The sequence below is a fragment of the Mesorhizobium wenxiniae genome (assembly GCF_002284535.1).
Taxonomy (GTDB): Bacteria; Pseudomonadota; Alphaproteobacteria; order Rhizobiales; family Rhizobiaceae; genus Mesorhizobium; species Mesorhizobium wenxiniae.
Map to the genome: position 1 here is coordinate 500,449 of NZ_NPKH01000023.1, position 101,916 is coordinate 602,364.

The window sequence follows — 101,916 nt, forward strand, 5'->3', positions numbered from 1 at the left end:
GCAGCGACCTTGTAGGCGAAGGGGACCGAATTACGATCGGTGTAACCCGCTCCACTGACGGACAGGCAGCGACGACCGAGGTGACTGAAGATACTCTGCTTGCTCCGGGTGACACCATTACAATTACGCTGGAGGTCCCACCAGGAGCGGTCGCGAACTAAACAATTAAATATTGTATAGAGGCAGCGCGTAGTTGCACGTGTCCTATGGAAATGTGGTCCGGGCCAAAGATCGTTCTGGTGGCCGCTCAGAGTCCGGGCAATGACGTGACTGCCGCGTGCGCCGCCAAAGCCTGGCATCAAGCATCTAGCTTCAACAGCTCCGGCTCGGTACGCCCGAACAGGGACGCACTCACCTCTCCAGATAAATCTTGTCATAGAGAGGCCGAGACTCGGCGTTTCGCATCCGTTTCACTCGAACCTTGATCCAGCGAGGGACCAGTCCGCGGCAGCAGACGTCGACCGTGTGAGGCAGACGTGAAATGGCCGTGCGCGGCTCCAGTACAAAGAGCTTCTTCGACAGGTACCAGGCTGCGGAAGGCCGCCCTTGAAGCAAAGCTCTCACGGCAAGCGAATTGATCGTGTCAAGCAGATGGGCATTGAGATCGCTCCCAAATTGCGGATATTTCTCGTGAAACTCGGCTAGGACAATTTGATACGAACGAAACATCTGCATGACATCGCTCGACATGTTGCCGCTCGTCCTACGGTAACCCACAAGATATTGGGGCACGACACGAAACTCGTAATTCTCCGCTATTCTGAGGCACATTAGAAGATCTTCGCAGCCTTGTGCGTTCCTCGCCCTCAGGGAAGGATCAAACTGTCCCGCCCGCTCGAATGCGGAGCGACGTACAAGCATCGAACTTCCGTTACCGACAAAGTTGTTTCTGCACATGAGTTGCAGCACGCGACCATCGGCATCGGGCTGTTTGAGTGAAAATATCCGACCGTCCTCGTCGATCTCCGCAAACCAGCAATATGCTAGGCCAGCTGACGAGCCTCCTTCTTGCAGGACGCGCAGTTGCAGTGCGATTTTGGACGGAGCCCAAAGATCATCCGAGTCCACGAACGCTAGAAACTCCGCATCGGTGGCAGCGGCGCCGCTGTTGCGCGCGTGCGCAACACCCGCGTTTGGCTGCCTGAAAAGCCGTATACGCCGATCTTGCTCGGCATAGGCGGCCACGATTGACGCGGACCGGTCCGTCGACCCATCATCCACTACGATAATGTCCAGCGCCTGGTGGCTCTGCTGGCAGATGCTGGTCAGCGTCGGGAGAATGGTTCTCTCGGCATTGAACATGGGCACCACGACGCCTATCACAGTGGCATTGTGCTGGCTCATTTGCCTTCGTCTTCTCTCACGACGTGGTAAAATGGCACATCAGGCCGGTAGTTCCATCAACTTTCTCTACTTTAGCTGATGGGAGGATTCAACCACGACGGCCGAGCGGCAAGGCAGAGGCCCCCCGGCGAGTTCCACTCAGCACTCCTGGAAGCGATAAAGTAGCGGCCTCCGGACTTTAGCCGGATATTTAGGAACTCCGATTGTGTAGGTGAGTAAGGAACCTCCCAAAACTGCCCGTCGCGGCATTCCCGCTGCCCGAAGCCATGCAGCAGTCGCAGCCTCGCTCGGTGAAACAGGCGTCCACTACTGCAACGACAACGCCCCGGTTGAGATCGCCGGCTGCCCACGCATGCACGCAATGCACCCGTTCATTGTTCGATCACCGCGATCCAGGACATACCCGTTATGGCGACATGGCACGGGATCTCCGGAGCCGCCGCCGATGCCAAGACGCAACGCCAAAATTACCTCCGGTTGGCCGCGGGCACCCGCAACCGGAAACGATAACGGGCGTTGCTGTGACGAACAGGATATAAGCCTATCTGGCAGCAAGCTGGTCGAGGAAAGCCCCACCGTCATGAAGCCAATGAATGAAAAACACCTCGCAGTTCTACGCAGACACATGGTCGAGATGATTGCAATCCATACCGACCTTGCAAGCGAAGAACTCGGCAAGGCGGCGCTCGATGAACGGGTGATGGCAGCGATGCAGCGGGTGCCGCGCCATCTCTTCGTGCCAAGCTCGGTCGCGCCTTATGCCTACCAGGACATGCCACTGCCGATCGGCTTCGACAAAACCGTCTCGCAGCCGTTCATCGTCGCTCTCATGACCGATCTCCTTGCTCTCCAGCCGCACGAGGCGGTGCTCGAGATCGGCACCGGCCTGGGCTACCAAACCGCAATCCTCGCGGAACTCGCCGGGCACGTTTGGAGCGTCGAAATCATCGAGGAATTCGCAAGCCATGCCGAGACTCTCCTGCAGGGCATCGGTCTATCCAATATCAGCATTCGTGTCGGTGACGGGTCTCGCGGCTGGCCCGAGCACGCTCCATTCGATAAGATCCTAGTCACCGTCGCGGCTGGGCGGGCGCCACCGGCTTTGCTTGAGCAGCTCAAGCCGGGGGGCCGCCTGGTTCTGCCTGTGGGCCCTGAACAAGGGCAGTTGCTGACGGTGATCGACAAGGATTCGGTAGGGCAACTGAAGACTCGCAAACTCATCCCGGTTCGGTTCAGCCGGCTCGAAACGGTCTAATGAGGGTGGCGGACATCTGGCCCACAGGGTTCAGCAACTTCGCTATGGCCAGAGATGACGCAGGCCGAGGGAGGATTGTTTTTAACCGACTGTGCCCGCGACAGCGCCTCGCGTTTTCCGCCGCCCAAAACCAGTATGGGATTTCGCGTCTCACGGCTTCTTCGCGTCCGCTCGTTTGAGCATGGCAAATGCGCGATTGATCCGTTGCAGAGCTGTGGCGTTTGCCAGCAGTGCGTAAAGCGCGAACCCGCCCGTGAGAAACCAAGGCGAAGCGGCGCCCATGGCGATCGCCAATCCATCGGCGACTAACAGCACGCAAATGAACACCAGACGTTCCATCCGTTCGAAGAAATCCGGCCACGCCTGGTTTTCTATGGGGATTTCGATCGCCGTCCGCGCCTTGGCGTAGCTGGTGAGGATTCCGCCGGCGAATGCGATCATTGCGATCGCCCACAGATCGGCGACCCAGCCTATTGCCGCAAACACGGCAAGTTCCTGATAACGGTCGGCCATGGCGTCGAAATAGCCACCGGCCTTGGTGCTCATATGTCTCCGACGGGCGACCGCACCGTCCAGCGCGTCGAAGGTGAAGGCCAACGCGAGGCAAAGGCCAAAGGCAAGGCTTGACTGGTGGTACACATAGGCGGCGCACGACAGGGCGACGAGCACCAGACCGCCGGCTGTAACCTGGTTCGGGGTCATGCCGATCCCGATCAGCGGAGAAGCGGCGTGCTCCCATAGCGGGTCGATACGACGTTTCATGAGACCGGCGATCATGATGACTTTGCTCCTCTTATAATGTCGTTCCGCGAAGCTTAACCGGCAAATTGTGGGTTCGTTCCAGCCCGTCGGCGCCGACCGAGGTGGTCAGCGCGGCGGAGACCGGATCAGGCCCGGCTCAACCAGCAGCGTTTCTTTGGCGAATGCGGCCAATGGATTAAGGTAGCCAGAGAACTGTCCAGCTGTCGGCGAAACGGAAAATTTCGGTTGCTGCTATAACCGTCCGATGTTGTTCCGAAGTTTCTGCAATGCCCGTCGTGTCTGCCGCCGCACATCGACTGGCAGTCTAGCGGCAGTATCCCGAAAGATGTGACTATAATGCCTATTTACAATTCACGGGGAAGCCGTCCGAAACTCCATGCGTAAATTTCTGCCTAAGTTTGCTTGCCTACTCGCGACCTCTGCCGGCGCAGGATTCTCTCCGTTATGGCCGGGCACGGCCGGCGCGGGCGTCGGAGTGGCTCTTGCCGCGGTCCTGATACCTGCATCGCCTTGGCTGATCGTGCTCGCGTATATGGCCTTATTCGCCGTGGGAGTATGGGCGTCGTCGCATGTCGTCTCCCATACCGGGACGGAGGATCCGCAGATCGTCGTCATTGACGAGACCTTCGGCACCGCCGCAACACTTTCCATGCTGCCGCTCGACCCGGTCTGGTGGGCAGCAGGTTTCCTTGCCTTCCGGTTTTTCGATGTCGTCAAGCCTTGGCCCATCGGCGTCGTGCATCAGAAGGTAAGGGGTGGACTCGGCATCATGCTGGACGACGCGGCTGCGGCTGTCTTTGCCGGCGCGTTGCTGCTTTTGCTGAACGATTTGATTCAACGTTTGCCGTAAGGGGGACATCTTAGTCTTCACCTGCCACTGTCGAGCTTATTGCGGCCCACCGGGAAAAACAGACCTCTCGCCACCAAAATCTGCCGGAGCAGCGCTAGACCGCAGCGTCGCGCGGCCGTGCCAAATCGTTCGTTCCCTCCGGATCCGGCGCTTGGCCATAGCTCATCTTCTTCATCTGCTCGATCACCCGCGCCATCTCCTCGTCGGAAAGGACGGGCGGCTCACCAAGTGTAAGCGCCTGGACATACATGCGCGAAAGGGTTTCGACCTCGTTCGCCAGCCACAACGCCGCTTCCATGGTCTTGCCGAGCGAAATTTGGCCGTGCTGGCCAAGCAGGCAGGCGAAGCGATCCTTGAGTGCAACCAAGGCATTGTCGGACAAGGCCTGCGTGCCAAAGGTTGCGTATTCCGCGCAGCGGATCGTCGTACCGCCAGCCACTCCTGTCATATAGTGGAAGCTCGGGATCGTCTTGTGATGGCAGGCCAGCGTCGTGGCGTAGAGCGAGTGGCAATGCAGCACGACGTTGATCTCCTGCCGCTCCCTCAAAATGTCACGGTGGAAGCGCCACTCCGAGGAGGGCCGTCGGCCGACATAGGTGCCGTCAAAGCCCATCTCGACGATGTCTTCGGGCGTCATCGTTTCGTAGGGCAGCGACGAGGGCGTGATCAGGAAACCGTCGCTGCAGCGCACCGACAGGTTGCCGGCATTGCCCTGGTTGATACCGCTGGAGTTCATCCGGCGGCAAACATCCACCATCTCGCGGCGCAGCGCGCTGTCATCGGTCATCGATTGTCCCTTTTGCTGGTGTTGCCCTGTTGCAAGTTGTTTCGCTTCGCCAGTTCGCGCCACCGCTGTGCATAGGCTGCGAGCGCGTTACGGTCGCCGGCAAAGGCGGGCGGCCGGCTGAGTGCGATGGGAGCCGGCGTGTCACGAGTTTCATGTTCGCCAAGTAACGCCGCACCCGAAGCGGTGCCATAGGAGTCGAGGTTGTAGACCGTTTCGGCGTTTGGCCGCAGCGCGGCAACAAACGTGGCGTAGAGCGGATCCCTCAGGAAGGTGCCATCCAATGCAACCAACCCGTCTTCGTTCAGCGCATCGATACATTCGGTCGTCAGCAGCGCGGCATAGAGCACGGCGAGCGCTTTGCGCTCAGCAGGGGTTTCTGCAGGCGGCCCTTCAAACCGGCCGCGCCCAGCGCTGCCGGGAAACAGGCCGTCATCGTCGCCGAACGACGGCAATGCGAAGGTGCCGCGCTCAATCAACAAGCTGACCAGCGCAGCGTCGGCCGCAGTTTCTTCTTGCCCCTGTCCTGCTACATGACTGAACTCTCGTCCGCCCATGGTCAAAACGCCGCCGACCGGGCCTCCCGTCACGTCGCTGTTCAGCACCATTCCGCGGTTTTCATCGAGGTGGTCGAGAGGTGTCGCCGCGCACATTCCGACAATCCAGGTTCCGGTAGAGATCACGCAGGCGTCGCGCATGCCTGCCGCCTGGTAGCGGTAGAGGTTCAGGCTGCTGTCGTGGCCGCCAGTCAGGACAGACAGCTTTTCCGGTATGTCGTGCCGGCGCGCCAGATCGTGCCGGATTGGCCCCAACGTCTCCCAGGCCGGATGGAATGGTGGCATGAGGCGCTGCCACCCCTGCCCCGCGACAATGGGCGACCACTGCTTGCGCACATTGTTCCATAGATGCGATTGCGCCGAGAGGATCGTCGTTTCGGCCGATGGCACGCCTGACAGCCGCCAGGCCCAATATTGCGGCAAGCCCAGATACCAGCGAGCCTGAGCGACGCGCTCCGGATCAACCTGCTGCATCCAGTACAGCTGGCGCGCCTGGTGGGCGGCCTTTAGCATGATCGCGCTGCCGCGATCGAAGAAATCGCCCGAAAGCGGCGCGTAGCCATCGCGAATTGCGGGCGGCAGATCCTGCTCGTAGTCAATCATCGGCAGGGCGGACGTCTCGTCGGGATCTGCGTTCACCAGAACTCCCGCGGAGCCATGTCCGGTGCCGACCACCTTTTCCAGCGGATGATGACGGCACAAACTGGCAAGCGAGCCGAACAGCCAGTCGCTAATGCCCTTGAGATCGTGCTGCCGCCAAGGTGGACCGGGCCGCACTTCGTTGTGGACAGAGAGGCTCTCTACGAGCACGCCGTCGAGCGTCATCGCGGTGAGCTTAATATTGGTCTTCCCGACATCGAAGACGGCGATCCTGGCGCCGTCCGCCTTCTGCCCATCACCCATCGTGTCAGATCAAACCGTATTGGCGAGCCTTGTTGCGCAGGAACGGCAAGCCATTGCCCATCACCTCGGCCTCATCCTTCGCGACCGGGCGCCAGACCGAGAGACCGTAGGAGACTTCCGGCGGCATGTTGATGAAGCTTTCCATGGCAAGTCCGCCCTTGAAACCGATCGCCGCCAGCGTTGCGTAAATCTCGTCCCAGGGGCAGTTGCCAGTGCCTGGTGTGCCGCGATCGCTCTCGGACAAGTGGATGTACTTCAGGTGATCGCGGGCGGCCAGAATGCCATTGGCTGCCCCCTTCTCCTCGATGTTCATATGATAGGTGTCGAGATGAACAAAGATGTTGTCGGCCCCGATTTTCTCGACCATCCAGACGGCCTGCGCGCCGGTGTTGATCAAATGGTTCTCGTAGCGGTTCACGGCCTCGATTCCGAGTTCGATGCCGCGCTTCTTGGCGTGCTTTGCGGCGACGGTCAGCACATGCGCGATGTTGTCGTATTCCTTTTCGGTCGGTGGCACGCCGGTGCGTTCGCCGATACCGCCGAAAATCACGCCGGAAAGCGCCAGCGCGCCCATTTCCGCCGTCTTGTCGATGGCCTTTTCGAGATGTTTGATGGCGGCATCCGGCCGAACCGAGGCCCAGGCGCGCTCCGGCAGGCCGAGCGAGCAAACGGCAGGAAGATTGTGCTTTTCGAGCAAGGCGCGTGTATGCGCGGCATCGACCGCCGGCGCGTTCAGAAGCGCGATCTCGATAAAGTCCATCCCGTATTTGACCGAAGCCGCGATCGCCTTCTCCGCGCCGGCCCGGTCCCAGTTCATCGTCCACATCGAGGTGTGGACCCCAAAACCATGCATCTAACTCATCCTCTCTTTGTGTTTAGGAATTTGAGGCGCCCGGCAAGCCAGCGCAGGATCATCACCGTGATCATCAAAATCCCCCAGACTGCCGTCGCAAGATGCTGGTTCGCGCCCATCAGATTGAGTCCCGAGGACAGAAGCTGGAGCACGACCAGCGCAACGAAGACCGGGATCACTCGACCGAAGCCGCCGAACGGATTGACGCCGCCCAGAAAACAGGCAAGCACGGTGATCAGCAGGTAAGACTCGCCGTGGCCGACACGCACCGAATTGAAGCGCGCCAGCATGATGATGCCGGCAACCGCGCACATCGCTCCGGACAATGTGTAGACGAGAACCTGCACCTTGCGCGTATTGATACCGGAATAGCGCGTGGCCTCGATATTGGAGCCGATCATGTAGGTGTTGAAGCCTAGCTTCATGCGCGTCAGCAAGACCTGCCAGATCAGCACGCAAGCGATGAAGATGAGCAACGGTACCGGGATGCCAAAGATCGAACCGTAGCCGATCGCCGCGAAGAAGCCGGGAATGCCGGACACGTCGCCGCCGCGCGTCAGGAATTCGCCGAGACCGCGCAGGAAGATCATCATCGACAGCGAGACCAGGATCGGGTGAGCCTTGGTGTAGGCGATGACGAGCCCCATGATCAGCCCACTCAGTGCTCCGACCGCGATGGCAAGGATCGAGCCAAGGACAAAGGCGCCGATGCCTGCGTCGACGCCTCCCTGGCTTTGCAGTACCCAAGCCAGCGTCAGGCCGGCCATGTTGGCCGTGAAGGTGATGGCCAGGTTCAAGCCGCCGGTCAGGATCGGCAGCAGCATGGCAAGCGTGAGGAGGCCGAGTTCCGGCAGCTGGAAGGCGACCGATCCAAAGGTGGCACGGGAAAAGAAGTTCGGCGCGGCAAAGCCGAACACGACCATAACCGCTACGAACGCGGCGAGCGGACCTGCTAGTTCGGGGCCGAGCGCGTTGCGGGCGCGATCAATCAAAACCGTCATGAAGGCACCCGCCGGCTTTTCAGGAACGGCAGCAGGCGTTCGATGCTGGTGTTCGACAGGGTGATGGCGGCAAGAATAATGGCGCCGACGATCATCTTGAACGCGAAAGGCGATACACCCATCAAATTGAGTCCGTTTTGGGTGATCGAGACCAACAGAACGCCCAGAATGCAGCCGAGCACGCTGCCTTTGCCGCCGCCGAGCCGCGCACCGCCAAGGACCACGGCTGCCAGGACGTCGAGTTCGCGACCATAAAGGGCGTTCGGCACCACTTCCTGCGCGTAATGCGCTTGCACGAGACCGGCGATGCCCGCCATCAGGCCCAGCCAGCCGAATGCAATAAACTGCATGGCACCAATATTGATGCCGAAGCGGCGCGCCCCCTCCGGATTGTCGCCAAATGCGTAGAGCTGGCGCCCGGTGGTGGTGCGCGTGATCAACGCCCAGGTAGCGACCACGCAGATAGCCATAATGAGCACAGGTAGGGTGATTTCCGCCCAGCTGCCGTCAGCCATCTCTCGCTCGAACAGCACGACACGGTTGGTGAGCCAGTCCGGAAGATTGTAGATCGACACGCCGCCTGTGAAGAACATCAGCAAGCCGAAGAAAATGTTGAAAGTCGAGATCGTGGCGACGATCGAAATGATTCTGAACCCGTGGATCAGGAAGGCGTTGATGCAGCCCAACGCGACGCCCAATGCGCCAGCGATGATGACGCCGATAATCCAATTGCCGCCGCCGACCCAGCCGAGGACGGTCGCCGTCAGATATTGCACAACGGAGGCAGCAACCGCGAAGGAAATGTCAATGCCGCCGGCGACCAGCACGACGAGCAGGCCGACGGCGAAAATGATGTTGACCGAGCTGGTGTTCAGAAGGTCAAACGCGTTGCCGAGGGTGAAGAACCGGTCTGTCGCGAACGAAAGGAAGACGCAGATGACTGCGATAACGGCCAGCAAAGCCAGTTCCGTTGCGTGGGAGCGGACAAACCTACGCATAGACCGCCTCCTCGATCGCCTGGAGGGTCGTAGCGCCCGGTGCATATTCGCCGACAATGCGCCCCTGAGCCATGTGCAGCACACGGTCCGCGTTGAAATAGACTTCAGGCACCTCGTCCGAGATCAGGATAATGGCCAGGCCGCTGTCTGCGAGCTTGGAAACGATGTCGAAAATGCCGGCGCGCGCGCCGACATCGACGCCGACTGTCGGTGCGTCGAGGATAAGCAGCTTCGGATCGGTCGCCAGCCATTTTGCAATGGCGACACGTTGCTGATTTCCCCCCGACAGGGTCGAGATCGCGTCGTCCTGCTTTCCGATCCTGACGCCGAGATCCCTTATCCAGCGATTGACCAGAGATCGCTTGCGATCGCTCGAAATGAAACCGCTCGAAAGGATCTTGTCCAGCGAGGCGATGACCATGTTGTCGGCGATTGCCTGGGGCTGAATGAGGCCGAGCGACAGCCGGTCTTCCGAAAGATAGGCGACGCCGGCAGCGATCGCGTCACGGTTGGAACCGAAGCGAACGGGTTTGCCATCCAGGACGACAGAGCCCGATTTCGGCTTGCGCATGCCAAACAATGTCAGCGCCAGCTCGGTGCGCCCTGCCCCGAGCAACCCGGTGATGCCGAGCGTCTCGCCGCGCCGGACCGCCAAGGACACATCCTGGATTTCGCCGGGCCGCGACAGTCCCTCGACCTCAAGCATGACCGGGCTCTTGCTCAAATCCCGATGCAGGACGGAATAGTCGAAGGTCTTGCCCGTCATCAGCTCGGTGATGCGCGATTGGGTCAGGCCCTTGGTTGGATAGACGCCTACCAGCGCGCCGTCGCGCAGCACGGTGACGCGGCTGGAGATTTCAAGAACCTCCGCCAAGCGATGACTGACGAACACAACGGCGACGCCCGACGCCGACAGATTGCGCACAATGTCCAGCAGATAGTCGGTTTCGGATTGGGTGAGCGACGCCGTCGGCTCGTCCATGAAGACGAGCTTCGCCTCGCCGACGAGGGCGCGCGCGATTGCTACGATCTGCCGCTGTGCGATGGGAAAATGGTGGAGTGCTAAATCGACATCGAGGGTAACACCAAGACGTTGCAGGGCGTTGGTCGCGACACGGCGCATTTCGGCATAGTTCACCAGCCGCGGCCAGCGGCCGATGACAGTCTGGAACGCGATGTTCTCGGCGACAGTCATCTCGGGAAACAGGGCGAGGTCTTGCCAGATAACCTGAATCCCGCCGGCCTGCGCCGTAACCGGCGACATATTGGAGTAGCTCTGGCCATCATAGTCGATCACGGCGCCCGCCTCGGGCTTGTACACGCCCGTAATGACCTTGATCAGCGTGCTCTTGCCGGAGCCGTTCTCGCCGGCGAGGCAATGCACCTCGCCCGGCAGCACCTCAAAGCTGACATTCTTCAGCGCCTTCACGCCGCCGAACGTCATGTTCGTGTTGCGGAGCGACAGCAACGGCCGTGATGTGGCGCCATCGAGTGCCTGATCAGCCATCGAGTTGAAACCCTGGATTCAATCCCGTTTGCAGTCCTGCAGCCGGGCCGGCTCGAGGCCAGCCCGGCTGCCATAGCCTTGGGAGGCTTTACAGGCCCATCGCCGCGAGATCGTCGACAGTATCCTTGTTGATGGGGACCAGCTGATCGACGATGATGTTACGGTTTTCGAAGTCGGGCTTGACTGTCCCTAGCCCTTCGATCGTATCGCCGTCCTTGATCTCGTTGCCCTTCATGAGATGGTCGGCCAGCGTGACGAAAACCTCGCCCGCCTGCTTCGGATTCCACATGAAGCCGCCGGAGATCGCGTCGTTCTTGATGAGCTTCTGGCCCTGGCCTGGCGAGAATGGGCCGAGCACGAATATTTCCCCCACCTTCCGCCGCTCTTCGATTGCGCGGCCAGCGCCGATCGGGCCTTGGCTGCCGAAGGCCAGGAAGCCCTTCAAGCCGGGATTCGCGGAAATCAGGTCAAGTGCAGTGCTGCGGCTTTTGTCCACATCCTCGGCGACACCATAACGTTCGCCGACAAGCTTCATGTCGGGATAGTTCTTCTTCAGATACTCGATTGCCGCATCGGCCCAGGCATTGTGCAGCGGCACCGTCAGCGAGCCGACGAACACTGCATACTCACCCTTGCCGCCCATCTTCTCCGCCAGGAGCTTGGCATGAGCTTCGCCGAAGCCGGTCGCGGACGCGAGTTCGAAATCCCAGTCGGCGCCCTTCTGGCCAGGCGATTCATGCGTGATGACGATGATGCCGGCGTCCTTGGCCTTCTGCAGCACCGGTTCAAGCACTTTGGCATCGTTCGGCACCACACCGATGACCTTGACCCCCTGTGCGATCAGATCCTCGATGGCGCGAACTTGCAGTGCCGGATCGGCGCTGGTTGGGCCAACCATGAACGCGTCGACGCCGAGCTTCTGGCCGCGCTCCTTGATACCCGCCTCCATTGCGTTGAACCACGGAATGCCGCCGATCTTTACGACGACGCCGACCTTGCCGGCCTGCTGTGCCATCGCAGCGAACGATCCGCCAAGCAAAAGGGTCGCGGCAAGCGCCGCGATCATGAGCTTTTTCATCTGTACTCCTCCCATAACGTTCCTAGTGGGAACACACTCGAGCCGTCGAACGACGGCGGCCGTTAGAAACCTCCCCGAAATAACGGGCACTCCCCATCGATTATCCACCGGTTTCCGCTTGCACAATCGATGGTGCAGAAACTATTATGCATGGAGAAGCTCTCGTCAAGCCGGATATTTGCTCTAAAAGACGCGCGGGAGGGCCAGATGGATCAGCGGGTCAAGAAAAAGGCGACGATCTATGACCTGTCCGTGCTATCGGGCAGTTCGCCGTCGACCGTGAGTGCCGTCCTGAACGGCACTTGGCGCAAGCGCCGCATCAAGGAAAGTACGGCGCAAACAATTCTCGGCCTCGCCGAACTCCACCAATACACCACCAATCTGCAGGCGCGAGGCTTGCGACGCTCGCGATCGGGCCTGGTCGGCCTGATGCTGCCCGTCCACGACAATCGCTACTTCTCCTCCATGGCGCAGACGTTTGAGGGGCATGTGCGCAGCCGCGGCCAATGCCCGGTCGTGGTTAGCGCCAGCCGCGACCCGGAAGAGGAACGGCGGACCGCGGAGACGCTGATCTCCTATTCAATCGACCAGCTCTTCATCGTCGGCGCCACCGATCCGGACGGCGTGCACGAGGTCTGCGAACCGGCGGGGCTGAGGCATATCAACATCGACCTGCCGGGAGCGAAGGCGCATTCGGTGATCAGCGACAATTATGAGGGCGCACGGATGCTGACGGAAGCAATCATCCGCCGCTTCGGCAACGACGATCCTCTGCGGCCGGACGAGCTGTTTCTGTTTGGCGGCCGCAACGACCATGCCAGCCGCGAACGCATCGCCGCTTTCCATGCGACCAAGAAGGCACTGCTGGGCGCCGACCCTGAAGACGGTGTGCAGTCCTCCGGGTATTCGCCCGATATAACTTTGTGTGCCTTCGAGGCGTTTTACCAACGCCATGGCAAGCTGCCGCGCGCGCTGTTCGTCAATTCGTCGATCAATATGGAAGGTCTGCTGCGTTTCATGGCGGGCCGGCCGGCGGAGATGTTTAGTGAGCTCGTCGTCGGTTGCTACGACTACGATCCGTTCGGCTCCTTCCTGCCCTTCCCGGTAATCATGGTGCGGCAGAACATTGAGGCGATGATTACGAAGGCGTTCGAGCTGATCGATAACGCGACGACGACGCCACAGACCTTCCTGATTGCGCCAGAGTTGATCCAGCCTCGGTCTGCGCTCAAAGGGCCGCTCGACACTCTGAAGGATATAGCGTGAGTGCGAAATGGCGCGACAGGGTGACCCTGCACGCCCTGAGATTTCAATGGTTTATCATGCCGATCGGCATTGAGACCGGTGCCGAACCGCCGCAGAACCTCTTCTCCGAAAGTGCCGCCGGCCGCCTTCTCCTTGGCTGCTTCGCTCACAAGTGATCCCATATTGGAGCCACGGTCGCCATCTCCCGTGCAAACCTATCACGAAAGTGTCGCCGTCTTCACTGTGAGCCCAATACGGGACACGTGGGCGCAGGCCAAAGACCAACAGCAGCGAGCATTAGAAGCGATAACGGATTCCAAGAGTGTTCGCATTAGAACCCTCGTTCATATCGCCAATTGTACCATCGGCGCCGGATCTATGGTGGAGTTGGTAGACAAGTTCGACATTGGGAGCTTGCCTGACTCTGAACGAAAGCTCCGCACCAACGAAGCCGAGGAATGATGCATCGCCATCGTAGCGGATTTCGCGATCGCGCTCGATCTCGGTAGGGCCTGTAACGGCACTGAATCCAGCGGTCAGTGCGGGCGCAATCGCCAAATCACCAATGACAAGGCCCTGGTGGCGAAGTCGCGCTCCGGCCCAAAGTTCGCCAGACGTATCGTCGTCCTGGCCAAATCTTATGGCCGCGCCGGTGACGCCACCAAGAACGAAACCAGCGCCTATATCGACGAGATCGCGACCGTATGCAGCTCCGATTATATAGTTGTCCGTGTAGTGGGCACCAAAAACATTGATCGTGTCCCCGAAGGCCCCGCTCGCAAACACGCCACCAAAGACATAAACATCATTCTTGGTCGGCAGACCGTCTGTGAAAGGGTCTTGGGTCGCAAAATAAATAAAGGGAGAATTGTCATCGGCGAGTCCAGAACTGACTGAAGTGCTCAAGATCACCGCAGCCAGGGCCACTTGCAGTGCGTGCATAGACAAGCTCCGAATCAATCCATGCCATCGTTCGCAATTGCGCAGGGAAAAACAAGGTATGAATTTGTTTGTCGCCAGAATACTTGATACGGGTCATTCCTAAGCTCGAAATCTTCTTTAGGCCCTGCCAAGCGGCTCGCAAAGACAACGGCCTCAGCAGCCCGATGGTGCGCGCCGGGTGATCGTCGCCATAGTTGTCACCGGGTTGCTAAGGGCGGCGCTTAGAGACAAGGCGGACCACTATTTTCGGCCATACCGCTTACTGGCCGGTTGCGTTGCAGTGGTGGCCGGACGTGGTTGCGCAAAAAACCCCGCGCGACGCGGGGTTTCAGTGATGCGGCCAAGAACTTACTTTCAGTAGGGCGAATTGCACTGCTGACGGCGGCCGTAGTTAGGCTGGAACGTGTTGTCCGAAGCGCGATAGCTTCGGTACCGGTCGTAGCACCACTGTACATGGGAATCGCCGTGATCAACCCGGTTCTGGTTGTTGTTGATGATCGCCCCGCTGATCACCGCGCCCGCAGCGAAGGCTGCCAGCGGGAACCAGTAGTCGCCATGGCGCCGATACCCCCGACGGTACTCACGATAGCCGCGATGGCCGTTCCAGTGTGAGCCATCGTGGCGCGAAAATTTCCGGTTGCGGTTGGAGTTATGACGCTTCGCCCACGGCTTGTGGTCGACCGCCTGCACATCTGTCGAAACAGAAGTTGCCTGCGGCAAGAATATTTGAGCTGCATTGGCTGACCCCGCTGCCGCCACGAACGAAACTGTCAATGTGGCTGCGAGTAAACCCGAAAATATCTTGTTCATGATTCTCCTCTGAAGGGGTGGTGGATGTCCCTTCTCGATTTTTAAAACGATTTAATCACAGTATGGTTCCGTCCGCGCGCAAGATTGTGTCGTCATCAAGCAGCTTTGATTGACGCAGCTTGTTACCGCGCTTGCCTTGGTAATCAGTGCTATCCCTTCCAATCGCCTGAAAGAGGCGGGCAAAATATCGACAAAGCCGGGTTACCGGCACCATTGCCCAGGCTGTTCGAATCACGCACTGGGTGCTAGGGCTTGAGCATGCATGGGGAATCTTCGACCACGCGACGCGGTGTTGCTGGCTTGTTTTTCTACGTGCCAGTGAGGGACAATGGCCGGCACTCCTTTGATCAGTATTCTGATCACTTTCCTTGTAATCGTTTTGGTGCTGTATCTTGTTAACCGGCTGCCGCTTGACGGTCGTACTCGTCAGATTGCTCAGATTATCGTGATCATTATCGGCATCATTTCACTGCTGAAGTACCTCGCGGTGTTTTAAGCCACCACGAACGCGATAGGCCGCGGCTGTCGCGGAATACAGCGCGAACGGCATGCAGAAGATTGATTTCTCGTCGCCGAGCGGGCAAGCGACGCCTCAGGCTCGTTATCGCCTTTCTGGATTTTTGGGCCTGCGGGCGCATCCGCAACCCGATCGGGGCCACACGTCGGTGCGCGCCGACGTGCTGCGGCGCGCAGCGACGACTGCGTTCGCGTGATGGCCTGCACCTCGCATCGTCCCGGGCGTTTGGATCTTCCGGGCGGCCAAAGAGCGATTGAAGACGGTAAATCCCGGGAACGTTTTCGCGCCGGCGCGGGTTGTCGATGGAGATGCATCGAAACTCATGGGACGCCGGTGAATGTCCATTCTTTCGGGAAAACCGGGAAGCTGTTGGGTTGCGGCAGCCACCGCTACGAACTATCCCCCGCTCGAGGGCTCGATCCATGCGGAGACCGTTGTCGTAGGCGCTGGGATTGTCGGGCTCACCACGGCGCTTCGCCTTTGCGAGGCTGGTCGGTCGGTGATCGTCGTCGAAGGCCTGCGGACAGGCGGCCAGGTGACCGGCCGCTCGACGGCCAAGATCACGACGCAGCACGCGTTGGTCTACAACCATCTCATCGGCACCTTCGGCCGGGACCTGGCGCGAGCTTATGCCGATGCGAATTCCGCCGGCGCTGTCCAAATCCGGGAATGGGTTCGCAACTATGCCATCCCCTGCGATCTCGAGAACAAGGACGCCTATACCTACACCTGCGACGCAAGCCGGCGCGCGGAGATCGTAGCCGAGGCAGAGGCCGCGCGCCAAGTCGAGCTGAACGCCGATATTCTCGAGCGCGCGCCGCTGCCTTTCGAAACGGCCGCCGCTCTGCGTTTTTCAGACCAGGCGCAGTTCAATCCGGCGATGTATCTGGTTGGCCTGGCTCGAGCGGTGACGGCCCGTGGCGGACGGATTTTCGAAAACAGCCGCGCGATCTCGATCGGCGAGGCAAGCCGCTGGCGCGTCGTCACCGATAGCGGCACCGTCCACGCCGAGCATGTGGTCGTCGCCACCAACATGACGGTGAAGAGCCCCGTCGGTATGGCGAACCGGACCCAGCCGCGCTGCCACACTGCCATGGCGTTCCGGATCGATGACCCTCTTGCTGTCGACGGCATGTTCATCGGCATCGACGATCCAACGCATTCCATCCGCACCGGCCGCGATGCCGAAGGCCCGCTGCTGGTCGCGCTCGGCCCCAAATTCGACACGGGCCAGGACGGCGACGTGGCGAAACGGTTCGTCGAGCTGGAACAATGGGCAAGAATGAGCCTTCCGGTTGGGGACGTTGCGTGGCGCTGGTGTAACGAGGACTATGATACGGCCGATAGAGTTCCATATGCCGGCGAACCCGATCCGGACAAAGCCTCCGGTTTTCATATTGCCACGGGATTCAACGCCTGGGGCATCACCAATGGAACGGCCGCAGGGACGATGATCGCGGATTTGATCTGCGCTCGGCCGAGCCCATGGCAAAAGCTCTATGATCCGGCGCGGTCTTATCCCGAGGACTTTCATAGGAATGGCCGCAGCCAATCGATTGTCTCAAGCATCGACGACATTGCGCCCGGCATGGGCGGTGTGATCGTCAGGGGTGACGAAAAGATCGCGGCGTGGAGGGACACTGAAGGAGTACTCCACCCCGTTTCGGCGACCTGCACCCACAAGGGCTGCACCGTGACCTGGAACAACGCGGACAACACCTGGGATTGTCCTTGTCATGGCTCGATTTTCGCCGCCGACGGCACGGTTATCCACGGCCCGGCTCGAAAACCTCTTGCCCCGGCCGCGCTGTAAAAAGGGCGGCGACCGATACGGCCGGCGTTACCGTGCGTAGGTTCCGACCAGTTCAGTCTGCTCCAGCGCATGCTTCTGGGCTTCCTTCCAGACAGACTGCACGCCCGCCTGTCCCGGCACACTGAGGCTCGGCACGTCGAGCGCGGCCAGCCGGAAGTGATAATGATGGACGCCATGTCCCACCGGCGGCTGTGGGCCGTCGTAATAGGCATTGCCGAAATCGTTGGTGCCTTGCCGAAGTGCCGACGGACCTGGCTTGCCATCTTGCGCCTCGGCTAGCTCGCTGGCATCGGGCGGGATATTGAACACCGCCCAGTGCCCGAAGGTGCCGCTCGGCGCGTCGGGATCCTGCACGACAAGAACAAGGCTTTTCGCACCATCCGGAACCCCGGACCACTTCAGCGGCGGCGAGACGTTCTGGCCGTCACGCGTATACCTTTCAGGGATTTTCCCGCCCGCCGGAAACGCAGGGCTGATAAGGGTGAGTGGCATTTCATTTCCCCAAAGAAGCGTTACGTTACGGCCGAGACCATCGAGGTCTGGGCGCCATTTCACGCCGTTTGCTGAGCTTCCGCGGCGCGCCTGATTTCTGCCGGCAAGGATTCCCAAACCTTGGTCATCTGCCCCTCTTCCACGTGGTGAGCGAGCACCTTGGATACGACCCTGAATGCATCGTTGGAATCGACCGGCCGGGTGAACTCCAGCTCCGCCTTGATTTTGGCGAGAAACTCATCGAGCGACCGCAACTTCTCGGGCGTCTTGGAAGGCTGATACTGGTCGTAATAGGCGCCGCGTACCAGGATCGGCAGCGCGGGCCGAGGTGGGCTGCAAGATCCGGCTGCATGCGGTCTCGCAGCGCGTGCAGCATCGCTCCAAGAACATGCCATGCGATCTGCCGATCCGGTCCCATCTCGGCCATGATCTCGTCGAACGACCGTGGGTCGGCTGTTGTTCCCGTCCCCCAAGCTTAAAGGCCGTCTCTCGCGAAGGCGTGTGATCCATCCGGCCAAGCTTTCGCTACGTTTGTTTCCGCCAAGATTGCCCCGTCAAGATTTGGCCATGGCGACGGCAACGAAAAGCGATTGTCCTTGCCTGTTGATGCGGAACAATATGGGCCTGTTCTGTTGACGCGATTTCGCCCACTCCTCTTGGATGTCCGACGGCTGCGTCACATTCCGGTTGTTGGCCGAGACGATCACATCGCCGGGCTGAATGCCGTTTTCGGCGGCGAGGCCGTTGGGGGCCACTTCTTGCACGAATACGCCCGTAATGTCCGGCTGGAGTCCGAGTTGCTGGCGCCCCTCATCCGGGATTGGGCTGAGCGACAAACCAAGACGTGTGTCGGCCGTTTGCGACTTTGGAACGGCGCCGGTCTGTTGCTCCTCATCGTCGCGCTGTCCGATGGTCAGAGCTATTTCCTGTTGGCTGCCTCCACGATTTCTTGTCAGCGTCGTTTTTGTTCCCGGCGTTTGGCTCGCAGCCGCGAGCGTCAAATCGTGGACGTTCTGGATGTCCTTGCCGTTAAAGCGTGTAATCACGTCTCCTGCCTGTATGCCTGCCTGCTCCGCCGGACTGCCGGGTTCGACCGAAGCGACCAGCGCTCCCTTGCTGTCGGGTATTCCAAGCGCCTCAGCAATCGACGGCGTGATCTCCTGGAGACGTACTCCGATGAATCCGCGCTCGATCCGGCCGGTGCGGATCAACTGGTCGACGATGTTGCGGGCGGTGCGGGATGGTACCGCAAAGCCAATCCCTATGCTGCCACCAGTGGGAGATACGATGGCCGTGTTGACCCCGATCACTTCGCCGCGCGCATTGAACAGCGGGCCGCCGGAATTGCCGCGATTGATTGAGGCGTCGGTCTGGAGAAAGTCGTCGTATGGACCGGCATTGATGTCGCGCGAACGGGCCGAAAGCACGCCGACGGTGACGGTCCCACCGAGTCCGAACGGACTCCCGATGGCGATGGTCCATGCGCCGGGTTGTACTGCATCTGAGTCACCCCAGGCGGTGGTTGTCATGTTGGGCCGTGGGTCGATCTTCAGCACCGCGAGGTCGGTTGCCGCATCGCGGCCGACGAGCCGCGCAGGCAGCGTCTCCTTGTCGGAGAATACGACATGAATTTCGCTTGCATCGGCAACGACATGGTTGTTGGTGACGATGTATCCATCGGGGCTGATCACAAAGCCGGAGCCAAGAGCCTCTCGCACCCGCGGTTGAGCCGGTCCCAGGCCGCGGCCATAGAAAGGACTAAGAAGGTCGTTCAACGTCGCCTGGTCTTGGATAATCTGTCGGGTGGTTATTGCGACCACGGCCGGAATTTTCTCGCGCACGATTGCCGTGAAGTCGTTCGGGATTTCCTGGGCTGCGAGCGGAGCGAAGCCGCCGGCCGAGAGCATCAGAGTTCCTGCGATCAGGCCGGCGTAAAGTCTTTTGTTCAAAACCGGGAACATGGTCTGCGACTCCTCCAGCGTTCAGTGATCAAGCATGCGACGGCTCCAGGATGAGCCAGCGGTTCACCAGCGGATTACGACAACCTTGTCGCTCCCGTTGGCGAGTTCGATAGCTTCGCTGCCGTCCGGTTTGCGGCTTTCAATCCGGGCGCTTTCTATTGTTTCTATGCCAGCGATATTGGCTGCAAAGGCCTCGTCAATCTCGGCGGCACAGACCAGGGTATCCGGCGGCAGATCCTTCACTTGGTCCATCAACTCGCGAAGCTTCATGGCGAACCTCCTTGGCACAGGCCCGGATTCTTCCGACCGCACATTCCAACCATGTCCCTCCAGAAAAGTTCCCTGACGAGATTGCGGGAATCTCACAGGATGATCTCTGCGCAAGGGTCTCTCGTAGAGCCCGAGAGAACGGTCTTTGAATAACCACGACCGGCCCCGGAATTCATCGGAACCTCCAGCTCGCAATCCGGCGGGCGGGGATCTGCCCGTTACGCTCGGCCGCGATGTAGCGGGCGTGGTGGAGCTGTCCGGCACGCGGCGCAACTTTGAAGAAGGGCGATCCGATGTTTTGCCATGCTTGGCAGTGACCGCGGCGGCAACGCCGAATACGTCGTGGTCAAGGCGACGGAAGCGGCAGTAAAACCGGAACGTCTAAGCCATGTGGAAGCCGCCGCCGTGCCGCTTGCCGGCATTACAGCATGCCAGGGCCTTTCGACCATGGCGACCCTCAAATCCGGGCAGCGGGTTCTCATCCATGGCGGCGCCGGCGGTGTCGGGCATCAGGCAATTCAGTTTGCAAGGCTGTGGGCGCATTTGTCGTGACGACTGTTGCTGCCGAGGATTTCGATTTTGTCCGCGATGCACATGTGGTGGCATGGATCGTATGAGCGCGGGCTGTGTTCACTTAAGAGGGCGCTCGAATTGCTCCTCTATACGGTCGCCAGCAAAGAGCCCGACCGGGCGAGCATGAAATCTTCACCCGGCCGCTCTGAAAGCACGGCATTCGCTCCACGATCCACTGCGTTGCCGGCGACGCCACCAGCATCTGGCGGCCAGCCGCTCACGAGAACGTCAAGACTTGTCGTTACCGTTCTGCGCTGGCCTCAATGCACAAACCTTGCCCTCAGCCAAGCCAGAAGTCTGTTGCCGGTAATTGTCCGGCGAACTCTGGCGGCAGCCCATCGGGCTTGCATCGTAGCACCGACGTGGCAGTGACAGACGATGTTGTGCAACTGCCAGTCACTCAGCTCGAAGAAGCGCTTTGCCTCACCGTAGGTGTCATCTTTCAGACCCATGGCGCGCAGCACCGGATCCTCATAGGCAACGGTGATCGGCGACCCCGCGCCACGCGCTACGGCACGGGCTTCAGGACTGAGATATTCGGTGCCTGAAAGCGCTCCGAGGCAACGCCGTGGATTTTGCTCGAGAAGCTTTGCCCAACGCTCGATCCGTTGCGTCCGAGACATGGTCGGGTATGTCGCCGAGGGCTCAACTGTTGCGATTGTCTGCAGTTGCTCGAGTGTTTGGTGTTTCATGGTCGGCTCCTTTCAATAGGTCGAAGCGCCCACGCCCTCACAGAAGATTATTGCGCTGCGACGCGCCGACAAGGCCGGAATCGGCGATGTTAGGAGTTTGCCCCTCGCAGGGGTTCTTATCAGGAACCTTCTCGGGGGCCTGCTTGTTTTGGCTAGTGAAAGGAGAGCGTCATGAGCACAAAACCACCACCCGTTCCGGCAGAGAACAAGAGCCCTAAGGGTCCGGGCGATAAGAAGTCAATTCCCGTCGACCAAACGCAGCACGGCCGTTCCGCCCCAGATCCCGACAAACAGGGCCAGCAGGGCAACACTAGGGTCAATACGACCCATCAAAGCTACCAGCAGGACCGTTAGGTGATTTCATGTCTACGTCGAAGAAGACCCGCGCCAGCATCCGCCATGGCGGTCCTGGCGCATCGCACGAGAATGCCAAGAAGCCGCTGGTGATAGAAAAGCCGCCAGCCGATTCCGATCAGCGCAGCCGCAGCAAGATCTCCGGCGGTGGAGGCGAACGCGACAGCCACCATACTCATGACTCGGAAGAGAAGGGCGGCGGCACCCGACCGGCACACCAAGCAAGGTGAATGGTTGTTCACGTCCCGAAGCCTGCGGCCCGGCACCTCGCATTTCTGCTGAAAATGGCGAGGTGCCAAACATCATCAGGTCGTCTGATTGTGAGCACCGCCTCGGCAGTGGCTGTGGCTTTTTTGCCCTATCGCCGAAACTTCGGCCCGCGACAGGCATCCTGCTGTGATTGCCCGTCCCTCCAGGTGGTCCGAGGCTGAAAGCCTGTTGCCCGCTGGCTCCCGGCCGGCGGGCTTTCCCGTCAGCCTACCGGCTTTTTCCCGCTAGACGAGCGACACGATGCTACTTCCGGTGGAACAGGAAGCCCCTTCTGGGAGTTCATACCGTCATCAACATGCGCAATGGACGTGCCCTTGTATGGCGCGGCAGCGCAAGGATGGGAGAACCACCATGACCCTCGGCACCATACTCATCATCATTTTGATCCTTGTCTTGCTTGGCGGGTTCAGCGGTCTGGGTGGCGGGCCGTTCTACGGCACCGGCTATTATGGTGGCGGCGGCCTCGGTCTCGTGCTACTCATCGTCATTATCCTGGTCCTTCTCGGACGCATCTAGTGCCCGCTCGATTAGGCCGATAACTTCAGGGTGATCCTGGGTCGCGCTAGTACCTTGTCCAGGAATGTGGCGGCTGCAGGCAAAGGGGGGCGCACGTGATTGTCCGGACGGAACCGAAATCGCTCAAGTGCATTATAGCCGCTCGGAAATCCACGAGAATGGCGCCATAAGTGAACTTCGTTGAACAAGCCGATGTCGGCCTCGGAGTTTCGGGCATTCCCGCTGCCGATCTGATGCAGGCACTGCCGGTCGCCATCTACACCGTCGACGGGCAGGGACGCATCACCTTCTTCAACGAAGCCGCAGCTGAGCTCTGGGGCCATCGTCCCGTTATCGGTCGGGACCTATGGTGCGGTTCGTGGAAGCTTCGTCATCTCGACGGTCGGGATATGGCACATGGCGAGTGTCCGATGGCCGTGGCGCTGCGCGAAGGACGGGATGTCTCATGGGACCAGGCGATTGCGGAGCGGCCGGACGGCGAACTCGTCCCGTTCAGGGCTCACCCACGCCTGCTTCGCGACGAAGCGGGCAATGTTGTCGGTGCCATCAACACGCTGCTCGACCTGCGCACCCAGAAGCTGGGCGATGAAGCCCGCATGCGCCTTGCCGCCATTGTCGAGTCGTCGATGGACGCCATCGTGTCGAAGGACATGAATGGCATCATCACCAGTTGGAACGATGCTGCAGAGCGCTTGTTCGGCTACACGCCTGCCGAGGCGGTCGGCCGGCCGGTGACGATGCTCATTCCGCCCGACCGTCTCGACGAGGAAGTCTCGATCATCAGCCGCATCCGCGCCGGCGAACGCGTCCCCTCCTATGAGACGATGCGCCTGCGCAAGGACGGCACGCTCGTTTCGGTCTCGCTCACCGTCTCGCCGATCCGCGACGGAATCGGGCGGGTCGTCGGCGCCTCCAAGATCGCGCGCGACATCAGTTCTCACAAGGAGAACGAGCGGCGCATCCGTCTGCTCATGCGCGAGGTCAATCATCGGGTGAAGAACCAGTTTTCGGTCATCATCTCGATGATCCGCGAGACCAGCAGGCTGACGAGCACACCTGAGGCTTTCCTCGGGCAGGTTCGGGAGCGCATTATGGCGCTTTCGGAATCCCACGATCTCCTGGTCAATGCCGAGTGGCGCGGGGCGACCGTCGGCGAGCTCATCCAGGCACAGCTCAAGGCCTTTGCAGCGCAGTCCCGCGTGTCGATGGCCGGGCCAATGGTGATACTGCAGCCGAACGCCGTCCAGTATCTCGGTATCGCCTTCCACGAACTCGCCACCAATTCGGCAAAACATGGAGCGCTGTCCTGTAGCGGCGGACGCGTCGAAATCGATTGGAATGTGATCCCTGCCGGCGGCGGCGCCGACACCTTTCGACTGGTCTGGAATGAGTTGGACGGGCCGATCCTGGATGCTGTCAGGCGGCGCGGCTTCGGAGTGGTCGTTCTCGAGCGGGTGGCGCCGCAGGCACTCAGCGGCAGCGGGCGGCTGGAATTCCACGAGCAAGGCGTCACCTGGACGCTTGAGGCGCCGCTACCCTTCGTCCAGACGTCTGTCGCGGAGAACGCGGCCGTTTGAAAGCGCCCGTGAAGCTGAACCCTCCCCTCCGACCGACTGTGCTGACGCCGGAGCTATTGCGTTCAGTCCGGCTGGCGATGGTAGAGCGAAACAGTCCTGTCCTCCAGAACATCGAAGCCGCCGCTGCCAGGCAGAGCATCGCAATTCACTGAGTGCCGATGGACGTTATGTGATTCAAGAACTGTGAGGCTGTCGAATTCCATGGCCGCCCCGCAGAACTGGGCCGCTTGCAGTACCAGGCATTCGATGTCTTCAAGCGCGACGTTTTCTGCGAGGTTTCGCAGCCGCACGGCCTCGGCCACGGCGGTCACATTGACCAATCCCTTATAGCGGGCGGCTGCCCTAACTTGCAGTTTAACCTCTTGACACAAATGAGGCGAGTAACCGTATTTCATGGAAAACCCTCTTTTTCAGGAGCGGTTTGTCCCTCGTTGGTAAGCATGCGCCATAACGATCCGAATGGCAACGGGATCAATAAAATTATACCGTCAAATCAATAAGTTAGCATATGGCGCGGACTGTGCAGTCGACGCCTCACAGTCACTGTCAGCCTTGCACGCCGACAGCGTATGAACCGGCCTTGACGGGCGATGAGACTCCTCCTAATTCTTAGATAAATACTAACTTTGAGCGGCTGGAGGGCAAAAAATGGGCGACCTGGAAAGACCCGAACGACTGCAGATCATGCTAACTGCTGACGAATTGGCTGCATTGGAGAACTGGCGCTTCGAAAGGCGCATGCCAAGCCGGTCGGCGGCGGTGAGAGAGTTGCTGCGGCGCGGTCTCCATGCAGACGGATTTTTGACGGCAGCACAAGGTGCCAAGTCACAGGATTTTGGGATTCTGCCCAGTTCCGGGATTGTCGATGGACCGTCCGACGGCGGCTAGCCGTCTCGAACTGTCGCTCAAGGCTAGCCACCTATACCGGTGCTTCCTTTCGACGTGCCGGAGCCTTGCCCGCGCTCTGGAACCTCAGGCAATCGTCGCGCGTTCGGTGACACGGGGCTACGGTGCCCCGCGCTTTTGAGGCACGTTGTGTACCGGAGCAAAGGCCGGTTGCATCATCACACAGGCCAGCAAGGATCGAAGCAGTGAGCGTGCTTTATCGGGCGGCAAAAATCGCCGAACAAGCTCATGCCGGGCAGATGGACAAGACCGGACGGCCCTATATCGAACATTGCCGCCGGGTCGTTGACGCCGTCGAAACGCTCGATCAGAAGGCCGTTGCCTATCTTCACGACGTTCTAGAGAAAAGCGACGGTTGGGACCGCGATCGGCTCGCGGCGGCTGGTTTTGGAACATCCATCGTGTCGGCAGTCGACGCCTTGACACGCAGGCCGGACGAGGACGACCTCGCTTTCGTGCGCAGAGCAGCATCCAACCCGTTGGCGCTGCCGGTCAAGCGCGCAGATCTCGCCGACAACCTGTGGCAGGCACGGCAGATTGGCGCGCCGAAATCAAAGTATGAAGACGGTCTGCGGATCCTCGACCAAGAATTCTCCGAATGACAAAAGATTGCCGCCTGCCGCGTTACCCGCCGATGTGGAAATCAAGCGCCACCTATTCGGGGAGGTGAGGCGTGTGTCGCTTGTCCTCGGCAGGATCGGCATCGATCCGCGCTTTGTCGCGATCGAAGGCGCCATGACGGGCGATGGCTGATGCCGGGGTGTCGGGCGTCTCGTAGGCCCACATGAAGTCGTCAGCCGCTCCGCCGACCGCGTGAACCCGCCAGTAACTTGCTGTGCCCTTCAGCGGGGAGCGCGTTGTGGTGTTCGTCTTCTCCAGAAGCTCGAAATAGATATCCTCGAAAGGGATATAGAAAACGGGATCATGTCCTTCTTCGTGAAGCACTTTTGCCCGCTCGGTTGAGGCAACGATCGCGTCGGAGAACCTGACCGTCACGGTTCCATTGAAAGGGGTGACTGTAAGCGCGCCGGGGTGGCGGGCGGAATTTGCGGCTGAGGGCTGCATTCGACTTCTCCGTTGGCTGCGCGGTCTCACTGAAACGTAGCACCGCCCATCAGGGTTCCAGGTCGGCCGGGCATCGGCGTCTCAACAAGATGCAAGCGGTGCCTATCCCGAGTTCCGTGGCTCGGGCAGCGATGGCCGCCTCGATGCCTTTGCCGCGACGGAAAACTTGCTGCCGCTGCAGTACGGCAATAGGCGCACTGGAGCGCGCGACCGTGGATGCGGCTTCGCGTCAAAGCGCTACCGCAAGCTTCCCGCAACGCAGGCTTTCTCAGCCCCGCCAGCTGAAATGCTGTGCGGGCAATCCACTTTCAAGGGAACGCTACCGCCGAAACTTCGTTCATCGGTCACCAATACCGTATCGGCGGCGGGCTTCGCAAATGAAGGGAGATTGCCATGAAAGTCGGCAACTGCATGACGAGGAATGTCCAGGTCGCGAACCCCGAACAGTCCATTCGCGAAGTAGCGCAGATCATGGGCAAGCTTGACGCCGGAGTGATGCCCGTGGGCGACCACGACCGGCTGGTCGGGATGATCACCGATCGTGATATCGCGATCCGCGGCGTAGCATTGGGTATGGGACCTGACACCAAGGTGCGTGATGTCATGACCCCGGAGGTCAAATACTGCTTCGATGACGAAGACGTCGAGCATGTGCTTGAGAACATGGGCGACCTGCAGGTGCGTCGGCTTCCGGTTCTGAACCGCGAAAAGAGGCTCGTCGGGATCATCTCTCTTGGCGATCTCGCGACGAACGGCGAAGCGGCAGAAGCGGGAGATGCTTTAAGCGACATCTCGAAGCCCGGCGGCGAGCACTCGCAAACTGCTCACTGACTGACGCTGCGACACGTCGGTGCCAGCGCCTGATGTTCTCGAGCCATTGCAAGCGCCCTGCCAAAGCCTATGCTGAAGGTGGGGCATCTCGGAGTGGATAGATTGAGCTGGTCGCTGAACCTCGGGACGATCGCCGGCACCACCGTGCGCGTTCACTTTACTTTCCTGCTTCTGCTCGTCTGGATTTGGCTCACGCACTATCGGATTGGCGGCACGCCAGCGGCTTGGGAAGGCGTTGCCTTCATCATTGCCGTCTTTGCGTGCGTGGTCCTGCATGAGTTCGGCCATATCGCCGCCGCACGGTATTTCGGCATCGGCACGCCGGACATCACACTTTTCCCGATCGGCGGCGTGGCCAGGCTGGAACGCATGCCCGAAGAGCCGGGACAGGAGTTCGTGATCGCGGTCGCGGGGCCGCTGGTCAATGTCGCGATCGCCGCGCTGATCTTCGCCTTGCTAGGTGGGTCGGCGGGTGTCGAACAGATGGCCGGGATCGAGGATCCGCGCATGAATTTTCTCGCCAGGCTTGCCGGGGTCAATGTCTTCTTGGTCCTTTTCAACATGATCCCGGCCTTCCCGATGGATGGCGGCCGTATCCTGCGCGCAGCCCTCGCCGCCCGCCTTTCCTGGTCGCGCGCGACCCAGATCGCCGCCACGATCGGGCAAGGATTGGCCTTCGTCTTCGGTTTCGTTGGGCTGTTCTACAATCCGCTGCTGATCTTCATCGGCATCTTCGTCTATCTCGCCGCGGCAGCAGAAGCCCAGAACGCACAGATCCGCGAGGTTGCCACAAGCGTCCTGGTCGGTGACGTGATGATTACCGAGTTCGCCCGGCTGGAACGGTCGGCGACGCTTGACGAGGCAATCGAGATGCTGCTCGCGACCACGCAGCACGACTTCCCTGTCACCGACACCGCCGGCCATCTTAAGGGATTGGTGACACGCAACGACATGATCCGAACATTGAAAGAAAAGGGGCCTGCTGAACCGGTAGCGAGCGCAATGCGGAGCGATATCCCGAAAATACATTACCGCAAAAGTCTCGAGGAAAGCCTGCGGCTCATGCAGCAGGCAGATGTGCCTGCTGTCGCCGTCGTGGACAGTTCCGATCGGCTGGTCGGGCTCATGACACACGAAACCATAGGCGAGATGCTTATGGTCCGCTCGGCGGTTTCAGATGCCTTCCGATTTGGTCGTTTGCGTGGGAGCAACCCGCGACTCACACGGATCTGAGCAGGAGAATATTCTTTTTACCGCCTGATCGAGTGAGTGCGCTCTAAATGGTAAGGAAGCGAGCCGAGGCAGGATAATTGCGCCGACACGGGCCATCAGCCTTGCCTGGGAGCAGAACCGGCCGGAACGACGTCGTTCCGGCCGGCTTATCTTCTGTATCTCAAGCGCCCGCGACGTGAGGCAGAAGTTCAAGCGCACCGCGATAGATCATGTCGCCAGCTACGTAGAGGATGACCACTAGGCCGACATAGGCAATCCAACGGTGCTTCTGAAGCAGATTGGCGATGAGGTTTGCAGCAATGCCCATCAGCGCGACGGAGAGGACAAGGCCGAAGATCAATACGTTCGGATGTTCGCGCGCGGCTCCCGCTACCGCCAGAACATTGTCGAGCGACATCGAGACGTCGGCGATGATGATCTGCCAGGTTGCCTGCGCCAGGGTCTTGCGCGGAGCTTTGCCAGCTATGATGCCGTCGTAGTCGACGTCACTTTCCGAAAGCGCTTCGATCGCCTGTGTTTCCTGCGCATGGTTTTGCCGGAGTTCGCGCCACATCTTCCAGCACACCCACAACAGCAATATACCGCCAGCCAACAGCAACCCGACGATCTGCAGGAGTTGAGTTGTCGCGGCCGCAAAGCCGATGCGCAGAACGGCGGCTGCGATTATACCAACGACGATTGCGTTTCTGCGCTGCTCTTTGGGTAGTCCGGCCGCGGCAAGGCCGATAACGATGGCGTTGTCACCGGCCAGCACCAGGTCGATCATGATGACCTGCAACAGAGCGGTCATTGCTTCAGGACTAAAAAATTCTGTCATACGGCACCCTTGCGTTCAGCTAGGGGTGACGCGGCTTGCGAGCATAACCGTAGAGCAACGCGGACACCGCGTATGACAAGAGAAATGCCGCTACAGCTGAAGAAATCTCAAAGCCAGGCCACCCGGATTGAATTCCAGTCCGACATCACAGTCCTGATGGACTGCCAGAGGGGCCCGGCCTGGTAGCACCTAGCTATTGCCGGAAACGCGAAAACTCAAGGCTTAATTGTAATTCGGGATGTGTGGCATCGACCCTCGGCAAGTTTCGTACGCCAAGTCGATCGGGCACGCGGCCATTGTACGGGCCGGCAGCCGCAAGTACACTGAGACCGTGGGCTTTGGTCAGTCTCTGTAATACTCGATCTGCGACCGTCGATGGCGATGAAGGAAATCCGTCTTGGCTGTTCATCGACGACCGATCGGCCAATATCTGTTCCCAATCGGCTCCTTGGGTCTGGCCGCACTGATTCATTTCGGCGCCGCGTCGATCGAGCATTCGCTGCTTTCGATCAAGATCCTGGCAATGATCGTGGTCGCTATCTTCATCTTCGCGACCGTGTTTGTGGTTTTGCATCATGCCGAAGCCGTCGCACGGCGGCTCGGTGAACCTTACGGCACGCTGCTTTTGACATTTTCGGTCACGGCCATCGAAGCATCGGTCATCGTTTCGATGATGCTCCATGGCGAGAACAACCCGACGCTGGCACGCGAGTCCGTGTTTTCAACGGTCATGATCGTGTGCGCTGGTGTTGTCGGAGTCTGCCTCACACTGGGTGGGCTGAAGCATCGATATCAGGACATCAAACGACAGGGCACCAACGCTTCCCTTGCCGTCATTATGGCGCTGACGGTTCTTACGCTGATCCTTCCAAACTACACGCTTGCAACAAGCCCCGGTACGTTCTCCGCATCGCAACTCGCTTTCGTGAGCGTTCTTTCAATCCTCCTCTATGGTGCGTTCGTCTTTGCCCAGATGGTGCGCCATCGGGGTGATTTTATCGAGGATCTGACGTCCAGCGCGGAACATGAGGCGCATGTATCTAAGGGTGGGAACGTGGCCACAAACGTGCTCCTCTTATTTGTTGGACTGGCAGGGATCGTTCTTCTGACCGAGCAGGTGGCCGGCAGCATCGAGAATGGGCTCGAGTTTCTTCAAGTTACTCAGGCGGACGCAATCGTGGGCTTCTTCGTCGCTGCGCTGGTGCTTATGCCGGAGGCGGTGTCGGCGGTTCGGGCAGCGCTCAATAACGAACTTCAGCGAGGACTGAATGTCGCTCTCGGCTCTGCCTGCGCCACAATCGGCCTGACAATCCCGGCAATCGGTGCGGCGAGCCTGCTCACCGGACGGAGCCTGACGCTTGGTCTGGGCCCGGGGGATACCGTGCTTCTCATCCTCGCGCTTGCCATCAGCATCGTGAGCTTTGGGACGGGCCGAACAACGATGCTGACGGGGCTTGTTCATCTCGTCGTGTTTGTCGCCTATCTGTTCCTTATCTTCGTGCCGTAGGGCGGGGCCGTGTCGTGTCGATTTGCGCGCAAATGCCTAGCCTGCAATTACTGGACCTTCGAGCGCAAGCGATCCGTCACGAACTCCATCAACACCACGATGGTGAAGATCACGAGAATGATGGTCGAGGCATTCTTGTATTGGAAAAGATCGAACGCGACCTTCAGCTCCTGGCCGATGCCACCGGCTCCAACGAGGCCGAGAACAACAGACGAGCGCACTGCCTTTTCAAGCGCAAAGAGCGTGGTGTTTGTCAGGGACGGCAAAGCGTCGGGCAGAACTGCCCCGCAGAGGACAGAGAACCGACTGGCCCCGATTGCAAACAGCGCTTCCTGAGGTCTTTCGTCGGCATCCTCCATCGCCTCGGCGAAGAAGCGCCCGCAAAAACCGATCGTATCGACGACGATGGTCATGGTTCCAGCAACCGCCCCGAGACCAACGGCTGACACGAAAAGAAGTGCCCAGACCAAATCTGGAACGGTCCTAAACAATGAGACCAGGATCCTGGAGATATGCCGGAACGGGCCGAGCGGGGTTATGTCCTTGGCCGAGAGCCAGGCAAATGGCAAGCTGAGGACGACACCTATTGCTGTCCCCACGACCGCTATCTGAAACGTTTCGATCATGCGCCAGAAAACCCGCAGGAGGAACCCTGGCTCGACATTTGGGGGTATCATGCGGCCGACGAGCTGGGCCATGCGGGGCACTCCCCCTGCCAGCTGTTCCGGCGAAGGTGCGACCTGCCCGGCGGAAACGATCACGAGAGCGGCCAAAGCGACGGCAAAGCTGAAAGTGAGGGGCGAGATCGATGGAATCCGGCTCGGCGAAAGGCGGTCATGCATCGAAGACGTCTTTCAAATCAGCGCGGGTGACATGCGCCGTCGGCCGGTCGAAGAAGACCTTGCCCGCCTTGAGCGCTATCAAGCGATCGGAGTAGTCGAGAGCATGTTCCATGTCGTGCGTGGTGTAGACCAAGGTGATCGCTTGTTCCTGGGTGAGCTCGGAGAAAACGCGCATCACATCATGTCCAGCCGCAGGATCGAGACTTGCCGCCGGTTCGTCTGCTATCAAAAGCTTCGGACGCCGGATCAACGCACGGGCAATCGCCACCCGCTGCGCCTGCCCTCCAGAAAGCGCGTCGGCGCGGGCGCCTGCCTTGCCGAGAAGCCGCACGTCGGCGAGCGCCTGCATTGCTTCCTCGCGCCAGTGTTGCTTTGCGATGGAATGGTGCCAGCCGCGCCAGCCGCCGGGCAGCCCGAGCTTGCCCTGCAAAACGTTTGTAAGAACGGATTGGCGGCTAACCAGTCCGTGATGCTGGAAGACAAATCCGATCTGCCTGCGTATGCGCCGCAGCTGGGCGACGGACGGCGCCGAGCGGAAGCTCTCGCCGAGGGTGACGACCTCGCCACCGCTCGACGGTAAAAGACCGATGAGGCATTTGAGCAGGGTGGATTTTCCAGCACCGTTCGAGCCAATCAGGGCAACCCGTTCGCGCGATGCTATGTTGAGGCCAATACTGGAGAAAACAACCTTTCCGTTCGCATAGCTCTTCGCAAGATCGTGCGCGCGAATGATTGCTGTCATAGTGACCTCTTGGCCCAGACGGGACTACGAAATAGACCGGCGGTTAACCGCCGGCCTTTGCGATGAAAAGGAGCAAGCCTCAGTTTACGAAGTCGGTGAGGGTCTCGATTCCGATCGTGCGGTACATCGAGCGGACATAGTCGTAGTCCGAGTCCCTGACATCAGTCAGAAAGAAACCGCCCTTGAATTTCTGGTTGTCCTCGCCTGTCAGGATCGCTTTCATCAGCTCGTTGCCATTCTTCGCAAAGGCATCGCGGACCTTGACGAACACGTCGTCTGAAATGTCCTTACGGGCGACAAGAATGTCGTTCGGCAGATCGCGGCCCCGTGCGATTACCGAGAAGGCAGTGTCGGGGAACGCTTCCCGGACCGAGTTCAGATAACCGAAATTCAAGCCGATAGCGGCGATGTCGCCGCGGATGAGAGCCTCAGCCGCGATATTGCGCGATATGATCACTGGCTCATAGTCGGTGGCATATTTCAGGTTGAAATCGGCCAGCGCCTGCGCGGGGCCGAGGTGCTGGGAGGTGGAGCCTACCGAGCCGAATGCAATCTTCTTGCCCTTCAAGTCTTCAATCGAGCGGATCGGTCCATTCGCCAGTACGGCGATCTGAGCGAAATAATCGGGGCGCTGCCAGGCAACAACAATCTTCGGCTGGCTTAATTCCTTCATGACCACGTATTCAGCAGGACCGGTCAGGACGAGATCGACCTGCCCGGAATTCATGGCCTCGACGGCGGTGGTCCGCGAGCTGACCGGAAACAGCTCGATATCCAGGCCGGTCGCCTCTTCAAGAGCGGCCTGGAAAGCGCCGAATTCCTGCTCAAGAGCCTCCAGTCCCTCCATGTCGGTTACCGCGAATTTCACCGGCTCCGCAAAAGCTGGAAGAGCGGAGGCAAGCGTCAGCGCGAGTGCGGTTGCGATGGTGCGGATCATCATTTTTCCTTTGCTGTATAGACAGGAAACTGTTACCCGCTAATCCGTATACGCAGCAGATGACGTGCTCGTGACATTTCGTCGGCGCCAGCGGCAGGCTTTGCTTTTAGAGGGATACAGTGAACTGGCACATCCAGCGTGGTCGCATCCTTACCGACCGGGGACTCGAAACCGCGGACCTGAGCATTGCCGGCGGGATACTGTCAGAGATCCAAGCGGCCCATGCCTCCATAATCGATGCCGATGGTCTGCTCGTGCTTCCGGGGATCGTCGATATTCACGGCGACGGCTTCGAGCGGCAAATCATGCCGCGGCCGGGTGTCCGCTTCGACACGGCGCTGGCGTTGAAAGATACGGACCGCCAGCTTGTCGCCAATGGAGTTACCACAGCCTTTCACGGCGTCACGGTGTCATGGGAGCCCGGACTTCGCTCGCTCGAAGCCGCCAAGCAACTGATCGGCGCGCTCTGCGATCTCCGCGATACTCTTAGCTGCGATACGCGTGTGCATCTGCGCTGGGAGACCTTCGCGCTTGATCAGATGGCGCAGGTCATACAATGGCTCTCTCTTTGGCCGCGACCGATCATTGCTCTCAACGACCATACGACCGGGTCGGTATTGAACGGCACGATCGCCCGCAAGATCGGCCAGATGGCGGAACGGTCCGGCTTGAGCCGTGAGCAGTATATGGCGTTGCTCGATCAGATTTGGTCCCGCCGAGCCGACGTAGCGATCGCGATCGGGAAGCTGGCCGCGACTGCACGGGCCAATGGCAATGTGCTTCTTGCCCATGACGAAGCGTCTCCCGAAGAACGTATGTATTTCCGCGGTCTCGGTGCAAAGGCTTCGGAATTTCCACTGACGCTCGAAACGGCGAAAGCCGCGCGGCAAATGGGCGAGGATGTGATCCTCGGCGCGCCCAATGTCGTGCGCGGCGGCAGCCATAATGGAGCGCTGAATGCCACCGAGGCCATCAGAGCCGGGCTCTGCACGGTGCTGACCAGTGACTACCACTATCCCTCGCCTCTGCATGCGGCCTTCAGGCTTTCTTCTCCGGGGGCCAGCGATTTCCCCATGATCTGGAATCTGGTCTCGGCAAATCCGGCCCGGGTAGCCGGCCTTGACGATCGCGGATTGCTTGTTGCCGGCCGCCGAGCGGATCTGATCCTCGTCGATGCCGGCGATCCGGAGCATCCGCGTGTGGTGGCCACCATGGTTCACGGACAAATTGTCTATTCCTCTGGACTCTCGCGCGTAAACCGACGGTCGGCACACCGATCGCCGGTGAATAAGGCTTCATGAACCAGAATACGAAAATCCCAACACCACACGAGCGCAGCGTCAATCGTCTCCTGGCCTTTGACGGGCTGGTCTTTCGGCCACGCAGCGATTCGCCGATCTGGCAGCAGATCTACGATCACATCTTCAATCTGATCGAGAGCGGCTGTCTTCCGCCGGGCAGCCAACTTCCCGGAGAAACGCATCTGGCGGAGAAACTCGCGGTCACCCGCATTACACTTCGCCGGGCGCTGCAGCAGTTACAGCATGAGGGCCACCTCACCGCTCGCAAGGGCGTCGGTATCTTCGTGCGAAACCTACCCTCGACATTCACGGTTCGCGACGGACAGCGCTTTCTCGACAATTTCGAAGCTCATGGCCAGAAAATCGGCACCAAGACGCTGCTGATCGTCCGGGAACCAGCAGAACCGGCCGCGGCGGAGCGGTTGCGTCTCGCACCTGATGCCGCCATTATCCGGCTGTGCCGGATCAGAACGTCCGATAAGCAGCCGGTTTACGTCAATACCAAGGTCTTTCCAGCCAATCTCTTTCCTGATTTCGAGCAGACGTACGACGTGCGTCAGTCGGTGACCGATGTTTTCCGCGCGCATGGCATCGAGAATTACCGGCGGGCCGAGACGCGCATCAGTGGCGGCTTTGCGTCCCCTGATGAAGCCGGAATCCTGCGGCTGACACCCGGAACACCAGTATTCCGCATCAATGCCGTCAACGAGGACCGCAACGGCATACCAATCGAATGGACCCGCGGCTGCTGGCCGCTGACGTCTGTCGAGTTCGTGTTCTGATCCTGGCGCGATGGCGCGCTCAACATGCTCTTCGCCTCAGCCCATGGTTCCTGGGGCGTAGCGATCAGCACGACCAGTTCATGATGTCGGTCGGCCATTGGGTCGGCTTTAGACGGACCCCAAAAGCCGGTCGAGAAAAGGCCGCTGGCCAATAAGCATCTTTTCCCGGGCCATATCGAGGCCGAACCACCCTGCGCGATCGATCTCCGGAAAGAATTGCATGCGGCCGCTGCGCGGTGGCCATTCCATCTCGAACATGTTGCTCCGCAAAGTGCCGGCGTCGAAATCGCCTTCGACGCCGAAGGCTGTAATAAGCTTGCCGCCGCGCTGGCGCAGCTCCCCCAACGCAAGCAGTGCTCCATCGAGCTCCCAGCCGGTTTCCTCCACGAATTCGCGACGTGCCGCAGCTTCCGGCTGTTCGTCATCACCATACTCGCCCTTTGCAATCGACCATGCGCCAAGATCGCGGCTTTGCCAGAACGGCCCGCCCGGATGAACAAGCAACACCTGCAGTTCGTTGCTCGATCTGCGGTAAGGCAGGATGCCCGCACTTCTTTTCGCCATGGCCTCAGCCTCTGCCATGCAGCATGCCGCAACAACGACAAAGCAGTTGCCGGCTTGGCGCAGCAGACGCTGTGCCAACGCCGCGCGCTGGAAAGCACGTCGCCAAAAATGGCTGTACGACAACCCGCTCGGTTCGATTTCGACCAGGCACGCCTAGTGTTCACCGATCTGCCGCGCGCTGCCGGCGATCTCGACGAAACGTCCAATATTGTCGGGCCGATCGGTTGGATTAGCTACCGGCTCGCCGAGCGCGAAAGAGAAGCTTCCGTTTGTTCGGCATTACTCAAGAATTCGTCGCGTTCGGCTATCCACAGATCCGCATAGTCGACATTCTGCCACTCGGCAAACCACGGACCACCGCTTGTATAGTGGACCGCCTTAGGTGTGCCATGCGTCGGCTTTTCGTTCCAACCTTCAAGCCAGTTCCACTCTACTGGCAGCGAGCCCAGGTCCTCATCGGCGACCCACTGCATTCGATGGAGGTAGGCACCGCTTTCGCGGTTCACGACCTCTGGCGTAAGCGATTTAACCGAAGGGTGCGCGCAGTTGAACAGCATCAGCGAGGACCAGTTTTTTCGTGGGTAGGATGTCTGGACCACGCCGTCCATCTTGGTAGTGGCCTTCGGCGTATAATCATGCTGGACGCAATAGACCGCCTTGTTCGACTTTGTGTATTCCAGCAAACCTGCGACGTCACCGAGCCACAGGAAGTCGCAATCGCAAAACAAAGCCCAACCCGTGTAGTCGGCGAGAAAAGGCGTGAGAAACCGCGTATAGGTGAACTCTGTTGACGCGAGTGGGTCTTTTTCCCTCCAATACAGTCCACGGGCACGCAGTTCGTCCTGTTTGATTGGAATGACGGAGACAGGCACCGAAGCGTTTTTAAGCAAAGAGTGCCGTGCTACGTCGTAGGCGATCGGCTCGCGGCTGTCCCATCCAACGAATACCCTAAACGCATCAGTCATATTCAGTACCTTGGCTCCAATTTCAAAACGGCCATACCCTAACTGTCTGGCAACAGCTCGGCAACAATGGTGCAGAAATTAGCCAGGACGATTTCTGAATCGCACGGATTTGCCTTTCACGCCGGTCCTGCTTTTTTCGGCGGATTTCCTCTCGCTGCCCAATGCGACAAGCGCCCATTTCTGATAGGTGTAGCTGGCTGAATAAGCGGCGACCATCGCGCCGGTCGAACCGTCCAGAAATCCCAGCTTGAAAACATAGCTGTTCATATAGGCCCAGACCGAGCGCAAAACCGCCTTGCTTATCGAGCTTCTTTTGCCCTCGGTAAGCAGCCGCGCCGCGGACGCTTCTGCGTATCGGCCGATCTTGTCATGCGCGTCTGCCAGGTCGGCGATGGAGTCATGCTCCATAGGATGGGACAATCGCGTAACCTTCCCATTCACCACAACTTTCTCGTGCACCGTGTCGTTGCTGAAGCGCCCGGACTGTCGACGGAAAAGCCGGAGCACCAGGTCGGGCGACCAGCCGCCATGGCGGACGATGTGCCCACAAAAGCGGGATCTTCTTGGTATTTCGAAGCCATCATAGCCTTTTGGGTTGGCGATAGCGGCTCTGATTTCTGCAGCGAGGGGTGGCTCGACCCACTCGTCGGCATCAAGCGAAAGGACCCAATCCCCTGTCGCCGCGGCCAGGGCACGGTTTTTTTGCGCGCCGAAACCGGGCCAATCGAGGGTAATCAGGACCTTGGCCCCGAGTCCACTGGCGATGTCCCTGGTTTGATCGGTGCTGTTGTTGTCGAGGACGACGATTTCGTCGGCAAAATGTACCGAGCGAAGGCAACGTGCAATGCACGCTTCCTCATTGCGGCTGATTATGATGACTGAGAGCGCCGGCACTGTCAGACGGTTCCGGCGTCAAAACTGCAACAGTTGTTCAAAGAAACTGGTCCCCCGGCCTGTTAGCACTCCGAGCGATACTAACGGATTCAAAAAAAATGTCGAAAATTATCTCAGGTCGAGACTTTCGTAGAGCGCTATCATTCTCCTGATCATGACGTTGAAATCGTAATGTTCGGCCGCCGCTCTGACCTTTGCCGCAGTCTCAGGCCGTGACGACAGCTGCAACGCACGGGCAAGCCCGGCGGCGAGGTCGTTTACGCTGGCTGCGTCGCAAACAAGCGTCGGCTCGAACCGATCGACCAGCTCGCGCGCGCCACACCCGGTGCTTACCACGGCGGGCAAGCCGCTGGCCATGGCTTCGATCACCACTGTGCCGAATGGGTCATAAATGGAAGGCAGCACGGCAATGTCGGCCGCGCCGTACCATGGCAACATATCTTTCTGCGGCCCCAACATCCTGAGCCTTGCGCCCAGACCCAGTCTGTCGCCGGCCTGTTTGAAGGCATTGGCGCGCGAATCATGGCCAATGACCCACACCTCCGGCTCACCGTCCAGCGTAGCGACAGCCTTCATCAATGGAAGAAGTCCTTTTCGCGCGAAACCCGAGCCGACAAACAGGACGACCGGCCTGTTATCGTCGACATCGAGCTGCGCGCGGACCGCGGCCCGATGCTGTTGGCGCAGCTCCAGGTTGAAGCGGTCCAGGTCAACCCCGTTGGGAACATGGTGCACACGTTCCGCCGGATAGTCGTAGTGACGGATAATGTCCTCAGCCACCATTTTCGAAATGGCAATCACAGCTTTAAGCCGTGGGCTGGCATAGGTTGTGCGTTCAAGACGCAGCGTCTGGCGATGAAAGGGACTCAGCGCCGTCGCTGCCCTGCCAAGCCGCGTCTCGAAACGACGCCGCTCGGCAAGGTAGGCGGCATGAACGCCTTCCCCGGCCCGGAAGACATCGCAGCACGGAAGACGATCGTTGCTCTGCACCAGGGCCGGTGGCATTTCGGCGATCTTGCGGCATGCGGCTCGGGCAAAGGACGTCGCCCGCAGGGAGCGGGGAAAGCGGCGGCCGGCACAATGGATGAATTCTATGCCTTCGTATCGCGGCCAGTCGCCGGACAGCACAGCCACCGGCCGTTGACGCGCGGCGAACGCCGCCATGATGTTTTCCAGCATGATCTCGCCTCCGCCAAAGGGCGCATAGCGCTGGCGTACGAACAGGATAGGCGTCTTCGGTTCCGCCTGAACCCGTTGATTATGCTGTGACAAATCCATGCGATCTCGCTACGCCGTTGAGCACTCCGGAACCGGCGGACTTTATAAATCACGCAGATGAGCGCGATTTGACCAGTTTGGCTATCCCCTGCACTGCTGGAGTGAAGATGTGGTTATCGCTAGGCAGTTATTCCATAATTTTCCATGATATTTTTGCAGTATAAAATTTCTTTTTTGGTAAGGTAGTCCTTATACCCGCCAACTACGCCGCGTCTAACTTTAAAACTATCGGAATCGGTGCTGTCTACCGTTCTTAAGCGGTGACCATAGCGCTCATCGCTTTGCCCAGAGGATTCCTTGTTTCTCATGGACTCAAATCGACCGACGTCAATTGCTTTCGTAATTTCCTCCTCGTCTGGTTCTGCATTTAACCATTTCGCGATTCGGCTAAGCTCGGAGGCGGCATCGCTGTGGAGCGTTTCGTATCGCGTGATCAACACATCGTCTCTTTCGCTTATTGCCGCCAGCCACATTGCATTGAAGCGGAGGGTCCTCTCGATACCAAACTGTGGGTCTCGTACAAAGCTCGACAAATCACCTTGAAATAGGCCGCGCCATGCTTCGCGTTTGGTGACATGAAAATATCCGGAAATTGTTGTGTCGATCGGATTGCGATGCAAAAAAATCAGGGGCCGCTTTCCCAAAAAAGCGTCGGCAGAGCGGAAATCTTTTCTGTGGAACGCGCTGCCGCCGTGGGTGTAATCGAGGCCGACGACAAGCTGATCAAGCATGACTCTTAACCATGTCCGCCCCGATTTGGGGTAGGAAATGCAAAGGCCTAAATTACTGGAATTTTCTTCTGCCTTCGGCTTGAGCCACCGCAGCAATTTCATGGTCACCCCGCAACATCCTATCGGCTGCCAATTGCATGGACTCGGCTTCCGGACTTTATGGCATGACCAGTCATCTCGATCAAACTTAGCCGATGAGCAACCACCTGTTTTTCGCGCCTCATCCACAAACGCTTCCAAATCGGGGCGGCGGTTGCGTCAACTGTAAATCACTGTTGCGGTAGATCAGGCAGTCGGTGCTGGCGCGCGGCGAAAACAGATTTGGGTCGATTGTCCACTGTTGCTTGCGGTTTTCCCAGCGGTGAGGCATTTAGAAAACTATTAGGAAAGAGCGGATGAACACCAGCACCCCCGACCTGTCGTATGAGATTCCCGTCCCGAAATCGAAGCAGACTCGTGGATTGAGGAAAATCGAACGCCAGTTGAGGCCGAAACTGCGGTCGCTTCGGTGGCGGGTTGTCGAGCAGGTTTTGAGCTGGCGCAATCCCGAGGCGTTGGCTTTTTACCGCAGAGCCATGGAAACCGCATATCTGCCTGACGACCTGATCGACGTAGTCCCGCAACTCAAGATCCTGTACCTCGCCACGCCAAAGGCGGCGAGTAGCCGCATTCGCAGCAACCTTGCAGCCATGATCGGAAACGACACCGTGTCGGGGTGGCGCAGCGACCAGAACTGGAAGGTGCACAACCGAAAGGCGTCGAACTTGCAGGCGCCTCGCCATGGCGTCCTGCAGTTCTATCGCATGGCCACCAGTCCGGAAGCCTTGCGATTTACCTTCGTTCGCAACCCCTATACCCGGCTGTTGTCGTGCTGGGCCGACCAATATCGCGACCGTCCGCTTGTGCCTGGTTATGGCAGGGTGGAGGTCTATTTAGCCTACCGCGAAATGGCTGATCCGGCGCTGCCTGTAGGTCCCGACAAGAGCCTGTCCTTTGCAGATTTCGTCGCCTTTGCCTGCACGACTTCCACATGGCGCATCGACAAGCATTGGCAGAGGCAAAGCGACATCATCGACCTTCCAGGTGTGGCGTTCGACCTCGTCGGCAAGACCGAGACTTTCGCACAGGATTTCGAACGGGTTCTCGATCATGTCGGTGCAAGCGACGAGATGCGACGCGCGGCGATGCCACCTCTGCACACCTCCTCGCGCCGCAGGCTTGCCGACTATTTCACGCCAGAACTGGCAGATACCATCTATCGCGCGTATGAGCGCGACTTCGATCAGTTTGGCTATCCGCGCGCGCTTCCAGAGTAAAGCGGTCTCGCGGCGGTCTCAAAGGTATCCGAACGCCTGCATCAGGGGCTTCCCACGCCCCTCGGTAAGCTCCATCAATTCCTGCTGACCCAGTTCGGTTTTCCAGCGGCCGCGGCCATCATAAATTGGCTGGTTCACTTGCTGGTTGCGCAATGCGGCATGTTGGGGTTGCGCATTAAGTGTGAACCATCGTTGCGGGTTCCGATGATAGTCGAGCAGACTCTGATCGAACGACAATCCCAGGAAGGTGCAGATCTTTTCGACGGTCGCTTCCGGGTCATCGACAAGATCTTCGTAGCGGTAAATCAGGACGTCCGTGCTGCCGCGCTCGGCAAGGACCATTGTGTTGTCCGAAATCCAGCGGTCCAGACTCGCGGTCGCATCGCCAAGCCGCCTTGTCAGCGAAGCAACGGTATCGCGCCCATCGCGTACCGGCATCACGAACTTCGCGCCCGGCACCAGGCGTCGTATCCGGTCGACACGTCTGATATGACGCGGTGTCTTTTCAAGCAGCACCGACTTGCCCGCTCCAATGGCCGCCCGTTTCAGCTTGGAGTAGCGATACAGCGCAAGTGGAGCCCATTTGAAGAACACGTTTGTTTCTTCGAATGGCAAAAAGACATCGGCATGCGAGGCAAGAATCGTAGCTATCAGCGTGGTGCCGCTATGTCCGCATCCGCAGACAAAGCCGGTGCATCGGATCAATTCACACCTGCCCTGTCGTCGGCATAAGATATGCCATGCCGCTGAAAGGCTTCATCGAGCCGCTTCCAGTAATCAAGCCGCGCAAGCACATTGTCACAAAAGGCAATATCATCCGCGCCAAGGTAGTCCAAATAACCACCGACCTTACCTTTTCGAACCTTGAAGCTTTCCGGGTCGTCAGGATTGCGCGGTTGCAATCTCCCGCCATAGCGCGCACCCAGCTCTCCTGAGATTTCAGATTGCTGCATTCGTTTGAACGATCTGCTGACGGCAACATCGGCAAGCTGGGACTCCTCAAAGGATTTTCCCAAGAATTTTCCGATGCTGCGCAATGCGTCGTTTGTATCCCGCTGCACATCTTCATAGCGCAGAAGCGCAATCTTTCGCATGTGACTTGCGGCTGCAAACCACTGCAGGTTGAAAAGGGCAATCTTCTCGACACCGTGTTTGGGGCTTCTTATACAATCGCCCATCGGACCTGCCTCCAGCCCATGGCGTTTGTTGACCTGAAAATATCCAGATACCGCAGTGTCGCGGGGGTCTCGCGTCAGGAATAGAATCCGTTGGCGTTTGTAGCGAGATTTGTCGGGGCTTATCTGCGCAATGTCACGCAGATCCTTGTGGTCGGAACCGTCATGCGTGTAAGCCGCATCGACGCCCAGATCGTCAAGCATTACGCGCAGCCAGGTCCGCCCGGATTTGGGAAACGAGACGACAAGGAGGGGCGGCTTTCTTGCAAAAAAGTTGGAAAACAAACTCAACTTGCGGACTCCGATTGCGGGCACTTTGATCGAGCAGATCAGCGATTGTAAATATCGATTAAGGCATTGGCGATCCGTTGCGAAGCCGGCACCTTTGGATCAATCGACAGATTGGCATTGAGGAAGTCCCGGCTTTGCTCAAAATAAGTCGGCCTTGACCTGACCGCAGCGCGGATATCCTCGACGAGGTCATGCTCCGACAATGTTGGTTTGAAAGCGCCCATAGGGCTGTCGAACTCGACCATGGGAGAAACCAGCGGAAACAGCACCACCGGAATGCCGCAGGCGATTGCTTCGTAAACAGTGGTGCTTGGGCGCGTTACGAGCGCCAGAGCCTCCGGGAGCAGCTGTGCGAAATCCAGGGTCGATTTGTTCGGCAAATCGACTTTTGCGAACATCGTGGGGTGGACGCTGACGACATAGGCAAGGCCGAGTTTCGCACATGCGCCTGCCACGGCTTCAATCGCTTGGCGATCTGCGGGCTTTTCGATATCCCCCTTGAAGTTCACCAGCACAAAAAGCCCTTCATCGTGCCTGGCGCCAGCACCTTCGACGGCACGCTCAATTACCGGGGAGCCGACAACGTATGTCGGCTGGCGTCTTTGCTGCAGCGCCGCTGGTCCCATCGACAGGATGTAGTCAGCTCTCACAAATCGATGCGGCTGCAGCAGTCGCGCACCGCCGATCAGCCCGACCACACGGACCATGCCGAAGTTAATGGAGTCTATGAATCGCCTAAAGAATTGCGGCGCATAGTCATTTCCAGTCACCAGCATGTCGCCGGGTCTGATCATCCGCTCGAGCTCGGCAAAGCCGATATGCGATATTCCCCGGGCGTTGAGTTCAGGTCGCGCTACGCCGCCGCGTTTCAATCCATCGAGATGCGCGAACACGCAGCGGATGCCGCGGTCAACCAGAATTTCTGCCGCGTCAGCCAGCAGCCGAACATTGTTGCGGTTGTGTGGGACGAAGTAGACAGTCCTCGTTGCTGCCCTGCCGCGGGCGTAGATACGCCCGCGCTTGAACAGATTTCCTGGATGAACAACCCGGTACGCGGCGAGGAGCCGCTGCACAAAGCCTTCGCTGACAGGAGAAGCCGCCTTGGTTCTCGACCTACCCAAAGATATGCATCGCCTCTTATCCGTAAAATTCAGAACGGCCGCCCCGCCGGGTAGTTTACAATGCTCTTGCCGTCAAGAAAGGCGCTTGACCACTTCGCCGGTTTGGACCTGCCTGGCACACTCGCGATGCCTTGCGTGGTGGATTCAAACAGTGCTGATGAGTAAGCCCATGTGGTTTTGTGCGTCTTCCATCACCGCGGCCCAAGGCCTTTCCCGTTTCGAGACCAGCACGGCGGAAGGATAGTAGGGTGTGCAATCGCCCTCGACCGGCCAGGAACGTTTGAACCCATCGCCAAGGATAAAGACCGACGGGATGCCGAGCGCGCCCGCCAGATGCGCCCCGGTATTGCTGATGGTGACCACGGCGTCCATCGCGGCAACCTGCGCCGCGAATAGGTCCATGTCGACAAGTTGGTCGATTGATCCGTCATGGAGAATACGCGCGAGCTCGCCATCGGTCAGGATCTTCAGGTCGGACTCGACCTGGCCATATTGCAGCGAAACGAACCGGAGGTCCGGACGGCTGATAAGCCCGCGCCATGCCGTAAGTGGCGGCAGGTCTTTGCCAGGATTGGAGCTGCCCCATGCGATGCCGACCAACGGCCGGCCATCCTTCCGATAGCGAGCGCGAAGTTCATCGACCCGCGCCGGGTCCGGCTTCAGCGGGATGAAATTCTCCCGGATCGTGGTCTCATCTGTCTCGAACACGGCAGTCAGATGCTGAACGCCCGCAAAGGCCTGCGCCTCGCCATAGGCGGCCTTGTTCCCCTGACCGACAGCTCGCACATCGGCGGCGGGAAATGTCCGCTGAAAGAGCGGCACCAACCGGTGCTCGACCAGGACGATCAAACGAGCGGCCCGGGCGAGCGCGCGGCCGACGGAACTCGCATGATGGATCGCGGTGGCCAGACCCTGCTTTTCGGTCTCCATCAGATCGACGAGCAGGACCTGGTCCGAGATATCCTGGCCGAGCCATTCGCCGTTGACGCGGCCTTCAACGATGTGACGCCGGGCGATTTTCAGCTCCGCCGCCGGGCCGTAGGCGCCCATCCGCATCAGCGCCTTGCTAAGCTCGTCGAGCAGGCGAACCTCGCCCCGCGACTTCGCAATCGACCCCAGGGCCAGCGCTTTCGGCAGTGCGGCAGACCAATCGCGCGCCTCGATGCTTCGCCGATAATCCGCCATCTGATCGGCAATGTCGCCATCACGCCAGCGAAGGAAAAGCTGCCGCCGATGGCGACGGAACCAGACCTTGTACTTATAGCCTGCAAGCGCGACACCGCGGCGGAACCGGCGAAGGAGTTGGCTACCGGCCATCACCAACTCCACTGATGATTTGCATAACCCGTCCACCTGCTTCCTGCATTGCGGACGCCCATGCCTGACCGCCCTTCCGAACCAGTCGAACGCTTGGATATGTGGCTACGGTCTCGCCGAAGGCAGGCCACGACAGCCGAAACCCATCGTCGAGCATGACGACAGTCGGAACGCCAAGCGCTCCCGCCAGATTGGCGCCGGTGTTGCTGATCGTCACCACCGTATTGAGCGCCGCGATTTGCGCGGCAAAGCGGTCCATATCCGACAACTGGTCGACGGAGGCGTCATGGATGATGCGTCCCGGCGCCCAGCGTTCGAATTGGGCGAGCGCTGGCCCGACATCGCCATACTGCATACTGATGAAACGTCCCGGCAGATTGCCGAGCAGCGCCCGCCAATCATCCAGAGCCGGCAGGTCCTTGCTCTTGTTCAGGCTTCCCCAGGCGAAGCCGATCAGAGGCCCCGGGCCGCGAGCGAGATAGGTGCTGCGTAGCTCGGCGACCAGTCGGCGGTCCGGCTCCAAGGGGAGGAAGGGCGCGCGTGCTGTCGGCTCATCCGGCCAGAAGTGCTTCGCCAGTGTCTCGAAGCAGGCGAAAACGTCGGCGTCCGTCGCCGCCACCTCCCCTTCTCCTTCTAGCCTGACATCGAGCCCAGGATATGTTCTGCGATAAAGTGGCGCGAGTCGCGGCTCGACCAAAACGGTGCATCGTTCGGCAGCTGCGACCACCGGCCCAAGCAGCGACGCGAACTGGAAGAAGATTGCAAGATCGCCTTCGCGCCGCTCGACGGCAAGCCTGCGACCCGCAAGATCACTGCCATCCCATTCGGGCCGGCCGGGCACTTGCTTGCTCGACGCGATCAACTGCCACGCACGATTCCCGCCGCCGAGACGTCTCAGTCCACGCCCGGCTTTTTTGACAAGCCCGGGATCGCCAAGCTGCTCACCGAGCAGGCCGAGTGCCAGCGCATGATCCCGGGCCGCCTGCCAGTCACGCCGCTCGACACTCTGCGCCATCAGGCTCATATGTCGTTCGACGCTTTCGTCAGCGTGGCGCGAGGGACGCTTAAAAAACTTCTTTGCTCGATCAAGAACCTTCTGCAGCCGCTTGCCGTCAACACCTTGCGGGCGCAGGTCGGCGGCTTTTGCCTTTTCAAGGATGGATCGTCTGCTCGGCACAGCGACCTCAACTATCGCTAGACGGCGTCGAACGCACCGTCAGGATCGACGAGAGCCGCCGGCCGACGTCGTCGAGCACCACCGGCCACGGGCGTCCTTCCTTGCGAATGACGAGCCCCTTCGGATACCAGGGCGTTCGATCGCCAATCACTGGCCATGCTGTCTGAAACTTGTCGTCGATCAGGAAAATGGTCGGAACACCGAGTGCTCCGGACAGATGGGCCGCCGTATTGCTGATCGTTACGACCGCATCGAGTGCGGCGACCTGGGCGGCGAAACGGTCCATATCAATCATCTGGTCGACACTGTCATCATAGATAAGCCGCGTATCATTGCCGTTGCGCAGGCGCCGCAGCGCCGGCTTGATCTGTCCGTATTGGAGAGAAACGAACGTCGCTTGTGTCTGGGCGATAAACCGTGCCCATTCGGGGAAATCAGGGACGTCCTTGGTGTGTGATTTGCTGCCCCAGGACAGACCCACCAGTGGTAGATCCGTCATCGAGCGATAGCGCTTGCGGAATGTCTGGACGAGTTCAGGATCTACCCGCAGTGGCACGAAATCGGCGGCAAGTCTTTCGGCATCGCGGCCGAAAACCCAGGCGAGATTTTCGAAGGTCGCAAATTTGTCACCAACGACATTCTGCTGCGCTGGAACCACGGTCGCATTCGGGAACGTCCGCTGCAGAAGCGATACGAGGCGCGGCTCGACCCGAATTGTCGCGCTTTGCGCACATCCAGCGGCGGCGCCGGCCAGTCGCGCATGGCGGATAACCCGGCCAAGACTGCGAGGATCATCCTCTACAAGATCGATCAGCAGTGTATTCGAACCGAGGTCTTCTCCGGTCCACTCATTGGCACCTTCCCCTTTTCGTTGCCGGCGAGCGGAAAGCCGAAGCTCGGCCGCCCGCGCGAAGTTGCCCAGCCGTTCGAACGCCTGGCCTGCCTTCTGCATCAACTCCGGGTCGCGGACACGCTCGGCCATGATGGCCATTTGATTGGTACTTGCTTCAAGGCCTGTCCAGTCCCTGCGCGCGATCAGCGCGTCGACCTTGGCCTGCTGCTCAAGAACGGAACGAGGCTTGGAGCCGGTATACAGCGCCCGCACGGCCTTTGTGTATCGGCGCAACTGCAGGCCCAATCCACCTATCACATACCGGATGTAGGAACCGTGGTAAAAACTGGTCATCGGCCTTCAGCGCAATACGCTCTGCCGCAGCGTTTCGCCGCCTTCGACGATTGGAGCGGACGCTTCCAAATGGAAGATCGAGCGATAGATTTCGCTGCGCATGGCGAGTTCGTCATGGGTCCCGGAGTCCGCAAGCATACCAGCGTCAAATACCAGGATGCGATCGGCCGCCTTGATGGTTGAAAGCCTGTGCGCAATGCAGATCACAGTGCGCTGAAATGCATTGTCGAACGCAGCCTCCATGACCGCCCGTTCGTTTTCGCCGTCGAGCGCGGATGTTGCTTCATCGTAGACAATCACCGGAGCATTTTTGAGTAGGGCGCGCGCGATGGCAACGCGTTGTTTCTGCCCGCCCGACAGATTGGTGCCGCTCGGACCCACCAGCGTGTCGAGCCCGTTTTCCAGGCTCGAAGCAAAGCTTGTGACCCGGGCGAGGTCCGCCGCGGACTCGATTTCCTGATCGCTGGCGTTCGGGCGTCCGTCGCGAATGTTGTCACGGATCGAGCCTTCGAACAGGAAAACATCCTGTGAAACCAGGGCGATATTGTCGCGAACGTCGGCCAGGCTGATCTTCGTAATGTCCTTTCCGTCGAGGAGAATCCTGCCCCTGTCCGGCTCTATCAGGCGCAGGATCAGATTGACGATGGTCGTTTTGCCGGCGCCGGAGCGGCCGGCGATCGCCAGCTTCTCACGAGGTCGGACCTCGAAGGAAACGCCGTGCAGCGCAGGGCTATTCCCTTCATAGGAGAAGGCCACATCTTCAAAACGGAGGCCGCCCTCGACATCGGTGAGGTGCTCGCCCGCGGTTGCGAGTTGTCGCTGTTCGGGCGTGTCGATCAAATCAAACATCTGCCCGACGGCCACCATTTGCTTCTGGATGTCGACATTGACCCGGGCCAGCCGCTTGGCGGGTTCATAGGCAAGCATAAAGGCGGTTATGAAGGCCATAAATTCGCCCGGCGTCTTGCCGTTGCCGAGGGTCTGCCAACTGGCGTAAATAATGAAAAGGCCAATGATGAAGCCGCCGCCTGTCTCCATCAATGGACTCATCAACGCCGATGTGCGGTTGATCTGGATGCCGCGCCTTTCCATCTTGCGGACGGCCTTCGCGAAGCTGGCGGCCGCCTTGTCTTCAAGTTGGAAGGACTTGATGGTGCGGATACCTTCGACGGCTTCCGTGCCGATCGACTGGACCAGTGCTGCCAACTCCGTCTCGCCCCTTGCCAGCGCCTTGAGCTTCCTGGTTATCGCGCCCACCGATAGGAATAGCAGGGGTAGAACCGCCACCGATATCAGCGACATCATTGGATCCTGCTTGACCATGACGCTTGCCAGGGCAATCAGCTTCAGCACATCGGAGACGGTGCTGCTCGTGAGGGTGAGAATAACGGCGGCCCCGGCGCGCGCGTTGAACATGATCTTGGAGACGAATTTCGCCGGATGCTGGTTAGCGAAGCGGTTGATGTCGAAACGCACCATTCGGGAAAACTGGCGGTTTTGAAGGTCCGAAACGATAGCCCGGCGAACCTTCCCCGTTGTGATGGTCTGGCAGTAGTCGGCGATCCCCTTGACCAGGAAAATGCCCACAATCACGGCGCTAATACCCCATGCGGCGGCAGCGTTCCGTTCTACATAAATGCTATTGATCATGACACTCATGATCCAGGCCGTTGCGCCGGTCGCCGCCGCAGCGACGATTGAACACAGCAAACCGGTGAGATACAGCTTTATGTGCGGCGGCAGGTTCTCCACGATCAGGCGCTTGACCAGCGGGTATGCCAGGGCCGCTGAAATTCGTTTCTTTGCGCTCATTCCGTTTCCCGATGCGATGTATCGTTCTCTGACGACCCTCGCTCCTGTCGATCCATGAAAATTTTTCTCGGCGCCGTCACACATGCGCCAAACTGGTACCTGACGTCTGACTTCGTTCGAAGTTATAGTCAATCTTGAATCCTCCTGATTGCGGCTAGCGGCGAAGCGGACTAAGTGTCGGGCATTGCTGTCGGCGGCCGGCTATGGAGATCATGGAGCCATTGTGACATTGCTAGAGCGAGTTCGACGAAAGTATTTTCGGCTCCGCCACCAACTCGGATACATTAAACCTATTCGTTTGATGGCATCGAACAAGTCAAATACGAAGTATGAAGACTTTGTCAGCTCTGGAACCATTACAATCCGCAAAAACTCAATATTCACTTCTGACGATATATTCTTTACGATGGGGAGTTGCTTCGCGCAGGAGATTCGACGTGCATTGACAAGCAGACAGATCGCATGCGTTCCGTCTTACAGAAATATCAGCTTCGACCCGACGCAGGCCATTGTAGATGAGCTGCCTCGGCAGGAGCATATGAACTTCTACAACACCTTCACTGTTCGCCTTCAGGTCGAGCAAATGCTTGGGTTATGGGATCAGGCCCATGACGACTGGTGGCAGGTGAAGAAACGTGCGCCTTGGGGCCCAATCTGCTTTCAGGACCCGTACCGCCGCGGCATCTTCGCCAAATCTCCGCAAGTTCTCAGAGAGGTGGTCGAGAGCATAAATGGAGAGATGCGGGTTGGCTTCGATGCAGCCACGGCATTCATATTCACCTTCGGAATGACTGAGGTCTTCATCAACAAATCCAATGGCAAAGCAGCAGCACAGAAACCGCTTTATCGTGGCGGAGGCGGAATGCAGGAAACGACGCTTCACGTCAGCGGCTTTCAGGAAAACTACGCCAACGTGATGGCTACCGTGGACATGGTCCGTCAACACAAACCCGATGCACCGATAATTCTCACAGTCTCACCGGTTGCATTGGCTCGGACGTTTCAAGACATGGATGTCGTCACTGCGAGCACTGAAGGCAAGTCCGTTCTTCGGGCTGTGCTTGGTCAAGTCTGCCGGGAACGGGACAATGTCCATTACCTTCCCTCATTCGAGCTTGTCACCTATAGAGGCCTTGCTCGTAGCTATAGAGAGGATTTACGGCACGTGGAAAAATCGGTCGTCGACGAGATCGTTGAACAGTTTTTCAATGCATACTTTTCTCCGTCGCAGGCGTCATCACGCGGGAATTGACACCCCGTGCCTTGCCGCCGTGACATTCCTCACTTGATGTCTATGGAGAGTAGCCGCAGCCATTCAGCGCTAGCTTGCCTTTACGACAATCGCCTGCCCCGTTGGAAGCTCGATGATGCCTTCCGGGCGGTTTTCAAAGAATTCATCAAAGGCCTTTCGGGCTCCAGGACAGAGCGCAGAGCCGTAGTCGTCACATATGATCATGCCATTCGCGCACACCCGATCGTAGAAGAAGGCAAGCGCGTCACGTGTCGGCTCGTATAGATCGACGTCAATGTGGACCAGGGCGAAACGCCGGTCGGATACGCTGGAAAAGGTTTCTGGTATCCACCCCACATGAAAAGTGGTGTTGCTGAAGCCGGAAATATTCTCCCTGGCTATCTTCTCGTCGGTGCTGAGATCGCCGGACTTCCATGGCGTTCGGCCGTTTGGCTTGCGATCCTCTGCGGTTGGTTCGGAGAGGCCAGCGAACGAGTCGAAAAGGTGGTAGTCCCGTGGCCGAAGATCGCTCATCAGCATGAACATCGTCGACCGGCCTTGCCTTACGCCGCATTCGGCCACATCGCCATCGATACGCTCGATCGATCGCAAGCAGCTTTGCAGGACGAAAGCCCGGGGATCCGGAATCCCGCGGATGTTTTTGACCCGTTGCAGCGCCTTTCGGAAAAATGGCTGGTCCTTCCAGATCATATGACTGGAATAAACATAGAAGCCGTATTTATCGGCCTGCTTCTGAGAGACCTTATACCAAGCCACGCCTCTGCGTTTCTTCGAAACAACAGCGAGTGCCATATCTCTTAATTTCATCGGTACCAGCATTTTCGGTATGTTCGTAAAACGGGCGGAATCGAAAGCTCTGCCGGCATTGACGCGGAATGAAGTCGAGTTCCGGCTGCAGGACATGGGCTTCTCGAGCGCGCAAGAAAGCACTTTCCGGTGCCCGTAATAAGGCAACGTCAAGGTTGGAACGTGCATGGGGTGCGACTCAAGATCACGGGCCACGTGCCTGGGCCGGTCCGGAAACAGTCAAACCCCCGGGCTGTCGGAGTTATCCCACTGCCCGGCTTGCGCTGCGCGCGCCGCGAGTGATGGCGCCTGCGGCAGATACCCATCGAAAAGCTCAGGGATCGCGCTTCGCGGCAGCAGGCAGCCCCACAAAATCGATCGTGGCGGAGGAAGACCTAGGTATCAATGAAGCGGGAATCGAAAGGCTGGCTGGCGCATTCCTCCCATTCTCGGGCGCGGGTGCGCCAGGTATTGTTCAGTCGCAAATCGAGAGGTTCAGTCGACTGCCCCGACCAGAAGATCGGGGTGTTCAAGTATCGCGACCCAGCGTCCGGTATGTGTGGACGATTGCCGTTTTAGAAATCTATATCCAGTTTCCGACCAAAGCTTCACGTCGTCGTTGAGGTTGTCGAGCACATAATCGCCTTTGTCGGTCTTGACCGTCAGCACTGCGTGCCCCTCGCCGTCTTTTTTTCTGACGACAGTGATCAGAAGGTTTGAGAGCGATATGCCCTCCAAATTGAGCATCTGACGCTTAAGCAGGACGTAGTCCTCGCAGTCGCCGATCGCGCTAACAGGATAGGACCAAAATTCCATCGTGCCGTGAACGGCAAAATCGCTCACGGGCTTGATCGATCTGTTCACGAGTTTGGTGACGGACGCGAGCTTATCTTCCATTCCACTGGTCATAAGAACCGGCGGGATCTTGCCTGATCGTATCCTGCATTCTGCGGCCTGCCTTCGGCAGAATTCCATGTAGCCAACTGGGATGGAGGTCCGCTGCCCGGTGGCCATGGCACCAGGTACCGCATCGGCCGAAGCTTTCTCCATCGGCGTCGCGGACATCATCAAGCCTATCAGTAGGCCGGCACACAGCCATGCCCGCGGTATCACCAATCCCATTCGCCCCGCCCAAGGTAACGACCCGAAACAATCTTTAATATCGCGTTACCATCTTTTCATGGGGACATCAACGCAGCCGACACACAATTTAAAGCTACGGTCGCGAACAATCATCAATGACCTGCTGGTGGGCGCTGCGGTCAATGCTGGAGAACTTCCATAACCGCTGGAAGATCATGACCTTCGCGCCTTTCTGTCATCGACGGCTCAAACGCGGACAGGGCGGCCGAGAAAAAAATTGTAGCCAAATTAGTCGAAGCAAGAAAGTCCAAGAGCTACGGGGCTCTCGCGTAGACTCGCATACATTCGGATACATTTCGATGGCACTCGGGCAAATCTCTGCGACAGGCGTGGCGTAAGTTTCGATCGTGAGCAGGAAGCCTCGTCATAGTGACGGGACAGAAAGCCAACAGCGATTTCGCAAGCGGGAGTCAACACCGCGCGAGGCCGATTGGCAGGTCTGCTCATTCTAAGAAAGGAAAATACGATGAACAAACTTGCAACGGCTTTCGCCCTCCTCGCCTTGTCGACGGGAGTCTCTCTCGCTGCCGCTCAAAATCCGGACCGCGATCCGACCCGCGGATTTGCTCCTGATGTCGACAACGGCGAAATGACCTTAGACACCAATCATACGGCTTCCTTGCCGCTACCCGTGGTAGCCCCGAAAGAACAACGACCACAGCCCGGCAAGGTCCTCAGGGGTCGTGCACCATGGGCGGGTCGTTAATATATTGACCTTGTCCTCCCATGCAAAAAGTCCAACCACCCGCCATGCGACAAAGGGTGGTTGGACAGGGCGCAAGAAAATCCTGCAGCCATGGATGCATTGACCGTCTCTGGCGAGAGTATTGAGTGCGTCAGGTCGCGAACTCAGGAAAAAATCGTGGCGAGGCTTCGAGGGCCGCGTCTGCATCTGCGCCGCTGTCAATCGGCCGTCACGTCGGCCGCTGCCATCCCTTCCAGCGCCGCCGCGAACGGTTCCGCGTCAACCTGACCAAAGCGACCGGACTGTAGGCGATAAGTCCTTCCCCCTGCCCTGCTCCGGTCCTGAATGAGCCCATATCCCAGGTCAGAACTCCCACGGAGAGAACAAGTTGAGACCGGTCGTGCCGAAGTCGCCCAAGTTCCGCGTCGCCAAGCCGGTCGCCATTCACTCTTGAGATTGCAGCAATCATGCCGTCGGGCGCCGACATCCCCCGGCCCTGCCGCATGGCGGTACTCATGATTTCCCCATAGGCCATCGCGGCTTCCTCGGTCAGGCCGAAGATCCGATCCGCAAACCGACGACGCCAATCCGAGAGTCCCTGCTCCAGACGCTCTGCACGCTGATCGGGTCGAATTTTCTGGATGCCGAAGGCGATCTCCGCGATGGGCACGGTCGGAAGTGCAAGTTCAGCGTCATGGCGGACCCCGGATCACTGCCTCAAGATCGATTTCGGTACCATAAGCGCTAGCAATACGAGTGTAGAACGTCGATGCCGGCTCACGACCTGCTTCCCGGACCTCATAGGATTCCAGCGCGCGCTCACCACGTCGGCGATCGAGCGGTTCTCGCGTCGAGCAAGCCGCTGCGCAAGATCACGCGCCTTGGCGCTGCGCACGGAAAGCAGAGGTTCGGCCATGTAGAACTCCCTTTGCCGTAGGTAAGCCTGCCTCGCATTGCTAGCAAGATGGCAGATGATGGCTTGCCATCCGGGCTTGACCGTCAACTGATCGTTGCTGGTCTTCCATGACGGCCGAAAACGTGAGCTGGTCAAGGTCATCGTCGGCCGGCAGCGCCAAGCGTCCCCGATTTATCTGAAGGCCCCGACCGAGCAGGGATAGGCTGGCAGCGAAAACCTCTACCTCAATCCCGCCCTAATGGCGCTGGTCAGTGATCCGCCGCCAGCGAAGATCGCAAGATGTATAGACAACCGGTCGCAACTGGTGTTCGTTTCCAATTCGATCGCATGCAATTTCGGAAAATGCAGGAATCGTGACTATGGACGCCGCTTCCTTGTTCGATCTGACGGGAAAAAAGGCGCTGGTGACGGGCGCCAGCCGCGGCATCGGCCAGGCTATGGCTGAGGCGCTCTCCGCGGCAGGTGCCGACGTCGCGGTGACCGCCCGCGACGAAGCGTCCCTTCTTGACACGGCGGACCGAATTAGCGCTAACGGGCGAAGATCGCTTTGCCGGTCTCTCGACGTGCTCGACACCGATCGCATCCGCGTGGTGGTCGACGAGGTGGCGGATGCCTTTGGCGGGCTCGACATCCTGGTCAACAACGCCGGCTATGAGCAAGTCCAGCCGTCGCTCGACGTGGACGAAGCGGTGTGGGACCGCATCGTATCGACCAATCTGAAGGGCGCCTTCTTCTGCGCGCAGGCTGCGGCGCGGCGGATGGCTGCCGACAGCAGCGGTGGCGCGATCATCAATCTTTGCTCGCTGACCTCCTATGTCGGCATTCCGACCGCGGCACCTTACGGCTCCTCGAAGTCTGGGCTTCTGGGCATGACGCGCGCGCTGGCCACGGAATGGGCATCGCTCGGCATCCGCGTCAATGCCATCGCTCCGGGGTATTTCCATACGGCGATGACGGATGCTTTTTATCAGGATCCCGACTGGCAGACGGCAATGCTGGCCAAGATACCGCAGCGGCGTTTCGGCACGATGGAGGATCTGGCCGGAGCCGTTGTATTCCTGGCGAGCGGGGCATCCGCCTATGTCACCGGGCATTGCCTCCCAGTTGACGGCGGCTATCTCGCATCCATCTGAGCGACTGAGGGCGGGTGCAACAAGAACCGTGTAGACCCATCTTGTATATGGTTGTATATACCACCTCACAACGCTGGACGTCCTTGCATGCGGCCGGCGACAAAAAGGGGAACCACAATGCAGGAGCCTTTCCGGGCCGGAGCTTCGCGGGAAGCGGAAGGCGGCAGGGAAATCGCAGTCACAGTCCGCAACGTCGGGATGGACTTCGATGGGATTCATGCCGTCAAGAATGCGTCCTTCGATCTGCCGAAGGGCCGGTTCCTCACCATTCTGGGGCCCTCGGGGTCCGGCAAGACGACCCTCCTGCGCATGATCGCCGGATTCCAAACCCCGAGTAGCGGCGAGATCTTCATCAACGGTGAAGCGGTGAGCGCGGTGCCACCGCACAAGCGGTCGATCGGCATGGTCTTTCAGAGGCTTGCGTTGTTTCCGCATATGACGGCGGCTGAGAATGTCGCCTTCCCGCTGAAGATGCGGCGGCGCGATGCACGCACCATTCCCGAACGCGTCGAGCGATACCTCGCGCTGGTCCGGCTCGGGGGCTATGGCGGCAGGCGCATTCACGAACTCTCCGGCGGGCAGCAGCAACGCGTCGCGATCGCGCGCGCGCTGGTATTCGAGCCCGACCTGCTGCTGCTCGACGAGCCGCTGGCTGCGCTCGACCGCAAGCTGCGCGAGGAAATGCAGCTCGAATTCCGCCGCATCCAGCGAGAGCTCGGCGTCACCACGATCAACGTCACCCACGACCAGCGCGAGGCGCTGGTGGTTTCCGACGACATTGTGGTCATGGATCAGGGCGAGATCCAGCAGAAGGCGCGGCCGATCCATACCTACCGCCAGCCCCGCAACGCCTTCGTCGCCAATTTCATCGGCGTCACCAACTTCATTGCCGGTACGGTACGGTCTGTATCGGAAGGGGGCGACGTCTCCATCCTTCGCGGTGCTCTGACGCTTGCCGGAAAAATCGGCGATCCGGTCAATCCACCTGCGGAGGGCGGCAAGGCGTCGGGAGCGATCCGCGCCGAGCAAATCCGTCTCGCCGGCGACGCTGCTCAGCTGTCGAAGCTCGATTGCGTGCTGGCCGGGACTGTCATCGATACGATCTTCGAAGGCGAGCGCATGGTCTACGAGGTAGCCTGCGCCGCGATTGGCGACGAGGTCATTCGCGTTTTTGACCATGATCCCGCCGCGCACAAGCAGTTCGACATAGGCGAAAGCGTGTTCCTGGGGTGGAATGCCAGGGACATGCTTGTTTTTCGATAGAACCGGAAACCGGTCAAACCCAGAGGAGAATGCAGATGAAGCGCTTCAAGCCGACATTATCCCATCTTTCCCGCAGAACCTTCCTTCAGGCCACCGCCGCGCTCGGCGGCGCCTCAGCCCTCGGCCTGCGCAGTTCTTATGCGCAGGAACCGGAAAAGCCGGCGGAGATCATCGTGCGCGCCTGGGGCGGCAGCTGGGTGGATAGCCTGAAGGCCGGCGTGTCCGACAGCTTCACCAAAATGACGGGGATCGCTGTCCGTCACGACCTGACCGAAGACAACGAGATCCAGCCCAAAGTCTGGGCGGCCGTGGCGCAGAACCGGGTCCCGCCGATCCACATCAACTGGGACACCACCACCAATGCCACGAAGTCGGCACTGCGCGGCGTAACGGAAGACCTCTCCGACCTGCCGAACCTCGCCAATGTGACGGACCTTGCCAAGCCGGCCGGCCTGGAAGGCTTCCCGATCGTCAATACCTACGGCTATGTCTATGTGCTGGCCTATCGGCCTGCGGCGTTCCCGGACGGACCGCCGAAGTCCTGGAAAGACCTGCTCGACCCGAAGTTCAAGGGCCGGCTTGCCTTCTACAATGACGGCATCGGCTTCCACTTCCCAGCCCAGGTCGCCGGTGGCGGCAAGCTGGAGGACATACCCGGTAACATGCAGCCGGCTTGGGATTTCATCACCAAGATGAAGACGCAGCAGCCGCTGCTCGGCGAAGATCCCGACTTCACCACCTGGTTCCAGAACGGCGAAATCGATGCCGCCTGCACCATCTCCACCAACGCCCGAGAGGCCCGCAAGAACGGCGTGAAAATCGAATGGGTCGTGCCGGAGGAGGGTGCGAAATTCGACACGGACGGTTTGTGGATCCCCAAGGGCCTGCCGGAAAACGAACTCTACTGGGCCAAGCAGTACATCAACCATGCGCTGACCAAGGAAGCCCAGCAGGTCTGGCTGGACGGCCTCGGCTTGCCGGGCGTCGTGCCGGGCCTCACACCGCCGAAGGATCTGGTGGGCGATCCGTCCTATCCGACCACCGAAGCGGATTTCCAGCGCCTCATCCGCATCTCGTCGAAGATCCAGGTCGAGAATGAGAGCGAGTGGTTTTCCAAGTTCAAGGCGATCATGCAGGGCTGACGCCGGGTCGGCCGGTGCTGCGCTGGCGGCACCGGCTCCTTTACGAGGTCGGATACGAATTTTCTCATGCGGGCAGCCAGGACAGCCTATCCCTTGAAATGGCGTATCATGGATGCGCTGGAAGGCATTGCCGCCGCCATCTGGCCAGCGCGGTTCAGGCGCGCCACGCCCTATCTGATGCTGCTTCCGGCAGTGCTGCTGGTCGGACTGCTCGTGCTCGGTCTCATCCAGATCGCGGATGCAAGCCTGCGCACGCTCGACACCACCACCTTCCAATTCTCGGACGACTATTCCATCGCCAATTTCCGGCGGGCGCTGACAGAGCCCCTGTTCCTCGTTGTCGCGCAGCGCAGCCTCGTCGCCGCCCTGATCGTCACCGCGGTGACACTCGTCTTCGCCTTTCCCTACGCCTATCTGATGGTGCGCACGCGTTCGCCAAGACTGCGCAAATTCCTGCTGATTGCGCTGTTCCTGCCCTTCTTCATCGGCCAGGTTGTGCGTGCATATGGCTGGCTGATCATCCTCGGCAATCAGGGCATGGTGAACGAGGCGCTCGGCCTTATCGGGGTCGCCCCGATGCGGCTCATCTACAACTATCCCGCCGTGCTGTTCGGCCTCGTCCAGTACATGCTGCCCTTCGCCGTACTGATGCTCGCGCCGGCACTCACCGCCATTCCCGAAGAGCTGGAGGCGGCCGCTGGATCGCTCGGTGCGAACTGGGTTCGCACGTTCATCCATGTCGTGTTGCCACTCGCTCGTCCGGGCTTCATCGGCGCCGGCGTGGTGGTGCTGACGCTTTCGCTCACCGATTTCGCAGTCCCCGCGATCCTTGGCGGCGGCTCGCAGGACTTCATCGCCAACGCTATTTACGATCAGTTCTTCCGAACGTCTGACCAGGGCCTCGGCGCGACGCTGGCGCTTATGCTTGTCGCGCTCGGGTCAATCCTCGTCGGCTTGGTGTTCGCGCTGTTCGGAGCAGGAACGCTTGCGATGGGGAGGTCACGGGCGTGAACGGCTCGCGCAGCAAATCCGTTGTCTTGTGGACCCTGGTCACGATCGCCCTGGTGACGCTTTCAGCGCCGACGATCGTCGTGCTCGGCGCTTCCTTCACCGGCGGCAACATCATCACGTTTCCGCCGGACGGGCTCTCGCTGCGGTGGTACGCGCGCATCTCACAGGCCTCCGACCTGCGCAACGCTTTCCTGCGTACGCTCCATGTCGCGACGGTCTGTACGATCGTTGCCATTCCCGTGGGCACGCTGGCTGGCATCGCGCTGGCGAAATATGCGGTGCGTTTTGAGAAGACGATCCAGATTTATCTGCTGCTGCCCTTTACCATCCCGCTGATCGGATCGGGCATCGGCCTCATGCTGATATTCGGCAACGCCGGCATTCTCGGCCAGCTTTGGCCGGTCGGCATCGCCTGCTGCGTCATCAACCTTCCCTTCATGATCTGGGCGGTGACGGCGAGTGCCACCGGGCTTGACCCGGACCTGGAACTGGCCGCCGCCAACTGCGGCGCACCGCCGCTCCAGGTGTTCTTCTCCGTCACCCTGCCGGCGGTGATGCCGGGGGTGATCACCGGCTCGCTGCTGATGTTCATCCTTGCGCTCAACGAGTTCCTGGTCAGCCTGCTGCTCGTCGATGCGCGCATCGTGACGCTGCCGGTGCTGATCTACAACTCCATCCGCTCGATCATCACACCGGATCTTGCCGCGATCTCCGTGGTCTTCATCGCCTGCTCGGCTGTCGCCATCTTCCTGCTCGACAGGCTGGTCGGGCTCGACATCTTCCTGAAATCGAAATGAGGAATGCCGGCCTGCCGGCCGCAAAGGGAAATCCTATGCCAAACGTATCGTTCCACGACCTGAGCCAGATCGACGCCGCCGGTCGTTCGGCACTGATGCGGCGCTCAGAGACCGATCTCTCTGGCTTTATGGAGAAGGCCGCACCGATCATCGAGGCGGTCCGAACAGAAGGCGACGCCGCGCTCGTCCGCTTCGCCCGCGACTTTGACAAGGCAGATCTCGATGCCACGCGGCTGAAGGTCAGCCCCGCCGAGTTCGACGCCGCCTTCGACATGGTGGACGAGGACGTGGTCGCCGCCATTCGCTTCGGCATCGACAACATCCGGCATTTCCACGAAGAACAGAGGCCGGAAGCGATGTGGCTCAAGGAAATGCGGCCCGGCGCCTATGCCGGCGACCGCTTCACGCCGATCCGCTCGGTGGCGCTCTATGTCCCGCGTGGCAAAGGGGCGTTCCCTTCGGTGACAATGATGACCGCGGTGCCCGCAGTGGTGGCGGGCGTCCCGGAGCTTGCTATCGTCACGCCGCCAGCGCCCGATGGTTCGGTGGACGCAGCGACGCTGGTTGCAGCGCGCCTCGCCGGCGTCGCAACGGTCTACAAATGCGGTGGCGCGCAGGCGGTCGCCGCGGTCGCCTACGGCACGGAAACGATCAGGCCGGCACTCAAGATCGTCGGTCCAGGCAGCCCCTGGGTGGTTGCGGCCAAGCGGCTGCTTGCCGGGGTGATCGATCCCGGCCTTCCCGCCGGTCCGTCCGAAGCGATCATCCTCGCCGACGACAGCGTGCATGGCGGGCTAGCCGCGCTCGACCTCCTCATCGAGGCAGAGCACGGACCGGACTCATCGGCCTACCTGGTGACACACAGCCGCCGCGTGGCCGAGGAGGCATTGGCCGCCCTGCCCGAGCACTGGGCGCGCATGACCGAGCAGCGGGTAGCGTTTTCCACCGCGGTGCTGACCGGCGCCTGTGGCGGCATCGTCCTGACGGCGGCGATCGAGGAGAGCTACCGCTTCATCAACGACTATGCACCGGAGCATTTGGAGATACTCTCCAACGATCCCTTCGCACACCTTGGCCACATCACCGAAGCCGCCGAGATCCTGATGGGGCCGCACACGCCAGTCTCGATCGGCAATTTCGGGTTAGGCCCCAACGCCGTCCTGCCGACCAGCCGCTGGGCGCGTACCTGGGGCCCGCTCTCGGTCACGGATTTCGTCAAGCGTTCTTCCATCGGCTACGTGACGGCGGCGGCCTATCCGGAATTCGCGCGCCATGCCCGCACGCTTGCCCGCTACGAAGGCTTCTCCTCGCATGAACACGCCGTCTCCGACGTGCGCGACCGATATCTGGTGCGGTAGCGACGATGAAGGCTGCCAGACTCCACGCGGCGGGCGATTTGCGGGTTGAGGATGTGCCGTCTCCCGGCGAACCCGCGCCTGGCTGGGTGCGACTCAGGGTGGCGGCTGCCGGCATCTGCGGCTCGGACCTCCACAACTTCCGCACCGGTCAGTGGATCAGCCGCGCGCCGAGCGTCGCCGGGCATGAGTTCGCCGGCGAGGTGACAGCCGTGGGCGCCGGCGTGTCCCAGTTGGCCTGCGGAGATCGGGTCGTCGCCGATTCGCGTTTCTGGTGCGGCGAATGTCCTGCTTGCCGGGCCGGCCTGCATAATGTCTGTGCCAGACTGGGCTTTGTAGGCGAGGTTTGCGACGGCGGCTTCGCGGAAGAGACGGAGCTGCCGGCGCGGCTGCTCCTGCGCCACGACCCGGCGCTCGATCCCGCAATCGCCGCCATGGCGGAGCCGCTGGCGGTCGCCCTGCACGCCGTCCGGCGACTGTCGGCGCCGGCCGGGGTGCCGGTACTTATCGCCGGTTGCGGCCCGATCGGCGGGCTGGCTGCGCTGCTCCTGTCGCGGCACGGTGAGAGGCCGGTCCTCGTCGCCGACCGCAATGCGGCGCGTGCGGATCTTGTGGCCGAGGTGAGCGGCGCGACCGTCGTCGACCTGGACGCCCTGCCCTGTGATCCCAATCTGCGCCATGCCATCGACGCGACGGGAAACGTGGCGGTGATGGCGCAACTGCTCGAGCTCCTGGCCGGGGGTGGCACGCTGGCGCTGGTCGGCATATCGCATGGCCGCCTCGATCTCGACCCCAACCTCCTGGTCGAACGCGAGATCGCGCTTGTCGGTTGCCACGCCTTCGCCGACGAGCTTGCGCCGGCCGTCGCGATGCTTGGTGATCTCGCCCCCGCGCTGTCGCGCTTCGTGTCCGAAGAGATCGCGATCGGCGAGATTCCCGCCGCCTACCAGCGCCTGATCGCAGGCACGAGCGGCGGGTTGAAGACCATCATCCGAATGGAGAGAGGATGATGATCAGGCTTCCCGAAACCGCCGGGCCCCTCTACGAAAAGGTCAAGGACTACGTGCTCGGCAACATCGGCAGCGGCAAATGGCCGAAGGACCGCAGGCTGCCTTCCGAAAACGAGCTGGTCAGCACGCTTGGCGTCTCGCGGATGACTGTGCACCGGGCGCTGAGGGAACTGACCTCGGAAGGCCACCTCCTGCGCATCCAGGGCGTAGGCACCTTCGTGGCGCCGCCGAAACCGCAATCGGCCCTCATCGAAATCAGGAACATTGCCGGCGAGATCGCCGCGCGCGGCGCACGCCACAGGGCCGAGGTCGTCGTCCTCGAGAAGATCCGCAACCCGGCGCTGGACCTCATTGTCGCCTTCGAGTTCACGCGCCGCAGACCGGTCGCCCATTCGATCATCGTGCATTTCGAAGACGAGGTGCCTGTCCAGCTCGAGGAGCGCTTTGTCAATCCGGCTCTCGCACCGGACTACCATCGGCAAAATTTCGTTGCGACCACCACCTACGACTATCTGCAGCGGGCGACGCCGCTGACGGAAGTGGAGCACGTGATCTCGGCCGTCGCCGCAGAAGAGATGGCGGCCCGCCATCTGATGATTCGGCCCGGCGACCCCTGCCTGCTCCTGCATCGGCGGACCTGGTCGGGCGCGGCGGTCGCGACCGTCAACAATCTCACCTATGTCGGCAGCCGCTATTCGCTTGGCAGCCGCTACGCGCCCTCACCCGCCGCATAGCAGCAACGGCCCGCCAAGCGGGTGGGCAGCGTCATCGGCCCAACGGCTGCCTTGATAGGGAAATCAGTTCTGCCTCGTCGATCACGCCGGCCATGTAGTTGGCAATAATGCGAGACGCGAGCGCCTCACGCTGACCAGTCGATTGACTTTCAAGCTTGAGGTGTTCGAACGTTCGAGCCAGCAGAGCCAACTCGGATGGATCAAAAATACCAGCTTCCTCAGCTTTTCGACGGATCGCCATGGCTTCCTCAAAGACGATGACTTGTCTTTGCAACGTTTGCCGCGACATTGTGTTCCTGGAGGCGCTCAAGACCAGCTTGGCCGCGCGCGCCCTTGCTAGCCATCAGCTGACAGCGGCTAACCCCAGCGGTCGCTAGCCGGCCTGCGCTAAGAGCGCACCACCAGAGGCACCAGCCCTTCATGGCGATGGTCGAGATAGCACACAACGCGGTCGCCAATGCGCTCGAAGATGAGATCGACTTTCGCCTGGCCGATGGCCAGATGGCGGATAACAATGTTGTCGATACCGATCGGCAGCCGCGGGCGTTCCACAGTGATCTCGCGTTTCCAGCCGTCGACCCGGATGCCCAGGCAGGCCTGCAGCATCATGAACGCGGAGCCTGCCGACCATGCCTGCGGCAGACATGCGACCGGGTAGGCCACCGGTGAATCGCTGGCCGCGCGCGTAAAGCCGCAAAACAGCTCCGGCAGGCGCATGTTGAAACGGACCGCCGCCTCGAACATGCCGCTCATCAGCTTCACGACGCTGTCGCGCTCGTGATAGCGGGCGAGCCCGGAGGCGCAGAGTGCGGTGTCGTGCGGCCAGATCGAGCCATTATGATATGACATAGGGTTGAATGGGATCTCGTCGTCGGCCAGTGTGCGAACGCCCCAACCGCTATGGAGATGACCAGAGAGCAGCTGGGTGGCGACTGACTGAGCCCGTTCCGCCGCCGGCAGCCCGACATAAAGCAGGTGACCGGCATTGGACGTGCGAACCGCGCATTGCTTGCCTTGTCCGTCGATTGCCAAAGCATAGAAATCGCGGTCGGGCATCCAGAAATGCGTCTCCACTGCCTGACGGATCCTCTCTGCCAGGGCGCTCCAGTGCGCCGCCTTTGCGTCGTCGCCGCGCCTGGCGGCCAGCGCCGCCATCCCTTGATATGCGGCGAAGGCATAACCTTGCACCTCGACCAATGCGATCGGTCCTTTGGGGATCGTGCCGTCGGCATGGAAGACGGCATCGGAACTGTCCTTCCAGCCTTGGTTGAACAGACCCGTGTCGGCCGCCCTGTTGTAGGTTACAAAGCCATCCCCGTTGCGGGCTCCGACCTCTTCCATCCACGCAGTGGCAGCGCCCAGGGAGTTCCACATGCGATCGACGAACGCCTCGTCTCCGGTGCGATCGGCGTAGGACGAAGCCAGGTAGACATAGAGTGGCGTGGTGTCGACGCCGCCATAGTAGCGGCCGAACGGCAGTTCGCGCAGCACGGCCATTTCCCCCTTGCGGGTTTCATGCATGATTTTGCCAGGCTCGGCATCGTCGAATACAGAGGTCTCGGTCGATTGATAGTGGGCAAGGAAGGCCAGGACCCCACGAGCAAGGTCCGGATTGAGCCAAAGCATCTGCAAGGCGGAAATGACGCCGTCGCGGCCGAAAGCCGTCGAAAACCAAGGGATGCCGGCATACGGGTATGGCCCGGTCTCCAGATCGGTCGTCAGCAGCGCGATGTCGGCGCGCGTGCGTGTCAACCAGTCATTGAACACGCGCCCGGAGCTGAAGACGGTGGCGCCCTGCCGGCGCTTTGAGCGCATGGCGAAGCGGGCTCGCGCAGCGGCCGCGCGAAAGCGGTCGCTGGAGGGGGTTTCTTCGCTGTGGCCGACCTCCAGGTACAATGCTCTGCTGTCACGCTTTGCCACGACAATGAGGAAATCGGCGTGATCGGGGTGCACCTGATCGGGCTTGATCGAGAATGCGATGGCCGATTGGCGAGCCACATTGTCGAGGCCTTCATATCGGAACGTTACGCTCGCCTCGCCGACCAGTGCGTCATGCGCGCGACCGCGGCGGCTACGCATAGTGCCGCGCACCTCAAACATGTCACGGAAATCGGCGTCGAAGTCGAGCCGGACCGGCAGAACCACCTCGCGCGCGGAGTAGTTGGTGAACTTGATGCGCTCGAACATGCGGTCCTGCCAGATGAACCGCGTCCGATCGACGTGGACGACGCCCGGCAATGCTTCGCTGCCATTCGGCCCGATAGTGGCTAGATTGGTGAGATTGGCGGTGAATAGGATGTTGTCCTGCGACAGCGAGGCGCCGAGCAGCGACGGCATCCGGCCGCCAATAAACAGACGGAAGCGCGACAATACACGCGTGTCGTCGCGGAAAAGCCCGTCGCCGGTGCCGCGTATGTCGCCGTAGCTGTCTGCGACGACGAAGCAATCCTCGTGTTTCAGCGCAAATTGCCGATGCGGCTCGCGCGGTGCCGTTTCGTCGATTGCCGGCAGCGCCACGGCTGGATCAATCTTGCGGTCTTCGAGTTGAGTGGTCATGGAACCCCTCCCGTTCAGAAGCGAACAAAGCGGCTCAGGCGCTGATCCGGGCAGCCGAGCCGTCGCCTTGCTCGGTCAGGTAGACATAGTCATCATTGCGGCATTTTTAGCGCGCTTGTTTTGAGAACCAAGTGCTTTCGCTATGACGTCCGAGAGCGAGCCATAGATCGCCACGTAGTCGCGGCACATGCGCTCAACCGTGAATCGCTCTTCAAAAGTCCGTCGCACCCGTGCACGATCGATGCCGTTTATCCGCCGTACCGCGTCCACAGCTGCGTCGAGCGTGTCGACGATCAACCCGGACACACCATCGTCGATGACCTCCGGAACGGCGCCGCGTCTAAACGCTATCACAGGCGTGCCACAGGCCATCGCCTCGATGGTTACGAGTCCGAAGGGTTCCGGCCAGTCAATAGGGAACAAAAGCGCTGCCGCATTGCCCAAAAAGTCTGCTTTTTGCCGTTCGTCGATCTCGCCGATGAATTCCACGTTGGAATTTCGAAGCACCTTGGGTTCGACCCTCTCTTTCCAATATGATTGGTCTACCTTGTCGATCTTGGCGGCAATCTTCAGCGGCATTCCGGTACGCGCTGCGATTTCAATTGCTGTTTCCGGCCCCTTTTCCGGTGAGATGCGGCCGAGGAAGGCGAGATAGCCCGAGGCTTTCGGGCGAAAACGGAGAAGATCGCGAGGCAGACCGTGATACACCGTTCCGATCCAATGGACAGGCGGCATGGGCCAGCGTTGATCGTAAGAAATCGAAACCAGCGGAATGTCATCAAACATCGCATAAAGCTGCGCCAGATCCGGGAGGTCGAGCCGTCCATGAAGTGTCGTAACGGTTCGCTCGGCAAAGTCCCGGACTACGGGGAAGTGGAGAATATCGATGTGAAAATGCAGCACGTCGAATTCATCGGCCCGCCTGCGCACCTGTTCAAGCATCATCACGTGCTGGGGAATATCGTGCCGGACCCTGGGATTCAGGCGCAATGCAATATCGCAACACGGTACCAATTCGGCAGAGGTGCGTGAATCACCGCTGGCGAACAAGGTCACGTCATGCCCCTGCCGAACAAGCTCCTCAGTCAGATATGAAACTATTCGCTCGGTCCCGCCATAGGTCCGCGGCGGCACGGCTTCGGTAAGGGGGGCGATCTGGGCAATTTTCATCTGCAACACTTCTCGAAAGTGGTCACCCTTCAAAAAGCTCCGACGGCAATCCCCTTCCTCGCGTTCCTTGCGGTGCGGCCCTCCTCGCCAACTCTCGAAGCGCCGATATGTTCCCGGCGAGAACAATCGCCGAGTCAAGGGAGTTCAAGCAGATGGACCAAAAGGAGAACCAGGATGGTTACGAAGGCTTCAGGACACAAAAGCCGTCAAGGGATCGAGCGACGAGCATGGCGGCAACCGCGGCGGCAATCAGGAGAAGAAGGACAAGCCGCAAAAGAGCAGCCAGGCTGCCGGCAAGGATCCAAACCGCGGCGAGGACTGAACGATGCCTGCCCCGCAGGCGAACCGAAATGGCTGCGATCCCGGACCATCGATACTGAGTGACACCATGACAAAGACCAACTCGTCTACGAAAGCCGAGCATCCTGTATCGGGAAAGAGGGCAAGCGGCAGCGACAAGGCCAAGGAACCGGCCAAGGGCGGCGCCCAAGCCAGGAACGCCCAGGAATGGGGCGGCGGATCGAAAGCGTCGAAGGGCAAGATCACCCGGGCAGACCGGGAAAACTCCAACTCGAGCCAGCGCAGCTAAGCTTTTGCATTCATCTAATCAGTCGGCGCGGATTTCGAACTGCTTGGACGGGATGGGTTCGGATTGGGGTGGTTCGGATTACAGGCCCATCTCGCCTGTCGTTTGCCCCTTCGACGTTGCAATTCGAAAATGGTCGAAGGCCCCGTGCCACAGCGCCGGCAATTGCGGCCTTGACGCGATGTGCATTAGGTCGTTTGTTGCGGGCGGGAGTGCCACGGGAGGAAACCATGGAAGTCACCCTGGGGGCGGATAGCCTCGCAGCGCGGTTCCACGTTTTCACGCCAATGACCGGCGAAGGCTCCCGCGCATGAATTCCGGAGCGATCCTCGAAGCCGCGGGATTGACTAAGGAATTTGGGGGTTTCGTCGCTGTCAGCAATGTCAACCTGACAGTCGAGCGAGGATCGATCCACGCGCTGATCGGGCCCAACGGCGCAGGCAAGACGACCCTCTTCAACTTGCTGACCAAATTCCTCCAGCCGACGCGCGGCGCGATCCGCTACCAAGGCCGCGACATCACCAGGATGCAGCCGGCCGACATTGCGCGGCTGGGCCTTGTGCGCTCCTTCCAGATATCGGCGGTGTTTCCGCACATGACGGCACTCGAGAATGTCCGCATTGCGCTGCAGCGCCGGCGCGGCGACAGTTTCGATTTCTGGCGTTCCGAGAAAGTGCTCTCCAAGCTCAATAGCGAGGGTGCGGCTCTTCTCGCCGATGTCGGCCTGACCGAGTTTTCGGATATCCGCGCCAGCGATCTGTCCTACGGCCGCAAACGCGCGCTTGAGATCGCGACGACGCTGGCGCTGAACCCTGAAATGCTGCTCCTCGACGAGCCTATGGCCGGCATGGCGCAAGAAGACATCGAGCGCATCTCGGCGCTGATCCGGCGCATCTCCAAGAACCGCACCATTTTGATGGTTGAGCATAATCTTTCGGTCGTAGCCTCGCTGTCGAACCGCATCACCGTGCTCGCGCGCGGCAAAGTCCTCGCCGAAGGCGACTATGCCGCGGTTTCCAAAGATCCGCGCGTTATCGAAGCCTATATCGGGGCCGGACATGGTTGAAGTTGAACTGACGAGCAGGCCGGCTCCTGCCCCCTCGGCGAGACCGCTGCTGCGCGTCGATGGCCTGCAGGGCTGGTACGGCGAGAGCCATGTGCTTCACGGCGTAAGTTTCGAGATTGGCGAAGGCGAAGTGGTGACGCTGCTCGGCCGCAACGGCGCCGGCAAGACGACGACGCTGAAGGCAGTCATGGGCATCCTTTCCAGGCGCTCGGGCTCGGTCACCTATGACGGCCGCGAGACGATCAAGCTGCCGTCGCGGTTGATCGCACAGATGGGCATCGCCTACTGCCCAGAGGAACGCGCTATCTTTTCCAGCCTTTCGGTCGAGGAGAATTTGATGCTGCCGCCGCAGGTGCGCCCCGGTGGGCTCAGCGTCGAGCAGATTTTCGAGCTTTTCCCGAACCTGAAGGAGCGGCTTTCGAGCCAAGGCACAAAGCTTTCGGGCGGCGAACAGCAGATGCTCGCCATCGGCCGGATCTTGCGGACGGGTGCGAAGCTTTTGCTGCTCGATGAGCCGACCGAAGGGCTTGCGCCCGTCATCGTGCAGCAGATCGGCCGCACCATTGCCCGGCTCAAGGACGAGGGATTCACGATCGTGCTCGTTGAACAGAATTTTCATTTCGCCGCGTCGGTCGCGGACCGTCACTACGTGGTCGAACAGGGGCGCGTGATCGACACGATCCCCAATGACGAACTCGACGCCAACATCGACAAACTGCACGCCTATCTCGGTGTCTGAGGCAATCATCAACGGCGCGTTGCGCCGCAATCGGAGGAGAGTAGCGATGAAAAAAATGGGGTTTATTCTGGCTTCGCTGACGAGCCTGCTGATGGCCGGCACGGCCCACGCCACGGATGTCAAGATCGGCGTTCTGAATGACCGTTCCGGCATCTATGCAGACATCGCCGGTGAAGGTTCGGTCATCGCGGCCCAGATGGCGGCGGAAGACTTCAAGGCGGCGGACAAGGGCATCAACGTGTCGATCGTCTCCGCCGACCACCAGAACAAGCCGGACGTCGGCTCGAACATCGCCCGCCAGTGGTACGACACTGAAAATGTCGATGTAATCGCCGATGTGCCAACCTCGTCGGTGGCGCTCGCCGTCAACGAGATCACAAAGGAGAAGAACAAGATCTTCCTCGCCTCGGGTCCGGCCTCGTCCGACCTCACCGGCAAAGCATGTTCGCCCAACACCGTCCACTGGACCTACGACACCTGGGCGCTTGCCAACGGCACGGGCTCGGCCATGGTCGCAGAAGGCGGCGATAGCTGGTTCTTCGTCACGGCAGACTACGCCTTCGGCCACGCGCTCGAGCGCGATACGTCGGCGGTCGTCGAAGCATCGGGCGGCAAGGTTCTCGGCGCTGTCCGTCATCCTTTCCCCGGCCAGGATTTCTCGTCCTTCCTGCTGCAGGCGCAAGGGTCGGGTGCCAAGGTCGTCGGCCTCGCAAATGCCGGCGGCGACACGATCAACGCGGTCAAGCAGGCGTCGGAATTCGGCATCACGCAGGGTGGCCAGGCGCTCGCCGCCCTGCTGATGTTCATCAATGACGTGCATGCGCTTGGCCTCGACGTGGCGCAAGGCCTCGTGCTCACCAGCGCGTTCTACTGGGACAAGGACGATCAAACGCGGGCATTCTCTGCCCGCTTCCAGGAGCGGAATGCCGGACAAAAGCCTTCGATGATCGAGGCGGGAGTCTACGCTTCGGTCCTGCATTACCTTAAAGCCGTCGAGGCCGTTGGTGACAAGGATGCGGCCAAGGTGATGGCCAAGATGAAGGAAATGCCGACCGACGATCCGCTGTTCGGCAAGGGTACGATCCGCGCCGACGGGCGCAAGCTGCACGACATGTATCTGTTCCGCGTAAAGAAGCCGGACCAGTCGAAGGGGCCATGGGACTATTTCGAGACGGTGGCCACCATTCCGGCCGACAAGGCGTTCCGCCCGCTCGCCGAAGGCGGCTGTTCGCTCGTTAAATAAGCAGCCCTCGCCAACGACGCGCCGAACCGCTCGGCGCGTCGTCTCGTCGACAAGTCAGCTGGAGCGACCATGTTCGAACTGCTTGGAATTCCGCCGCAGGTCCTGTTCGGCCAGTTGCTGCTCGGGCTGATCAATGGGTCCTTCTACGCGGTTCTGAGCCTCGGGCTGGCGGTCATCTTCGGTCTCTTGAACATCATCAATTTCACGCATGGCGCGCAGTACATGCTGGGCGCCTTCGGCGCTTGGATGCTGCTCAACTATCTCGGCGTCGGTTACTGGTGGGCTGTGTTCATCGTTCCGCCGATCGTCGGCGTCACCGGGATCGTGCTCGAGCGCGTGCTGATCCGACGGCTCTATCACCTAGACCATCTCTACGGACTGCTTCTCACTTTCGGCCTGGCGCTGATAATCGTCGGCTTCTTCCGCCAGTTTTTCGGCGTATCTGGCCTGCCTTACCCGCCGCCGCCGCTTTTGACCGGCGGGCATAATCTCGGTTTCATGTACCTGCCCAATTCGCGCGCCTGGGTGATTGTGGCTTCCCTGATCGTGTGCCTCGCGACCTGGTTCATCATCGAAAAGACCCGGCTTGGCGCCTATCTGAGGGCAGCGACCGAGAACCCGACGATGGTCGGCGCGTTCGGCATCAACGTGCCGCTGCTGGTCACGCTCACATATGGCTTCGGCGTCGCACTCGCGGGTTTCGCCGGCGTGCTCGCCGCGCCGATATACGCAGTCAATCCGAACATGGGGGCAGACCTGATCATTGTCGTCTTCGCCGTCGTCGTCATCGGCGGCATGGGCTCAATCCTGGGCTCGATCCTCACCGGCTTTGGGCTTGGGTTGATCGAGGGCCTGACCCGCGTGTTCTATCCGGAAGGCTCGGCCGTGGTGATCTTTGTCATCATGGCGCTCGTGCTGCTCGTCAAACCCGCCGGTCTGTTTGGGCGGAGTGTGTGATGGCAACCGACACCAACCCGATCGCTATGGCGACCATCACGTCCGTTGGCGCCGCGGGCATGCCCCGTCACCACCTTGCGATCTTCGCCGCGCTTTTCGTCTTCCTCATCGCCGCGCCATTTCTGCTCTATCCGATCTTTGTCATGAAGGTGCTGTGCTTCGCGCTGTTTGCCTGCGCCTTCAACCTGTTGCTCGGCTTTGGTGGCCTCCTGTCCTTCGGCCACGCAGCCTATTTCGGCATGGCAAGCTACGTCTCGGCCCATGCGGCAAAGGTGTGGGGTCTGACGCCTGAACTTGCCATTATCGCGGGCACGCTGGTGGCAGCCGTGCTCGGTCTCGCCATCGGTTCCCTCGCCATTCGCCGCCACGGCATCTATTTCGCCATGGTGACACTGGCTTTTGCGCAGATGATCTATTTCTTCTCGCTGCAGGCGGCGTTTACCGGCGGCGAGGACGGCATCCAGGCCGTGCCGCGCGGCCATCTGTTCGGGCTGATCGACCTGCGCTCGAGCGAAGTCCTCTATTTCTTCGTGCTCGCCGTCTTCTTCGCCGGCATATTGCTGATCTACCGGATTATCCATTCGCCGTTTGGACAGGTGTTGAAGGCGATCCGCGAGAACGAGCCCCGCGCGATCTCGCTGGGCTATCGGGTCAACCGCTACAAGCTCGCCGTATTCGTGCTGTCGGCCACGCTCGCCGGCGTCGCCGGTGCAACCAAAGCAATCGTGTTCCAATTGGCGTCGCTTACCGACGTCTACTGGACCATGTCCGGCGAGGTCGTGCTGATGACGCTCTTGGGCGGCATGGGCACAGTGTTCGGACCGATCGTCGGCGCGGCAGTCATCGTCACGATGCAGAACTACCTCGCGACATTCGGCGACTGGGTCACCATCGGCCAGGGCATCATCTTCGTTGTCGCGGTGCTGTCGTTCCGGGAGGGCATCGTTGGCGTCCTGGCAAAATGGATCCGGAAGCCGCTCTGAACGAGCATGAGGCCGAAATTTCGGATCATCAACGGTCGACATCGAGAAGTCGACTCACAAAGACGTTTGAGCGTCAGGTTCGGCCAAGTTAGCCGCAGCGGATGCGGGCGACAGCGTCCCCAACCGTGCAGATTCCTCATCGGATGTGACAACCAGCAATTCGGGCTGTTACGAAAATTCAACTCTGGCGCCTTCCCGGGCGCGCGTGTTGACGTCGCAATCCGCAGGCTAGCACCCTATCTACGCCACATGAACGACATCACGAACAGACGCGCGCTTCTACTCGTCAATCCGAAGGCACGACGCGGGCAGGAATCTATCGCACCGGTCGTTGAGCGGCTGGAAGCCGGTGGGCTCCGCGTCAGCGTCGAGACGTTTGAGGCGCTGCCCGAGATAGCACGCGACATCGTTCGCGTTCGCCATAGGGCCGATCTTGTGATCGTGTGCGGCGGCGATGGCTCGGTGTCCTCGGCGGCGGTCGCGGTTATGGAGAGCCGGCTGCCGATGGGTATCATTCCGATGGGGACGGCGAACGATTTGGCGCGCACCCTCGAAATACCGTTGGATTTGGGGAAGGCGGCCGACGTGATCGTAGAGGGCGGACGACGTCTGATCGACATCGGAACCGTCAATGGTCACGCTTTCTTCAACGTTGCGAGCATCGGCCTCAGCACCGATCTTGCGCAGGGTCTCGATCCGGCGCTGAAGAAGCGTTTCGGCAGGTTTGGCTATGCCTTGGCGGCCATGAAAGTGTTGACCAAGGCCCGCCTCTTCGAAGCTAGGATTACCGAAAAGGGCGTAGCGACCGAAGTCAAGACCTACCAGATTGCAGTCGGCAACGGCCGCCACTATGGCGGCGGCAACATCGTCGAGGAGACGGCGGAGATCGACGACGGTCATCTCGACCTGTACAGCCTGGAAATGACGAACCTCTGGAAAATGGCGCTTATGCTGCGCTCGTTCCGCTCAGGCACGCATGGCGCCTGGAGCGAGGTTCGCACAGCGAGATGCGTCGAGTTTGACATCGAGACGAAAAGGCCGATGCCGGTGAACACTGATGGGGAGATCGTCACCTCGACCCCGGCGCATTTCAAGGTCCACCCGAAGGCGATTTCGGTGTTCGCGCCTGCTGGCGCGCGCATACAGCCCAGCACAAAGGTGCTTGATGATGCGGTCAGCGCAAATAGCGGATAGACTGGCGATCAAGCGCGCGTCGAATAAACCCAACCGCCTGCGGTCATCTCTCGATCAGGAGCCCGCGCCTCTGGAAGAGGGACGCGGGCTGATCGGGCAACAGCAATTGTCGTCAGCGAGAACACGCCGCAAAGCCGCTAACTTTCGTCTCAAAGCCTTTATTCCAGACCCAAAAGCCCGCCGCACCTTTCGGCGCTGCGGATGAGCGCGACCGACTAAAACTTGTCCGAGAGTGTCTGATGCAGTCGATCCATCAGAAATTGTTCATCATCTCCGGGATCGTCGACGAGGCAGCCGGCGCCATGACAACCCTGGTAGCTGCCGTGCTCGTCAAAGTTGGGTTCACCCTCCTTGTCGAACTGGGGAGTGTTGTCGACAGCCCTATCCGGGTCGTCGCCCATGCAGCCGACGCCCTGGCAACCATTGTAGCCGTTGGTCACGGCCTGCAGGCCCCACCCCGGTAACAATGGCTGCAATATGGAACGGTCACCTGACCCTACATAGCCTTCAGACACGTCTTTGATCATTGCTTGAGGAACGCGCCCGTGTAAGTCTGGCCGGCAAGCCTAACGGTTCCGGCCAGGGTTCTGTCGGGCCGCATGACAAAACTGACGTCTGCGCCATTCGGTAGGCGCTCAAGCTTCAACGTACTCCCCACAATTCTTCCAGCGCCGGCGGCCTCTCCCGGATGGTTGTCGCCCAGGGTTCCCCACGCATAGGTAACCGTTACCTTCCCATTGGAAGAAATCGTCTGAACAGCAAGTATGGCGTCATACATCCCATCCAATCGTCCGGCCCATAGACCCGAAAAAACAGCATACTTTGTCGGAACGGCCTTGTCAGGCGGAGTGACCGCCACGGATTGATGCATAATTGCTGAGTCGGAGGGAACAGCCGCAGGATCCGAGGCAGTTTGGGCGGGAATGGTACCAAGTTCTAATGCAGGTTCGGGAGCGGGTTGCGGCGATTCAGGAGCCGATTGGCACGCGGTTATGGCAAGCGCCGCGAAACCAAGCATTGCGTTGCACAATCGGCGTGCCATCTTCTGGTGCCCCGGCCATCTCTAGATCTAGCGCAGGCTAACCTTATCGCGCGTTTTCACGACCTCTGTCTACCCAAGGTATCTCGTACAACAGCGGCTCGTCGAAGGACGTGCAGCGGTCGTCAGTGAACGCCTCCCTTCGTCGCCCAAGTAGCCGCCTGGGCGACAGCAAATGTTTTTAATTCAAACATTTACGCAGAATTTTCGATCTATTTTCTAGGTTTGGCTTTCGACCACAGATGCCTTAAGCTGCTATCGACGCAGCCGCTACCGTCTCGTCCGCGACGCCATCCACCATCACATGACCGATGCCCCGCGAGCAGCGCTCGATCCGCGCCTCGACGCGGTACACATCGCGCAAAAGCGCCGGGGTGACAACATCTTCCGGCGTGCCGCAGGCAATCATCCGGCCGTCTGCAATGACGATGCATTTGTCAGCGAAGCGCAGGGCCTGATTGAGGTCGTGAATTGCGATCAGCACCGCAATCCCGTGCTTGCGCGCAAGCCCGCGCATAAAGCTCAGCACCTCGACCTGCCGGTGCAAGTCAAGCGCGGACGTCGGCTCGTCCATGAGCAGGATTTCAGGTTCGCGGGCGAGGGTCTGGGCGATGCTCACCACCTGCCTTTGCCCCCCGCTCAATTCTCCGACATTGCGAAAGGCAAGATCCGAGATGCTGAGCGCGGCCAGGATGCCGTCTACGAGTGCGAGGTCGCCATCGCTAACCGACCAGGCAGAGCCCTGCTTGCGGGCGAGCAGGATCGATTCATAGACGGTCAGCACCGCGTTGGCTGCCGTATCCTGCGGCATGTAGCAGATGCCGTCCGGTCCCTTCGCCGCTCCCTCGAGGCAGACGCGCCCCGGGCCTTTCAAGAGCCCTGCGATGCGCTTGAACAGCGTTGACTTGCCCGCTGCGTTTGGCCCGATAACGGCGACTACCTCGCCACCTCGGAAAATGGGAGTTGAAACGTCCGAAAGGACGAGCCGCGTCCCGTGGAAGGCTCCGAGACCATCGAGCCTGATCGTTACCATGAACGCCTCACATTCGAGAGGATCAGCGAGATGAAGAAGGGAATGCCGATAAGCGAGGTGACGATGCCGATCGGGAAGATCGTGCCTGGAATGAGCGACTTGCTGGCAACCGAACTTGCCGAAAGGATGAGGGCGCCAGCAAGCGCTGAAGCGGGCAGGAAGAAGCGTTGATCTTCCCCGATCAGCATGCGGGCGATGTGCGGACCGACGAGCCCGATGAAGCCGATGGTGCCGACGAAGGCGACGGGAATGGCAGCAAGCAGGCTCACCATCATCATGGTTTCGAGCCTCAGGCGTGCGACCTTGACCCCAAAGCTCGCGGCCTTGTCTTCGCCTAGCCGCAACGCCGTCAGCGCCCAGGCGCGGCGCGCGAATATCGGCAGCGTTGCGATAAGGATGAGGCTGGTGATGATGAGCTTGGGCCAGGTGGCCTTGGTGAGGCTTCCCATCGTCCAGAACACGACCGCGGCGAGCGCCTGCTCCGAGGAAAGATACGCGACGAGCGACAGCAGCGCATTGAAGGTGAATACGAGCGCGATGCCGAGAAGCACGATGGTTTCGACCGTCACGCCGCGCTTGAGACTCAGCAGGTGGATGACGAGCGCGGTCAGCATGGCCACCACGAAGGCGTTGAGCGGCACGACATATTCGATCGCGGCGGGGATGAGCGCGACGCCGAAGGCGAGCGCGAGCGCGGCGCCGAAGCTGGCCGCCGCCGAAATGCCGAGCGTGAAGGGACTGGCGAGCGGATTATTGAGGATGGTCTGCATCTGTGCACCGGCGACCGACAGTGCTGCGCCAACGACCACGGCCATCAGCGCGATGGGAAGCCGAATTTCCCACAGTACGACGCGCACCTGAAGGGGCACGCTGGCGGGAGAAACGAGCGCGAGCACCACCTGGTCGAGGCTGTAGCTGGCAGGGCCGAGCGCAAGATCGACGCAAAGACTCAGGAGCAGCGCCAGGGCGAGCCCTGCGAGCATGAGCTGCTTGCGCAGAACAAGTGCGCGGTAGAGGCCGCGCCCTTCCTTGGCCGACAGTGCAGCGGGTTCACTGCTCATCGGAGAGCGAGACCCAATGGCCAGGCCTGTATTCGACCGGCAGGAACTTCTCGTGCAGCTCCTTGAAGGTGGCCTCAGCATCCAGATCGCCGAACAGGTCGGGATGCAGCCACTTGGCCATCTGCTGGATCGCGACGAACTGATAGGGGCTGTTGTAGAACTGGTGCCAGATGGCGTGGATCCGCCCGTTCTCCACCGCCTTGATGCCGGTGAGGGCGGGCCGCTCCGTCAGGCCCTTGAGTTTCTTCAGTGCTGCCGCTTCGTCCGCGCCGGGACCGACGCCGACCCATTTGCCACCCGGCACATAGGCCTCCCAGTTACCGCCCGTAACAATCACCTGGTCGGGATCGCTCGCGATGATCTGTTCGGGATTGAGCGCGCCAAAAGTGCCCGGGATCAGATCCGCCGCGATATTCCGGCCGCCGGCCATCTCGACGAACTTGCCGAAATTGTCGTTGCCGAAGCTCATGCAGCAGTCATCGGAATAGCCCCCGGCGCGTTCGACGAAGACGGTTGGGCGCTTTGGATCCTTCTCTGCGATCACCTCGGTGACGCGCGCGATCTGTGCGGCGCGGTAGGCGATGAACTCCTCGGCCCGCTTTTCCTGGCCAAAGAGCTTGCCGATGAGGCGCATGCTCGGCTCGGTGTTGGTGAAGGGATGCTCGCGGAAATCGACATAGACCACCGGAATGCCAACGGCGGCGAGCTTTTCGATATATTGCGCGTCCTCCGTTGCCTGCTTGGACTCGATGTTCATGATCATCACGTCCGGCTGAAGCGCGATGGCCTGCTCGATGTCGAAGGTGCCGTCCTTGAAACCGCCGAAGGTCGGGATCGTGGCCATCGAGGGGAATTTTTCCAGATAGACGGCGTAATTGTCGGGATCGGCCTGGGAGAAATCCTCGCGCCAGCCAACGATTCGCTTGAAGGGGTTGTCGGTATCGAGCGCGGCGATCAGGTAGATTTGCCGGCCTTCGCCGAGGATGACCTTCTCTACCGGCGTCTTCACTTCGACCTTACGGCCACTAATGTCGGTGACGGTCCCGGCGCGCGCGCCGAGGGTAAGCGGCATGAAGGCCGCGAGGGCGACCGCGGCCGCAAATATCGACTTCAAAATCATTGTGCTCTCGCAATTCAGTTTTGCCCACCCCGCTTAGAAAACGTGAATTGTGTAATCAAGTATTATCTTTTAGAGCAATTCCAATGTACCGCTTTTGGGGAGAGCGTTTCGGGCAATGACGGCTCACGCAAACTATTCGCTGCGCGACGAAATTCGGGACTATTGGTCCGATCGCGCCGAGACGTTCGACCTGCAGGTTGGCCACGAGATTTTTTCCGAGCGCGAGCGCGTTGCCTGGCATGCGCTCATAAGCAGGCACCTTGGGCCTGGCGCCGGGCGGGCGGCTCTGGATCTTGCCTGTGGGACAGGCGTCATTTCGCATCTGATGCACGATCTAGCCTTTGTGGTGACAGGCCTCGACTGGTCGGAAGCCATGCTTGCCAAGGCGCGCGCCAAGGCACAAAAACGCGGCGCCGATATCCGCTTCATCCTGAGGGATGCTGAACGGACGCTCGAGGACAGGGCGAGCTACGATGTCATCGTCACCCGTCACCTGGTCTGGACGTTGGTGGATCCGAAGACGGCCTTTGCCGAATGGTTCTCGCTGCTGAAGCCCGGCGGCAAGCTGCTGATCATCGACGGCGATTTCGTCAGCCGCAACTGGGCGATGGGTTTGCGGGAACTTTGGGAGAAGCTCACGGCCGGCAAGTCCCGGGTCTCGGACAATGACGGCGCCTCCATGGCCAGACGCCATCAGAGCATTCTTGCTCGTATCTATTTCTCGGGCGGCGCACGGGCGGAAGAGATAGCGCGCTTGCTGGCCGAAGCCGGGTTGGAGCAGCCTGTCGTCGACTGGAAACTGGGCGCGATCCATCGCGCTCAGTCTCGACAGATGAGTTGGCCCAAGGCGCTCGAACGCGTCACTCAACATCGCTTCGCGATCTGCGCGACAAAGCCGCAGTAGACTCCTCGGCGCTGCCGGCGTCAGGATGGCGCGGGCGGCGGCACGACTGCGAATAGCTGCCGATCTGCGGTCAGCTCACATGCGCCACCGAGTATTATTTCTTCTGACTGGCGTCCTGCAAGATCATTTCCGATGCCTTCTCCGCGATCATCACCACTGGAGAGTTGGTGTTGCCGGAAACGATCGTCGGCATAATCGAAGCGTCGACGACGCGCAGGCCAGAAATGCCGTGCACCCGCAGCCGGCCGTCGACCACCGCCATCGAGCCTGCGCCCATCTTGCAGGTGCCGACCGGGTGGAAAATCGTAGTACCGATATCGCCGGCCTTGCGGACGAGATCTTCGTCGCTTTCATATTGTGTACCGGGCAACATTTCCTCAGGCGCGAAACGGGCAACGGCGCGCGCCTTCATCAAGCGGCGGACATGGCGAAGCGAGGCTACGGCGACGGTCCTGTCTCCCTCGGTAGACAAATAGTTCGGCCGGATCTTCGGGGCACTCGGCGGATCGGGTGCCTCTATGTGGACGGTGCCGCGGCTTTCCGGTCTGAGGTTGCAGACCGAAACCGTGACCGCGGGGAAGCGATGCAGCGGCTCGTCCGGCCGGTCAGTGCTCAACGGCTGGACATGGTATTCGAGATCGGGCGTTTCCAGGCGTGGGTGGCTTCTGGCGAAGATGCCAAGCTGGCTGGGCGCCATCGACAGCGGTCCGGTGCGACGAATAGCGTATTCGACGCCCATGGCCGCGCGGCTGAACAGATTGTGGTAGCGCTGGTTCAGCGTCGAGGCATTGGCGACCTTGAAGACTGTGCGGATCTGCAGATGATCCTGCAGGTTCTCGCCGACGCCTTCCAGCGCGTGGCGAACCGGAATTCCTGCTGCGCCAAGCACGGCAGGTCGGCCGACGCCGGAAAGCTCGAGCAGCTTCGGGGAATTGATCGCGCCAGCGGCAAGTATCGTCTCGCCTGCCCGCGCACGATGCAGTTGACCGCCCATTCGGAAAATAACACCAGTGACGCAAGCTCCATCGAAATTTAGCTTCTCGGTCTCGGCGCCGGTCACGACGCGCAAATTCGGCCGCCGCAGCACGCTGCGCAGGAACGCTTTCGAGGTATTCCAGCGCACGCCCTTCCGCTGGTTGACCTCGAAATAGCCTGACCCCTCGTTGGTCCCGCCATTGAAATCCTCCGTCCGGGGGATGCCGAGTTCCTCGGCAGCATCGCGGAACGCATCCAGGATTGGCCAGGACAGGCGCTGGCGCTCGACGCGCCATTCGCCACCGGCGCCATGAAGGTCGTTGGCGCCGCCAAAATGGTCCTCGGACTTGCGGAAATACGGAAGCACGTCATCCCAGCCCCAGCCAAGATTTCCGGCTTGCCGCCAGCCGTGATAGTCGGCCGCCTGGCCTCGCATGTAGATCATGCCGTTGATCGACGAGCAGCCGCCCAGAAGCTTGCCGCGCGGATAGTTGAGCGCACGACCGTTCAGGCCGGCTTCCGGCTCGGTCTTCATCAGCCAATCCGTGCGCGGGTTGCCCATGCAGTAGAGATAGCCGATGGGAATGTCGACCCAGTGATAGCGGTCGCTGCCGCCGGCCTCCAGAAGCAGCACGCGCATGGCTGGATTGGCCGACAGTCTGTTGGCCAGCACGCAGCCGGCTGAACCTGCGCCAACGATGATGAAGTCGTATTGTCCAAAATCGGCAGGGGTCTGTGTCAATCGGACATCCGTTCGCTTGCCATCCTGTCCCATAGCGGACCCATGGCCTGGTTGATTTCGCCATACAGGCGATAGCGCTGCTCATAGACCGGTGCGGTCTCGCTATTGGGCTGGTAGCAGCGGTCGGGCGCGGTCATCGCGGCCGCGCCTGAAGAGAAGTCGGCAAACAGGCCGACGCCTGACCCGGCTGCAATTGCAGCTCCCAGCGCACCAGTCTCGCGGCTGCGCGCTACCGTCACCGGGACGTCCAGCACATCGGCGAATATCTGCGGCCAGATGGCGCTGCGCGAGCCGCCGCCCGAAAGAACCGCCTGGCTGACGGTCGCTCCCGCTCGGCGCAGCGTCTCGACATGGCGCCGGTGTTCGAAGACGACCCCCTCGAACAGTGCGCGCAGCATATGCGCCCGCGTATGCCAGCCGGCGATGCCGTAGAAACCTGCACGCGCCTTGCCATTCTGCTGCGAGCCGTAAAGGAATGGGTGGTAGATCGGCATGTCTCCCGCGGGACCGACGGAAGCAACGAGCTCGCTGCAGATCTCGAATGGCGATGCGCCAGCCGGCGGCGCATGCTCGAAGAACTCACGGACGATCCATTCGAGATTTGCGGCCGAAGTGGCGCTCGATTCGATGGCGAGATAACGCACCGGATCGAACGTCGACAGCATGAAGATCGACGGATCGCGGATCGGCTCTTCGGTGATAACCTGGTTGATGCTCCAGGTGCCGGCAATGATGGAGGCGGCGCCGGTGCTGGTGACGCCCGAACCAATGGCGCTGGCGACGACGTCGAACAGACCCGCCACCACAGGCGTGCCCGCCCGAAGGCCGGTGGCTGCGGCGACATCGCGGGTGATTTGGCCGGCGATGTCGGAGGCCTCCAGCACGTTCGGCAGCAGTTCCATGCAATCGTCGAGCCCGTAGGCGGCCAGCAACTCACGCTCGTAGCGTCGGCCGGGCATCTGCAAAAGCCCGCAGCCCGACATATCCGAGGTCTCGGTCGAGCGCGCTCCGGTGAGGCGGTTGACGACAAAATCCTTGCACAGGAAGACGGTGCCTATTCGGGCAAAAAGCGCCGGATCATGGCGCCTGAGCCACGCCAGCAGAGTCGGCGTCTGCGCCGCCCAGGGCCGTTGCAGGCAGTGGACATAGGTCTGGTCGCCAACGCCTGCGGCCGCCCATTCGCTCACGATGCCGATGCCGCGTGTGTCGAGCGACTGGATGCCGAGCAGCGGGTCGCCGGCGCGGTCCAGCGCGTAGAGCCCGTTGCCGTGGCCGGCGCAGCCGATCACCGCGATGTCGCGGGCATCGATGCCCGACTGGTCGAGGCACTGACGGATGACCTCGACGGCGTTGCGCCACAATTCGCCGAGGTCCCGCTCGACATGGCCGGGCTTTGGCATGCAGGAGTGGCCGTCCCGAGCGGCAAGCGCGAGTTCGCGACCTGCCGTGTCGAAGATGATGGCCTTGATGACGGTGTTGCCCGCATCAAGACCCAGAATGTATTGCTGCATTGAAGCGCCTCCCAAGCTACCAAGGGTTATTGTTGTTGGTGGAGCTCCCAAGCTGCAGCGCCGTCCGCATTCTCATGGATGATCGCCATCAATCCTCTCACGACGGCACGAGGGTTGGAATGCTGGTATATGTTGCGGCCATAGACCATGCCTGCCGCGCCTTGTGCCATAAGCGCCGCCGACTTGTCGAAGACGGCGCGCAAATCCTCCCTGCCCCCACCGCGCACCAGGACAGGACAGCGCGCCGCCGCCACGACCCGGTGGAAGTCGTTCGGATCGGTGGTCGGGTCCGCCTTGATGATGTCGGCGCCCATCTCGCTTGCGAGCCGGGTCAGGGTGACGATCTTTTCTGGGTCGCCGTCGACCATGTAGCCCCCGCGCTCCGAGTTGGGCAGCATCGCCAGCGGCTCGATCATCAGCGGCAGGCCGTATCTTTCGCAGTCGGCGCGAACGCGGGCAATGTTGTGGACGCATTGCCGGAACAGGTCCGGCTCATCGGGCAGCATGAATAGATTGACGACCACGCAGGCCGCGTCCATCTCCAGCGCGCCGATCAGTGGCTCGGCTTCGTTCTGCAGGATGGCCCACATCGAGCGATGGCGGGTTTTGTTATATGGATTGCCCATGTCTATGCGCATGACCAATGCCGGCTTGTCCTTGCCAGGCAAGGACTGCAGCAGATCGGCCTGGCCATAATTCATCTGAATGGCGTCCGGTCCCGCGGCAACCAGCTGGGCGACGACGCCGGCCATATCCTCGAGCCCTTCCAGAAACGACGGCTCGTTGCACACGCCATGGTCGATTGCGACGTCGAGACAGCGCGCTCCCCCGAACAACCGGTTCATGCGGACTTTCTTGTTGATGCGCATTCGGCGCTCCTTCCTTGGTCTTTTTGGGATAGCTGGTCGAGATCGACGCCGTGCCGGTGTTGCAACAGGGCAAGGAAATCGGTGCGCTCGAATGCCTTGCGCGCGGCGTCCCAGTTCTTTTCGACAGCGAGAATATCGAGAACCGCATCGAGAAGGTCGGCCGAGAGAGCACCGGTGATGGCGATTGTCGTGCGGCGAAGCAACAGGTCCTCCAGCTGCTCGACATATTCGTTGGCGATGAGGTATCGAATCTCCCGGGCCGAGTAGTCGCTGCCGGGCAAGAGCTCGTCATGTCCCGCTGCCATATAGGCGGCGAAGGCATCCGCCGCGGTTCCGTAGCGCTCGAAGAGGCTGCGCATGCGGTCAAGCGACAGGCCGTGCGTCGCCGCGCGTTCTGCGCACCATTTTGCAGGGGCAGTGGGAAAATCCCGGCCGCCGCCGATCGGCATGTTTTCGGTGCCGACGACGCGCTGACGGTGCAATCGCTCGAGCACGATATCTGCTGCCAGTTCGCCGAACGATCGGAAGGTGGTCCATTTCCCGCCGATCATGCAGAGCGTCGGCGGCAGTATAGCGGCGCCCTCGACCAGTTCGCAGAAATGATCGCGGGGAATGCGCCCGGTAAAACTGTCTTGGCTTATCGGCAGCGGCCTCACCCCGGTGAACTGAAAGACGATGTCGGCATCAGTGATCTCGATCCCGGGAAACACGAATGACAGGGACTGCAGGATGTATTGCCGCTCGTCATCGACGCAGCGCGCCTGGTCGGGATCGTCGACACGGATGTCCGTCGAGCCGACCAGCACGTTGCCGAGATAGGGGAACAGGATGCAGATCCGGCCATCCTCGTTCTCGTAATAGATCATGTGACCGTCGAGCGCGTCATGAAGTTCGCGATTGTCGACGATCAGATGCGAACCTTTGGTGCCGCCCATAAGCTTCGGCGCAATGGCTCCGATTGCCGAATTGGTCAGGTCGATCCAGCCGCCTGTGGCATTGACGACGAGCCGCGGCTTCACGGCTACCGTTTCGCCAGAAAGTCGGTCATTAAGCACCAGGGTCGCGTCATCGAGCGATACGCGTGCATAGTTGAGCGCTCGAGCGGACGGCTTTTGGTTCATGGTGTCGCGCAGCATCTCGGTCCCCAACCGCTCGGGGTGGCTGACCCAGGCATCATAGTATGTCGCCGAATTGCGAATAGCAGGATTGATTGCAGGCCAGACCCTGAGTGTTTCGGCTCGGCTCCTGAATTTATGCGTCGGGACGATACGCCGTGCGGCGGTGAAGAAATCATACATCGCCAGGCCGGTCTTGATGACCAAAGCGCCGCGCCGGCCCGGACGACGGGTTAGCCCAAGGAAACGAAATGCGCCATTTGCGATGCCTGAGAACAGGTCGAAGATAGGCACCGTGGTTGGCAGTGGCGCAACGTAGTGCGGCGCGTTCTTCAACAGCCGATCGCGTTCGAGCAGAGATTCGCGGACCAGCTTGAACTCGCCGTTTTCAAGATAGCGCAAGCCGCCATGAACCATGCGCGAAAGGGCCGCGCTGGCGCCGGAACAATAATCGCCCTGTTCCGCGAGCAGCACATCAACGCCCTGCAAAGCGAGTTCGCGAAACACGCTGATGCCGTTAATGCCGCCGCCTATGACGAGCACGTCGACATCGGGGTTCTCGCGCAAGCCGGCGATCGTCTGGATGCGATTCATGTCAAGATGCGCTTTCGATCACGCATCTATCGCGACGAGATGCACGGCCACCGCCGCATCGACGGCCGCCAGTTCCGCAGCGCTCAGCGAAATCTCCCCTGCCCTGGCGTTGTCGCGCGCCTGCGCCGCGCTTCGCGCTCCACACAACGCGAAGGTGATACCGGGCTGCGCCAGCGTCCAGGCGATCACGATCTGCGCCATGCTTGCCTGGTGGACCTCCGCGACCGGGGCCAGGGCATGTTTCAAAACGGCTACCTTGCGCCGGTTGGCCTGAGAGAAGCGCGGATTGCTTTTGCGCTGGTCGTCGCCGCTGAACTCACGCGCCGGATCGATCGCGCCCGAAAGCAGGCCGAGCGCAAGCGACGAGTAACTGAGCGCAGCAACTTGATGCTGGCGCGCGATCGGCAGCAATGTCTGCTCAATCTCGCGATCCAGCATCGAATACCTTTCCTGGATCGCGTCGAGCTGGCCAGCTCCTACATACTGCTGCAGCTCGGCAGTGTTGAGATTGCTTGCGCCGATGGCGCGGATCTTGCCAGCTGATTTGAGGCGTTCGAGCGCTTCCATTGTCTCGGCAATGGGGGTCGTCGGGTCCTGCCAATGGGTGATGTAGAGATCGATATAATCGGTGCCGAGCCGCCTCAGGCTCTGCTCCACTTCATGAGCGATGCCATCGGCGCCCAGATATCGGTTCACCGGCTTTCCGTCCTGATCGAAGAAGTGATTGCCCTTTTTCGAATGCCAGTTCAGGCCACATTTGGTGGCGATGACCGCGCGGTCGCGCCGGCCCTTGATGGCCTTGCCGACGATCTCCTCGCTGCGGCCGAGACCGTAAGCCGGCGCGGTGTCGATCAACGAGACGCCGGCATCGATGGACGCCTGGATCGCAGCGATCGATTCAGCTTCATCCGTGCCACCCCACATCCAGCCGCCGATAGCCCAGGTTCCGAGCCCTACTGCCGACGTGACAACGCCGGACTTGCCGACGCGACGGGTGATTTGTCGAGAATTCATGCTGCATTTCCTTCAGCGAGCTCGAGGATCTTCAAGCCGGTGGTTTCGTCGGTGACGAGGGTATCGAGGTGAGAGCCGCGCATGGCACTGAGGATCGGGACCACCTTGCTTGCGCCGCTTGCGACCCCGATCGACTGCGGAATGGTCGCGAATTCCTCGAGCGTCAGCGAAACGAGTGAGTGGTTGAGGCGGTAGTCCGCGAGCTTGCCGCTGCCGTCTATGAGATGGGCGAGCAGCTCGCCCGCCGCGCCCGAGCGCTCGATGGCCAGCCGGTCGGCGCTTGAGGACGGGTGCAGATCGTAGTAGCTCGAATCGTCGGTCAGGATGGAGCCGATGCCGACGACCGCAAGCGTTGCTTCGCGCGCCTTGTTGAAGACATCCGAAACGGCCCGGACGCCCATCAGCATGTCACGTTGGGCCGGGCTGTCGGCAAACAGCGGCGCGTGAATCTGATAAGCGCGGCCGCCGAGTCTGTCGGCCATCAGAGACGCGACATGATTGACGTCGGTGTAATGCTTGCCCTGGACCAGGCCGGTCGCGGGAACAACCTCGACGTCGTAGCTGCGGCTCGGCTTGAGGCCAGCGACGACGGCACTCACCCCTTTGCCCCCGGTAATGGAAATCGTGTCGCCGTCCTTGATCGTCTCGAGCACCAGCCTGGCCGCGGCCTCGCCGACGCGCTGGAGCGCAGTCTGCGGATTGTCCGAAACGGAAGGGACGACGACGGCCCTTTGGAGTCCACCTATCGCGACCAGTCGCGCCTCGATGTCGACCAGTTGCTCGACCGGCGACTTGATCTTGATCTCGACAAGCCCGAGTTGATGACCGCGCTTGATCAGCCGGTTGACGGTCGCATGCGAGATGCCGAGCTCCTTGGCGATTTCAGCTTGCGTCTTGGCTTCCATGTAATGAAGCACAAGCGCCTGATACATCTGACGGACGATCGTGATGTCGTCCCGCGAATTGGTTGGTGACATGATTGGATGCTCAACTCTCGCGCTGCTGCTCAGGATTTCCTGCGATGCAGGAAGTGGTCGATCGATACTGCCGCGAGCAGGATGCATCCCTTGATCATGTCCTGCCAATAGACGGAGACGTCGAGCAGGATCAGCGAACTTGTGACGACCGAGAGCAGCGCCATGCCCAGTATGGCGCCGAAGATGGTGCCCGAGCCGCCATTGAGCGATGCCCCGCCAATCACCGCCGCGGCGATGATGTTGAGCTCCATGCCAGCGCCGAAGGTCGGGGTCGCAGCGCCAAAGCGCGACATGTAGATGACGCCGGCAAAGCCCGCCAGGGTCGAGCAGAGAACCGTGACCCAGAATTTAACCTGCTTGGTCTTGATGCCCGAAAATTGGGCCGCCTTCTCGTTGCTGCCGGTATAGAAGACCTTGCGGAAGGCGGTGGCACGCCGAAGCAGGAAATCGAAGATGGCTACGACCACAACAAAGATGACGATGACATAAGGCACATTGCCGAAGCTGCCCTGGCCGATCGCTTTGAACCCCGGCGGCAGGGTGAACAGCGACAGCGGGGTTCCCTTGGTGATGACAAGGCAAAGACCGCGCACGATCACCATCGCCGCCAGCGATGTGATGAAGTGATTGAGTCCGATGACGGTCACGAAGAAGCCCATCGCCGCGCCGATCAGCGCGCTGGCGCCTATCCCGATCAGGCTCGCGGTCCACGGGTCCAGACCCATCAGGAAGAGAGCGCCTGACACGACCATGGAGAAGCAGACCACCGACCCGACGGACAGGTCGATGCCGCCGACAATGAGAAGTATCGTCATGCCGACCACGACGATGCCTTCGATGGAGAAGCTCATCAGCATGGCGCGGAAATTTCCCCAAGTCAGGAAATGCGGCGAAGCGAATGTCATGGCGATGCACAGCGCCAGCATGATTGCGATCAGCCCCGCCTCGCGCATTGACCCAAGACGCAACCAGTTGCGCCCGCCAAGCCCGGGGGCGCTCGCCTTGAATTCAGCGTCCATGAGGGTTCCTCCGGTCTGTCTAAGCGACATTCTGTACCTGCCTTGCATTTGACCGTTGCTGACGGAGACCCGAAGCCAGCAGCATGATTGCCTCTTCGGTCAATTCGTCCGCGCCCAGTTCGCCGGCGATGGCACCTTCGTGTATGACAAGCACCCGGTCGCTGAGCCCGATTAATTCCGGAAGCTCGGATGAAATCACGATGACGCCGACGCCCCGCTCGGCGAGATCGCGAAGCAGGCGATGAATTTCCACTTTCGCGCCGACATCGACCCCGCGTGTGGGCTCGTCCAGAATGACCACTTTGGGGCCAACCGACAGAAGCCTGGCGATGGCGACCTTCTGCTGATTGCCACCGCTAAGCGTCGACACCTGTGCCTCGATGCCGCCCATGCGTACACCGTGGCGCTCGACCAGATCGGTGGCTTGCTTTGCCTCGGCGCGGCGATCGAGCAGCCCAAGCGGTGTGGTCAGTTTCCGAAGGTCCAGCGCGGAGATATTAGATGCAACCGACAGGTCCAGGAACAGGCCCGACGCCTTGCGGTCCTCTGAGAGGTAGACCAGGCCTGCGCGCACGGCATCGCTATAGGTCCTGATGCTGACCGGCTCGCCATTGAGTTCGACCGATCCCGACACCTTCGGGCGCAAGCCGCAAACGGTCTGGACCATCTCGCTGCGGCCCGCGCCAATCAACCCGCCGATGCCAAGAATTTCACCCGCACGAAGCGCGAAGCTGACGCCGTCGGAACCCTCTCGATAGGAGAGATTCCCGACCGACAGCACAGGGCGGTCGGTACGCCGTTCAGGCGAGAGCTTTTGCGGATAGAGCTGCGTGATTTCGCGCCCGACCATCTTGCGCACGACATCATTGGGAGTGACCGACGCGATAGAATCGGTCGCGACATATCTGCCGTCACGAAAGACCGTGACGCGGTCGCAGAGGTTGAATATCTCGGCCATGCGGTGGCTGATGTAGATAATTGAAATTCCGCGCGCCTTGAGATCGCGGACAATGGCGAAAAGGCGCCGCGCCTCGGTCTCGGTCAGGGCGGCTGTCGGCTCATCGAGCATCAGCACCCGGCATTCGAGCGTCAGCGCCTTGGCTATTTCTACAAGTTGCTGGTTGGAAATCGAAAGGTCGGCGACCGGCGTCTCGACCGGGATCGGCGCCAGCAGGTCCATTATCTTCTGCGCATCAATGTAGAGCCGGCGAAAATTCATCAGTGGCGCGCGCCGATTGTTGATGGCCGCCATGAGGATATTCTCGGCGACCGTAGCATCCTGGCAGAGCGCGATTTCCTGATGGACGAGGCCTATGCCAAGCCGCTGCGCGGCGGATGGTGATGCAATGGTGACGTCCTTGCCTTCGAGACGAATGGCGCCTTCGTCGGGTTGCACAATGCCGGCGATGATATTCATCAGCGTGGACTTGCCCGCGCCATTCTCGCCGCACAGCGCGTGAATTTCGCCCCGCTGCAGCGTGAAATCGACCCCGGTCAGCGCTTTGATGGCGCCGAAAGATTTCGATATGTCGCGGATTTCAAGAATGGCGGCGGCAGTCACTCCGTCCCCCTGCAGCGTTGAAGTTGACGGTTGGGTCGACGGGGCGCGAGCGCGCCCCGTCCCGGATCGAGCATCTTCGAAGAGCCCCGAAGAGATAACGGTGAGCCCTTATTCCTCGATGCCCTTGGTGCCGCGCCGCTTGAGGTAGGCATCCCAATAGAAATCGTCGGCATTTTCCGCAGTGACGATGGAAAAGCCGTTGTCGACGAAAGGCACGCCCATGCCATTGAATCCCGACCGCCGGGCGTCGTTCATCGGATCGATCAGCTCAGGATGCTTGGCCAGCCACAGCAGCATGAACCCCATATAGCCCTGCATGCCCTGGTTCGGGTTGACTGAGCCAAAAATTTCGCCGGCCTTGATCATATCGAGGATCTTGGCGTTGACGTCGGCCAGCATAACTCGGATCTTGCCGCCGCCTTCCTTCGCGGCCTGAGCGGCGCCGATTGCCGAGTTGGCTTCCGGCATGAACACCGCGCCCAGTTCGGGATGCGCCTGCGCGAGGCTGAGCACGGCCTGATAGGCCTTCGTCGCATCCTGGTTCGACGCCGCGCGGCCGACAAGCTTCATATCCGGCCATTTGGCTTCCATGCGGGCGATGAAGGCGGCGATGCGCTTGTCGTGATTGTCCTGTCCAGGGTTTTCGAGGACCGCGTATTCGCCCTTGCCGTCCATCGCCCTGGCGACTGCATCGGCGGCATAGGTGCCTTCGGCGACGTTGTCGGAGGTGATGTAGGATACTCGTTTGGAGTTGGGCGAATCTGCGGCGAATGTGACTACGGCCGTTCCCTGGTCTATCGCCCGATTGATTGGCTCGATGAATGGATCGGAGTTCATCGGATGCACCAGGATGCCAGCCGGCTTCTGAGCCAGCGCCTGGTCGAATGTCGCTATCTGCTTGTTCACGTCGTATTCTGGCGTTCCGGTGTATTCGGTCTCGCAACCGAACTGCTGTCCGGCCTGCTTGAACATCTCATAGACCGGGAACCAATATTCGACGCCCGAAACCATGACGTTCATGACGTATTTTTCACCCGGCTCGCATTTGAACGGGTTAGCGGTCTGGGCCGCGGCGTGGCTTGCCCCCAACACAGTGGTGGCTGCTGCCGAAATGGCGAGCATGCTCAAAAATTTGCGCAAGAGTCCTCCCTCGGCCGAAGCCTGGTCAATGGGCGGTCGGACACTTACGTGCCGCCGCTTGTGGTTGATGAGGCCGAACCTCCTCCCGAGGCCCAGCAGTCGATCATTCGCAGGAGTTGGCTCGAGTGTCAATAAAATTCATGTTCTGAAATATATTTCACACCCAGCCGACGAGACAACTCGCTTCGCCATCTCAGCGGGCTGACCCTCGTGCGTATGGACCCGGCGCCGGAGCATGGCCTAGCGCGACTTGCACTATGCTATTGGCTCGCTGTCATTAAGACTCTCAGGGAGGCAACAACGGCGCGGCTCACGACCCAGTTGGTGAAGCGAAAAATATGAACGTGCGGGAGGGAGGCGGGCTTCGAGGCTGACGAATGCGTGGCGACGGGCTGAGCGGTCTGGGATTTGGCTGGCTAGCAGAGCAGTCAGGCGAAAGAATTGAGGCGGTGGTCTGCGCGGACAGCCGCTACGCGTGGCAAACACACCAACAAAAAGGTCACCTTACGCTATCTCAAAGTCCGTATGCTGCCGCCATCTATGAGTTCCGCGAAACGATCCGGCGGGCGTGTGTTGCAGGTGGCTTCCTACGCTGTCGTTCGAGCCGCGCCTCGCCCCACTTCGAAACCATCTCCACAATAGGCCGCAGACTTTCACCTTCCTCGCTGACGCGGGACTCCACCCGCAGTGAACCTCGGCTTAGACCCGTCCTGCTGACCAGTCCTGCCTCCCCCAAATCCCGGAGTTGCTTGGTGAGAAGCCGTATGCCGGGCACCCGGCGATGCGGCTCGTTGAAGATTCCAAGCGGCGGGCGAGCCCGCCGCTTGGAAGTCGAATCTCGACCGTGCCGGCCGAACGCTGTTGTCAGCGGCCCCAGATCCCCTGGCCATAACCGGGCCCGGGAATATCGAAGATCGAATTTCCTCCCGAGGTCGGTGCACTGTCGGCCGTGTTGACACTCGCTGTGCCGCTCAGGTCGACCGCGTAGCCGTTGTCGGACACCATCGAATGGTGACCGGTGTTCGGATAACCGGAGCCATGGCTGTAATCGGAGCCATAGTGGTCGCTACCGGCAAAAGCCATGCCGGAGGCGATCAGGAAGGTGGCAGTGGCAAGAACGATCTTAAGCATTTCAATTCTCCATCTTTGAGGGTTAGCATTTGGCCTCAACGCGCCGTGCCCCGCACCGCATCGATGAGCCGTCTTTCATGCCCTTTGGGCAAACCGACCAACCGCTGTCCTTCTGGATTTGCGGCAGCAGGTTGTTCAGCGCACGGTTTGTCTTGTTACGTTCGTGCGCTGTTCGGAGGGCTACTTGATAGCAGCCGAGATCATCACCATTCGGCGGCGTCAACGCGGCCTGTATGAATGGCGGCTGTTCCCGATCAGCCGTCGCGTGGTGGGGTTGACGCCTGCCTCTTGTCGATCATGGCGTTGTAAGAGCCGGCGAGCCCCGTCATGGGCCGGATGGTTTTGGTCAATAAGGCTCGCGCGGAGCCGGTCGGGGAAATCGTACGAAGTAACTGGCTTATGCATTTTGAACCTCAGGTTTCGGAGCAAGACGCGTCGACACCTCGACAAGACTAGATGTTCGTCCAGCGTGCTGGATATTTGTGTCTTGCCCGTCGAATCTGCCGCATCTGCGGTTTTTATTGTCATACATCGCTTTCGTTTCAGGCGTTTTTCTGTAGTGCGGTAGGAGTGTTTCGTTTGTTTCAGGGGCGCGCGACGGGGCGGGTCGCATTTTGTGGATGGTTGTGGTCCGAGTCGTTTGCTCCGGATCCAGAAAGGATCAAGCCGACAACGGTTGCGAACACTGGCGCGTAGCCGAGCGGCCCGAAAAGAATGGAATGCCGCCCGCAATCTCGCGGAGTGTCCTTTCCGCGCCGTCCGATCGACACGTCCTGGCTCGGCGCTGCGCGGCCAGTGGTGATCCATATGGTCACCAATCCTGAACGAGAACAGCACGAGCGAAGGCAGGACCTGGATCGTAGGTTCAGACTGAATCCGGCGGAGGCTGACGTCGTCCTGGAAAATCTCAATGGCAACGGGCGCGACGCCGCTGCCCGGCTCGGCATCGCGGCCACACGATCAGAGCGCATCTAAGGCATGTCTTCGAGAAGGCCGGCGTGCGCAGGCAGGCCGAACTCGTCCGGCTGCTGGAGGCGAGCGCGAGCTGACGAGCACTGATGGCGGTGATTTTTTAAACTAACGCCAAAACTGTTCCTGCGAGGCCAACACGGCCTGCGTAGGTCATGCCTGCGTCCTTTCACGACCTTCTCCTGGGAAAAGGAAGGTCTGGGTAGGTCAATATCCCGTCCATCCAGAACACATGCTGAATAACGGCTTTCCGGAGCCGACCTTCAGCCGTCGCATATCGATCTCGTCGGAGATTCGACGAGAGTCTTCCTCGATGGGCGCGACACCGGCTTCCGCATGCCACAGGCCTGTCCGCCTCGGCGCGACCCAAGGACGGACAGGCTCAGCCTCGGCTTACGGCCGGATGTTGTGGTTGACGCGGAAGAGGTTCGCCGGATCGTATTTGTGCTTGACCGCGACGAGCCGCTCATAGTTGGCGCCGTAGGCGGCGCGTACGCGCGCTTCGCCTTCATCATCCATCATGAAGTTGATATAGGCGCCACCATGCGGGTTGTGCTTGTGCACCGCGGCCCAATACTCGCTTGCCCAGCGCCTCAGCTCCGGCGCCGTCGTCGGGTCGGGGTCGATGCCGGCGATAACCATGGACCAACGCGCTCGCCGCGCTCCCCAGGCGGTGGCGTCCGGAGCCACTTCCTGGACCGCTCCGTCGATCGGGTAGAGATGCATCAGCGACAGCTCGCTCGGGGTTTTCGAGCCGTGCTCGGCATGGGCAGCGATGGCCGCATCGGACAGCTCGTCGACATAATCGCCCTTCCAGTACCACTGCAAGCCCTTCGGCAGCAGCGGATCAAACAGCGCCTGCAGATCGACGAAGGGCATCTGCATCATACCGTCCATTAGAGGCTTGGGAAGCGCGTCGCGCACGGGCTGCATCGCTCGGATGCCGTCCTCCTCCGCGCCGTTGTAGCAACTGATTAGCGCGCAGATGCGCCTTCCCCAGATCTCGCGCGGGAAAGGGTCGCAGGAGGGCACCGTCTTGATGCCGAAGAACATCCCGAGCTCTCGCGGCGCTCCGGGCAGGAAGTCCCGGTACCAACGCATGATCTCTACGGCATGTGCGATGTCGAAGAAGATCGGCCCGGCATAGACATCCTTCGCCGGATGCGCCTGAAATGTGAAGCGCGTCACGACGCCGAAGTTGCCGCCGCCGCCGCGCAGCGCCCAGAACAGCTCCGGGTGTTCGTCCTCACTTGCCGTGACGACGCTGCCGTCGGCCAGCACGACCTCGGCCGCAAGCAGATTGTCAATGGTGAGGCCGTGTTTGCGCGTTAGATGGCCGGTGCCGCCGCCCAGCGTCAGTCCGGCGATGCCTGTGGTCGAGACGAGGCCCGCCGGCACCGCCAGCCCATGAGCGCTGGTGGCGCGGTCGACATCGCCTTGGGTGCAGCCGGCCTCGACGCGGACCGTGCGAGTCCTGGGATCGATATCGACCCGTTTCATCGGCGACATGTCGATGACCATTCCGCCGTCGCAACTGCCGAAGCCTGGACCGTTGTGGCCGCCGCCGCGAATGGCAAGAACCAAATGCTTCTCTCGGGCATGATTGACTGCCGCGACGACGTCGGCGACTTCGGCGCAGGGGACGATCCAGCGCGGCCGCTTGTCGATCATAGCGTTGTAGAGCCCGCGAGCCTCTTCATAGGCCGGATGGTTTTGGTCAATAAGGCTCGCGAGGAGCCTGTCGGGGAAATCGTACGAAGTAACTGGCTTATCCATATTGAACCCTCAGGTTTCAGAGCAAGACGCGTCGACGCTCGCCAAGAATAGATGTTCATCCTGGGCGCCGGACATTTGCGCTTCGCCGGTTGAATTTGCCGCATCTGCGGCTCTTCTTGTCATACACCGCATTCGTTTCAGACGTTTTTCTGTGGTGCGGTGGGAGTGTTTCGTTTGTTTCAGCGCGCGCCCCACGGGGATGACAGGCGGCACTTTGTGACTGGTTATGGTCCGAGTCGTTTGCTCGAGCCGTGATATCGGCCGTGCAACCCAGGCCATTCGTGTTTCCGCCGTTTTTCCGGAGGATTGGGTAGAGTTTCGTTTTCACGTCAGCGCTGGCGAAGAATCCCACGCGCCGAAACAGTTGAAACAAATCACGCGGCGTCTGAATGTATGCTGAAACAAAGAGGGTCTAGTATCCGCCCTCGCGAGATCACGCGAACAAAAGGAACGACCATGCGGCCTGATAATCCGGTGCCATCCACACACACAGGCTATGCCCTTTTTGACGCCAACAATGTCCTCGTCGACAGCAATCCGGAGATATTTGGAAGCTGGCGGCTCGATCGCGGCGAGATGCATCCGATGGACACCATTGCCGCAGTCGCCGAAGCCCTCTCACATCTGAAAAGTTTCGACGGCCGCCCCATCGAGCCGGGCAACGCGTTCGCTGAAAGCGCCGCTGCGCGATGGACGCAAATCGACAACCCTCCAGTTGAAGCTGAGACATTGGATGGCCGGTGGAAGTTGCTCACCGCACATCCTCGGCCGAATGGTGGCATGGCACTGGTAAGCGTCGACATTACCGACATGAAGCGAGCGCAGATCGCGCACCGGGAAAACGCGGAGATATTCCGCTGCATCACAGACAGTCACCCGCTGCCCGTTTGGGTGGTGGACGCGGGAAGCGGGAAAATCGTCTACGAAAGCCTCGATGCGTCGAACCTGCTTGGCCGAAAATGGACCCCGAACGAGCCGCAATTCCTGACGGATTATTTCGTGAATACTGGCGAATTCGATGAAATCAGTTCTCTCGCCAGCAACAGCGAGATCGTGCGGGATCACGAAATCCAGCTTAGAAACACAAGCGGATCGACCGTCTGGTGCTCGACCAACTGCCGTCGCGGCGTTTATGACGGGCGCCCCTCGCTCATCATCGGCGTATTGGACATCACGGAACGTAAGCAGCGCGAGGATCTGTTCGGTTTCCTGATCAAGCATCATCCGTTGCCGGTATGGATGACCGACGCAAGTTCGGGGGAACTCATTTACCAGAGCAATGCTGCCGAACGGCTGCTTGGATGGAGCAAGAAGGCGCAACGCGAGACGGTGCGGCTCGGCGACTACTTTGTCGACCCCGAGAAACACCGGGAAATCAATCGGGAGCTCATGCAAAAGGGCGTCGTCGAAAATTGCGAGGTGCTTCTTAAACGACCCGACGGCCAAGAGTTCTGGGCCACGGGCAATCTCCGGATCGTCGAGTTCCAAGGCCGGCGAGTGGTTCTCGCCGGCATCGCCGATGTGACCAAGCAGAAGAAGCGTGATGGCGAAGTCGCTGCGGCGCGGGAGATGCTCGCAGACGCCGTTGAATCACTCTCCGAGGGATTCGCACTGTACGACGAAGATCACCGCCTGGTCATGTGCAACAGCCTTTACCGCGAGCTGAACCACCCAGTGCGGGATCTCGTTGAACCCGGCGTGGAATGGAACGAGCTCCTTCGCGAATCCGCCAAGCGCGGCGTGTACCGCAACGCGGTTGGGCGCGAGGACAAGTGGCTCGACGAGCGGATTCAAGGCCGAATCGAGTTCCACTCCCATTTCGAGGTCCCCCTCTCCGACGGCAAATGGCACTCGGTTTCGATACATCCCACCGATCTTGGCGGCTTCGTCGTAACGCGCGCCGACATCAGCGGGCGCAAAAAGGCCGAGGCTGCCGAGCGCGACGCGACGGCTCTGCTGCAAAAGGTGCTCGATGCCTGCCCTTCGCCGATACACATGACCACGTTCGAGGGAGAAACGCTCTACCGCAATCCTGCCACCAGAGATCTCTACGCCGATCGCCCTCGAATAACCGACCACTATGTCGATCCAGACTATAGCGCAATATTGGAGCGCACCCTGATCGAAAAGGGCAGGATCGATGATTTTCGGGTCCAGCAGTACGACACAGAGAACAAGCCCTTCTGGGCTTCCGTTTCCGCTCGCCTGATCGAGTTCCAGGGAAGGCAGGTGATCGTGTCGAACACGACGAATATCACCGACATGATCGCCGCCCAGCAAGAAACGCGCAAGGCAAACGAGCGGCTGATCGACGCGATCGAATCTCTCGCAGAAGGGTTTGCCCTCTACGACAAGAACGATTGCCTGGTGCTGGCCAACAGCAGGTACCGCCAGATGCATGCGATAAGCGCCGATGTGCTCGTTCCCGGGGTGAACTGGTTCGAGTTCCTCCGCGTGACCGCAGAGCGCAACCAGTTTCCGGTTCCACGGGACAAGATCGACGACTGGCTTGCCGAGAGGGCAAGGGACCGCCGCGAGTTCCGGCAACAGGAATTCCGTCATACGGACGGCGGTTGGTTTTTCGTCTCGAACTGTCCAACCCGCGAAGGCGGGTTCGTGGTCACCCGTGTCGACATTACAGAGCGCAAGCGGGCCGAGGAGGCCGCTAAGGAAGCGGATGAAATGGTCCGTAAAGTCCTCGAAGCCTGCCCCGTCAACATCCAGATGACCCGCGCGCATGACGGGAAGCTGCTCTACCGCAGTCCCGCCACCGTTGAGCTGCTCGGCAATGTGACCAGCGCCATCGACTACTATGTCGATCCTTCAGAGCGGGTGCGATACGTTGAGCGGCTGCTCGCGACGGGGTTGGTCGACGATTTCGAAACCCAGCTCAAACGCAAGGACGGTAGGATCTGCTGGTGCTCGATTTCGTCTCGACTGATCGATTATCACGGTGAGAAGGTGATCGTTTCCCACGCCTACGATCTCACCGACCGTATCGAAATGCAGCAGGAATTGGAGCGCCAGCGCGAGACGCTGCACCAGAACGAAAAAATGTCGGCGCTCGGCGGATTGCTGGCGGGGGTGGCGCATGAGCTCAATAATCCGCTCTCGGTGGTGCTTGGCCTGTCATCGCTGTTGAAGGAGACCGCAACCGACGCCAAGGTCGTGGAACGCGCCGACAAGATGAGTAAGGCAGCCGAACGCTGCGCCAGGATCGTCAAGACTTTCCTGGCTATGGCCAGACAGCAGCCGACGCGGACCTCAAACGTTGCGATCGATGACATTATTTCCGAAGCGGTGGAAGTGGCGAGCTATTCGATTCGATCGTCGGACATCGGGCTTTCAGTTCATCTTGAACCTGGTCTTCCCCCGATCTGGGCGGATCCCGATCAGCTTGGCCAGGTGCTGATCAATTTGCTTGTTAATGCAGAACAGGCGTTGCACGGCTGGGAAGGGCAACGGACAATCACGGTTTCAACGCAGCTTCATTCCAAGACCGGCAATATAGTCGTCAGCGTTGCCGACACGGGTCCGGGAATTCCCAAAGAGATACTTCCCCGCATTTTCGAGCCGTTCTTCACGACCAAAGAGATTGGGGCAGGGACTGGGATCGGGCTGTCCTTCTGTCATCGGATCGTTCAATCCCATGGAGGAACCATCGAGGTCGAATCTTCAGAGGGGGGTGGCTCGACCTTCATACTTTCGCTGCCTGCTTCGGATCGAATCGAGGAACGAGCCGAAACGGCCGAAGATGAGCTCCCGAATTCAACTGGTATTGCTTGTCTGGTGGTGGACGACGAAAAGGAAGTGGGTGAGCTGGTTGCTGAGGTGCTCAGGCGAGATGGTTTCAAGGTCACCATTGCCAGATCCGGCGAAGAAGCGCTGCTGCAGCTCCAGAACCGCACTTTCGCGCTGATCCTGAGCGATCTGAAAATGCCGAACATGGATGGACGGGGATTGTTCAACCAGATTGCCAAGCTTCATCCGGCCGAGCTCGACAGGTTAGCCTTCCTGACGGGGGACACGATCAGCCCGGACGCGCAGATGTTCCTGCGCGCCGCGAAACGGCCCTATCTTGAGAAACCGATCAAACCTAACGAGCTCCGTTCGTTTGTCTCGAATCTGGTCAACAACAATACTTGACAGATCAGTGGATTTGCACGTCACTTCAGGGGCAGCTTATCCATTAGGCTAGTTGCTCGGTGGTCGATTTTGACGACGCACGCACACGTAGTGGTCTGCGATGACGAACCGGATATCCGCGACACGGTGGCGGAATATCTGGAGCATCATGGCTATGCCGTGACAACGGCCAACGCAGGGCCTGCCCTGCGCGAACTTATTAAGAGCCAGCACGTCGATGTGGTCATATTGGATATCCGAATGCCAGGCGAGGACGGCCTCTCCCTGGCGCGATATCTACGAGAGCACTCAGACGTTGCCATTATCATGCTGACCGGATCGGCGGAAATCGTCGACCGCGTTGTCGGATTGGAGATTGGCGCCGACGACTATGTCGCGAAGCCCGTGGACCTGCGGGAGCTGCTGGCACGGGTGAAGGCCGTGCTGCGCAGGACGTCGGCGAGCGAACGAGCTGCGGAGAAAGCGAGTACTCCGGACTCTCACCAGGTCCAGTTCGGCAAGTGCCGCTTCGACCCGGATGAACACAAATTATACAACGCCGAGGGGGTCGAAATAGCGATCACCGCGATGGAGTTCCGGCTTCTGAAAGTATTCAGCGAACATCGCGGACGAGTGCTCAACCGCGATCAACTGCTCGAACTCGCCCATGACCGCGGATGGGATCCCTTCGATCGTAGTATCGACATTCGCGTTTCGCGCCTGCGGAAGAAAATCGAGGTCGATCCCTCCAAGCCGGAGGTGATCAGGACGATCCGCGGCATGGGTTACCTCTACTCCTGAGCGCGCCGCACGGTGGACCAGCGCCTCATCCCTTGCGGTTGAGGTATTGCGACTTTGTGGTCCCAGGCGGAGGGCCCCGCTCGAACTACTGAGTTTCCGGAAACCAGCTGCGTTGCCCTGGGCTTTCACTATCACGTGTGGGCGCTGAGAGGCGTGCAGGCCAAGCCGGCCTTCTCGACACCTGGATTGTGTGCCGCAGCCGCCGGTTGCGAGGCTGCGACACGTTTCCTCAGCCGACAACGACGCCGGCACCTTAAGCGCGGGTCAGAGCCGTTCGATGCCGAGAAAATCCGGCGCTCCCACCCAGGCGGCCTTGAAGCGCGCATCCATCTCTTCGGCGTCCGCTGTCCTGCCGGTCCTGCGGAAAACCTCGCGCAGGCCCCACAACGCCCAGGCGTTGTTTGGAGTCTGGTTCAGCACGTGCTCGAAAGCTGCCGCGGCCGCCTCGTGCTCGCCCATGGCCATGTAGACCGCGCCGAGGGTCTGTCGGACCGGATAATACCAGTAGGCCGGTTCCATATAGGCGAGGCCGTCCTCGATCGCGACCGCCGCCTCAAGCTTGTTGCGCGCTTCCCGCAGGTTGCCCTGGTGCTGGGCAATGCGGGCCTCCACGATCAGCGCGCTCAATTCCAGCAGGTCCGGCGCCGGAAGTCCTCCCGCAGTTTCCGTGGAAAAATCGGTCTCGGCAGCGAGCTTGCGGATTGCGGCGGTCTCGGCGCGCGCCGCCTCGCTCGCACCCTTTGCGGCGAAGGCGACGCCCCGCGCATATCGCCAGGTTGCCTCGACATAAGGCAAGGCGTTTGCCGGCAGCGGCAGCGCGAGTATGGCCTCGGGATCGCCATACTGGGCGTGGGCAAAATAGGTCGCCGCCTTGATCGGCTGCAGCCCGGCCACCTTGCTGGCCGTGGTATTGGAGACGAGCGATTCGAGCTTTTTGGCCGCCTCGGCGATTGCCTCGACGTCGCCCGCCATCTGTGCGGAGGTCATCAGGAAATGCAGGTTGTGCGGATAATAGCCGTCCGTGTAGACACCGGGCGTGCTCTCCGGCGCTATGCCGACGCGCTCGAAATAGGCCTCGTCCGCTGCCACCGCCTCGCGGTTGATCTCCAGGCTGTCGATCCACCGGCCGACCTGGTGATAGATGTGCGATGGCATGTGCACGATGTGTCCGGCGCCGGGCATGAGGGCGGCAAGCCGGTCGGCATGAGCTTCGGCCCTTTCCGGCGTCGTGGATGCTTCGACGGCATGGATATAGAGATGGATCGCACCGGCATGATCCGGATTGCGCGCCAGCACCCGCTCCAACGAGGCCACAAGCTTGACCGTGTCCGGCTTTGGCGTTGCCCCGCCGTCAAGCCAGTAGTCCCACGGCATCAGGTTCATAAGCGCGTCAGCGTAGAGCGTGGCGATCTCGTCGTCCTGCGGATGGCGGTCTGCCAGTTCCGCCATCGCCGCGGCATAGGCCTGGTTCAGGGCACCCTGATCGGTCGAAGTATCGGCGCTGTAGCGCTTGGAGAGCGCGGCGATAAGATCCTTTTCCCGGCTGGAGGCGAGGTGCGCTAGCTTGCGCGCCCGCGCGACGGCTTGGGCGGCATTCGCTGCCGCCTCCTGGCCCATACCGGCGTTGATGTTGGGGCCGAGCACGTAGGCCTCGCCCCAGAAACACATGGCGCAGGTCGGGTCCAGCTTCTGCGCGGCCCTGAAAGCGCGCTGCGCTTCGGGGTGGTTGAACGCCCACGCCCAGCGTAGGCCCTGGTCGAAATAGGCCTGCGCCAGCGGTTTGGTAGTGGTGACGGGATAGGAATGGCTGCCGAGGTTTTCGAACAGCGGGACGCTTGTCGAATCCTCTGCAAACGCCGTCGCCTTGGTCTGGCTGTGCGGAAGGCCCGAGTCATGGGCATTCGCGGCGGGCGCCGCCAGAAGGGCGGCCGCGCTCGCACAGGCCAGTAGCGGGAGCCTGAATGAAAGCTTCATGGTTCAGCCCGCCTTGTCTTCTTGGCCGCGCTGCAAGCCGCGGACGACCAAGCCAATCTCGGACCGGCTGATCCCGATGTCCCTCAGGAGGGCATCGTCCATTGCCGCAAGGGTCCGTTCCGCCATGCGGTGAATCCGGTAATTCCGGAATGAGTGGTAAGCTGCTCGCATTCTCGACATCGCAATACTCCATTGATTGGCGCCGCGGGATGCAGCGATGCCATTGGATTTAAACCATCGCTGTTTCAGGCGTTTTTCCGCGCCGAACTCGAAGTGTTTCGTTTGTTTCAGCGCTTCCCGCGCGGTGCGAATTCCGAGCTGCCAGAGTCACGGGAACCCGCCTTCTTTCCTGGGGCTGATTGGTGAAACCGGCGTCCTCGATCAGCCACGCTGGCTCGCGCGTCAGATGGCAGCACCGGGACACCGGTACAATCGCCGGTTATCTGCCGCCTGATGTTAGAGTGGCCATGACATTAGCCGTAATCGATCGTCTGTGGTCAGGCCCGACGAGGGGGCCCCTCTTGGACCGATATGCGGCTGTCAAATCTTCGATCGCCTGGGCTGACATCGGTACGTTGCCATACCGATGAATATGATCGGCATGCCCGACAGCCGTCGTTCGTTCGCTGCTGCTCAAGGTAAACAACGGGTCACGGCCTGCCGTTGGGCGGCAAGGGCCCTAGCGTTCGGGTTTTGGCCGTACACGCCGTCAGCGAACCCTGTAGAACGGATTCGGCAGCAGGAACAGCTTCTCGGCATGCCCCCCGAACAGGTCCGATGGCTGGTCACCGACATTGGCAATGATCGTGTAGCCGGCCTTTTCGATTGCGGCTCTTATGGGTGCCTTGAAATCTGCGGCGGAACCATATTTGGCTCCAGGCTGGACCATGTAAAGTTGCTCATAGCCGGCATAGCCCGCCGATTGCAGGTTCTGTTCGGTCGCCCGACGCTGGTCCTCCGGACGTCCGGTGATGAAGAATACTGCGACTTTCGCCGTTCGCGCCTCCCGGAAGACCTCCAGCACAGGGTCGATGGCCGGATCCTTCGCGAGCTGGTCCCAGGCGGCCCAGCCACAGGGACCGTCGATTGCGATGTCGCAGGCGCCGCCGATCGGGCGGCCGAAATTATCACGTGTGATCACTTCCCAGTTGGCCAAAGCCGTCTCGTCGATATCGAGCACCAGTGCGGGGCGAGGCACCTCCGTTGCGCGCTTGACGACCCAATCGCCTGCCTGCTTCGCCACTGCGGCAAGGTCGCGATCATAGTCGCCGGAATCATGATAATTGGCGGCCGCCAGCATCGCGTCGCCGACATTGGCTGGCTGGGACGGGCTTGTAAGAAGGAGCGAGCCGTCGGCACGCGCCGACACAGGCACATTTGTGCCAGTCATCAGCACGATTGCTCCAACGGCCGCACCACGCGCAATTCTATTCCAACTAATCGTCTGCATCATGAGACCTTGCGGTCGCGACAAGTCCTCTGTCAAGCGAGTCAAGGCACAGGTCTCCGAAACTGCGGCGCTGAATTAGGGGATTCCAAAACAGACGCCGAATGTTTCTATGAGTTGCTGCAAGGTGCAGGATTTCGGCCATTGCTATACAAATTAGCGCTTGCACAAACCGATGCGTCCGGAATCCGCCAACTGCCGACGCTCAGCGCCGAGACAATGGACTCCTATTTTGGGCCGTCTTCTGCCTATCCGATTTCGAGCACAGCAAAGGCTATGCACGATGGGACGAACGATCGTCGATGTCGGCAAGGGCTCGCAGCTTTGGCGCGTTGCCGTTCAACGGGCACCGCGGTGGAACGACCCCGGTGCCGTAGTCTGTACCCGCACAACACCTAGCAGTTCGCCTCTGTCTGCGGATCGCACGCCTTTTCTTGCTTCTGCGTCTTGGGCTTGGCCGCCTGTTCGGGCTCGGCCTGCTGCTCGGCGGCGGGCTGCTCCTCGGCCTTCCGCTTCTCAGGCTTGGCCGCCTGTTCCGGTTCGGCCTGCTGCTGCTCGGCGGCGGGCTGCTCCTTGGCCTTCCG

At 60.3% G+C, this 101,916-nt stretch carries 100 protein-coding genes and 3 pseudogenes (1 of these 103 only partly in view); 40 read left to right on the top strand and 63 right to left on the bottom strand.

Features of this window, described 5'->3' with window-relative positions:
* Window positions 1-161: the end of a polysaccharide biosynthesis/export family protein gene (locus CIT31_RS18855; RefSeq protein ID WP_095519826.1), read on the top strand. 1,135 nt of this gene lie to the left of the window's left edge; 161 of the gene's 1,296 nt are visible here — the last part of the coding sequence; the start codon falls outside the window, past its left edge; it ends in the stop codon at window positions 159-161.
* A 190-nt stretch (window positions 162-351) separates the two neighbouring features.
* Here the strand turns inward: CIT31_RS18855 and CIT31_RS18860 are convergent, their stop codons facing one another.
* Window positions 352-1,344, bottom strand: coding sequence for a glycosyltransferase family 2 protein (locus CIT31_RS18860; RefSeq protein ID WP_095519827.1), 993 nt, complete (start codon window positions 1,342-1,344; stop codon window positions 352-354).
* 580 nt (window positions 1,345-1,924) lie between these two features.
* On the opposite strand from CIT31_RS18860, the gene CIT31_RS18865 reads away from it, so the two are divergent.
* Window positions 1,925-2,599: a protein-L-isoaspartate(D-aspartate) O-methyltransferase gene (locus tag CIT31_RS18865; RefSeq protein ID WP_095519828.1), complete on the top strand. Its 675-nt coding sequence runs from the start codon at window positions 1,925-1,927 to the stop codon at window positions 2,597-2,599.
* Window positions 2,600-2,749: 150 nt separating this feature from the next.
* On the opposite strand, the gene CIT31_RS18870 is transcribed toward CIT31_RS18865, so the two are convergent.
* Complete coding sequence (locus CIT31_RS18870; RefSeq protein ID WP_095519829.1) at window positions 2,750-3,376, bottom strand: CDP-alcohol phosphatidyltransferase family protein; 627 nt, start codon at window positions 3,374-3,376, stop codon at window positions 2,750-2,752.
* A 361-nt stretch (window positions 3,377-3,737) separates the two neighbouring features.
* Here CIT31_RS18870 and CIT31_RS18875 point away from each other — a divergent pair, with 361 nt between their 5' ends.
* Window positions 3,738-4,211: a phosphatidylglycerophosphatase A family protein gene (locus tag CIT31_RS18875; RefSeq protein WP_095519830.1), complete on the top strand. Its 474-nt coding sequence runs from the start codon at window positions 3,738-3,740 to the stop codon at window positions 4,209-4,211.
* Between the two features lie 94 nt (window positions 4,212-4,305).
* On the opposite strand, the gene CIT31_RS18880 is transcribed toward CIT31_RS18875, so the two are convergent.
* From CIT31_RS18880 to CIT31_RS18910, 7 genes are all read right to left on the bottom strand, one after another.
* Window positions 4,306-4,998: a class II aldolase/adducin family protein gene (locus tag CIT31_RS18880; protein ID WP_029356038.1), complete on the bottom strand. Its 693-nt coding sequence runs from the start codon at window positions 4,996-4,998 to the stop codon at window positions 4,306-4,308.
* Complete coding sequence (locus CIT31_RS18885) at window positions 4,995-6,455, bottom strand: FGGY family carbohydrate kinase (protein ID WP_095519831.1); 1,461 nt, start codon at window positions 6,453-6,455, stop codon at window positions 4,995-4,997. Before CIT31_RS18885 ends, CIT31_RS18880 begins: the two co-directional genes overlap by 4 nt.
* Window positions 6,456-6,459: 4 nt before the next feature.
* A complete protein-coding gene (locus CIT31_RS18890) occupies window positions 6,460-7,308 on the bottom strand; it encodes a sugar phosphate isomerase/epimerase family protein (protein ID WP_095519832.1) in 849 nt (282 codons plus the stop codon).
* Between the two features lie 5 nt (window positions 7,309-7,313).
* Window positions 7,314-8,309, bottom strand: coding sequence for an ABC transporter permease (locus CIT31_RS18895; protein ID WP_095519833.1), 996 nt, complete (start codon window positions 8,307-8,309; stop codon window positions 7,314-7,316).
* Window positions 8,306-9,307, bottom strand: coding sequence for an ABC transporter permease (locus CIT31_RS18900; protein ID WP_095519834.1), 1,002 nt, complete (start codon window positions 9,305-9,307; stop codon window positions 8,306-8,308). Before CIT31_RS18900 ends, CIT31_RS18895 begins: the two co-directional genes overlap by 4 nt.
* Window positions 9,300-10,814, bottom strand: a complete 1,515-nt coding sequence (locus CIT31_RS18905; protein WP_095519835.1) for a sugar ABC transporter ATP-binding protein — start codon at window positions 10,812-10,814, stop codon at window positions 9,300-9,302. The genes CIT31_RS18900 and CIT31_RS18905 overlap by 8 nt, the downstream gene beginning before the upstream one ends.
* Window positions 10,815-10,902: 88 nt before the next feature.
* The gene (locus CIT31_RS18910) at window positions 10,903-11,892 is read right to left on the bottom strand and encodes an autoinducer 2 ABC transporter substrate-binding protein (protein ID WP_095519836.1); all 990 of its coding nucleotides are present in this window, start codon (window positions 11,890-11,892) and stop codon (window positions 10,903-10,905) included.
* A 207-nt stretch (window positions 11,893-12,099) separates the two neighbouring features.
* On the opposite strand from CIT31_RS18910, the gene CIT31_RS18915 reads away from it, so the two are divergent.
* Window positions 12,100-13,158 carry a LacI family DNA-binding transcriptional regulator gene (locus CIT31_RS18915; protein ID WP_095519837.1) on the top strand — a complete coding sequence of 353 codons (1,059 nt, stop codon included), beginning with the start codon at window positions 12,100-12,102 and terminating at the stop codon, window positions 13,156-13,158.
* A gap of 276 nt (window positions 13,159-13,434) precedes the next feature.
* Here CIT31_RS18915 and CIT31_RS18920 read toward each other — a convergent pair whose 3' ends face one another.
* Both CIT31_RS18920 and CIT31_RS18925 read right to left on the bottom strand, forming a co-directional pair.
* On the bottom strand, window positions 13,435-14,079 hold the full coding sequence (locus CIT31_RS18920; protein ID WP_095519838.1) for a hypothetical protein: 645 nt from the start codon (window positions 14,077-14,079) through the stop codon (window positions 13,435-13,437).
* A gap of 354 nt (window positions 14,080-14,433) precedes the next feature.
* Window positions 14,434-14,889, bottom strand: coding sequence for a BA14K family protein (locus CIT31_RS18925; protein ID WP_095519839.1), 456 nt, complete (start codon window positions 14,887-14,889; stop codon window positions 14,434-14,436).
* Window positions 14,890-15,217: 328 nt separating this feature from the next.
* Here CIT31_RS18925 and CIT31_RS18930 point away from each other — a divergent pair, with 328 nt between their 5' ends.
* The 3 genes from CIT31_RS18930 (at window position 15,218) to CIT31_RS18935 (ending at window position 17,219) form a co-directional block, all read left to right on the top strand.
* Window positions 15,218-15,385, top strand: coding sequence for a Thivi_2564 family membrane protein (locus tag CIT31_RS18930; RefSeq protein ID WP_095519840.1), 168 nt, complete (start codon window positions 15,218-15,220; stop codon window positions 15,383-15,385).
* Between the two features lie 52 nt (window positions 15,386-15,437).
* The gene (locus CIT31_RS34310; RefSeq protein ID WP_165778498.1) at window positions 15,438-15,602 is read left to right on the top strand and encodes a hypothetical protein; all 165 of its coding nucleotides are present in this window, start codon (window positions 15,438-15,440) and stop codon (window positions 15,600-15,602) included.
* Window positions 15,603-15,743: 141 nt separating this feature from the next.
* Window positions 15,744-17,219: an FAD-dependent oxidoreductase gene (locus CIT31_RS18935; protein WP_095519841.1), complete on the top strand. Its 1,476-nt coding sequence runs from the start codon at window positions 15,744-15,746 to the stop codon at window positions 17,217-17,219.
* A gap of 27 nt (window positions 17,220-17,246) precedes the next feature.
* Here CIT31_RS18935 and CIT31_RS18940 read toward each other — a convergent pair whose 3' ends face one another.
* The 4 genes from CIT31_RS18940 to CIT31_RS18955 all read right to left on the bottom strand — a co-directional run bounded on the left by CIT31_RS18940 (window position 17,247) and on the right by CIT31_RS18955 (window position 19,942).
* Complete coding sequence (locus CIT31_RS18940; RefSeq protein WP_095519842.1) at window positions 17,247-17,711, bottom strand: YbhB/YbcL family Raf kinase inhibitor-like protein; 465 nt, start codon at window positions 17,709-17,711, stop codon at window positions 17,247-17,249.
* Between the two features lie 59 nt (window positions 17,712-17,770).
* Window positions 17,771-18,106, bottom strand: a complete 336-nt coding sequence (locus CIT31_RS18945) for a DUF2267 domain-containing protein (protein ID WP_342586940.1) — start codon at window positions 18,104-18,106, stop codon at window positions 17,771-17,773.
* Between the two features lie 159 nt (window positions 18,107-18,265).
* Window positions 18,266-19,672: a Do family serine endopeptidase gene (locus CIT31_RS18950; RefSeq protein ID WP_095519843.1), complete on the bottom strand. Its 1,407-nt coding sequence runs from the start codon at window positions 19,670-19,672 to the stop codon at window positions 18,266-18,268.
* A 63-nt stretch (window positions 19,673-19,735) separates the two neighbouring features.
* Complete coding sequence (locus tag CIT31_RS18955; RefSeq protein ID WP_095519844.1) at window positions 19,736-19,942, bottom strand: sugar phosphorylase; 207 nt, start codon at window positions 19,940-19,942, stop codon at window positions 19,736-19,738.
* A 303-nt stretch (window positions 19,943-20,245) separates the two neighbouring features.
* On the opposite strand from CIT31_RS18955, the gene CIT31_RS18960 reads away from it, so the two are divergent.
* On the top strand, window positions 20,246-20,494 hold the full coding sequence (locus CIT31_RS18960) for an MDR/zinc-dependent alcohol dehydrogenase-like family protein (protein ID WP_245316371.1): 249 nt from the start codon (window positions 20,246-20,248) through the stop codon (window positions 20,492-20,494).
* Between the two features lie 281 nt (window positions 20,495-20,775).
* Here the strand turns inward: CIT31_RS18960 and CIT31_RS18965 are convergent, their stop codons facing one another.
* Window positions 20,776-21,207, bottom strand: coding sequence for a hypothetical protein (locus CIT31_RS18965; RefSeq protein WP_095519845.1), 432 nt, complete (start codon window positions 21,205-21,207; stop codon window positions 20,776-20,778).
* A gap of 171 nt (window positions 21,208-21,378) precedes the next feature.
* Here CIT31_RS18965 and CIT31_RS35245 point away from each other — a divergent pair, with 171 nt between their 5' ends.
* From CIT31_RS35245 to CIT31_RS18985, 4 genes are all read left to right on the top strand, one after another.
* Window positions 21,379-21,561 (top strand): hypothetical protein, encoded by a 183-nt coding sequence (locus CIT31_RS35245; protein WP_095519846.1) that lies wholly within the window; start codon window positions 21,379-21,381, stop codon window positions 21,559-21,561.
* Between the two features lie 8 nt (window positions 21,562-21,569).
* Window positions 21,570-21,791, top strand: a complete 222-nt coding sequence (locus CIT31_RS18975) for a hypothetical protein (RefSeq protein ID WP_095519847.1) — start codon at window positions 21,570-21,572, stop codon at window positions 21,789-21,791.
* A gap of 391 nt (window positions 21,792-22,182) precedes the next feature.
* The gene (locus CIT31_RS18980) at window positions 22,183-22,347 is read left to right on the top strand and encodes a DUF3309 family protein (RefSeq protein ID WP_065007862.1); all 165 of its coding nucleotides are present in this window, start codon (window positions 22,183-22,185) and stop codon (window positions 22,345-22,347) included.
* A gap of 170 nt (window positions 22,348-22,517) precedes the next feature.
* Window positions 22,518-23,924, top strand: a complete 1,407-nt coding sequence (locus CIT31_RS18985; RefSeq protein WP_245316372.1) for a PAS domain S-box protein — start codon at window positions 22,518-22,520, stop codon at window positions 23,922-23,924.
* Window positions 23,925-23,986: 62 nt separating this feature from the next.
* On the opposite strand, the gene CIT31_RS34665 is transcribed toward CIT31_RS18985, so the two are convergent.
* Window positions 23,987-24,319, bottom strand: coding sequence for a hypothetical protein (locus CIT31_RS34665; RefSeq protein WP_206073387.1), 333 nt, complete (start codon window positions 24,317-24,319; stop codon window positions 23,987-23,989).
* A 253-nt stretch (window positions 24,320-24,572) separates the two neighbouring features.
* Here CIT31_RS34665 and CIT31_RS18995 point away from each other — a divergent pair, with 253 nt between their 5' ends.
* Together CIT31_RS18995 and CIT31_RS19000 are read left to right on the top strand one after the other, a co-directional pair.
* Window positions 24,573-24,812 carry a hypothetical protein gene (locus CIT31_RS18995; protein WP_065007863.1) on the top strand — a complete coding sequence of 80 codons (240 nt, stop codon included), beginning with the start codon at window positions 24,573-24,575 and terminating at the stop codon, window positions 24,810-24,812.
* Between the two features lie 203 nt (window positions 24,813-25,015).
* A complete protein-coding gene (locus tag CIT31_RS19000; RefSeq protein WP_095519848.1) occupies window positions 25,016-25,432 on the top strand; it encodes an HD domain-containing protein in 417 nt (138 codons plus the stop codon).
* A 52-nt stretch (window positions 25,433-25,484) separates the two neighbouring features.
* Here the strand turns inward: CIT31_RS19000 and CIT31_RS19005 are convergent, their stop codons facing one another.
* Window positions 25,485-25,895 (bottom strand): DUF427 domain-containing protein, encoded by a 411-nt coding sequence (locus tag CIT31_RS19005; RefSeq protein ID WP_095519849.1) that lies wholly within the window; start codon window positions 25,893-25,895, stop codon window positions 25,485-25,487.
* A 393-nt stretch (window positions 25,896-26,288) separates the two neighbouring features.
* On the opposite strand from CIT31_RS19005, the gene CIT31_RS19010 reads away from it, so the two are divergent.
* Together CIT31_RS19010 and CIT31_RS19015 are read left to right on the top strand one after the other, a co-directional pair.
* The gene (locus CIT31_RS19010) at window positions 26,289-26,726 is read left to right on the top strand and encodes a CBS domain-containing protein (RefSeq protein ID WP_065007865.1); all 438 of its coding nucleotides are present in this window, start codon (window positions 26,289-26,291) and stop codon (window positions 26,724-26,726) included.
* Window positions 26,727-26,795: 69 nt separating this feature from the next.
* The gene (locus tag CIT31_RS19015; protein WP_425350615.1) at window positions 26,796-27,959 is read left to right on the top strand and encodes a site-2 protease family protein; all 1,164 of its coding nucleotides are present in this window, start codon (window positions 26,796-26,798) and stop codon (window positions 27,957-27,959) included.
* Between the two features lie 160 nt (window positions 27,960-28,119).
* Here the strand turns inward: CIT31_RS19015 and CIT31_RS19020 are convergent, their stop codons facing one another.
* Complete coding sequence (locus CIT31_RS19020; RefSeq protein WP_029355996.1) at window positions 28,120-28,776, bottom strand: TerC family protein; 657 nt, start codon at window positions 28,774-28,776, stop codon at window positions 28,120-28,122.
* 397 nt (window positions 28,777-29,173) lie between these two features.
* Here CIT31_RS19020 and CIT31_RS19025 point away from each other — a divergent pair, with 397 nt between their 5' ends.
* A complete protein-coding gene (locus CIT31_RS19025) occupies window positions 29,174-30,283 on the top strand; it encodes a calcium:cation antiporter (protein WP_245316373.1) in 1,110 nt (369 codons plus the stop codon).
* 47 nt (window positions 30,284-30,330) lie between these two features.
* Here CIT31_RS19025 and phnE read toward each other — a convergent pair whose 3' ends face one another.
* From phnE to CIT31_RS19040, 3 genes are all read right to left on the bottom strand, one after another.
* A complete protein-coding gene (gene phnE / locus CIT31_RS19030; protein WP_095519850.1) occupies window positions 30,331-31,125 on the bottom strand; it encodes a phosphonate ABC transporter, permease protein PhnE in 795 nt (264 codons plus the stop codon).
* On the bottom strand, window positions 31,118-31,867 hold the full coding sequence (locus CIT31_RS19035) for a phosphonate ABC transporter ATP-binding protein (RefSeq protein WP_095519851.1): 750 nt from the start codon (window positions 31,865-31,867) through the stop codon (window positions 31,118-31,120). The genes phnE and CIT31_RS19035 overlap by 8 nt, the downstream gene beginning before the upstream one ends.
* A 79-nt stretch (window positions 31,868-31,946) precedes the next feature.
* On the bottom strand, window positions 31,947-32,807 hold the full coding sequence (locus CIT31_RS19040; protein WP_245316374.1) for a phosphate/phosphite/phosphonate ABC transporter substrate-binding protein: 861 nt from the start codon (window positions 32,805-32,807) through the stop codon (window positions 31,947-31,949).
* Window positions 32,808-32,923: 116 nt separating this feature from the next.
* Between CIT31_RS19040 and CIT31_RS19045 the strand changes: the two genes are divergently transcribed.
* Together CIT31_RS19045 and phnF are read left to right on the top strand one after the other, a co-directional pair.
* Entirely contained in the window at window positions 32,924-34,105 is a 1,182-nt protein-coding gene (locus CIT31_RS19045) for an alpha-D-ribose 1-methylphosphonate 5-triphosphate diphosphatase (protein WP_101918697.1), read from the top strand.
* Entirely contained in the window at window positions 34,102-34,887 is a 786-nt protein-coding gene (gene phnF, locus CIT31_RS19050) for a phosphonate metabolism transcriptional regulator PhnF (protein WP_095519852.1), read from the top strand. Before CIT31_RS19045 ends, phnF begins: the two co-directional genes overlap by 4 nt.
* Before the next feature lie 108 nt (window positions 34,888-34,995).
* On the opposite strand, the gene CIT31_RS19055 is transcribed toward phnF, so the two are convergent.
* From CIT31_RS19055 to CIT31_RS19075, 5 genes are all read right to left on the bottom strand, one after another.
* Window positions 34,996-35,451 (bottom strand): NUDIX hydrolase, encoded by a 456-nt coding sequence (locus CIT31_RS19055; protein WP_095519954.1) that lies wholly within the window; start codon window positions 35,449-35,451, stop codon window positions 34,996-34,998.
* A 233-nt stretch (window positions 35,452-35,684) separates the two neighbouring features.
* On the bottom strand, window positions 35,685-36,416 hold the full coding sequence (locus CIT31_RS19060; protein WP_065007945.1) for a glycosyltransferase: 732 nt from the start codon (window positions 36,414-36,416) through the stop codon (window positions 35,685-35,687).
* 78 nt (window positions 36,417-36,494) lie between these two features.
* Window positions 36,495-37,310: a glycosyltransferase family 2 protein gene (locus tag CIT31_RS19065; protein ID WP_206073388.1), complete on the bottom strand. Its 816-nt coding sequence runs from the start codon at window positions 37,308-37,310 to the stop codon at window positions 36,495-36,497.
* A gap of 108 nt (window positions 37,311-37,418) precedes the next feature.
* A complete protein-coding gene (locus tag CIT31_RS19070; protein WP_095519854.1) occupies window positions 37,419-38,588 on the bottom strand; it encodes a glycosyltransferase family 4 protein in 1,170 nt (389 codons plus the stop codon).
* 119 nt (window positions 38,589-38,707) lie between these two features.
* A complete protein-coding gene (locus CIT31_RS19075) occupies window positions 38,708-39,421 on the bottom strand; it encodes a sulfotransferase domain-containing protein (RefSeq protein ID WP_095519855.1) in 714 nt (237 codons plus the stop codon).
* A gap of 293 nt (window positions 39,422-39,714) precedes the next feature.
* On the opposite strand from CIT31_RS19075, the gene CIT31_RS19080 reads away from it, so the two are divergent.
* Complete coding sequence (locus CIT31_RS19080; protein ID WP_095519856.1) at window positions 39,715-40,635, top strand: sulfotransferase family 2 domain-containing protein; 921 nt, start codon at window positions 39,715-39,717, stop codon at window positions 40,633-40,635.
* An 18-nt stretch (window positions 40,636-40,653) separates the two neighbouring features.
* Here CIT31_RS19080 and CIT31_RS19085 read toward each other — a convergent pair whose 3' ends face one another.
* From CIT31_RS19085 to CIT31_RS19120, 7 genes are all read right to left on the bottom strand, one after another.
* Complete coding sequence (locus CIT31_RS19085) at window positions 40,654-41,340, bottom strand: sulfotransferase family protein (RefSeq protein WP_029355976.1); 687 nt, start codon at window positions 41,338-41,340, stop codon at window positions 40,654-40,656.
* Complete coding sequence (locus tag CIT31_RS19090) at window positions 41,337-42,101, bottom strand: sulfotransferase domain-containing protein (RefSeq protein WP_133116186.1); 765 nt, start codon at window positions 42,099-42,101, stop codon at window positions 41,337-41,339. The genes CIT31_RS19085 and CIT31_RS19090 overlap by 4 nt, the downstream gene beginning before the upstream one ends.
* Window positions 42,102-42,139: 38 nt before the next feature.
* The gene (locus tag CIT31_RS19095) at window positions 42,140-43,174 is read right to left on the bottom strand and encodes a hypothetical protein (protein WP_133116187.1); all 1,035 of its coding nucleotides are present in this window, start codon (window positions 43,172-43,174) and stop codon (window positions 42,140-42,142) included.
* A 192-nt stretch (window positions 43,175-43,366) separates the two neighbouring features.
* Window positions 43,367-44,539, bottom strand: coding sequence for a glycosyltransferase family 9 protein (locus CIT31_RS19100; RefSeq protein WP_095519859.1), 1,173 nt, complete (start codon window positions 44,537-44,539; stop codon window positions 43,367-43,369).
* Entirely contained in the window at window positions 44,529-45,716 is a 1,188-nt protein-coding gene (locus tag CIT31_RS19105) for a hypothetical protein (RefSeq protein ID WP_133116188.1), read from the bottom strand. Before CIT31_RS19105 ends, CIT31_RS19100 begins: the two co-directional genes overlap by 11 nt.
* A 7-nt stretch (window positions 45,717-45,723) precedes the next feature.
* Entirely contained in the window at window positions 45,724-46,902 is a 1,179-nt protein-coding gene (locus CIT31_RS19115) for a hypothetical protein (RefSeq protein WP_095519862.1), read from the bottom strand.
* A gap of 6 nt (window positions 46,903-46,908) precedes the next feature.
* Window positions 46,909-48,714 carry an ABC transporter ATP-binding protein gene (locus tag CIT31_RS19120; RefSeq protein ID WP_165778499.1) on the bottom strand — a complete coding sequence of 602 codons (1,806 nt, stop codon included), beginning with the start codon at window positions 48,712-48,714 and terminating at the stop codon, window positions 46,909-46,911.
* 223 nt (window positions 48,715-48,937) lie between these two features.
* On the opposite strand from CIT31_RS19120, the gene CIT31_RS19125 reads away from it, so the two are divergent.
* On the top strand, window positions 48,938-49,966 hold the full coding sequence (locus CIT31_RS19125) for a GSCFA domain-containing protein (protein WP_133116189.1): 1,029 nt from the start codon (window positions 48,938-48,940) through the stop codon (window positions 49,964-49,966).
* Between the two features lie 69 nt (window positions 49,967-50,035).
* Here CIT31_RS19125 and CIT31_RS19130 read toward each other — a convergent pair whose 3' ends face one another.
* The gene (locus CIT31_RS19130; RefSeq protein WP_095519865.1) at window positions 50,036-50,941 is read right to left on the bottom strand and encodes a TylF/MycF/NovP-related O-methyltransferase; all 906 of its coding nucleotides are present in this window, start codon (window positions 50,939-50,941) and stop codon (window positions 50,036-50,038) included.
* A gap of 306 nt (window positions 50,942-51,247) precedes the next feature.
* The gene (locus tag CIT31_RS19135) at window positions 51,248-51,874 is read right to left on the bottom strand and encodes a transglutaminase-like cysteine peptidase (protein WP_095519866.1); all 627 of its coding nucleotides are present in this window, start codon (window positions 51,872-51,874) and stop codon (window positions 51,248-51,250) included.
* 487 nt (window positions 51,875-52,361) lie between these two features.
* On the opposite strand from CIT31_RS19135, the gene CIT31_RS33880 reads away from it, so the two are divergent.
* On the top strand, window positions 52,362-52,601 hold the full coding sequence (locus CIT31_RS33880) for a hypothetical protein (protein WP_133116190.1): 240 nt from the start codon (window positions 52,362-52,364) through the stop codon (window positions 52,599-52,601).
* A gap of 342 nt (window positions 52,602-52,943) precedes the next feature.
* Here CIT31_RS33880 and CIT31_RS19140 read toward each other — a convergent pair.
* Together CIT31_RS19140 and CIT31_RS19145 are read right to left on the bottom strand one after the other, a co-directional pair.
* Window positions 52,944-53,283: pseudogene (locus CIT31_RS19140) on the bottom strand (PIN domain-containing protein); the annotation flags it as partial.
* Window positions 53,273-53,496: pseudogene (locus CIT31_RS19145) on the bottom strand (plasmid stabilization protein). The pseudogenes CIT31_RS19145 and CIT31_RS19140, both read right to left, overlap by 11 nt.
* A 359-nt stretch (window positions 53,497-53,855) precedes the next feature.
* Between CIT31_RS19145 and CIT31_RS19150 the strand changes: the two are divergent.
* The 8 genes from CIT31_RS19150 to hutC all read left to right on the top strand — a co-directional run bounded on the left by CIT31_RS19150 (window position 53,856) and on the right by hutC (window position 61,941).
* Window positions 53,856-54,629 (top strand): SDR family NAD(P)-dependent oxidoreductase, encoded by a 774-nt coding sequence (locus CIT31_RS19150; RefSeq protein ID WP_095519867.1) that lies wholly within the window; start codon window positions 53,856-53,858, stop codon window positions 54,627-54,629.
* Between the two features lie 117 nt (window positions 54,630-54,746).
* Window positions 54,747-55,892, top strand: coding sequence for an ABC transporter ATP-binding protein (locus tag CIT31_RS19155; RefSeq protein ID WP_245316376.1), 1,146 nt, complete (start codon window positions 54,747-54,749; stop codon window positions 55,890-55,892).
* Window positions 55,893-55,927: 35 nt separating this feature from the next.
* Entirely contained in the window at window positions 55,928-57,034 is a 1,107-nt protein-coding gene (locus CIT31_RS19160; RefSeq protein ID WP_095519956.1) for an ABC transporter substrate-binding protein, read from the top strand.
* A gap of 66 nt (window positions 57,035-57,100) precedes the next feature.
* The gene (locus tag CIT31_RS19165; protein WP_095519868.1) at window positions 57,101-58,045 is read left to right on the top strand and encodes an ABC transporter permease; all 945 of its coding nucleotides are present in this window, start codon (window positions 57,101-57,103) and stop codon (window positions 58,043-58,045) included.
* Window positions 58,042-58,842, top strand: a complete 801-nt coding sequence (locus CIT31_RS19170) for an ABC transporter permease (protein ID WP_029355930.1) — start codon at window positions 58,042-58,044, stop codon at window positions 58,840-58,842. The genes CIT31_RS19165 and CIT31_RS19170 overlap by 4 nt, the downstream gene beginning before the upstream one ends.
* 35 nt (window positions 58,843-58,877) lie before the next feature.
* Window positions 58,878-60,200: a histidinol dehydrogenase gene (gene hisD / locus CIT31_RS19175; RefSeq protein ID WP_095519957.1), complete on the top strand. Its 1,323-nt coding sequence runs from the start codon at window positions 58,878-58,880 to the stop codon at window positions 60,198-60,200.
* A gap of 5 nt (window positions 60,201-60,205) precedes the next feature.
* Complete coding sequence (locus tag CIT31_RS19180; RefSeq protein ID WP_095519869.1) at window positions 60,206-61,207, top strand: zinc-dependent alcohol dehydrogenase; 1,002 nt, start codon at window positions 60,206-60,208, stop codon at window positions 61,205-61,207.
* Window positions 61,207-61,941 (top strand): histidine utilization transcriptional repressor HutC, encoded by a 735-nt coding sequence (hutC, locus tag CIT31_RS19185; RefSeq protein WP_029355923.1) that lies wholly within the window; start codon window positions 61,207-61,209, stop codon window positions 61,939-61,941. The genes CIT31_RS19180 and hutC overlap by 1 nt, the downstream gene beginning before the upstream one ends.
* Before the next feature lie 31 nt (window positions 61,942-61,972).
* On the opposite strand, the gene CIT31_RS19190 is transcribed toward hutC, so the two are convergent.
* The 3 genes from CIT31_RS19190 to CIT31_RS19200 all read right to left on the bottom strand — a co-directional run bounded on the left by CIT31_RS19190 (window position 61,973) and on the right by CIT31_RS19200 (window position 65,667).
* Window positions 61,973-62,182: a hypothetical protein gene (locus CIT31_RS19190; RefSeq protein ID WP_095519958.1), complete on the bottom strand. Its 210-nt coding sequence runs from the start codon at window positions 62,180-62,182 to the stop codon at window positions 61,973-61,975.
* Window positions 62,183-62,328: 146 nt separating this feature from the next.
* On the bottom strand, window positions 62,329-64,497 hold the full coding sequence (locus CIT31_RS19195) for an amylo-alpha-1,6-glucosidase (RefSeq protein WP_095519870.1): 2,169 nt from the start codon (window positions 64,495-64,497) through the stop codon (window positions 62,329-62,331).
* Window positions 64,498-64,572: 75 nt separating this feature from the next.
* On the bottom strand, window positions 64,573-65,667 hold the full coding sequence (locus CIT31_RS19200) for a glycosyltransferase family 4 protein (RefSeq protein ID WP_095519871.1): 1,095 nt from the start codon (window positions 65,665-65,667) through the stop codon (window positions 64,573-64,575).
* Window positions 65,668-66,055: 388 nt separating this feature from the next.
* Here CIT31_RS19200 and CIT31_RS19210 point away from each other — a divergent pair, with 388 nt between their 5' ends.
* From CIT31_RS19210 to CIT31_RS19240, 7 genes are all read left to right on the top strand, one after another.
* Window positions 66,056-66,256, top strand: a complete 201-nt coding sequence (locus CIT31_RS19210; RefSeq protein WP_095519872.1) for a hypothetical protein — start codon at window positions 66,056-66,058, stop codon at window positions 66,254-66,256.
* A gap of 307 nt (window positions 66,257-66,563) precedes the next feature.
* On the top strand, window positions 66,564-67,319 hold the full coding sequence (locus CIT31_RS19215) for an ABC transporter ATP-binding protein (RefSeq protein WP_095519873.1): 756 nt from the start codon (window positions 66,564-66,566) through the stop codon (window positions 67,317-67,319).
* Window positions 67,312-68,058, top strand: coding sequence for an ABC transporter ATP-binding protein (locus tag CIT31_RS19220; protein ID WP_095519874.1), 747 nt, complete (start codon window positions 67,312-67,314; stop codon window positions 68,056-68,058). Before CIT31_RS19215 ends, CIT31_RS19220 begins: the two co-directional genes overlap by 8 nt.
* A gap of 55 nt (window positions 68,059-68,113) precedes the next feature.
* Window positions 68,114-69,301, top strand: coding sequence for an ABC transporter substrate-binding protein (locus CIT31_RS19225; RefSeq protein WP_240992870.1), 1,188 nt, complete (start codon window positions 68,114-68,116; stop codon window positions 69,299-69,301).
* A gap of 69 nt (window positions 69,302-69,370) precedes the next feature.
* Window positions 69,371-70,258 carry a branched-chain amino acid ABC transporter permease gene (locus CIT31_RS19230; RefSeq protein WP_029355907.1) on the top strand — a complete coding sequence of 296 codons (888 nt, stop codon included), beginning with the start codon at window positions 69,371-69,373 and terminating at the stop codon, window positions 70,256-70,258.
* On the top strand, window positions 70,258-71,241 hold the full coding sequence (locus tag CIT31_RS19235) for a branched-chain amino acid ABC transporter permease (protein WP_082982332.1): 984 nt from the start codon (window positions 70,258-70,260) through the stop codon (window positions 71,239-71,241). The genes CIT31_RS19230 and CIT31_RS19235 overlap by 1 nt, the downstream gene beginning before the upstream one ends.
* 249 nt (window positions 71,242-71,490) lie before the next feature.
* On the top strand, window positions 71,491-72,435 hold the full coding sequence (locus tag CIT31_RS19240) for a lipid kinase (protein WP_095519875.1): 945 nt from the start codon (window positions 71,491-71,493) through the stop codon (window positions 72,433-72,435).
* A 215-nt stretch (window positions 72,436-72,650) separates the two neighbouring features.
* On the opposite strand, the gene CIT31_RS19245 is transcribed toward CIT31_RS19240, so the two are convergent.
* The 5 genes from CIT31_RS19245 to CIT31_RS19265 form a co-directional block, all read right to left on the bottom strand.
* On the bottom strand, window positions 72,651-72,962 hold the full coding sequence (locus tag CIT31_RS19245) for a hypothetical protein (RefSeq protein ID WP_095519876.1): 312 nt from the start codon (window positions 72,960-72,962) through the stop codon (window positions 72,651-72,653).
* Window positions 72,959-73,477: a hypothetical protein gene (locus CIT31_RS35250; protein ID WP_245316377.1), complete on the bottom strand. Its 519-nt coding sequence runs from the start codon at window positions 73,475-73,477 to the stop codon at window positions 72,959-72,961. Before CIT31_RS35250 ends, CIT31_RS19245 begins: the two co-directional genes overlap by 4 nt.
* Window positions 73,478-73,721: 244 nt before the next feature.
* On the bottom strand, window positions 73,722-74,507 hold the full coding sequence (locus CIT31_RS19255) for an ABC transporter ATP-binding protein (RefSeq protein WP_095519877.1): 786 nt from the start codon (window positions 74,505-74,507) through the stop codon (window positions 73,722-73,724).
* Complete coding sequence (locus CIT31_RS19260) at window positions 74,501-75,568, bottom strand: FecCD family ABC transporter permease (RefSeq protein WP_095519878.1); 1,068 nt, start codon at window positions 75,566-75,568, stop codon at window positions 74,501-74,503. The genes CIT31_RS19255 and CIT31_RS19260 overlap by 7 nt, the downstream gene beginning before the upstream one ends.
* Window positions 75,558-76,640, bottom strand: coding sequence for an ABC transporter substrate-binding protein (locus CIT31_RS19265; protein WP_245316382.1), 1,083 nt, complete (start codon window positions 76,638-76,640; stop codon window positions 75,558-75,560). The genes CIT31_RS19260 and CIT31_RS19265 overlap by 11 nt, the downstream gene beginning before the upstream one ends.
* A 163-nt stretch (window positions 76,641-76,803) precedes the next feature.
* On the opposite strand from CIT31_RS19265, the gene CIT31_RS19270 reads away from it, so the two are divergent.
* Entirely contained in the window at window positions 76,804-77,592 is a 789-nt protein-coding gene (locus CIT31_RS19270; protein ID WP_095519880.1) for a class I SAM-dependent methyltransferase, read from the top strand.
* A 94-nt stretch (window positions 77,593-77,686) separates the two neighbouring features.
* On the opposite strand, the gene CIT31_RS19275 is transcribed toward CIT31_RS19270, so the two are convergent.
* From CIT31_RS19275 to CIT31_RS36095, 13 genes and pseudogenes are all read right to left on the bottom strand, one after another.
* A complete protein-coding gene (locus CIT31_RS19275) occupies window positions 77,687-79,309 on the bottom strand; it encodes a GMC family oxidoreductase (RefSeq protein WP_095519960.1) in 1,623 nt (540 codons plus the stop codon).
* A complete protein-coding gene (locus CIT31_RS19280; RefSeq protein WP_095519881.1) occupies window positions 79,306-80,820 on the bottom strand; it encodes an FGGY-family carbohydrate kinase in 1,515 nt (504 codons plus the stop codon). Before CIT31_RS19280 ends, CIT31_RS19275 begins: the two co-directional genes overlap by 4 nt.
* A 26-nt stretch (window positions 80,821-80,846) precedes the next feature.
* A complete protein-coding gene (locus tag CIT31_RS19285) occupies window positions 80,847-81,689 on the bottom strand; it encodes a class I fructose-bisphosphate aldolase (protein ID WP_095519882.1) in 843 nt (280 codons plus the stop codon).
* Window positions 81,662-83,398 carry a glycerol-3-phosphate dehydrogenase/oxidase gene (locus CIT31_RS19290; protein WP_095519883.1) on the bottom strand — a complete coding sequence of 579 codons (1,737 nt, stop codon included), beginning with the start codon at window positions 83,396-83,398 and terminating at the stop codon, window positions 81,662-81,664. Before CIT31_RS19290 ends, CIT31_RS19285 begins: the two co-directional genes overlap by 28 nt.
* An 18-nt stretch (window positions 83,399-83,416) precedes the next feature.
* Window positions 83,417-84,412, bottom strand: a complete 996-nt coding sequence (locus CIT31_RS19295) for an aldo/keto reductase (protein WP_095519884.1) — start codon at window positions 84,410-84,412, stop codon at window positions 83,417-83,419.
* Window positions 84,409-85,389 (bottom strand): sugar-binding transcriptional regulator, encoded by a 981-nt coding sequence (locus CIT31_RS19300; protein WP_065007908.1) that lies wholly within the window; start codon window positions 85,387-85,389, stop codon window positions 84,409-84,411. The genes CIT31_RS19295 and CIT31_RS19300 overlap by 4 nt, the downstream gene beginning before the upstream one ends.
* A gap of 29 nt (window positions 85,390-85,418) precedes the next feature.
* Window positions 85,419-86,408 (bottom strand): ABC transporter permease, encoded by a 990-nt coding sequence (locus CIT31_RS19305; protein ID WP_029355877.1) that lies wholly within the window; start codon window positions 86,406-86,408, stop codon window positions 85,419-85,421.
* A gap of 19 nt (window positions 86,409-86,427) precedes the next feature.
* Window positions 86,428-87,969, bottom strand: coding sequence for a sugar ABC transporter ATP-binding protein (locus tag CIT31_RS19310; RefSeq protein WP_095519885.1), 1,542 nt, complete (start codon window positions 87,967-87,969; stop codon window positions 86,428-86,430).
* Between the two features lie 108 nt (window positions 87,970-88,077).
* A complete protein-coding gene (locus CIT31_RS19315; protein WP_095519886.1) occupies window positions 88,078-89,109 on the bottom strand; it encodes a substrate-binding domain-containing protein in 1,032 nt (343 codons plus the stop codon).
* A 538-nt stretch (window positions 89,110-89,647) separates the two neighbouring features.
* Window positions 89,648-89,986: a winged helix-turn-helix transcriptional regulator gene (locus CIT31_RS36085; protein ID WP_095519887.1), complete on the bottom strand. Its 339-nt coding sequence runs from the start codon at window positions 89,984-89,986 to the stop codon at window positions 89,648-89,650.
* Complete coding sequence (locus CIT31_RS19325) at window positions 89,974-90,240, bottom strand: hypothetical protein (protein WP_095519888.1); 267 nt, start codon at window positions 90,238-90,240, stop codon at window positions 89,974-89,976. Before CIT31_RS19325 ends, CIT31_RS36085 begins: the two co-directional genes overlap by 13 nt.
* Window positions 90,241-91,602: 1,362 nt before the next feature.
* On the bottom strand, window positions 91,603-92,262 hold the full coding sequence (locus CIT31_RS36090) for an FAD-binding oxidoreductase (protein ID WP_425350617.1): 660 nt from the start codon (window positions 92,260-92,262) through the stop codon (window positions 91,603-91,605).
* 210 nt (window positions 92,263-92,472) lie between these two features.
* Window positions 92,473-92,985, bottom strand: a pseudogene (locus CIT31_RS36095) (FAD-binding oxidoreductase); the annotation flags it as partial.
* 456 nt (window positions 92,986-93,441) lie between these two features.
* Here CIT31_RS36095 and CIT31_RS19340 point away from each other — a divergent pair.
* Both CIT31_RS19340 and CIT31_RS19345 read left to right on the top strand, forming a co-directional pair.
* Window positions 93,442-97,131, top strand: coding sequence for a PAS-domain containing protein (locus CIT31_RS19340; protein WP_165778502.1), 3,690 nt, complete (start codon window positions 93,442-93,444; stop codon window positions 97,129-97,131).
* 69 nt (window positions 97,132-97,200) lie between these two features.
* Window positions 97,201-97,911 carry a response regulator gene (locus CIT31_RS19345; protein WP_095519891.1) on the top strand — a complete coding sequence of 237 codons (711 nt, stop codon included), beginning with the start codon at window positions 97,201-97,203 and terminating at the stop codon, window positions 97,909-97,911.
* A 264-nt stretch (window positions 97,912-98,175) separates the two neighbouring features.
* Here CIT31_RS19345 and CIT31_RS19350 read toward each other — a convergent pair whose 3' ends face one another.
* From CIT31_RS19350 to CIT31_RS34320, 4 genes are all read right to left on the bottom strand, one after another.
* Window positions 98,176-99,885, bottom strand: coding sequence for a tetratricopeptide repeat protein (locus CIT31_RS19350; protein ID WP_095519892.1), 1,710 nt, complete (start codon window positions 99,883-99,885; stop codon window positions 98,176-98,178).
* Window positions 99,886-99,888: 3 nt separating this feature from the next.
* A complete protein-coding gene (locus CIT31_RS19355) occupies window positions 99,889-100,065 on the bottom strand; it encodes a DUF1127 domain-containing protein (protein ID WP_095519893.1) in 177 nt (58 codons plus the stop codon).
* A gap of 529 nt (window positions 100,066-100,594) precedes the next feature.
* Complete coding sequence (locus tag CIT31_RS19360) at window positions 100,595-101,275, bottom strand: HAD family acid phosphatase (protein WP_095519894.1); 681 nt, start codon at window positions 101,273-101,275, stop codon at window positions 100,595-100,597.
* A 452-nt stretch (window positions 101,276-101,727) separates the two neighbouring features.
* Window positions 101,728-101,916 (bottom strand): hypothetical protein (locus CIT31_RS34320; protein ID WP_206073389.1); only part of this gene is annotated, 189 nt, incomplete at its 5' end.

Excerpts from the sequence above, each read along its gene's own strand:
- CIT31_RS18860 (WP_095519827.1), bottom strand. The coding sequence starts at position 1,344 with ATGAGCCAGCACAATGCCACTGTGATAGGCGTCGTGGTGCCCATGTTC.
- CIT31_RS18865 (WP_095519828.1), top strand. The coding sequence starts at position 1,925 with ATGAAGCCAATGAATGAAAAACACCTCGCAGTTCTACGCAGACACATG.
- CIT31_RS18870 (WP_095519829.1), bottom strand. The coding sequence starts at position 3,376 with ATGATCGCCGGTCTCATGAAACGTCGTATCGACCCGCTATGGGAGCAC.
- CIT31_RS18875 (WP_095519830.1), top strand. The coding sequence starts at position 3,738 with ATGCGTAAATTTCTGCCTAAGTTTGCTTGCCTACTCGCGACCTCTGCC.
- CIT31_RS18880 (WP_029356038.1), bottom strand. The coding sequence starts at position 4,998 with ATGACCGATGACAGCGCGCTGCGCCGCGAGATGGTGGATGTTTGCCGC.
- CIT31_RS18885 (WP_095519831.1), bottom strand. The coding sequence starts at position 6,455 with ATGGGTGATGGGCAGAAGGCGGACGGCGCCAGGATCGCCGTCTTCGAT.
- CIT31_RS18890 (WP_095519832.1), bottom strand. The coding sequence starts at position 7,308 with ATGCATGGTTTTGGGGTCCACACCTCGATGTGGACGATGAACTGGGAC.
- CIT31_RS18895 (WP_095519833.1), bottom strand. The coding sequence starts at position 8,309 with ATGACGGTTTTGATTGATCGCGCCCGCAACGCGCTCGGCCCCGAACTA.
- CIT31_RS18900 (WP_095519834.1), bottom strand. The coding sequence starts at position 9,307 with ATGCGTAGGTTTGTCCGCTCCCACGCAACGGAACTGGCTTTGCTGGCC.
- CIT31_RS18905 (WP_095519835.1), bottom strand. The coding sequence starts at position 10,814 with ATGGCTGATCAGGCACTCGATGGCGCCACATCACGGCCGTTGCTGTCG.
- CIT31_RS18910 (WP_095519836.1), bottom strand. The coding sequence starts at position 11,892 with ATGAAAAAGCTCATGATCGCGGCGCTTGCCGCGACCCTTTTGCTTGGC.
- CIT31_RS18915 (WP_095519837.1), top strand. The coding sequence starts at position 12,100 with ATGGATCAGCGGGTCAAGAAAAAGGCGACGATCTATGACCTGTCCGTG.
- CIT31_RS18920 (WP_095519838.1), bottom strand. The coding sequence starts at position 14,079 with ATGCACGCACTGCAAGTGGCCCTGGCTGCGGTGATCTTGAGCACTTCA.
- CIT31_RS18925 (WP_095519839.1), bottom strand. The coding sequence starts at position 14,889 with ATGAACAAGATATTTTCGGGTTTACTCGCAGCCACATTGACAGTTTCG.
- CIT31_RS18930 (WP_095519840.1), top strand. The coding sequence starts at position 15,218 with ATGGCCGGCACTCCTTTGATCAGTATTCTGATCACTTTCCTTGTAATC.
- CIT31_RS34310 (WP_165778498.1), top strand. The coding sequence starts at position 15,438 with ATGCAGAAGATTGATTTCTCGTCGCCGAGCGGGCAAGCGACGCCTCAG.
- CIT31_RS18935 (WP_095519841.1), top strand. The coding sequence starts at position 15,744 with ATGTCCATTCTTTCGGGAAAACCGGGAAGCTGTTGGGTTGCGGCAGCC.
- CIT31_RS18940 (WP_095519842.1), bottom strand. The coding sequence starts at position 17,711 with ATGCCACTCACCCTTATCAGCCCTGCGTTTCCGGCGGGCGGGAAAATC.
- CIT31_RS18945 (WP_342586940.1), bottom strand. The coding sequence starts at position 18,106 with ATGGCATGTTCTTGGAGCGATGCTGCACGCGCTGCGAGACCGCATGCA.
- CIT31_RS18950 (WP_095519843.1), bottom strand. The coding sequence starts at position 19,672 with ATGTTCCCGGTTTTGAACAAAAGACTTTACGCCGGCCTGATCGCAGGA.
- CIT31_RS18955 (WP_095519844.1), bottom strand. The coding sequence starts at position 19,942 with ATGAAGCTTCGCGAGTTGATGGACCAAGTGAAGGATCTGCCGCCGGAT.
- CIT31_RS18960 (WP_245316371.1), top strand. The coding sequence starts at position 20,246 with ATGCTTGGCAGTGACCGCGGCGGCAACGCCGAATACGTCGTGGTCAAG.
- CIT31_RS18965 (WP_095519845.1), bottom strand. The coding sequence starts at position 21,207 with ATGAAACACCAAACACTCGAGCAACTGCAGACAATCGCAACAGTTGAG.
- CIT31_RS35245 (WP_095519846.1), top strand. The coding sequence starts at position 21,379 with ATGAGCACAAAACCACCACCCGTTCCGGCAGAGAACAAGAGCCCTAAG.
- CIT31_RS18975 (WP_095519847.1), top strand. The coding sequence starts at position 21,570 with ATGTCTACGTCGAAGAAGACCCGCGCCAGCATCCGCCATGGCGGTCCT.
- CIT31_RS18980 (WP_065007862.1), top strand. The coding sequence starts at position 22,183 with ATGACCCTCGGCACCATACTCATCATCATTTTGATCCTTGTCTTGCTT.
- CIT31_RS34665 (WP_206073387.1), bottom strand. The coding sequence starts at position 24,319 with ATGAAATACGGTTACTCGCCTCATTTGTGTCAAGAGGTTAAACTGCAA.
- CIT31_RS18995 (WP_065007863.1), top strand. The coding sequence starts at position 24,573 with ATGGGCGACCTGGAAAGACCCGAACGACTGCAGATCATGCTAACTGCT.
- CIT31_RS19005 (WP_095519849.1), bottom strand. The coding sequence starts at position 25,895 with ATGCAGCCCTCAGCCGCAAATTCCGCCCGCCACCCCGGCGCGCTTACA.
- CIT31_RS19010 (WP_065007865.1), top strand. The coding sequence starts at position 26,289 with ATGAAAGTCGGCAACTGCATGACGAGGAATGTCCAGGTCGCGAACCCC.
- CIT31_RS19015 (WP_425350615.1), top strand. The coding sequence starts at position 26,796 with ATGCTGAAGGTGGGGCATCTCGGAGTGGATAGATTGAGCTGGTCGCTG.
- CIT31_RS19020 (WP_029355996.1), bottom strand. The coding sequence starts at position 28,776 with ATGACAGAATTTTTTAGTCCTGAAGCAATGACCGCTCTGTTGCAGGTC.
- phnE (WP_095519850.1), bottom strand. The coding sequence starts at position 31,125 with ATGCATGACCGCCTTTCGCCGAGCCGGATTCCATCGATCTCGCCCCTC.
- CIT31_RS19035 (WP_095519851.1), bottom strand. The coding sequence starts at position 31,867 with ATGACAGCAATCATTCGCGCGCACGATCTTGCGAAGAGCTATGCGAAC.
- CIT31_RS19040 (WP_245316374.1), bottom strand. The coding sequence starts at position 32,807 with ATGATGATCCGCACCATCGCAACCGCACTCGCGCTGACGCTTGCCTCC.
- phnF (WP_095519852.1), top strand. The coding sequence starts at position 34,102 with ATGAACCAGAATACGAAAATCCCAACACCACACGAGCGCAGCGTCAAT.
- CIT31_RS19055 (WP_095519954.1), bottom strand. The coding sequence starts at position 35,451 with ATGGCGAAAAGAAGTGCGGGCATCCTGCCTTACCGCAGATCGAGCAAC.
- CIT31_RS19060 (WP_065007945.1), bottom strand. The coding sequence starts at position 36,416 with ATGACTGATGCGTTTAGGGTATTCGTTGGATGGGACAGCCGCGAGCCG.
- CIT31_RS19070 (WP_095519854.1), bottom strand. The coding sequence starts at position 38,588 with ATGGATTTGTCACAGCATAATCAACGGGTTCAGGCGGAACCGAAGACG.
- CIT31_RS19075 (WP_095519855.1), bottom strand. The coding sequence starts at position 39,421 with ATGAAATTGCTGCGGTGGCTCAAGCCGAAGGCAGAAGAAAATTCCAGT.
- CIT31_RS19080 (WP_095519856.1), top strand. The coding sequence starts at position 39,715 with ATGAACACCAGCACCCCCGACCTGTCGTATGAGATTCCCGTCCCGAAA.
- CIT31_RS19100 (WP_095519859.1), bottom strand. The coding sequence starts at position 44,539 with ATGGCCGGTAGCCAACTCCTTCGCCGGTTCCGCCGCGGTGTCGCGCTT.
- CIT31_RS19115 (WP_095519862.1), bottom strand. The coding sequence starts at position 46,902 with ATGACCAGTTTTTACCACGGTTCCTACATCCGGTATGTGATAGGTGGA.
- CIT31_RS19120 (WP_165778499.1), bottom strand. The coding sequence starts at position 48,714 with ATGAGCGCAAAGAAACGAATTTCAGCGGCCCTGGCATACCCGCTGGTC.
- CIT31_RS19130 (WP_095519865.1), bottom strand. The coding sequence starts at position 50,941 with ATGCACGTTCCAACCTTGACGTTGCCTTATTACGGGCACCGGAAAGTG.
- CIT31_RS19135 (WP_095519866.1), bottom strand. The coding sequence starts at position 51,874 with ATGGGATTGGTGATACCGCGGGCATGGCTGTGTGCCGGCCTACTGATA.
- CIT31_RS33880 (WP_133116190.1), top strand. The coding sequence starts at position 52,362 with ATGAACAAACTTGCAACGGCTTTCGCCCTCCTCGCCTTGTCGACGGGA.
- CIT31_RS19150 (WP_095519867.1), top strand. The coding sequence starts at position 53,856 with ATGGACGCCGCTTCCTTGTTCGATCTGACGGGAAAAAAGGCGCTGGTG.
- CIT31_RS19155 (WP_245316376.1), top strand. The coding sequence starts at position 54,747 with ATGCAGGAGCCTTTCCGGGCCGGAGCTTCGCGGGAAGCGGAAGGCGGC.
- CIT31_RS19160 (WP_095519956.1), top strand. The coding sequence starts at position 55,928 with ATGAAGCGCTTCAAGCCGACATTATCCCATCTTTCCCGCAGAACCTTC.
- CIT31_RS19165 (WP_095519868.1), top strand. The coding sequence starts at position 57,101 with ATGCGGGCAGCCAGGACAGCCTATCCCTTGAAATGGCGTATCATGGAT.
- hisD (WP_095519957.1), top strand. The coding sequence starts at position 58,878 with ATGCCAAACGTATCGTTCCACGACCTGAGCCAGATCGACGCCGCCGGT.
- CIT31_RS19180 (WP_095519869.1), top strand. The coding sequence starts at position 60,206 with ATGAAGGCTGCCAGACTCCACGCGGCGGGCGATTTGCGGGTTGAGGAT.
- hutC (WP_029355923.1), top strand. The coding sequence starts at position 61,207 with ATGATCAGGCTTCCCGAAACCGCCGGGCCCCTCTACGAAAAGGTCAAG.
- CIT31_RS19190 (WP_095519958.1), bottom strand. The coding sequence starts at position 62,182 with ATGGCGATCCGTCGAAAAGCTGAGGAAGCTGGTATTTTTGATCCATCC.
- CIT31_RS19195 (WP_095519870.1), bottom strand. The coding sequence starts at position 64,497 with ATGACCACTCAACTCGAAGACCGCAAGATTGATCCAGCCGTGGCGCTG.
- CIT31_RS19200 (WP_095519871.1), bottom strand. The coding sequence starts at position 65,667 with ATGAAAATTGCCCAGATCGCCCCCCTTACCGAAGCCGTGCCGCCGCGG.
- CIT31_RS19210 (WP_095519872.1), top strand. The coding sequence starts at position 66,056 with ATGACAAAGACCAACTCGTCTACGAAAGCCGAGCATCCTGTATCGGGA.
- CIT31_RS19215 (WP_095519873.1), top strand. The coding sequence starts at position 66,564 with ATGAATTCCGGAGCGATCCTCGAAGCCGCGGGATTGACTAAGGAATTT.
- CIT31_RS19220 (WP_095519874.1), top strand. The coding sequence starts at position 67,312 with ATGGTTGAAGTTGAACTGACGAGCAGGCCGGCTCCTGCCCCCTCGGCG.
- CIT31_RS19225 (WP_240992870.1), top strand. The coding sequence starts at position 68,114 with ATGGGGTTTATTCTGGCTTCGCTGACGAGCCTGCTGATGGCCGGCACG.
- CIT31_RS19230 (WP_029355907.1), top strand. The coding sequence starts at position 69,371 with ATGTTCGAACTGCTTGGAATTCCGCCGCAGGTCCTGTTCGGCCAGTTG.
- CIT31_RS19235 (WP_082982332.1), top strand. The coding sequence starts at position 70,258 with ATGGCAACCGACACCAACCCGATCGCTATGGCGACCATCACGTCCGTT.
- CIT31_RS19240 (WP_095519875.1), top strand. The coding sequence starts at position 71,491 with ATGAACGACATCACGAACAGACGCGCGCTTCTACTCGTCAATCCGAAG.
- CIT31_RS19245 (WP_095519876.1), bottom strand. The coding sequence starts at position 72,962 with ATGATCAAAGACGTGTCTGAAGGCTATGTAGGGTCAGGTGACCGTTCC.
- CIT31_RS35250 (WP_245316377.1), bottom strand. The coding sequence starts at position 73,477 with ATGGCACGCCGATTGTGCAACGCAATGCTTGGTTTCGCGGCGCTTGCC.
- CIT31_RS19255 (WP_095519877.1), bottom strand. The coding sequence starts at position 74,507 with ATGGTAACGATCAGGCTCGATGGTCTCGGAGCCTTCCACGGGACGCGG.
- CIT31_RS19260 (WP_095519878.1), bottom strand. The coding sequence starts at position 75,568 with ATGAGCAGTGAACCCGCTGCACTGTCGGCCAAGGAAGGGCGCGGCCTC.
- CIT31_RS19265 (WP_245316382.1), bottom strand. The coding sequence starts at position 76,640 with ATGCCGCTTACCCTCGGCGCGCGCGCCGGGACCGTCACCGACATTAGT.
- CIT31_RS19270 (WP_095519880.1), top strand. The coding sequence starts at position 76,804 with ATGACGGCTCACGCAAACTATTCGCTGCGCGACGAAATTCGGGACTAT.
- CIT31_RS19280 (WP_095519881.1), bottom strand. The coding sequence starts at position 80,820 with ATGCAGCAATACATTCTGGGTCTTGATGCGGGCAACACCGTCATCAAG.
- CIT31_RS19285 (WP_095519882.1), bottom strand. The coding sequence starts at position 81,689 with ATGCGCATCAACAAGAAAGTCCGCATGAACCGGTTGTTCGGGGGAGCG.
- CIT31_RS19290 (WP_095519883.1), bottom strand. The coding sequence starts at position 83,398 with ATGAATCGCATCCAGACGATCGCCGGCTTGCGCGAGAACCCCGATGTC.
- CIT31_RS19295 (WP_095519884.1), bottom strand. The coding sequence starts at position 84,412 with ATGAATTCTCGACAAATCACCCGTCGCGTCGGCAAGTCCGGCGTTGTC.
- CIT31_RS19300 (WP_065007908.1), bottom strand. The coding sequence starts at position 85,389 with ATGTCACCAACCAATTCGCGGGACGACATCACGATCGTCCGTCAGATG.
- CIT31_RS19305 (WP_029355877.1), bottom strand. The coding sequence starts at position 86,408 with ATGGACGCTGAATTCAAGGCGAGCGCCCCCGGGCTTGGCGGGCGCAAC.
- CIT31_RS19325 (WP_095519888.1), bottom strand. The coding sequence starts at position 90,240 with ATGCTTAAGATCGTTCTTGCCACTGCCACCTTCCTGATCGCCTCCGGC.
- CIT31_RS36090 (WP_425350617.1), bottom strand. The coding sequence starts at position 92,262 with ATGTTCTTCGGCATCAAGACGGTGCCCTCCTGCGACCCTTTCCCGCGC.
- CIT31_RS19340 (WP_165778502.1), top strand. The coding sequence starts at position 93,442 with ATGCGGCCTGATAATCCGGTGCCATCCACACACACAGGCTATGCCCTT.
- CIT31_RS19350 (WP_095519892.1), bottom strand. The coding sequence starts at position 99,885 with ATGAAGCTTTCATTCAGGCTCCCGCTACTGGCCTGTGCGAGCGCGGCC.
- CIT31_RS19355 (WP_095519893.1), bottom strand. The coding sequence starts at position 100,065 with ATGTCGAGAATGCGAGCAGCTTACCACTCATTCCGGAATTACCGGATT.
- CIT31_RS19360 (WP_095519894.1), bottom strand. The coding sequence starts at position 101,275 with ATGACTGGCACAAATGTGCCTGTGTCGGCGCGTGCCGACGGCTCGCTC.